106 protein-coding genes, 1 tRNA gene and 1 pseudogene (1 of these 108 cut by a window edge) are annotated in these 111590 nt (G+C 65.7%); 63 read left to right on the top strand and 45 right to left on the bottom strand.

What is annotated here, in order from left to right:
* Position 1: 1 nt before the first annotated feature.
* The 5 genes from C8C93_RS11805 to C8C93_RS11785 all read right to left on the bottom strand — a co-directional run bounded on the left by C8C93_RS11805 (position 2) and on the right by C8C93_RS11785 (position 3878).
* Positions 2 to 469, bottom strand: coding sequence for an SRPBCC family protein (locus tag C8C93_RS11805; RefSeq protein WP_121507023.1), 468 nt, complete (start codon positions 467 to 469; stop codon positions 2 to 4).
* 160 nt (positions 470 to 629) lie between these two features.
* Positions 630 to 947, bottom strand: coding sequence for a DUF2322 family protein (locus C8C93_RS11800; protein WP_121507022.1), 318 nt, complete (start codon positions 945 to 947; stop codon positions 630 to 632).
* Between the two features lie 125 nt (positions 948 to 1072).
* Complete coding sequence (locus C8C93_RS11795; RefSeq protein ID WP_010460358.1) at positions 1073 to 1402, bottom strand: hypothetical protein; 330 nt, start codon at positions 1400 to 1402, stop codon at positions 1073 to 1075.
* Positions 1403 to 1464: 62 nt separating this feature from the next.
* Positions 1465 to 2457 (bottom strand): FHA domain-containing protein, encoded by a 993-nt coding sequence (locus C8C93_RS11790; protein ID WP_228894406.1) that lies wholly within the window; start codon positions 2455 to 2457, stop codon positions 1465 to 1467.
* A complete protein-coding gene (locus C8C93_RS11785) occupies positions 2454 to 3878 on the bottom strand; it encodes a serine protease (RefSeq protein WP_121507020.1) in 1425 nt (474 codons plus the stop codon). Before C8C93_RS11785 ends, C8C93_RS11790 begins: the two co-directional genes overlap by 4 nt.
* Before the next feature lie 79 nt (positions 3879 to 3957).
* Here C8C93_RS11785 and C8C93_RS11780 point away from each other — a divergent pair, with 79 nt between their 5' ends.
* Positions 3958 to 4902, top strand: coding sequence for a M14 family metallocarboxypeptidase (locus C8C93_RS11780; protein WP_121507019.1), 945 nt, complete (start codon positions 3958 to 3960; stop codon positions 4900 to 4902).
* Between the two features lie 152 nt (positions 4903 to 5054).
* The gene (locus C8C93_RS11775) at positions 5055 to 6173 is read left to right on the top strand and encodes a hypothetical protein (protein ID WP_121507018.1); all 1119 of its coding nucleotides are present in this window, start codon (positions 5055 to 5057) and stop codon (positions 6171 to 6173) included.
* An 86-nt stretch (positions 6174 to 6259) separates the two neighbouring features.
* On the opposite strand, the gene C8C93_RS11770 is transcribed toward C8C93_RS11775, so the two are convergent.
* The 5 genes from C8C93_RS11770 to C8C93_RS11750 all read right to left on the bottom strand — a co-directional run bounded on the left by C8C93_RS11770 (position 6260) and on the right by C8C93_RS11750 (position 11019).
* Entirely contained in the window at positions 6260 to 6559 is a 300-nt protein-coding gene (locus tag C8C93_RS11770) for a hypothetical protein (protein WP_121507017.1), read from the bottom strand.
* A gap of 112 nt (positions 6560 to 6671) precedes the next feature.
* On the bottom strand, positions 6672 to 7211 hold the full coding sequence (locus tag C8C93_RS11765; RefSeq protein WP_121507016.1) for a DUF924 family protein: 540 nt from the start codon (positions 7209 to 7211) through the stop codon (positions 6672 to 6674).
* On the bottom strand, positions 7211 to 8281 hold the full coding sequence (locus tag C8C93_RS11760) for a DUF262 domain-containing protein (protein WP_121507015.1): 1071 nt from the start codon (positions 8279 to 8281) through the stop codon (positions 7211 to 7213). Before C8C93_RS11760 ends, C8C93_RS11765 begins: the two co-directional genes overlap by 1 nt.
* A 3-nt stretch (positions 8282 to 8284) precedes the next feature.
* Positions 8285 to 9166, bottom strand: a complete 882-nt coding sequence (locus tag C8C93_RS11755) for an FRG domain-containing protein (RefSeq protein ID WP_121507014.1) — start codon at positions 9164 to 9166, stop codon at positions 8285 to 8287.
* A 29-nt stretch (positions 9167 to 9195) separates the two neighbouring features.
* Positions 9196 to 11019 carry a glutamine--tRNA ligase/YqeY domain fusion protein gene (locus tag C8C93_RS11750; RefSeq protein ID WP_121507013.1) on the bottom strand — a complete coding sequence of 608 codons (1824 nt, stop codon included), beginning with the start codon at positions 11017 to 11019 and terminating at the stop codon, positions 9196 to 9198.
* A gap of 172 nt (positions 11020 to 11191) precedes the next feature.
* Here C8C93_RS11750 and C8C93_RS11745 point away from each other — a divergent pair, with 172 nt between their 5' ends.
* The 6 genes from C8C93_RS11745 (at position 11192) to C8C93_RS11720 (ending at position 15454) form a co-directional block, all read left to right on the top strand.
* Positions 11192 to 11545: a hypothetical protein gene (locus C8C93_RS11745; RefSeq protein WP_055393575.1), complete on the top strand. Its 354-nt coding sequence runs from the start codon at positions 11192 to 11194 to the stop codon at positions 11543 to 11545.
* 234 nt (positions 11546 to 11779) lie between these two features.
* Positions 11780 to 12256 carry a type II 3-dehydroquinate dehydratase gene (aroQ, locus tag C8C93_RS11740; protein ID WP_010460374.1) on the top strand — a complete coding sequence of 159 codons (477 nt, stop codon included), beginning with the start codon at positions 11780 to 11782 and terminating at the stop codon, positions 12254 to 12256.
* A gap of 49 nt (positions 12257 to 12305) precedes the next feature.
* Entirely contained in the window at positions 12306 to 12710 is a 405-nt protein-coding gene (gene arfB / locus C8C93_RS11735) for an alternative ribosome rescue aminoacyl-tRNA hydrolase ArfB (RefSeq protein WP_233559357.1), read from the top strand.
* Between the two features lie 145 nt (positions 12711 to 12855).
* The gene (locus tag C8C93_RS11730; protein WP_121507011.1) at positions 12856 to 13698 is read left to right on the top strand and encodes a class III extradiol ring-cleavage dioxygenase; all 843 of its coding nucleotides are present in this window, start codon (positions 12856 to 12858) and stop codon (positions 13696 to 13698) included.
* 38 nt (positions 13699 to 13736) lie between these two features.
* Positions 13737 to 14408, top strand: coding sequence for an alpha/beta hydrolase (locus C8C93_RS11725; RefSeq protein ID WP_121507010.1), 672 nt, complete (start codon positions 13737 to 13739; stop codon positions 14406 to 14408).
* A 149-nt stretch (positions 14409 to 14557) separates the two neighbouring features.
* Complete coding sequence (locus tag C8C93_RS11720; RefSeq protein ID WP_121507009.1) at positions 14558 to 15454, top strand: DUF3014 domain-containing protein; 897 nt, start codon at positions 14558 to 14560, stop codon at positions 15452 to 15454.
* 27 nt (positions 15455 to 15481) lie between these two features.
* Here the strand turns inward: C8C93_RS11720 and C8C93_RS11715 are convergent, their stop codons facing one another.
* Entirely contained in the window at positions 15482 to 15949 is a 468-nt protein-coding gene (locus C8C93_RS11715; RefSeq protein ID WP_008903283.1) for an Lrp/AsnC family transcriptional regulator, read from the bottom strand.
* Between the two features lie 127 nt (positions 15950 to 16076).
* Here C8C93_RS11715 and C8C93_RS11710 point away from each other — a divergent pair, with 127 nt between their 5' ends.
* Positions 16077 to 17348 carry a methionine gamma-lyase gene (locus tag C8C93_RS11710; protein WP_121507008.1) on the top strand — a complete coding sequence of 424 codons (1272 nt, stop codon included), beginning with the start codon at positions 16077 to 16079 and terminating at the stop codon, positions 17346 to 17348.
* On the opposite strand, the gene C8C93_RS11705 is transcribed toward C8C93_RS11710, so the two are convergent.
* The gene (locus C8C93_RS11705; RefSeq protein ID WP_055393562.1) at positions 17296 to 17769 is read right to left on the bottom strand and encodes an Lrp/AsnC family transcriptional regulator; all 474 of its coding nucleotides are present in this window, start codon (positions 17767 to 17769) and stop codon (positions 17296 to 17298) included. The genes C8C93_RS11710 and C8C93_RS11705 overlap by 53 nt on opposite strands.
* A 103-nt stretch (positions 17770 to 17872) precedes the next feature.
* Between C8C93_RS11705 and mdeB the strand changes: the two genes are divergently transcribed.
* Positions 17873 to 20536 carry an alpha-ketoglutarate dehydrogenase gene (gene mdeB, locus C8C93_RS11700; protein ID WP_121507007.1) on the top strand — a complete coding sequence of 888 codons (2664 nt, stop codon included), beginning with the start codon at positions 17873 to 17875 and terminating at the stop codon, positions 20534 to 20536.
* A 136-nt stretch (positions 20537 to 20672) separates the two neighbouring features.
* Positions 20673 to 20906: a hypothetical protein gene (locus tag C8C93_RS11695; protein WP_055393558.1), complete on the top strand. Its 234-nt coding sequence runs from the start codon at positions 20673 to 20675 to the stop codon at positions 20904 to 20906.
* A gap of 228 nt (positions 20907 to 21134) precedes the next feature.
* Here the strand turns inward: C8C93_RS11695 and C8C93_RS11690 are convergent, their stop codons facing one another.
* The 8 genes from C8C93_RS11690 to C8C93_RS11655 form a co-directional block, all read right to left on the bottom strand.
* The gene (locus C8C93_RS11690) at positions 21135 to 23360 is read right to left on the bottom strand and encodes a hypothetical protein (protein WP_147433765.1); all 2226 of its coding nucleotides are present in this window, start codon (positions 23358 to 23360) and stop codon (positions 21135 to 21137) included.
* Between the two features lie 148 nt (positions 23361 to 23508).
* Positions 23509 to 25572, bottom strand: coding sequence for a hypothetical protein (locus C8C93_RS11685; protein ID WP_158603268.1), 2064 nt, complete (start codon positions 25570 to 25572; stop codon positions 23509 to 23511).
* Between the two features lie 422 nt (positions 25573 to 25994).
* Positions 25995 to 26828 (bottom strand): zinc-dependent peptidase, encoded by an 834-nt coding sequence (locus tag C8C93_RS11680; RefSeq protein ID WP_121507004.1) that lies wholly within the window; start codon positions 26826 to 26828, stop codon positions 25995 to 25997.
* 36 nt (positions 26829 to 26864) lie between these two features.
* Entirely contained in the window at positions 26865 to 27656 is a 792-nt protein-coding gene (locus tag C8C93_RS11675; RefSeq protein WP_121507003.1) for a UDP-2,3-diacylglucosamine diphosphatase, read from the bottom strand.
* A 27-nt stretch (positions 27657 to 27683) separates the two neighbouring features.
* Complete coding sequence (locus C8C93_RS11670; RefSeq protein WP_121507002.1) at positions 27684 to 28190, bottom strand: peptidylprolyl isomerase; 507 nt, start codon at positions 28188 to 28190, stop codon at positions 27684 to 27686.
* Positions 28191 to 28220: 30 nt separating this feature from the next.
* Positions 28221 to 28802, bottom strand: a complete 582-nt coding sequence (locus C8C93_RS11665; protein WP_121507001.1) for a peptidylprolyl isomerase — start codon at positions 28800 to 28802, stop codon at positions 28221 to 28223.
* Positions 28799 to 30085 (bottom strand): L,D-transpeptidase family protein, encoded by a 1287-nt coding sequence (locus C8C93_RS11660; protein ID WP_121507000.1) that lies wholly within the window; start codon positions 30083 to 30085, stop codon positions 28799 to 28801. The genes C8C93_RS11665 and C8C93_RS11660 overlap by 4 nt, the downstream gene beginning before the upstream one ends.
* Positions 30086 to 30170: 85 nt before the next feature.
* On the bottom strand, positions 30171 to 31268 hold the full coding sequence (locus C8C93_RS11655; RefSeq protein ID WP_121506999.1) for a nuclear transport factor 2 family protein: 1098 nt from the start codon (positions 31266 to 31268) through the stop codon (positions 30171 to 30173).
* 215 nt (positions 31269 to 31483) lie between these two features.
* Here C8C93_RS11655 and cysS point away from each other — a divergent pair, with 215 nt between their 5' ends.
* From cysS to C8C93_RS11620, 7 genes and pseudogenes are all read left to right on the top strand, one after another.
* A complete protein-coding gene (gene cysS / locus C8C93_RS11650; RefSeq protein ID WP_121506998.1) occupies positions 31484 to 32866 on the top strand; it encodes a cysteine--tRNA ligase in 1383 nt (460 codons plus the stop codon).
* Positions 32867 to 32913: 47 nt separating this feature from the next.
* A complete protein-coding gene (locus tag C8C93_RS11645; RefSeq protein ID WP_199727020.1) occupies positions 32914 to 33588 on the top strand; it encodes a DNA-3-methyladenine glycosylase in 675 nt (224 codons plus the stop codon).
* A gap of 113 nt (positions 33589 to 33701) precedes the next feature.
* A complete protein-coding gene (locus tag C8C93_RS11640; RefSeq protein ID WP_055400675.1) occupies positions 33702 to 34679 on the top strand; it encodes an acetyl-CoA carboxylase carboxyltransferase subunit alpha in 978 nt (325 codons plus the stop codon).
* Between the two features lie 336 nt (positions 34680 to 35015).
* Positions 35016 to 36869, top strand: a complete 1854-nt coding sequence (locus C8C93_RS11635; protein WP_121506997.1) for a methyl-accepting chemotaxis protein — start codon at positions 35016 to 35018, stop codon at positions 36867 to 36869.
* A gap of 127 nt (positions 36870 to 36996) precedes the next feature.
* Positions 36997 to 37962 carry a tRNA lysidine(34) synthetase TilS gene (tilS, locus tag C8C93_RS11630; RefSeq protein ID WP_121506996.1) on the top strand — a complete coding sequence of 322 codons (966 nt, stop codon included), beginning with the start codon at positions 36997 to 36999 and terminating at the stop codon, positions 37960 to 37962.
* A 35-nt stretch (positions 37963 to 37997) separates the two neighbouring features.
* Positions 37998 to 38525: pseudogene (locus C8C93_RS11625) on the top strand (ACT domain-containing protein); the annotation flags it as partial.
* Positions 38526 to 38535: 10 nt separating this feature from the next.
* Positions 38536 to 38628, top strand: a tRNA-Ser gene (locus C8C93_RS11620).
* Between the two features lie 104 nt (positions 38629 to 38732).
* Here the strand turns inward: C8C93_RS11620 and C8C93_RS11615 are convergent.
* Genes C8C93_RS11615 through C8C93_RS11605 form a run of 3 tightly spaced genes read right to left on the bottom strand, consistent with a single transcriptional unit; the run spans position 38733 to position 41307 of the window.
* The gene (locus C8C93_RS11615) at positions 38733 to 39164 is read right to left on the bottom strand and encodes an RNA-binding S4 domain-containing protein (protein ID WP_121506994.1); all 432 of its coding nucleotides are present in this window, start codon (positions 39162 to 39164) and stop codon (positions 38733 to 38735) included.
* The gene (locus C8C93_RS11610) at positions 39161 to 40627 is read right to left on the bottom strand and encodes a sensor histidine kinase (protein WP_055400421.1); all 1467 of its coding nucleotides are present in this window, start codon (positions 40625 to 40627) and stop codon (positions 39161 to 39163) included. The genes C8C93_RS11615 and C8C93_RS11610 overlap by 4 nt, the downstream gene beginning before the upstream one ends.
* Positions 40624 to 41307, bottom strand: a complete 684-nt coding sequence (locus C8C93_RS11605; RefSeq protein WP_055400466.1) for a response regulator transcription factor — start codon at positions 41305 to 41307, stop codon at positions 40624 to 40626. The genes C8C93_RS11610 and C8C93_RS11605 overlap by 4 nt, the downstream gene beginning before the upstream one ends.
* A 125-nt stretch (positions 41308 to 41432) precedes the next feature.
* Between C8C93_RS11605 and C8C93_RS11600 the strand changes: the two genes are divergently transcribed.
* The 15 genes from C8C93_RS11600 (at position 41433) to C8C93_RS11530 (ending at position 58818) form a co-directional block, all read left to right on the top strand.
* Positions 41433 to 42392: a tripartite tricarboxylate transporter substrate binding protein gene (locus C8C93_RS11600; protein ID WP_055400423.1), complete on the top strand. Its 960-nt coding sequence runs from the start codon at positions 41433 to 41435 to the stop codon at positions 42390 to 42392.
* Positions 42393 to 42484: 92 nt separating this feature from the next.
* The gene (locus tag C8C93_RS11595) at positions 42485 to 43003 is read left to right on the top strand and encodes a tripartite tricarboxylate transporter TctB family protein (RefSeq protein ID WP_055400468.1); all 519 of its coding nucleotides are present in this window, start codon (positions 42485 to 42487) and stop codon (positions 43001 to 43003) included.
* A gap of 12 nt (positions 43004 to 43015) precedes the next feature.
* Positions 43016 to 44521 carry a tripartite tricarboxylate transporter permease gene (locus tag C8C93_RS11590; RefSeq protein WP_055400425.1) on the top strand — a complete coding sequence of 502 codons (1506 nt, stop codon included), beginning with the start codon at positions 43016 to 43018 and terminating at the stop codon, positions 44519 to 44521.
* A gap of 225 nt (positions 44522 to 44746) precedes the next feature.
* Positions 44747 to 45427, top strand: coding sequence for a DUF2325 domain-containing protein (locus tag C8C93_RS11585; RefSeq protein WP_121506993.1), 681 nt, complete (start codon positions 44747 to 44749; stop codon positions 45425 to 45427).
* A 129-nt stretch (positions 45428 to 45556) separates the two neighbouring features.
* Positions 45557 to 47065, top strand: a complete 1509-nt coding sequence (locus tag C8C93_RS11580; RefSeq protein ID WP_121506992.1) for a sigma-54-dependent Fis family transcriptional regulator — start codon at positions 45557 to 45559, stop codon at positions 47063 to 47065.
* 151 nt (positions 47066 to 47216) lie between these two features.
* Positions 47217 to 48410, top strand: coding sequence for a substrate-binding domain-containing protein (locus C8C93_RS11575; RefSeq protein ID WP_121419552.1), 1194 nt, complete (start codon positions 47217 to 47219; stop codon positions 48408 to 48410).
* Positions 48411 to 48585: 175 nt separating this feature from the next.
* The gene (locus C8C93_RS11570) at positions 48586 to 50061 is read left to right on the top strand and encodes a PHB depolymerase family esterase (protein ID WP_055400433.1); all 1476 of its coding nucleotides are present in this window, start codon (positions 48586 to 48588) and stop codon (positions 50059 to 50061) included.
* 64 nt (positions 50062 to 50125) lie between these two features.
* On the top strand, positions 50126 to 50899 hold the full coding sequence (locus C8C93_RS11565; RefSeq protein WP_121508761.1) for an ABC transporter ATP-binding protein: 774 nt from the start codon (positions 50126 to 50128) through the stop codon (positions 50897 to 50899).
* Positions 50896 to 51639: an ABC transporter ATP-binding protein gene (locus C8C93_RS11560; protein WP_121506991.1), complete on the top strand. Its 744-nt coding sequence runs from the start codon at positions 50896 to 50898 to the stop codon at positions 51637 to 51639. The genes C8C93_RS11565 and C8C93_RS11560 overlap by 4 nt, the downstream gene beginning before the upstream one ends.
* Before the next feature lie 115 nt (positions 51640 to 51754).
* On the top strand, positions 51755 to 52744 hold the full coding sequence (locus C8C93_RS11555; RefSeq protein ID WP_055400436.1) for a branched-chain amino acid ABC transporter permease: 990 nt from the start codon (positions 51755 to 51757) through the stop codon (positions 52742 to 52744).
* A 12-nt stretch (positions 52745 to 52756) separates the two neighbouring features.
* Positions 52757 to 53830 (top strand): branched-chain amino acid ABC transporter permease, encoded by a 1074-nt coding sequence (locus C8C93_RS11550; RefSeq protein WP_121419556.1) that lies wholly within the window; start codon positions 52757 to 52759, stop codon positions 53828 to 53830.
* Between the two features lie 91 nt (positions 53831 to 53921).
* Positions 53922 to 56090 (top strand): D-(-)-3-hydroxybutyrate oligomer hydrolase, encoded by a 2169-nt coding sequence (locus C8C93_RS11545; protein WP_121506990.1) that lies wholly within the window; start codon positions 53922 to 53924, stop codon positions 56088 to 56090.
* Between the two features lie 112 nt (positions 56091 to 56202).
* A complete protein-coding gene (locus C8C93_RS11540; protein WP_121506989.1) occupies positions 56203 to 57360 on the top strand; it encodes an ABC transporter substrate-binding protein in 1158 nt (385 codons plus the stop codon).
* 43 nt (positions 57361 to 57403) lie between these two features.
* Positions 57404 to 58270, top strand: coding sequence for an alpha/beta fold hydrolase (locus tag C8C93_RS11535; protein ID WP_121419559.1), 867 nt, complete (start codon positions 57404 to 57406; stop codon positions 58268 to 58270).
* 80 nt (positions 58271 to 58350) lie between these two features.
* Entirely contained in the window at positions 58351 to 58818 is a 468-nt protein-coding gene (locus C8C93_RS11530; protein ID WP_121506988.1) for a DM13 domain-containing protein, read from the top strand.
* A 24-nt stretch (positions 58819 to 58842) separates the two neighbouring features.
* On the opposite strand, the gene C8C93_RS11525 is transcribed toward C8C93_RS11530, so the two are convergent.
* Entirely contained in the window at positions 58843 to 59085 is a 243-nt protein-coding gene (locus tag C8C93_RS11525; protein ID WP_121506987.1) for a glutaredoxin domain-containing protein, read from the bottom strand.
* 111 nt (positions 59086 to 59196) lie between these two features.
* On the opposite strand from C8C93_RS11525, the gene C8C93_RS11520 reads away from it, so the two are divergent.
* From C8C93_RS11520 to C8C93_RS11490, 7 genes are all read left to right on the top strand, one after another.
* On the top strand, positions 59197 to 59763 hold the full coding sequence (locus tag C8C93_RS11520) for a lipocalin family protein (RefSeq protein ID WP_121506986.1): 567 nt from the start codon (positions 59197 to 59199) through the stop codon (positions 59761 to 59763).
* The gene (locus C8C93_RS11515) at positions 59760 to 60776 is read left to right on the top strand and encodes an NAD(P)/FAD-dependent oxidoreductase (protein WP_121506985.1); all 1017 of its coding nucleotides are present in this window, start codon (positions 59760 to 59762) and stop codon (positions 60774 to 60776) included. Before C8C93_RS11520 ends, C8C93_RS11515 begins: the two co-directional genes overlap by 4 nt.
* An 18-nt stretch (positions 60777 to 60794) precedes the next feature.
* Positions 60795 to 60977: a DUF2256 domain-containing protein gene (locus tag C8C93_RS11510; RefSeq protein ID WP_121506984.1), complete on the top strand. Its 183-nt coding sequence runs from the start codon at positions 60795 to 60797 to the stop codon at positions 60975 to 60977.
* The gene (locus tag C8C93_RS11505; RefSeq protein ID WP_121506983.1) at positions 60974 to 62290 is read left to right on the top strand and encodes a DASH family cryptochrome; all 1317 of its coding nucleotides are present in this window, start codon (positions 60974 to 60976) and stop codon (positions 62288 to 62290) included. The genes C8C93_RS11510 and C8C93_RS11505 overlap by 4 nt, the downstream gene beginning before the upstream one ends.
* The gene (locus C8C93_RS11500) at positions 62287 to 63837 is read left to right on the top strand and encodes a cryptochrome/photolyase family protein (protein WP_121506982.1); all 1551 of its coding nucleotides are present in this window, start codon (positions 62287 to 62289) and stop codon (positions 63835 to 63837) included. The genes C8C93_RS11505 and C8C93_RS11500 overlap by 4 nt, the downstream gene beginning before the upstream one ends.
* Before the next feature lie 47 nt (positions 63838 to 63884).
* Entirely contained in the window at positions 63885 to 64622 is a 738-nt protein-coding gene (locus tag C8C93_RS11495) for an SDR family NAD(P)-dependent oxidoreductase (RefSeq protein WP_199727018.1), read from the top strand.
* A 195-nt stretch (positions 64623 to 64817) separates the two neighbouring features.
* Complete coding sequence (locus C8C93_RS11490) at positions 64818 to 65846, top strand: phosphotransferase enzyme family protein (protein ID WP_121506980.1); 1029 nt, start codon at positions 64818 to 64820, stop codon at positions 65844 to 65846.
* Between the two features lie 28 nt (positions 65847 to 65874).
* Here the strand turns inward: C8C93_RS11490 and map are convergent, their stop codons facing one another.
* From map to C8C93_RS11470, 4 genes are all read right to left on the bottom strand, one after another.
* Positions 65875 to 66672 carry a type I methionyl aminopeptidase gene (gene map / locus C8C93_RS11485; protein WP_121506979.1) on the bottom strand — a complete coding sequence of 266 codons (798 nt, stop codon included), beginning with the start codon at positions 66670 to 66672 and terminating at the stop codon, positions 65875 to 65877.
* Positions 66672 to 66926: a ParD-like family protein gene (locus C8C93_RS11480; RefSeq protein ID WP_121506978.1), complete on the bottom strand. Its 255-nt coding sequence runs from the start codon at positions 66924 to 66926 to the stop codon at positions 66672 to 66674. Before C8C93_RS11480 ends, map begins: the two co-directional genes overlap by 1 nt.
* Positions 66927 to 67057: 131 nt before the next feature.
* The gene (locus tag C8C93_RS11475) at positions 67058 to 67942 is read right to left on the bottom strand and encodes an alpha/beta fold hydrolase (protein WP_121506977.1); all 885 of its coding nucleotides are present in this window, start codon (positions 67940 to 67942) and stop codon (positions 67058 to 67060) included.
* Between the two features lie 29 nt (positions 67943 to 67971).
* Positions 67972 to 68772: an SDR family oxidoreductase gene (locus tag C8C93_RS11470; protein ID WP_121506976.1), complete on the bottom strand. Its 801-nt coding sequence runs from the start codon at positions 68770 to 68772 to the stop codon at positions 67972 to 67974.
* 107 nt (positions 68773 to 68879) lie between these two features.
* Here C8C93_RS11470 and C8C93_RS11465 point away from each other — a divergent pair, with 107 nt between their 5' ends.
* A complete protein-coding gene (locus C8C93_RS11465; RefSeq protein ID WP_121506975.1) occupies positions 68880 to 69827 on the top strand; it encodes a GlxA family transcriptional regulator in 948 nt (315 codons plus the stop codon).
* Between the two features lie 136 nt (positions 69828 to 69963).
* Here C8C93_RS11465 and C8C93_RS11460 read toward each other — a convergent pair whose 3' ends face one another.
* A complete protein-coding gene (locus tag C8C93_RS11460) occupies positions 69964 to 71898 on the bottom strand; it encodes a sigma-54-dependent Fis family transcriptional regulator (RefSeq protein WP_121506974.1) in 1935 nt (644 codons plus the stop codon).
* A gap of 280 nt (positions 71899 to 72178) precedes the next feature.
* Between C8C93_RS11460 and C8C93_RS11455 the strand changes: the two genes are divergently transcribed.
* The 9 genes from C8C93_RS11455 to C8C93_RS11415 all read left to right on the top strand — a co-directional run bounded on the left by C8C93_RS11455 (position 72179) and on the right by C8C93_RS11415 (position 81412).
* The gene (locus C8C93_RS11455; protein ID WP_121506973.1) at positions 72179 to 73654 is read left to right on the top strand and encodes a benzaldehyde dehydrogenase; all 1476 of its coding nucleotides are present in this window, start codon (positions 72179 to 72181) and stop codon (positions 73652 to 73654) included.
* Positions 73655 to 73727: 73 nt separating this feature from the next.
* The gene (locus tag C8C93_RS11450) at positions 73728 to 74495 is read left to right on the top strand and encodes a coniferyl-alcohol dehydrogenase (RefSeq protein WP_121506972.1); all 768 of its coding nucleotides are present in this window, start codon (positions 73728 to 73730) and stop codon (positions 74493 to 74495) included.
* Positions 74496 to 74510: 15 nt separating this feature from the next.
* Complete coding sequence (locus C8C93_RS11445) at positions 74511 to 75434, top strand: alpha/beta hydrolase (RefSeq protein ID WP_121506971.1); 924 nt, start codon at positions 74511 to 74513, stop codon at positions 75432 to 75434.
* Positions 75435 to 75589: 155 nt separating this feature from the next.
* Positions 75590 to 76510, top strand: coding sequence for a transporter (locus C8C93_RS11440; RefSeq protein ID WP_199727017.1), 921 nt, complete (start codon positions 75590 to 75592; stop codon positions 76508 to 76510).
* Positions 76511 to 76541: 31 nt separating this feature from the next.
* Positions 76542 to 77885 carry an ABC transporter substrate-binding protein gene (locus C8C93_RS11435; RefSeq protein WP_121506970.1) on the top strand — a complete coding sequence of 448 codons (1344 nt, stop codon included), beginning with the start codon at positions 76542 to 76544 and terminating at the stop codon, positions 77883 to 77885.
* 5 nt (positions 77886 to 77890) lie between these two features.
* Positions 77891 to 78667, top strand: a complete 777-nt coding sequence (locus C8C93_RS11430) for an ABC transporter ATP-binding protein (RefSeq protein WP_233559356.1) — start codon at positions 77891 to 77893, stop codon at positions 78665 to 78667.
* On the top strand, positions 78664 to 79467 hold the full coding sequence (locus C8C93_RS11425; RefSeq protein ID WP_121506969.1) for an ABC transporter ATP-binding protein: 804 nt from the start codon (positions 78664 to 78666) through the stop codon (positions 79465 to 79467). Before C8C93_RS11430 ends, C8C93_RS11425 begins: the two co-directional genes overlap by 4 nt.
* A complete protein-coding gene (locus C8C93_RS11420) occupies positions 79464 to 80363 on the top strand; it encodes a branched-chain amino acid ABC transporter permease (protein ID WP_121506968.1) in 900 nt (299 codons plus the stop codon). The genes C8C93_RS11425 and C8C93_RS11420 overlap by 4 nt, the downstream gene beginning before the upstream one ends.
* Positions 80360 to 81412, top strand: a complete 1053-nt coding sequence (locus C8C93_RS11415) for a branched-chain amino acid ABC transporter permease (protein ID WP_121506967.1) — start codon at positions 80360 to 80362, stop codon at positions 81410 to 81412. The genes C8C93_RS11420 and C8C93_RS11415 overlap by 4 nt, the downstream gene beginning before the upstream one ends.
* Before the next feature lie 98 nt (positions 81413 to 81510).
* Here the strand turns inward: C8C93_RS11415 and C8C93_RS11410 are convergent, their stop codons facing one another.
* Positions 81511 to 82392, bottom strand: a complete 882-nt coding sequence (locus C8C93_RS11410; protein WP_121506966.1) for a LysR family transcriptional regulator — start codon at positions 82390 to 82392, stop codon at positions 81511 to 81513.
* A 121-nt stretch (positions 82393 to 82513) separates the two neighbouring features.
* Between C8C93_RS11410 and C8C93_RS11405 the strand changes: the two genes are divergently transcribed.
* From C8C93_RS11405 to C8C93_RS11385, 5 genes are all read left to right on the top strand, one after another.
* Positions 82514 to 83209, top strand: a complete 696-nt coding sequence (locus C8C93_RS11405) for a class I SAM-dependent methyltransferase (RefSeq protein WP_121506965.1) — start codon at positions 82514 to 82516, stop codon at positions 83207 to 83209.
* A 120-nt stretch (positions 83210 to 83329) separates the two neighbouring features.
* Positions 83330 to 83779: a hypothetical protein gene (locus C8C93_RS11400; RefSeq protein ID WP_233559350.1), complete on the top strand. Its 450-nt coding sequence runs from the start codon at positions 83330 to 83332 to the stop codon at positions 83777 to 83779.
* 44 nt (positions 83780 to 83823) lie between these two features.
* Positions 83824 to 84240, top strand: coding sequence for a DUF2141 domain-containing protein (locus C8C93_RS11395; protein WP_121508758.1), 417 nt, complete (start codon positions 83824 to 83826; stop codon positions 84238 to 84240).
* A gap of 24 nt (positions 84241 to 84264) precedes the next feature.
* Positions 84265 to 85785, top strand: a complete 1521-nt coding sequence (locus C8C93_RS11390) for a carotenoid oxygenase family protein (protein ID WP_121508757.1) — start codon at positions 84265 to 84267, stop codon at positions 85783 to 85785.
* Between the two features lie 94 nt (positions 85786 to 85879).
* On the top strand, positions 85880 to 86755 hold the full coding sequence (locus C8C93_RS11385; RefSeq protein ID WP_121506964.1) for an alpha/beta fold hydrolase: 876 nt from the start codon (positions 85880 to 85882) through the stop codon (positions 86753 to 86755).
* Positions 86756 to 86886: 131 nt separating this feature from the next.
* Here C8C93_RS11385 and C8C93_RS11380 read toward each other — a convergent pair whose 3' ends face one another.
* Positions 86887 to 87276, bottom strand: a complete 390-nt coding sequence (locus C8C93_RS11380) for a nuclear transport factor 2 family protein (RefSeq protein ID WP_121506963.1) — start codon at positions 87274 to 87276, stop codon at positions 86887 to 86889.
* Positions 87277 to 87419: 143 nt separating this feature from the next.
* Between C8C93_RS11380 and C8C93_RS11375 the strand changes: the two genes are divergently transcribed.
* Positions 87420 to 88400, top strand: coding sequence for an AraC family transcriptional regulator (locus tag C8C93_RS11375; protein WP_121506962.1), 981 nt, complete (start codon positions 87420 to 87422; stop codon positions 88398 to 88400).
* Between the two features lie 78 nt (positions 88401 to 88478).
* Here the strand turns inward: C8C93_RS11375 and C8C93_RS11370 are convergent, their stop codons facing one another.
* Positions 88479 to 88901, bottom strand: coding sequence for a DUF1810 domain-containing protein (locus C8C93_RS11370; RefSeq protein ID WP_121508756.1), 423 nt, complete (start codon positions 88899 to 88901; stop codon positions 88479 to 88481).
* 139 nt (positions 88902 to 89040) lie between these two features.
* Between C8C93_RS11370 and C8C93_RS11365 the strand changes: the two genes are divergently transcribed.
* Positions 89041 to 89928, top strand: coding sequence for an alpha/beta fold hydrolase (locus C8C93_RS11365; RefSeq protein ID WP_121506961.1), 888 nt, complete (start codon positions 89041 to 89043; stop codon positions 89926 to 89928).
* 373 nt (positions 89929 to 90301) lie between these two features.
* On the opposite strand, the gene C8C93_RS11360 is transcribed toward C8C93_RS11365, so the two are convergent.
* Together C8C93_RS11360 and C8C93_RS11355 are read right to left on the bottom strand one after the other, a co-directional pair.
* Positions 90302 to 91366, bottom strand: coding sequence for an alkene reductase (locus tag C8C93_RS11360; RefSeq protein ID WP_121506960.1), 1065 nt, complete (start codon positions 91364 to 91366; stop codon positions 90302 to 90304).
* A gap of 216 nt (positions 91367 to 91582) precedes the next feature.
* The gene (locus C8C93_RS11355; RefSeq protein WP_370108905.1) at positions 91583 to 92596 is read right to left on the bottom strand and encodes a GlxA family transcriptional regulator; all 1014 of its coding nucleotides are present in this window, start codon (positions 92594 to 92596) and stop codon (positions 91583 to 91585) included.
* A gap of 66 nt (positions 92597 to 92662) precedes the next feature.
* On the opposite strand from C8C93_RS11355, the gene C8C93_RS11350 reads away from it, so the two are divergent.
* Positions 92663 to 92965, top strand: coding sequence for a putative quinol monooxygenase (locus C8C93_RS11350; protein ID WP_007182542.1), 303 nt, complete (start codon positions 92663 to 92665; stop codon positions 92963 to 92965).
* 339 nt (positions 92966 to 93304) lie between these two features.
* On the opposite strand, the gene C8C93_RS11345 is transcribed toward C8C93_RS11350, so the two are convergent.
* On the bottom strand, positions 93305 to 95797 hold the full coding sequence (locus C8C93_RS11345) for a Lon protease family protein (protein WP_121506959.1): 2493 nt from the start codon (positions 95795 to 95797) through the stop codon (positions 93305 to 93307).
* Positions 95798 to 95923: 126 nt separating this feature from the next.
* Positions 95924 to 97039, bottom strand: a complete 1116-nt coding sequence (gene hemH, locus C8C93_RS11340; protein ID WP_121506958.1) for a ferrochelatase — start codon at positions 97037 to 97039, stop codon at positions 95924 to 95926.
* 59 nt (positions 97040 to 97098) lie between these two features.
* On the opposite strand from hemH, the gene C8C93_RS11335 reads away from it, so the two are divergent.
* From C8C93_RS11335 to C8C93_RS11325, 3 genes are all read left to right on the top strand, one after another.
* Positions 97099 to 97842, top strand: coding sequence for an HAD-IA family hydrolase (locus C8C93_RS11335; protein ID WP_121422651.1), 744 nt, complete (start codon positions 97099 to 97101; stop codon positions 97840 to 97842).
* 111 nt (positions 97843 to 97953) lie between these two features.
* The gene (locus C8C93_RS11330; protein WP_121506957.1) at positions 97954 to 98808 is read left to right on the top strand and encodes a DUF2189 domain-containing protein; all 855 of its coding nucleotides are present in this window, start codon (positions 97954 to 97956) and stop codon (positions 98806 to 98808) included.
* Positions 98805 to 99017: a DUF2788 domain-containing protein gene (locus tag C8C93_RS11325; RefSeq protein WP_015014900.1), complete on the top strand. Its 213-nt coding sequence runs from the start codon at positions 98805 to 98807 to the stop codon at positions 99015 to 99017. The genes C8C93_RS11330 and C8C93_RS11325 overlap by 4 nt, the downstream gene beginning before the upstream one ends.
* 50 nt (positions 99018 to 99067) lie before the next feature.
* On the opposite strand, the gene C8C93_RS11320 is transcribed toward C8C93_RS11325, so the two are convergent.
* The 9 genes from C8C93_RS11320 to hpnC all read right to left on the bottom strand — a co-directional run bounded on the left by C8C93_RS11320 (position 99068) and on the right by hpnC (position 109532).
* Positions 99068 to 100105 carry a tripartite tricarboxylate transporter substrate-binding protein gene (locus C8C93_RS11320; RefSeq protein WP_121508754.1) on the bottom strand — a complete coding sequence of 346 codons (1038 nt, stop codon included), beginning with the start codon at positions 100103 to 100105 and terminating at the stop codon, positions 99068 to 99070.
* Between the two features lie 47 nt (positions 100106 to 100152).
* A complete protein-coding gene (locus tag C8C93_RS11315; RefSeq protein WP_121506956.1) occupies positions 100153 to 101550 on the bottom strand; it encodes a sensor histidine kinase in 1398 nt (465 codons plus the stop codon).
* A gap of 3 nt (positions 101551 to 101553) precedes the next feature.
* Entirely contained in the window at positions 101554 to 102222 is a 669-nt protein-coding gene (locus C8C93_RS11310) for a response regulator (protein WP_121506955.1), read from the bottom strand.
* Positions 102223 to 102453: 231 nt separating this feature from the next.
* On the bottom strand, positions 102454 to 103467 hold the full coding sequence (locus tag C8C93_RS11305) for a tripartite tricarboxylate transporter substrate binding protein (RefSeq protein ID WP_121506954.1): 1014 nt from the start codon (positions 103465 to 103467) through the stop codon (positions 102454 to 102456).
* A gap of 120 nt (positions 103468 to 103587) precedes the next feature.
* Positions 103588 to 104892 (bottom strand): hydroxysqualene dehydroxylase HpnE, encoded by a 1305-nt coding sequence (gene hpnE, locus C8C93_RS11300; protein ID WP_121506953.1) that lies wholly within the window; start codon positions 104890 to 104892, stop codon positions 103588 to 103590.
* A 16-nt stretch (positions 104893 to 104908) separates the two neighbouring features.
* A complete protein-coding gene (gene hpnD, locus C8C93_RS11295) occupies positions 104909 to 105751 on the bottom strand; it encodes a presqualene diphosphate synthase HpnD (RefSeq protein WP_121508753.1) in 843 nt (280 codons plus the stop codon).
* A gap of 120 nt (positions 105752 to 105871) precedes the next feature.
* Positions 105872 to 106768, bottom strand: coding sequence for an amino acid ABC transporter substrate-binding protein (locus C8C93_RS11290; RefSeq protein ID WP_233559348.1), 897 nt, complete (start codon positions 106766 to 106768; stop codon positions 105872 to 105874).
* Positions 106769 to 106885: 117 nt separating this feature from the next.
* The gene (locus C8C93_RS11285; RefSeq protein ID WP_121506952.1) at positions 106886 to 108295 is read right to left on the bottom strand and encodes an L-serine ammonia-lyase; all 1410 of its coding nucleotides are present in this window, start codon (positions 108293 to 108295) and stop codon (positions 106886 to 106888) included.
* Positions 108296 to 108596: 301 nt separating this feature from the next.
* Positions 108597 to 109532: a squalene synthase HpnC gene (gene hpnC / locus C8C93_RS11280; RefSeq protein ID WP_233559346.1), complete on the bottom strand. Its 936-nt coding sequence runs from the start codon at positions 109530 to 109532 to the stop codon at positions 108597 to 108599.
* A 207-nt stretch (positions 109533 to 109739) separates the two neighbouring features.
* On the opposite strand from hpnC, the gene C8C93_RS11275 reads away from it, so the two are divergent.
* Both C8C93_RS11275 and C8C93_RS11270 read left to right on the top strand, forming a co-directional pair.
* Positions 109740 to 110948 carry an efflux RND transporter periplasmic adaptor subunit gene (locus tag C8C93_RS11275; protein WP_233559344.1) on the top strand — a complete coding sequence of 403 codons (1209 nt, stop codon included), beginning with the start codon at positions 109740 to 109742 and terminating at the stop codon, positions 110946 to 110948.
* Between the two features lie 8 nt (positions 110949 to 110956).
* Positions 110957 to 111590: the beginning of an efflux RND transporter permease subunit gene (locus tag C8C93_RS11270; protein WP_121506950.1), read on the top strand. The gene runs 2549 nt beyond the window's last position; 634 of the gene's 3183 nt are visible here — the first part of the coding sequence; it begins with the start codon at positions 110957 to 110959; its stop codon lies beyond the right edge, outside the window.

Genomic DNA, 111590 nt, shown 5'->3' with positions numbered 1-111590 from the left:
GTTATTCGCCCGGAATCTCTGGCTCCACCAGCAGCGCCAGCAGCTGCAGCGACTCCTGCCAGCCCACGTAGCACATCTCGGTGGGGATCACCGCCGGGATGCCCGCCTGCACGATGGACACCTCGGTCCCCGCGATCACCTTTGTCAGCTGGATCGTGGTGCGCATCTCGCCCGGCAGGTTGGGGTCGTCAAACCGGTCGGTGTGCACGATGCGCTCGCCCGGCACCAGCTCCACATACTCGCCGCCAAACGCATGCGTGCCGCCACTGCTGAAGTTGGTGAACTGCATGCGGTAACTCCCGCCCACGCGTGCGTCCATGCTCAGCACCCGGCCGGTAAACCCGTGGGGCGGCAGCCATTTGCACATGGCGTCTGGGTCCAGAAAGGCGCGGTAGATGCGCTCTGCCGGGGCGCGCAGCACGCGGTGCAGGGTGACGGTACCGGTGTTGGTGTTGGTGTTGGTCGTCATGCTCGGGTCTCCTTGGGGTGTAGATCTGTGGTGGATGAAAGCGTGAACCGCCAAACCATATCGGTTATTCAACGTGTTCACACCCCTACGACGAACGGACCTGCGCGTTTTCGACACGCCGCTGTTGTAACGGCCAACTTTTTGGCAAAGCCTCAGCCTTTCAGGCCACAACCGTCCGCACCCCAAAGCTCTCGCTGCCCTGCGCCCAGGCCAGCAGCCGGTCAATGTTGGGGTGCTTGCCGGGGAAGGTGCGCGCATCGGCTACATGCTCGGCATACCACTCCAGCCCCAGGGTGGCGGCCGCAGGCGTGATGCGGCCGCCGTACAAGGCAGCCAACGCGGCATACACCACCAGCGACCCGGTCTGTCCGGGCTTGTTCTCGATGGTGGCCAGCACTTGCCCATCCGGGCCGAGCAGGTGCAGGGCGGTGAGGTGGCTGGCGGAGGGGAGTTGCTTGAGGCGGTCTGTGAAGTTCATGGGATGGTGATAGGAGTGAAAATTTGAATGAAATTGGCCGCTTCCGCTCTATGGATAAGCACTTGTAGCTACCAAAAGAGGAGTAAAAACCGATGGTATGGAAGTAGCGGTGCGGTGGCGGGTGCTTACGCCTGCCACACCCCAAACCCCGCCGAGCGCAGGTCAATACCGATCTCGATCTCGCGGTCCACTGCATCCTCGTAGCTCATGGGGTTGAAGCCTTCGTACAGATCGGGCAGCAGGCGCAGGCCGTATTGCGTCACAAACCGGTTGGCCTGGATGCCCGCCTTGTGCTTGTCAAAGCGCACATCCGGGTCCAGCCCGGTCATGCCCACATACACGCAGGGCTTGCCCTCGATGTAGCCCGGGTTGCACCGGCGAAAGCGCGGCTCCAGCAGCACGTCTTTGGAGAGTTCGACCACGTAGACGTGGTGGTGGAGCTTGCGGCGGCGCATGGGTGGATGGGATAGACGCGGGTAGTAGGGCTGCGGTGAAGCGCTCTGCGCGGTGCTACTTTTTACTCGTCATCGTCCGCCTGGCCGTCATCGCTCAGGCGGCGGTCCAGCTTGCTGCGCAGCGACTCGGTTTCTTGCAGAAACTGCTCTACCGGCACGGCCGGGGCCACGCGCAGGCTGGGCGGGAACAGGCTGCTCATGTATAGCGTTTGCGACAAGCGCATGTTGTTGAGCCACTGAGCACCCAGCCACGACGGCACGCCCAGGGCCACCACTGCAGCCACCATCCACGCCAGGCCCACGCGGCGGCGCGGCAGCACGGTCGCCAGGTGGGCATACAGCGCACCAGCCAGCACCAGCACGATCAACACACTGGCGAACTGCGAAAAAACCTCCAGCGAGAAAACGAATGCGGTCAGGTGGGCCACCAGATGCACCACATCCACCCCCAGGGCCGCAACGCAGGCAATGCGCACGTGGCGCCAGAACTGCAGGTGGCCCGCAAACACCTTGTTGGCCGCCGCCCACACGCCCGACCAGGCGCCCAGCACCACCAGCAGCGTCAGCAACACGCCCGGCACAGCCTTCAGGTATTGCGAAGTGTCGCGTGCATCCAGCCACGACTCCCCCAGCCCCACCAGCAGCACCAGCGCCACCAGCGCCGCCGTGGTCCCCACCGTGCGCCACGGAAACTGCGGCAGCGGCTGCTCGTCGGCAATCGGCGCATCGGCCAGGCGCAGCGTGATGTGGGTGTGGCCCAGGTCGATGGGCGTGGCATCGGGCCAGTCAAAGTGCTCGCCCGGGCCGTGCTGCTTGCGCTGCAGGCGTGCGCCATTGCGCGTCTCCAGCACCTCGATCTGCACGGTGCGTGGCTCGTTCACCGCGCGGTCGATGCGCAGGTGCCGGGGCGCCACAAACGGGTCGTCCAGCACCAGGTCGCAGTCCAGCGCCCGGCCCACCGTCACGGGCCAGCGCGTGATAGGCGCGCGCGCCAGCAACGCGCCGTGGCGGTCAAAGGCTTCGATAAGCCCCAGGGTGGTCGGCATCGTGCTCATGGTGCGGCCTCCCAGCGGAAGGCCTTGAGGTAGTGGCTGGCCAGCTTCATGCCGTTGTCAAAGGCGATGCCCTGCACGTCCAGGCGGCCCAGCACGCCTTGCGTAGGCTGGTTGATGGACGCGGCCAGAACAGTCATGTTGTACAGACCGGGCAGCTTGCGGTAGGCCGACAGGCAGACCACCGCGCGCAGCGGCAGGCTGCCGGGGTCCACAAAGCGCTCGGTGCACTCTGCGGCCGTCTGGTGGCGGTTGCCGCGCCGTTGCAGCTGTTCGTTGGCAAAGCTCTGGGAAAACATCCGCGCGAACCGTGCAGCGCCCAGGGTGGGGGCGTTGTAGGCCTCATAGCTCAGGCGCACTGCGCCGGTGTTGAATTCACCCGCCACCACATCGCTGTCGGCCCGGCATTGCGTGCGCTCCAGGTTCAGGCCCGGAAACGCCGGGTCGCGCCCCGATCCCCAGCACCGCGCCAGCGCGTCGTCGGGTACGGGCACGCGGTAGTTGCCGTGGCGCTGTTCGCGAAACGGCGCTTTCAGGAACCGGTCTGTCAGAAGCTGCTGGTGCTCCATCAGTTGTCGCGTCATCTCGGCATGCGCGGCCTGGGTGATGGGCTGGGCGTTGGCCGCACGCTGCACCAGCGCCTGCGCAAACTCGGCCGGGATCAGAAAGCTGACCTGCTCGCCGTCGAGCCGCTTGGCCACGTTCACGCCCAGCACCCGGCCCGCATCGTCCACCGCCGGGCCGCCGCTCATGCCGGGGTTGAGCGTGCCGCCAAAAAAGATGCGCGGGTAAAAGCTGCGCTTGACCAGCCCGTTGTAGGTGCCCTCGGTCACGGCAAAGCCAATGTCCAGCGGGTTGCCCAGCGAGTAGATGCGCTCGCCCTGTGCCAGCGCCTCGTCGGCGGGCCGAAAGCCCAGCACCGGCGCAGCGGCCGTGCGGCCCTTGGCGCGCAGCACGGCCAGGTCGCGCTGCACGTCAAACGCCAGCAGCTCCACCTCGCCCTCCTGCCCCTCCATCGTCACGTACACACCCCGGTAGCGCTCGGGCTCCAGCGCCAGCTGGCTGGCCACGTGGAAGTTCGTCACGATCAGCCCATCGGCCGATACAAAAAAACCCGAGCCAATCGACGCCTGCGTGTTGGCATTGCGCAGCAGCGTGCGGATCTGCACCAGCTTGTCGCGCGACAGCTCATAAATGCGCCGGGCATCGCGCGACAGCAGGGCGGCATCCGCTTCGGTGGGGGCAGAGGCTGCAGCGGCCCCCGGTGGCGGTGTGGTGCCGTCTGCCGGGTCACTGCCCGCAGGGCGAGTTGCCGGGGGGGCGGCGGGTGGAGGGGCATTCTGTGCGTGGGCGACCAGGGCGCAGAGCAGCAGAACCAAGGACGAGGTAGCCAGCCGCAGGGGCCGGATCAGGGGGAAGGGCATCGCGGTATTCTATGAATGCCCTGCACCTCCCCAGGTTCTGCCTGGGCAACCCATCCAATATCTACACACCCACGCACCCATGCCAGAAACCCACACCTATCCCATCGGCACGCCCGGCCAGCCCTGGGGCGCCGCAGAGCGCGACCAGTGGCGCGCGCGCCAGGTGCGCCAGCGCAGCTACGCCGACGACGTGCTCACCGCCATCGAGGCACTGCGGGGCCGGTTTGATGTGGAGCTGTATGGCGATGTTGTCTATGCCGATGCTCAGCACCCGGCCGAGCGCTTTCCGCTGCGCGCCATCCGCAGCCGCAACTGGCAACCTGGCCTGCCCAGCGTGCTTATCACCGGCGGCGTGCACGGCTACGAAACCAGCGGCGTGCACGGCGCGCTGCGTTTTGTAGATACCCAGGCCGAACGCTTTGCGGGCCGTGCCAACCTGCTGGTGGTGCCCTGCGTCAGCCCCTGGGCGTATGAGCGGTTTCAGCGCTGGAACTTCGACGCCATCGACCCCAACCGCTCGTTCAAAGAAGGCTCCTCCGCGCAGGAATCCCTCGCCCTCATGCGGCTGGTGGCGCAGCACCAAGGCCAATATGGCCAGTTCACTGCCCACATCGATCTGCACGAAACCACCGACACCGACGAATCCGAATACCGCCCCGCCGTGGCCGCGCGCGACGGCAAGGTGTTCGAGCCCGGCAGCATTCCCGACGGCTTTTACCTGGTGGACGACACCGAGAACCCGCAGCCCGCCTTCCAGCAAGCCATCATCGAGGCCGTGGGCCGCGTCACGCACATCGCGCCGTCCGATGAAAAGAACGAAATCATCGGCTCGCCCGTGACCGAGCCCGGCGTGATCCGCTACGAATTCAAGGCCTGGGGCCTGTGCGCCAGCGTGACCGGGGCGCGCTACACCACGACCACCGAGGTCTACCCCGACAGCCCGCGCGCCACACCCGAGCAGTGCATCGCGGCGCAGGTGGCGGCGGTGTGCGCGGCGGTGGAGTTTGTGTGTGGGGCGCAGTAAACCTGTACCACCTTTTTTTTTGAGGGCCAAATTGGCCGCTACCGCCTGATAGATAAGCACTGATAGCTATAAAAATAGAAGCAATAGGGCGCTGAGGCGCTTAAGCACCAAAGCCCAAGCCCACCCACCACCCGCATTGAACAGAGACGCCCATGGACTGGCCCCAGATGCTGGACACCTTCGCCCGCATGCCCGCCGCCGAGCAGCAGGCCTGGTGGCGCATGGCCGCCGGGCTGCTGGCCGTGGTGGTAGCGCTGCTGTGGCTGGAGAGCCGCTACTTCAAGCCCAGCCGCCGCGTGGGCAGTTGGTTGGCGGTGCGCCTGGTGTCGGTGCTGGCCGCGCTTCTGGCGGTGGCGGCCGTGCTGCTGCCCGCGCGCGCCGTGGGCGGGCCCGCTGCGCTGGGCGTGTTTGTGCTGTCGCTCTACACCCTGGGGCCGGTGGTGTGGTTTGGCGGCCATGTGCTGGCCGGGCGCTGGGTGCGGCCCGCACTCTCGCGCGCCGAAAGCTTGGTGCTGGGCTTCACCGGCCTGGCCATCGCCGCCGTGCCCGTCTATGCCAGCCTGCTGGCGCAAAGCGCCCTGCAAACCGCCGCACGCGACGTGGCCCAGCGCCGCGAGCTGCCCGCCAGCAACCCGCTGGCCCACACCGTGCAGCCCGTGCAGCGTTACCAGCTGCACGGCGTGGGGCTCATCTACACCCAGTCACTGCTGGGCACCCCCAACACCCGCCTGCTGCGCGTGGAGCAGCGCCACGGCGGCGGCCAATGGCCCACGCACCCCCACCCCGTGGCCCACCCCAGCTACTGCACCCACGGCAACGACGTGCACCTGATGTGGTCCGCCCAGGAACCCCCTCCCTACCTGCGCCTGCACTGGGCCCAGAGCAACGGCGCACCCACCAAGGCCGAATTCACGCCCCAGCTGGTGTTTGACCCGGCCACGCCCGTGCCCGACTTCCCCCTCACCCTGCGCCCCGACGGCGCCGACCCAGCAGCCCCCATCGCGCGCGTGAGGGCGTACCTGGTGCTGTTGAAAGAAGGGCAGGCGGCGCCGTCACCGCAAGCTCAGACGCAGCAACCGCCGCAGACCTATACCCAGATGCTGGGCAGCCCGCCCGAAGCAGGCGAGGTGCGCACGACCGATTGCGTGATGGCGGGCTTCCAGCTCAGCCCCGCAGTTGCCAAGCAGGGCTGGCAGGTGCAGGCCATGGGGCTGGTGTTTCAGCTGTCCACAGGCGGGCAGCCGTTGCGGGCGTTGGTGGAGCGGAAATAGAGGCAAAATTGGCCATTTCCGCTTGATGGTATTGCCTTTGTTGCCATCAAATTGGAAGCAAGAAGGGTTTGGTGCGCGAGTGGGATTTATGGATTGCTTTCCAAAGCGCTCAGCAACCGCGCACTCACCTCGGCCGCATCCAGCGTGGCGAACTGCATGTTGTGCTGCTCCGTCAGCGGGCCGTGGCCCGGCTCCATGCGGCCCGCAGCGTCGTAGCCCATGGCCTTGAACTTCCAGACCCCGCCAACCAGCTTGAGCGAGCCCACATGCGCGCCATCGGCGGTGTGGACGGACACTGCGGCAGCGTTGATGTGCACCAGCTGCAACGAACCTGCCACCGGGCCAGGCGGCACATGGACGAAGGTGGGAGTGAACGGAGGCGTCATGGATGGGCTTTGCTGCTGGAGCTGTTTTGAATGAAATTGGCCTGTAGCGCAAGAAGGATATGCGCTGGCAGCTATCAATAGAGGAGCGGTTTGGGCCGAGATAGCGCCCGAGTCAGAACGACGACCCCGGTTCGCTCAGAAACGCCAGTTCTTCGGCCGTGGAGGTGCGGCCCGGCAGCGCGTTGCGATGCGGGTAGCGCCCAAAGCGGTCGATGATGGCCTTGTGCCGTCGCTCAAAGTCCAGGTTGTTTTCCATGCCCGGCTGCGCAAACAGCTCAAGCGCTTGCTCATGAATCACGGCAGATTCGCTGTGCATGTACGGCATGTAGGCGAACACGCGCTGCGCCGTGGGCAGGCTGCGGTCCTGCCCGCTGGCCACCAGCTCTTGCGCCAGGGCAAGGGCCAAGGTGTCTTGCGCAAAGGCGCGGGCGGTGTCGCGGTACACGTTGCGCGAGAACTGGTCCAGCACCAGGATTTCTGCCAACCGGCCTTCTGGGGTGGCGCGCCAGGTGAACAGTTCACAGCGGGCTGCGGCCTCCAGCGTGGGGCCGAAGCGGGTGCGGATAGTTGCGTCTAGCTCCGTGTCCTTTGCAAAGTGCTTCTGGGGAGTGAGCTCGGTGAACCAGAAGAGAAGAACTGAATGGGGCTGCATCAACGGTGCGACCTAGATACCCAAATCGCAAACCACTTACTTAAAAGCTCAAATCTTTTCTCGTGACTGGATTTGTCGTTGACTGATCGCAGTGCAGTTGAATATGTTTCCAAATCTGAAGATAAATCGTCTGGATATATTGATGACTTGTCTTTTGATTTTACCCATCCAGTAAAAGTTTCTATAAAATCTCTTGCTTCCCAGTGCTGTTCCGAATTCAAACTGCGAATAAACCAGTAATAGACTGGAATTGGGCCTTCAGATCGAAGTAGATCATCTTCAAAAAAGAAGATGTCGGTCATTCTGTCCAAATTCTGGAGTACAGATTTTAATGTTTCTGTCAGTGTGATATCGTTGTCGGACGACGATACTGAAGTAAATTGATCTAAGTTTTCCTTCTTTGTGTTTTCAATTCTTCCCAATTGCTCAAACATAAGGATCTTTGCCGCAAGATTGAGATCTTGACCGGAGCCTTTTGGGAATTTTGAATTGGATGTGAAGAAATCATGGCTGCATATTTGTCTGACCAAATCTGGAACTGGACCAGCCATAGCATTTCTAACTTCTGCGCCTGTCAATGGGCGGCTTCTGTTCAATCTAACGAAAAGCTCTTCAATGAAGCGCTTATCCGAAGTAACTACTCCCATTATGATGGGGTTGAAATTCTCAAATTCTTCCGCTATCCCAGGGAATTGCTGGCGAAGTTGCTCTAGTGTTAAGCCAGCTAATTTTATATTTGGGTCGGCAATATATTTAAAGTCTTCTGAAAGTGCAATTTTTCCATCAAAAAAATCGAAAATTGCTTCAAATCTTTGCTTGCCATCGATTACTGCGTAAGCGGAGGCATTGCGGTTAAGGTCGGAAGGTCCCCAAGTGAAATCAGTTACATAAAATTTGGGTAAATCAAAGCCGTTGACGATGGAATCAATTAAATATTGCTTGTCTGATTTGGACCAGCGGCGTCCCTTGCGTTGATATGGTGGCTCCATATCAATTCGATCTCGTCTATTCTTCCACCAGGACAAGGTTCTGCGGTCGAGCTCCTGAATTCGAAATTTTGAGTTATTCATGTGTTACGCCCCAAAAGATAGTTCGCGCTTTAGCCTGCAGGCTAAGCCTTCTAAGTCAGGGTAAATTGTAGTTTCCAAGATGCCTGCATCAATTAGCTCCTTGGTCATACCCTGCACATGCTCGGATTTAATGGTGATCACTCCAAGTGAGGCGTTTGGGTAAGCGTTGGACTTGAATTGCTCTTCCATCGGGCTCGTGGTAGGGCCGAAAATTGTGAACGCACCCTGTTGCGCAACAATTCTTGGACTATTGTGAATCCCCTCAATTGCGATTGCATCGGCGGTCTGAAGTTTGAAAGCTGCTCCGGCTTTGTATGGCTTTATTTCATCAGAATCAGTGCCGTAAATTTTCGAGGGGGCTGACTGGTGTGAAAGTGCTGCTCCATTCCAAGTTTCAGGGTGCAGAGTCCAAACCGCGCATGCCGCATCTGAGCTATCCGGTTTACTTGTGGCGCCCGATAATGCGAAATGGAGAGCTACCAGCGGACTGTAAGACCAGTCCAATAATCTTGTTGGAACGCGATAATGTTGCATGAAGAATAGCTGTGCCCATTCGTCTTCGTGAACAAATTTATGTCCAACATAGGGGACGCTGTGATTTTTGAATCTTTCCATTAGTTTCGATTCAAGCTCGGCAGCCTTGCTGTGAGAGTTGGAGAGGCCTTTTATTGCTGGATGTCTATAGAGGCCGGGCTCTAAGTGATAGCTGCGTTTGCTTTGTCCTCGAAACCACGTCGCACCAGAAGTATTGGAGAGTTTTTTGATCGCTTGTAAATATCCAATCAAGTCTTCCGCAAAAAATTCCGTTAATTTCGCTTGTGATTGCGGGGCTGTCTGAGCGACATCCGCGACTATCTGATTAATCTCCAAGTTCTCCGTGCTCATTTATGCCTCCCCATATTTTTTGATCTTTTTCACTTTCCCCAAGAATCCTTCAACCCCACCGCCAAGTTAAACACCGGCTTATCCGCCTTGTGGTCAATACGGTCCGCCACAAAGTACCCATGCCGCTCAAACTGAAACTTGTCATCCGGCTTCGCATTGGCCAATGACGGCTCCACGATGGCGGTCACCACCTTCAGGCTGTTGGGGTTCAGGCTTTCGATGAAGTCCTTGCCGCCCGCATCGGGGTGGGCGTCCAGGAACAGGCGGTCGTACATGCGCACTTCGGCGTTCACGCCGTCGGCCACGCCCACCCAGGTGATGGCGGCTTTCACCTTCACGCTGTCGGCGCCGGGGGTGCCGCTCTTGGTGTCGGGCACCACGGTGGCCAGCACTTCGGTGATGACTCCGTCAGCATCCTTGGTGCAGCCGGTGCATTCGATGACGTAGCCGCCCTTCAGGCGCACCTTGTTGCCGGGGAAGAGTCGCTTGTAGCCTTTGGGGGGCACTTCTTCAAAGTCTTCGCGCTCGATCCAGACTTCTTTGCCGATGGTGAAGTGGCGCACGGGGCTTTCCACACCTTCGGGCGGGTGGGGCAGGGCGGGCAGGCTGCAGGGCTCCAGGTGGCCTGCGCCCATCACGTCGTCCCAGTTGGTCAGCACCAGCTTGACGGGGTTGAGCACGGCCATGCCACGGTGGGCCTTCAGCTCCAGATCTTCGCGCAGGCAGCCTTCCAGGGTGCTGTAGTCGATCCAGCTGTCGGACTTTGTCACGCCGATGCGTTCGGCAAAGGTCTGGATGGAGGCGGGCGTGTAGCCGCGGCGGCGCAGGCCGACGATGGTGGGCATGCGGGGGTCGTCCCAGCCACTGACCTTGTGGTCGTACACCAGCTGGGCGAGCTTGCGTTTGCTGGTGATGACGTAGGTGAGGTTCAGGCGCGCAAATTCGTACTGGCGGGGGGGCGGGCTGGCCAGGAGGCCACCTTCGGTCAAGCGCTCCAGCAGCCAGTCGTAGAAGGGGCGCTGGTCTTCAAACTCCAGCGTGCACAGGCTGTGGGTGATCTGTTCCAGCGCGTCCTCGATGGGGTGCGCGTAGGTGTACATGGGGTAGATGCACCAGGTGTCGCCTGTGTTGTGGTGGGTGGCGCGGCGGATGCGGTAGATGGCCGGGTCGCGCATGTTGATGTTGGGGCTGGCCATGTCGATCTTGGCGCGCAGCACCATCGATCCATCTTCATGCTGGCCGTCGCGCATTTCGCGGAACTTGGCCAGGTTTTCGGCCGGGGTGCGGCTGCGGAAGGGGCTGTCCACGCCGGGCTTGCTGAAGTCGCCCCGGTTGATGCGGATCTGCTCCACCGTCTGTTCGTCCACGTAGGCGTGGCCGGCTTCGATCAGGTATTCGGCGGCGCGGTACATGAAGTCGAAGTAGTCGCTGGCCTGGTAGGGAGCGGCGTCGGGTGCGCCGTTCCAGTCAAAGCCCAGCCATTTCACCGCGTCGATGATGCTGTTGACGTATTCGGTGTCTTCTTTTTCGGGGTTGGTGTCGTCAAAGCGCAGGTGGCAGATGCCGCCGTAGTCGCGCGCCAGGCCAAAGTTGATGCAGATGCTCTTGGCATGGCCCACGTGCAGGTAGCCGTTGGGCTCGGGCGGGAAGCGGGTGCGGATCTTGGCGGGGTCGGGCTCGCCCTGGGCGTGGTGGGCGGCGTCGCCGGGGGTGCCTGCCCAGCGGCGGTTGGTGTAGGTGCCTTTTTCCAGGTCATGCTCGATGATCTGGCGCAAAAAGTTGCTGGGCTTGACGGTTTCAGGGGCCGCAGAAGTTGCAGTGGCGGCGGTATTGGCGGGGGAGGGGGTGCTCATACAGCCATTTTAGGCGCCGGTTTCGTGATGGTTTACGCATAGAAACAGGCGCGTATACGTCCAGACACAACGTAAAGACGATTTTGTGCCATCCTTTTGCCTACTTGGTGCGTTATGTACCGGTGAGGTGAGTCCATTTGGCTGGCTGCCCTCGCTCAAACAGGAGATTTCCATGACGAAAACCCGTTCTATCTATGCCATGGCCGCTTCGGCTGGCGTGGCGCTGGCATTGCTGGCCGGCACGGGCGCAGCCCAGGCCCGCGACGTAAATTGGTCGGTTGGCATTGGCGTGCCTGGCGTGGTGGTGGGGGCCAGCAATGGCTACTACGCCCCCGCCCCGGTGTATGTGGCGCCGCCCCCGCCCGTTTACTACGCACCCCCTCGGCCCGTGTACTACGCGCCTCCCCCAGCGTATTACGCACCGCCCCCGGTCGTGTACTACGGTGATCGCGGCTACCGCCACCATCGGCACCACCGCCACCACGGATATGGCCATGGGTATGGCCACGGCCGCTGGGATCGTTGATCCTGGTCTGATCCGCTGGCAGCCTGACCGAGTTGCCGCGTTGTGTAACCAACCTCTTGGGCGCCAGTCGCTCACAGGCAGCGTCTTTGCACAGGCTGCCTTTTACAGCGGCCCTTCGGGGCCGCTTTTCTTTTGACGCGGGAATTTTGGCGCGCGCACGGTGCGCGCGGGGCGCCGCATAATCGCGCACTCTGGCCTGCCAGCGTGGCAGGCGCAACGCCCCCGGAGTGCCGCATGTCTGTGAAGAAAAAAACCGTTTTTGTCCTGAATGGCCCCAACCTGAACCTGCTGGGCACGCGCGAGCCCGCTGTGTATGGCGCGGCCACGCTGGCCGATGTCGAAAAACTGTGCGCCGATGCGTGCGAGCGCCATGGTTTTGCGCTGCGTTTTCACCAAAGCAACCACGAAGGCGCGCTGGTGGACTGGATTCACGAGGCAGGCCGCCTGCACGCAGCGGGCGAGCTGGCGGGCGTGGTCATCAACGCCGGGGCCTACACCCACACCAGCATTGCGTTGCACGATGCCACCAAGGGTACCGGCATCACGCTGATTGAGCTGCATATCAGCAATGTGCATGCGCGCGAGGCGTTCCGCCACCATTCGTACATGGCGGCAGCCGCCAAGGCGGTGATGTGTGGCTTTGGCGTGCTGGGCTATGGCCTGGCGATTGACGGCCTGGCCCAGTTGTTGGCCCAGCAGCCTGCGGCCTGACGCCAGGCGGTAAGGGGACCCATAGATCCGTAGATATATGGCCCCGCCAATGCCCCTGCAGGTGTCTGAGGACGAGGTAGAAATCACCGCCATGCGCGCCCAGGGCGCGGGTGGGCAGAACGTCAACAAGGTATCAAGCGCAGTCCACCTGCGCTTTGACGTGGCAGCATCGTCGCTGCCCGAGGACGTGAAAGAGCGCCTGCTGGCCCTGCGCGACACGCGCATCACGCAAGAGGGTGTGGTGGTCATCAAGGCCCAGCAGTACCGCAGCCAGGACCAGAACCGCACCGATGCGCTCGCGCGGCTGAACGCGCTGGTCAACACTGTGGCCGTGCCGCCCCGGGTGCGCCGCGCCACCAAACCCACCTACGGGTCGAAACAGCGGCGGCTGGAGGGCAAAACCCAGCGCAGCGAGACCAAGGCACTGCGGGGCAGGGTGCGCGACGGGTCTTGAACCGGGGCTCCCTGTGTGTTGGGTATCTACAAGGCCCTCGTCCATGGCGCATTGGCATCACCTGTAGAACAATCTGTCTGGCCAGCAGGGCTTGGTATCAGGTGCTATCAGTCCTACATTCATTGCATTCACGGATGGAATTGCCATGACTGCTTTTGCCCAAGCCCCTCTCACTGCTCCCGCTGTGGTTCCCGCCTTGTTCGTATCGCACGGCGCGCCGCTGTTTGCCATCGATGCTGGCACGACCGGCCCGGCGCTCACGCAGTGGGGTGAAAACCTCAAGGCGCAGTACCCTGGCCTGCGGGGCGTGGTCATCATGTCGCCGCACTGGATGGCGCGTTCTGCCCAGGTCATGACCGGCCCGCAGCCCGCCACGTGGCACGACTTTGGCGGTTTCCCGCCCGCGCTGTACCAGCTGCAATACCCCGCCTCAGGCTCGCCTGCGCTGGCGCAAGAGGTGCTGGGCCTGCTGCAGGCCGCCGGTGTGGCCGCACAGGGCGATGCCGCGCGCCCCTTTGACCATGGCGCCTGGGTGCCGCTGATGCATTTGTTCCCGCAGGCCGACGTGCCCGTGGTGCAGGTGGCTCTGCCCGTGGGCGCAGGCCCGGCCGATGTGTATGCACTGGGTGCCGCGCTACGCAGCCTGCGCAGCCAGGGCGTGCTGGTGGTGGGGTCCGGCAGCATGACGCACAACCTGGCCGAATTCTTTGGCGGCGAGCGTGCGCCCGCGCCCTACGTGCTGGAGTTCAGCCGCTGGATCGAGGACGCGCTGGCCCGTGGCGACACGGCCGCGCTGCTCAACTACCGTACCCAGGCCCCCCATGCCAGCCGCGCCCACCCGACCGAAGACCATTTCTTGCCCATCTTCTTCGCGCTGGGCGCGGCGGGCGACGATCTGCACGCAAACTACTTGAGCCGCGAGGTGATGTACAGCATGCTGTCGATGGATGCTTTTGCCCTGGAGCCTGTCGCAGGACGGGCGGGTTAAGCAAGTTTTTTAGCTAAAAATGCCGCTGGCGCTTGTCTATGCTCAATCTACCGCTCACATTTTTGCAGCGCCCCGCTGCTTCCACCACCCCCCGCCCCTGGCTGCTGGTGCTGATGCACGGCGTGGGCAGCAACGAGCAGGACCAGTTCAGCCTGGCGCCGCAGATCCCCGAGCGGTTTCATGTGCTGAGCCTGCGCGCGCCGTTTCGCATGGGGCCGGGCGCGCACGCGTGGTTTGATTTTTCGATCGAGCCCGGTGGCGAGCGCACCATCAACGAAGAGCAAGAGGCGCAAAGCCGAGCCCTGGTGGCCCAGGCGGTCGAGTCTGCCGCCGAGCAACTGGGCATTCCGCCCGAGCGCGTGGTGGTGGGCGGCTTCAGCCAGGGCGGCATCATGGCGCTGTCGCTGCTGCTGACCCGGCCCGCGCTGATGCAGGCCGCGCTGGTGTGGCACAGCCGGCTGCTGCAGCAGGTGGTGCCTTTGAGTGCGCCCGCCGACGCGCTGCGGGGCAAACGGCTGTGGCTGAGCCACGGCACGCACGACAACGTGATCCCCCTGGCCCACGCGCAGGCCATCGCGCACCACATGGCGCCGCTGCCGGTGACGGTGACGTACCACGAGTTCCCCAGCGCGCACGAGATCCGACCTTCTGAGCTGGCGGCCACGGTGGCGTGGCTGGAGTCATTGTCGACAACGCCAACGGCGTTTTAGTCGCGGGCTTCCGGGGCGCGGTCTACATCGCGTTACCGGCGCCTCATCCAGCAGGTTTCCAATCAAGCAGATCCCCAGGGGGATTGATAGGGAACGCCCTGCGCCGCAGCCGCTCGGACAAGGGTTGTTCCCGTCTTGAAGGAGATCCGATGCCTGAAAACGAAACCGCCGAGTTCCGCCCCGCGCCACCGCGCGCATCCTCCACACCGTGGATCATTGCCGCCGTGCTGGCCTGTGCGGTCGGCGCCGGAGCCGCCTGGTGGTTCTGGCTGCGCCCGGTGGAGGCCCCGGGTGCGCCGCCCCCCGTGGCCAGCGCACCCGAAGCGCCCGTGGCCCCACCGCCCATGCCCGAGGCATCGGGTCCCCAGAACCCTGTGGATGCGCTGGCCCCGGTAGATACTGCCTTGCCCGTATTGGCTGAATCCGACAAGCGAGTGGCGGAGCTGCTGGCCGAATTGCTGGGTAGCGACAAGGTCGCGTCGTTCTTGTTGACCGAAGGTTTTGTCCGCCGCGTGGTGGCCACGGTAGACAACCTGGGCCGCGCCCAGGCCCCGTCGCGCATGTGGCCGGTACAGCCCATGCCGCAGCGCTTTGTGGTGGATGGCGAGGGCGATGCACCCACCACGATTGCCACCACCAATGCCGCCCGCTACAGCGCCTTTTTGACCTTTGCCGAAGCCGTGCCCCTGGAGCCTGCCGTGGCCTTGTACGCACGGCTGTACCCGCTGTTCCAGCAGGCGTATGAAGAGCTGGGCTACCCCAAGCGCTACTTCAACGACCGCCTGGTGGCCGTACTGGACCACTTGCTGCTGGCGCCCGAGCCCAAAAGCCCGCTGCGCGTGAAGCTCACGCCCGTCAACACCGATGTGCCCAACCTGCGCCCGTGGGTGCGCTATGAGTTTGTGGACCCGGCGCTGGAATCGCTCTCCAGCGGGCAGAAGATTCTGGTGCGCATGGGGCCTGCGAACCAGGCGCGCGCGAAAGCGCTGGTCCGTGATCTGCGCAAGCGCGTGGCAACCAGCGAGTTGCAGCTCCCCCAGCGGTGAAGGATGTGAGTAGCTGCTGCGCGTCGGCTACAGCGGCAGTGCCATGGTGCGCTTGACCTCCTTGAGCGAGAAGCTCGTGGAAATCTCACGCACGCCGGGCAGGCTGCGCACATGGGTGCGCACATAGTCGGCAAACGATGCGAGGTCGGCCGCCACCACCTCCAGCTGGTAGTCGTAGCGGCCCGAAAGGTTGTGGCACGACAACACCTGGGGCATCGCCATGACCTCGCGCTCCAGGGCCGATGTGGTGTCAGCCGTGTGGTCGTGCAGCGCCAGCTGCACAAAGCCCAGTACGCCCCAGCCCACACGCTGGCGGTGCAGATGTGCGTGGTAGCCCGCAATCACGCCCGCATCCTCCAGCGCGCGCACGCGCCTCCAGCACGGGGAGGTGGACAGCGAAACCGCTTCGGCCAGATCGCCCACGGTGGCGCGACCATCGCGTTGCAGGGCGTTGAGGATCGTGCGGTCCACAGGGTCGAGCGGATGAGGGTGCATGGCAGTGTGTCCTGCTAATTGGGTAATTTGAGGCAAATTTTGCCTTCTTTGATCGTATGAAAGGCAAATAAGGCGAAAACTTACCCGTTGATGGGTTGAAGAATCTTCTTATTCCAAGGAGACCACCATGACCCGCACATCCGCCACCGGCTTCAGCACCCGCGCCATCCACCACGGCTACAACCCGGCCGACCACCAGGGCGCACTGGTGCCACCCATCCACACCTCGGCCACCTTTGCCTTCCCCGATGTGGCCTATGGCGCGCGCTGCTTTGCAGGCGAGGAGCCCGGCTACTTCTACACCCGCATCGCCAACCCCACGCTGGCGCTGCTGGAGGGGCGCCTGGCCAGCCTGGAGCAGGGCGCAGGCGCCGTGGTGTTCGGCTCGGGCATGGGGGCCATCACGGCCACGCTGTGGTCCATGCTGGAGCCGGGCGATGAAATCCTGGCCGACCTTACGCTGTATGGCTGCACCTTCTCGTTTTTGCACCACGGGCTGGGCCGCTTTGGCGTGAGCGTGCGCCATGTGGACATGACCGACCCAGTCCACGTGGCCGCCGCGCTGAGCCAGAAGACGCGCGTGGTCTACCTGGAAACCCCGGCCAACCCCAACATGCGGCTGGTGGACATTGCCGCCGTTTCGGCCCTGGCCCACGCCCAGGGCGCCAAGGTGGTGGTGGACAACACCTACTGCACGCCTTACCTGCAGCAGCCCCTGCTGCTGGGTGCCGATGTGAGCGTGCATTCCATGACGAAGTACCTCGGCGGCCATGGTGACCTGACCGCAGGCGCGGCCGTGTTTGCCGATGCCGAACTGGCCCAGCGCGTGCGCCTGTATGGTCTTAAAGACATGACGGGTGCTGTGATGTCGGCGCAGGACGCGCACCTTGTGATGCGTGGCCTCAAGACGCTGGCGCTGCGCATGGACCGCCACTGCCAGAGCGCTCAGAAAGTGGCCGATTTCATCGCCGCCCACCCGGCTGCGGCGGCCGTGCACTACCCCGGCCTGCCCAGCTTTGCCCAGCACGCGCTGGCAAAGCAGCAGATGCGCCAGATGGGCGGGATGATCGCTTTTGAGCTGCGTGGTGGCCTGCAGGCGGGCGTGCGCTTCATGGACGCGTTGCAGCTCGTCACCCGCGCCGTGAGCCTGGGCGATGCCGAGACGCTGGCCCAGCACCCGGCCAGCATGACGCATTCCACCTACACGCCCGAGCAGCGTGCCGCCCATGGCATTGCCGAAGGGCTGGTGCGCCTGTCGGTTGGCCTGGAGGACCTGGATGACCTGCTGGCCGATATTGGCCAGGCACTGGACCTGGTGCAGGCGCTGGATTTCAAGGCCGAGCCCACTACGGGGAAGACTGCGGCAGCGGCAGCGCGGTCTTGTAACGCACCTGCTTGAGCGCGAAGCTGGAGCGGATCTTCTCCAGCCCTGGAATGGGGGAAAGCTGTTCGACGATGAAGCGCTCCAGCGCCGCAATGTCGGGCAGTGCCACGCGGATGAGGTAGTCCGAGTCGCCGCTCATCAGGTAGCACTCCATCACCTCATCGTGCTCGGCAATGCGCTGTTCAAAGTCGGCCAGCGCTTCCTTGCTCTGGCTTTTCAGGCTGATGCTGATGAACACGTTCAGTCCCAGGCCCAGTGCGGCGGCGTTGGCCAGCGCTACATAACGGGCGATGACACCCTCGGTCTCCAGTGCCTTCACGCGTGCCAGGCAGGGAGACGGCGAGAGATGCACGCGCCGGGCCAGCTCCACGTTGGAGAGCGAGCCATCGGCCTGCAGTTCGGCCAGTATGCGCAGATCGGTGGTGTCAAGCTTCATGTGCTGCAATATTGGGTTTTGGTGGAATATTGTGCTGCTATAGATGGCCAATTTTCGCGATTCGGCATCACATTTTTTGCAAATCCTTCTAGAGTGTGCTCCTATGAATGCCCCCTTGCCTTCCTATCTGCTCCATACCCAGGATGCCCTGGCCGACACTGACCCCCAGGAGACCGCCGAATGGCGCGACGCCTTTCTGGCCCTGGTCGCCACCGAAGGCCCCGAGCGGGCGCGGCACATGCTGCAAGAGCTGGTGCGGGTGGCGCGTGCGCAGCGGATTGGCTGGCAGCCCGACCTGAACACGCCGTACGTGAACACTGTGGCGGTACAGGACCAGCCCGTGTTCCCCGGCGACTTGGCCGTCGAAGAGCGCGTGGCCTCCATCGTGCGCTGGAACGCGCTGGCCATGGTGGTGCGCGCGAACCAGGCGTATGGCGAACTGGGTGGCCACATCGCCAGTTATGCGAGCGCGGCCGACTTGTTCGAGAGCGGCTTTAACCATTTCTTCCGTGCACGTGAGGGTGTGGGTGAAGGCCAGCACCGGGGCGACCTGGTGTTCTTCCAGCCCCACAGCGCGCCGGGCGTGTATGCACGTGCATTCCTCGAAGGGCGTTTGTCCGAAAAAGACCTCATGCACTACCGCCAGGAGCTGACCGCTCCGGCTGCGGGCGCACAAGGCCTTTCGAGCTACCCGCACCCGTGGCTGATGCCGGACTTCTGGCAGTTCCCCACCGGCTCGATGGGCATCGGCCCCATCAGCAGCATCTACCACGCGCGCTTCATGCGCTACCTCACGCACCGCAATCTGCTCGACTGCAGCCAGCGCAAGGTGTGGGGCGTGTTCGGCGATGGCGAGATGGACGAGCCCGAATCCATGAGTGCCCTGACCCTGGCCGCGCGCGAGGGCCTGGACAACCTGGTCTGGGTGGTCAACTGCAACCTGCAGCGGCTGGATGGCCCCGTGCGCGGCAACGGCCGCATCATCGACGAGCTGGAGCGCCTGTTCGCGGGTGCTGGCTGGAACGTGGTCAAGCTCGTGTGGGGCAGCGACTGGGACGGCCTGTTCGCCCGCGATCTGACCGGCGCGCTGGTGCGCACGCTTGAAGGCACGGTGGACGGCCAGATGCAAACCTTTGCCGCCAAAGACGGCCGCTTCAACCGCGACAATTTCTTCGGCCAGAACCCCGAGCTGGCCGCGCTGGCCCAGGGCATGACGGACGAGCAGATTGACCGCCTGAAGCGCGGCGGGCACGACCTGGTGAAGATCCACGCCGCGTATGCCGCAGCCAGCGCCCACAAAGGCCAGCCCACGGTGATCCTGGCGCACACCAAGAAGGGCTACGGCATGGGCACTGCCGGCCAGGGCAAGATGACCACCCACAGCCAGAAGAAGCTGGAGGAGACCGACCTCATCGAGTTCCGCAACCGCTTCAACCTGCCGCTGTCCGACGAGCAGGCTACGAGCCTCGCCTTCTTCAAACCTGCCGAAGACAGCCCCGAGATGCGCTACCTGCGCAGCCATCGCCAGAACCTGGGCGGCTACCTGCCGCGCCGAGAGACCACCTGCGCCGCGCTGCCCGTGCCTGCCATCGAAAGCTACGCCCAGTTCGCGCTGCAGGCCGATGGCAAGGAGATGAGCACCACCATGGCCTTCGTGCGCATGCTGGGTACCTTGCTCAAGGACGCCACGCTGGGCCCCCGCATCGTGCCCATCGTTGCCGACGAGGCGCGCACCTTCGGCATGGCCAATCTGTTCAAGCAGGTCGGCATCTACAGCAGTGTGGGCCAACGCTATGCGCCCGAGGACATCGGCTCGGTGCTGAGCTACCGCGAGGCGCTGGACGGCCAGATTCTGGAAGAAGGCATCAGCGAGGCAGGCGCCATCGCCAGCTGGACCGCTGCGGCCACCAGCTACAGCGTGCACGGCCTGGCGATGCTGCCGTTCTACATCTACTACTCGATGTTTGGCTTCCAGCGCGTGGGCGATGCCATCTGGGCCGCTGCAGACCAGCGTGCGCGCGGCTTCTTGCTGGGCGCCACGTCGGGCCGCACCACGCTGGGTGGAGAGGGCCTGCAGCACCAGGATGGTTCGAGCCACTTGGTGGCCGCCACCATCCCCAACTGCAAGGCTTACGACCCGGCCTTTGCGGGCGAGATGGCCGTGATCATCGATGCTGGCATGCGCGAGATGGTGACCGAGCAGCGCGACGTTTTCTACTACGTGACGCTGATGAACGAGAACTACGCCCAGCCCGATCTGCCCGCCGGTGCGGCAGAAGGTGTGCTGCGTGGTTGCTATGTTTTTAAGAGCTACTCGCGCTTGATAGATAAGCGCGAGATCACGATTTCATCCAAATCCGTCACCCTGATGGGCTCTGGCGCCATCCTGACCGAGGTGGTCAAGGCCGCCGAACTGCTGGCCGCAGAAGGCGTGGATGTGACCGTGCTCAGCGTGACCAGCTGGAGCGAGCTGGCGCGCGATGGTGTGGCGTGCGAGCAGCGTTGGCTGGCGGGCGAATCCGCGCCTGCATCCGCATGGCTGACGCAGCAGCTGGCCCCAACACGCGGGCCCGTGATTGCAGCCACCGACTACGTGCGCGCCGTGCCCGAGACGGTGCGGGCGCTTGTCCCCGAGGGCCGCAAGTATGTGACCCTGGGCACGGACGGATTTGGACGCAGCGACACGCGCGCTGCACTGCGCCAATTTTTTGGCGTAGACGCTTCCAGCGTGGCCCAAGCTGCACGACGCGCGATGGCCGCTGGCTGACGAACACGGGCGCCATGTGGGCGCCTGCTGTCGTTCCGCGACTTCGCAATTCCGCCGCCAGGGTGGGGTGGGTGAATGCCGTTGCCCAATTCGGCGCAGGCTTCCTACAATGGCCCAGCAACCGCGAGAGGGCGCCATGACACACGTCACCTGGGACCATAACCCGCCGACCACCTGGACAGCCATGATGGACGGGCAAGCACTTTGCTCCATCAAGCGCAAGGACATTGGCGGCTGGACGGCGGTCTGGATGGATGAGCGCCTGTGGCCAGCGCCACCCCATCTGCCCAAGGCTATGCCCCAGCCCACACGGTTTTTCAGCAGTCTGGAAGAAGCCAAACTGGCGGTCGAGCAGGCGCTGTCGGCGTGAACCGTTGTCGGGCCTGAATCCGTCAGGCATCCAGCAGCTGGCTGGATTCCATCAGGTGTTGAAGTGCTTTGTTTTTTATAGCGGCCAACGCAATACCAACGGGCGTCAGGGCCGACACTGATTCGTGAAACTGCTTTTTTGCAGCCCCCACCCGCCATGCCGACTGCAAGGCGCTAAAGGGCCTTGCACCTTGACCCCTTCGGTGCGCCAGGGGCCGCAGCCACATGGTCAGGGCAGTTTGACAGCCGCCACGGCGTTGGACGTGGAGAGGTACAGCGTAGCGCCATTCACGGCGATGCCCGTGGGTTCGTCGATCAGGCCCGGCAGTGGGCCGGCCGCGAACCCCTTGTTCCAACGCTGGCCCACCAGCGTGCTCACCTGGCCATCGGCTCCGATCTTGCGCACCACGCGGTTGCGCGGATCGGTCACGTAGACGTTGCCGCTGGCATCGGCGGCCAGCCAGGCGTGCGAGTCCGAGATGGCTGCGCCGGTGTCCACGGTCAACTGCGCCGAGGCCACCGGACCGTCCACCAGCGCTGGCGGCAGGTCCGGGCGCCCCGCAATCGTGCTCACCACCCCGGCGGGCGTAATCTTGCGGACTGTGGGGCCGATGCCCGTGATGTTGTGGTAGCGGCCGTCCACTACATAGACGTTGCCCGCGGCATCGATGGTCATCTGGCCCAAGGCCGAGAACTGCGCCGAGGCTGCCGGACCATCCGCGTGTCCGCGCGCGTTGGGATTCCCCGCAAACACGCTGACGGCGCCGGCCGGTGTGACCTTGAATACCACGCCCTGCAGGGAAACCGCATAGACGGTGCCGCCAATGTCGGTGACCATGCCAGTCAGTCCCTGCAGCAGAAAGCCCGGTATCGCGTCTAGCTGGGCGGAGAGGTCGGCATGCACAGTAACGTTGCCTGCAGGGGTTGTCTTGAGGATGCGCTTGAAGTCGAAAGAATAGATGTTGCCCGCTCCGTCGATGGACAGCGGCGCCGATCCGCAGTAGGCCACGTCGTTGATCGGCCCGGTGACTTGCGCGCACGGGTTCTTGGCCCGGCCGAGCGTGGCCACCGTGCCATCGGGCGTGACAGTGCGCAGTGCGGCGTTGTTGCGGTCGCGCACGTACAGCGTGCCAGCCTTGTCCACCGCCAGCGCGCCGGGGCTGTCAAAGCGCGCGGCGCTGCCGCGGCCATCGGCATGTCCCGGCAACGGGGCGGTACCTACCTGCAGGTCGGGCGCACCATTGCGCGGCATGCGGTAGATGACCGCATACGTTTGAAAGGTGTCGGAGGGACCGCTTTCCGTGATGAGAAAGCGGCCTTCGGCGTCCACCGCCAGGCGTTTGCCCGCGCAGAAGGCAGGCGGCAGGCCGTCGGCGCCGTAGTTGCAGTCTGCCGCGCGTCGCACGGTGGTCACAGAGCCATCGGCCGCAATCTCGCGTACGGGGGTGCCCTCATGCCGGTCCAGAACGAAAACTCGGTTGGAGCGGTCTATCGCGATGGCCTGCAGCGCACCAAATTTGGCCGCGCTAGCCGCTCCATCCACGTGGCCCGCGTTATTGAGGGCCACAGTGCCCGACAGCACCGTCGCCTGGCCGTTGGGCGCGTACTTGCGCACTACGTGGTCGTTGGGGTCTGCAGCGTACAGGGCTCCTGTGGAGTCCGTCGCTAGGTTGACGGGGTACAGGCGGCTAGGGTTGTTGCGCCCGAAGCCCGGGGTGGCGTTCTGGCTGGCCCTGAAGATGACCGTTGTGACTGCCCCTGCGGGTGTGATTTTGCGAATGGGATTGCCTGTCGGCGTCTGGGAGAAGTCTTGCAAGGTTGGCGCCCATTCGGACACATACACATTGCCCTCCCGGTCCACAGCAATGCTGGTCGGGCTGCACAGCGTGGCCGCCGTGCCCGTGCCATCGGCATTGCCGCACACGCCCACCTGGCCGGCCAGCGTGGTGACGTTGCCTGCGGCATCGATCTTGCGCACCAGGTGGTTGCCGGCGTCTGCCACGTAGGCGTTGCCGGCCGCATCCACCGCCACGGCCAGAGGGACATTAAAGCGGGCTGCAGTGCCCGAGGCATCCAGGTAGCGCGGCCCTTCGCTGCTGGCGTCGCTGCGGGTGGGACCTCCGCCCGCCCAGGTGCTGAGCTGCCCGGTGGGCGCTAGCCGACGAATGGTCTGGTTTCCCGGGTCGGTAATCAGTACATCGCCGTTGGGTGCCAGTGCCATGCCGCCGCTTTCGGTACTGATCTTGGCCGCAGTGCTCAGGCCGTCCTGCGTTCCTGGCCCCTCGGTAGTGCCAGCCAGCAACGCCAGGGGCGTGGCGGGGGGCGGCGGAGGAGGCGGCGGGGGCGGCGCGTCACCGCCCGAACCTCCACCGCAGGACACCAGCGCGGACACGGCCAGCGACGCCCAGAGTGTGCGGGACAGCCGATGGCGGCTGGATATGGGTGAACTAGGCATGGGCGTGTACCTCAGGAAAAGTGATGAACGGATGGGGCGCGTCCGCCAGCTGGCATGCTGCAGCAGTGACGCAAAAGGAATGAGGGGGGTGCCGTGGCCGCAGCACGCCCAGCGTGGGCGCCGCGCACCACGGTCAGCCGGGTGCTGACTACGGCAACTGCACCTGTACCACGGCGTTCGGCACCGAGAGGTACATCATGCTGCCGCGCACGGCGATACCTGTCGGGCGGTTGATGATGCCCGGCAGGTCGCCCGCAGCAAAACCGTATTTCCATGCCTGGCCCACCGGAGTACTGATCTGGCCATCGGTGCCGATCTTGCGGACCACGCTGGTGAAGGGATCGGTGACATAGACGTTGCCTCGGTTGTCCACGGCGAGGCTGGCCGTCTGCGCGGGCCAGCCTGCGTACTGCTGCACGATGAAGCGGGCGGCAGCGGCCGGACCATCCGCGTAGCCAGGGGCCGCGGTGGGGCTGCCCGCCAGCGTGGTGACCGCGCCGGACGGCGTGATCTTGCGAACGGTCGGCCCCACCTTGTTGGTGTCGTAAAACAGGCCGTCGATCACATACAGGTTGCCCGCCGCATCGGTGGTCATCTGACCCAGCGCCGAGAACTGCGCCGCCGCGCCTTGTCCGTCCACATGGCCCACCGTGCCCACGCTGCCGGCAAACAGGGTGACTTCGCCCTTGGTATCGATCTTGAAGATGGCGCCCTTGAGGCTGGCGACGTACACGTTGCCGGCGGTGTCGGCCGCAATGCCGGATGCGACACCGAGGAAAGCCGTTGGCACCTTGTCCAGCCATGGCGCCAGGTCGGCCAGAAGCACGGCTTGGCAGTTGGCGGTTTTAAGGACGCGCGCACCGTCAATGGTGTAGAGGTTGCCCGCGCCATCGGTGGCCAAGGGGGCCGTGGAGTTGGACAGCACGTCCTCGCCCAGGCCGGTGATCGCAGCGCAATGGCCGCTTGGCTTGCCCAGGGTGCGCACGAGGCCGTCGGCCTGCACGGTGCGGATGGTGCGGTTGCCCGCGTCGCGCACGTAGAGCGTGCCGGCAGGGTTCAACGCGATCGAGCCAGGTGTGGCGAACCGCGCGCTGCTGCCCTGTCCATCGTCCGCACCTGCGGCAGCGGGGATGCCGGCCACCACGGTGGAGGTGCCTTGGGGCGTGTAGCTGCGCAGTTGGGCATAGCTGAAAGTATTGAAGCCCGCAGCGGAGCGGGTCATGCCGGTTTCGGCGACGAGGAACCGTCCGTCGGGAGTGACGGTCATCTGGTCCGCCGTGCACAAGGTGCCTGGCGCGGCCCCACTCGCGTCGCCTTCGAAGTTGCAGGCATTGGCGCGAACGAGGGTGGTCACGCTGCCGTCGCTGCCGATCTGGCGGATGGCCGGGGTTCCGTACCAGTCCAGTACGAACAGGCGATTCGCTGTGTCGAATGCAATCGCCTTGAGGTAGCTGAACTTTGCCACGGACGCGGCACCATCCGTATTGCCCTCGTTGTTGGCGGCCACGACGCCGGACACCACGGTGGGCTGGCCATCGGCCGCATATCGGCGGATCACATGGTCATTGGGATCTGCCGCGTGGAGTACCCCGGCTGAGTCGGTGGCCAGAAGCACCGGACGGTAGATCTCGACGGCAGGGCCGGAGATGAAGACCAGCGTCGGGTTCTGGCTGGCCTTGCTGGTCAGCGTGGTCACTTCACCCGTTGGTGCGATCTTGCGGATCGGGTTGGCAATTGAACTGTGTGTCGTGGACTCCCTGACTTCCGCCACATACACGTTGCCGGCCTTGTCTACGGCAATGCTGGCAGGCCTGCATAGCGTTGCCGCGCTGCCTGTGCCATCCTGGTTGCCGCAGACGCCGGGCTTGCCCGCGAGGGTGGTCACTGCACCGGCCGCGCTGATCTTGCGCACCAGGTGGTTGTCGGTGTCCGCCACGTAAGTGTTTCCGGCCGCGTCGACCGCAACGCCCATGGGGCGGTAGAACCGTGCGGCCGTGCCGGAGCCGTCGGCGTGGTTGGACGGGACGTTGAACACCCCGGCATCGCCGCCACCCGCCAAGGTCGTGACCTGCGTCCTGTCGGTGCTGAGTCTGCGGACCTGGTTGTTGCCACTGTCCACGATGATGACCTCGCCCGTGCTGTTCACGGCCATCCCGCCGATGTAGGCGCTGATGCGCGCGGTGGACAGCGCTGCGCCATCCAGGTTACCCACACCGTCGGTGTTGCCGGCAAGCAGCGACAGGGGAGTTGCGGGAGCAGGTGGGGGCTGCGTGGTTGGCGGGGCGGTGACCGGGTCCGAAGAGCCGCCACCTCCGCATGCGCTGAGTAGCGGGACTACCAATGCAGCAAGAATGCCCACGCGTTGGAACGGAATCCTTGAGACAACACCTGACATGAAGCGCTTTCTGATGAAGAGATTGGGAGCACCACCTTTGCGCCATCTTTGAGCGTGTTGGGCCGCGCGGTGGTCGTGTCTCTCCGAGGCTACCGCAAAGATACGAAACGAATGCACATTGTTTCGATTCGCAACAGATGCAGACGATGGGCATGCCAGAGTCACGGCGACGGTTGCCCTGATCTGCATTGCAAACGCCTGGCGTTGAGGCCGCCTCGCCTTGGTGGCTTCAATATTTTTCAGGACGAGCTGGGCCCCTCGGCAACGAAGAATGCATCCAGCACCGGCATCAGCGCCGGAAACTCTTGTGCAAAACGCTCGCGGTTGACAAAGTACGCCTCGCAGGCCACCGCAAAAAACTCGGACTGTGATGTGGCCCCGTAGGCGTCCAGCCAGGGGCGTTCTGCTCCGAAGCGCTCGGCCAGGATCACACGCTCGCGGAACTGCTCGTACGCTGGTTCCCAGGCGGCCCACCAGGCTTCGTAGGCGGCGCGTCCGGTGCGTATTCCCATGAAGCCTGCGGGCAAGGGCGGGCAGCCGTTGGGTTCGCCGCTCTTCATGTCGAGCTTGTGCACGAACTCGTGCACCACCACGTTGTGGCCGCGTGCTGTGTTCTCGGTGGCATTGGCCACGTGCTCCCAGCTGAGCATGATGGGGCCGCGCTCCATGGCCTCGCCCAGCAGCACCTGGGTGTGTTCATGCACCACGCCGGCCTCGTCCACCGTCTGGCGGCGTGCCACGGCTTCGCCAGGGTGCAGCACGATGCCCACAAAATCGTCGTACCAGTCGAGCGCCTTGGCCGGGTCGCCCCAATGCAGCAGGGGCAGGCAGGCCTGCGCCGCAATGTCGATGGCCATGGCGTCGGTCACCACCAGGCCGTGGGCGCCGTGGAACTCCTTGTGGTGCAGAAAGAGGGCGCTCAAGGCGCGCAGCTTGGACTGGTCGTGCAGCGAGAGCGCCGCCAGAAACGGATAACGCTGCAGGGTCTGGAGCCACAGCGTGGCCGAGATGTCGGGCACGGGGGCCACCGTGGCGCGGACGCGGCTCCAGAGCCGATGGAAAAGAGGGGGCATGGCGATCAGGCAGCGGGTGGTGAAACCCCGCGCAGTTCAGGATCGCGAGTACTTGGGGGTCAGGGACCGCCGTTCCAAGCCCGTTTGCGACAAACGCAGTGTTTCCGCGCGGGGCGGTCGTGCAGCGGCATCCCAGTCGCTGAGCACCACCCGCTGCAGGCCGGGCGCCAGCACATGGTCGGCGGGGCGGTGGGTGTGGCCGTGAATGAGCGTATGCGCCTGGGCCGCCTGGAGCCAGGTGATGGCGGCCGGGCCGTCTATGTCGGCATAGGTGACGCCCGACTGTTTGCGTGCCTCGCTCTCCTGGCGGATACCACGGGCCTGTGCGCGACGTGTGGCCAGGGGCTGCGCCAGAAACTGCTGCTGCCACTCGGCACTGCGGGCCTGCACGCGAAAGCGCTGGTACTCGACATCGTCCAGGCACAGCAGGTCGCCGTGGCTGAGCACGAAGCGCTGGCCGCCAAACACCAGCACCGTGGGGTCTGCCAGGCCAGTGATGCCACACTGCGCCAGGAACCCCGGGCCCGCCAGAAAGTCGCGGTTGCCGTGCATGAAGTACACGGGCAGGCGCTGCGCGGCGGCCCGCAGGGCGGCGCAGCCTTCGGCCTCGAAACTGCCAGGTTCGCCCATGGCGTCATCGCCCACCCATACCTCGAACAGGTCGCCCAGGATGAAGAGGGCATCGGCCGTGGTGGTGGCCAGGTAGTGCTCGAAAGCGGCCACTGTGGCGGGCTCGCTGGCCTGCAGGTGCAGGTCCGAAATGAAATCGACCGTGCGCCAGTGCGATGGAGCGACAAGCTCCTCGAACCGGGGCACGGTCGTGGTCACGGAGATCGCGGTCAGATCAGAGTGCGATCAAAGCGCAACAGCCTTTTCGATCACAACGTCTTCCTTCGGCACGTCGTCATGGAAACCCTTGCGGCCCGTCTTCACGGCCTTGATCTTGTCCACTACGTCGGTGCCCGACACGACCTTGCCGAACACGGCATAGCCCCAGCCCTGGGCCGAGGGTGCGGTGTGGTTCAGGAAGCCGTTGTCGGCCACGTTGATGAAGAACTGGGCGGTGGCCGAGTGCGGGTCGCTGGTGCGGGCCATGGCCACGGTGTAGTTGGCGTTCTTGAGGCCATTGTTGGCTTCGTTTTCGATGGGCGCGTCAGTGCCCTTCTGGGTCATGCCGGGCTCAAAGCCGCCGCCTTGCACCATGAAGCCAGGAATCACGCGGTGGAAGATGGTGTTGTTGTAATGGCCCTTGTTCACATAGGCCAGAAAGTTCTCGACCGACTTGGGGGCCTTGGCGGCATCGAGTTCGAGGGTGATGACACCGTAGCCGGTGATGTGCAGTTCGACCTGGGGGTTGCTCATGGCAATGCTTCCTTCAAAAAAATGGCGGGTTCACTTCACCAGGGTGGCGGAGTTGATGGTGACGGGAGTGGTGGGCACGTTCTGGTGCGGGCCCTTGTTGCCGGTGGCCACGGCCTTGATCTTGTCCACCACGGCCGTGCCTTCGACCACCTTGCCGAACACGGCATAGCCATGGCCGTCGGGGCTCGGGGCGTTGAGCATGGCGTTGTCCTTCACGTTGATGAAGAACTGCGATGTGGCCGAGTTGGGGTTGCCCGTGCGCGCCATTGCGATGGTGTAGGTGTCGTTCTTGAGGCCGTTGTTGGCTTCAAGGGGAATAGGGGCCTTGGTGGGCTTGGGAATCAGGTCGGCGGTGTAGCCACCGCCCTGGATCATGAAACCGTCGATCACGCGGTGGAACACGGTGCCGTCATAGGTCTTGTCCTTGACGTAGCCCAGGAAGTTTTCCACTGTCTTGGGCGCCTTGGCCGGGTCGAGTTGCACCACGATGTCGCCCATCGAGGTGGACAGCTTGACCTTGGGGGCGTCTTGCGCCTGTACGGATGCTACTGAAAGAATAGCTGTAAGCGCAATACCAGCAAGCGCCAGGGTCGAATTTCTTCTGGAAATCATCCAATCACTCCTTCGAAAAATATCTGCCATTGTTGGCCCCGCCGCGCCCAGTACTGGCGTTTGACGGGACCCGTGCGGGCGCCTTCGGCGACTTCGCCGAACGTTACCACCATGGTGTCGGCGGAGTCTGTCCAGCGCAGGTAAGACTTGTCCTTGAGGTGGAGTTCCCGGCCTTTCAGGGCGCGGGTCTCCGCCTGGAGCACCTGGGTCCATTCGTTGAGCGGTTTTTTGCGGTAACTCTGGAAGTCTGGCGCGTAAAAGCCCAGCAACCGGTTCATGTCGCCCTGGGTTTTGGCGTTGCGCCAGGCATTGAGCACCGCGTCAAAAGACTTGCGGTCCGCCTGCACGGCGTGGGGCGCTACCCACTGCAGTTGGCGCGCAATGACCACGGGGGTGGAACGGGGCTCCACCGTGCGCAGAATGCGTTCCAGGTCGGGATTGGCCAGCACCAGGCAGCCATCGGTGGCCAGGGGCGCGCGGGCAAACTGGTCGGGTGGCGTGCCATGCAGCCAGATGCCGCTGCCGGTCTTGCCCCGGCTCTGGTCCAGGGGGTTGGGGTAGTTGATGGGCAGCGCGCCTGCGCCGTAGAAGTCTTTGAGCGTGGCGGGGTCCAGGCGGCTGGTGATGAAGTACACACCAAGCGGTGTGCGCTGGTCGCCCTCCAGGCTTTTCTCGATACCCAGCTTGCCGACCGAGGCGTAGTAGTCGGCCACCAACTGCAGGCCCTTGGGCGTGTTCTCGAAAAGGTACAGGCGCGAGCGCGAAGCGTCCACTGCAATTGCATGGCGCGAGCGGGGCGAGAGTTCCAGGAACTGGGCGGGAATGCTGTGTGCGGGTGGGCGGCTGCGCTGGGCGTCCACGCGCTGGCGCGATTCGTTGCGCAGCTCTTCCAGGGTGGTGGCTACCTGCAGGCTGCGTGCTGTGTCGGGCTCTGGCACATCGCCCATGCGGCGGATGGGCCGCGTGCGCGACATCAGCAGGTCGCCCACGGCCAGTTGCGCCAGCTGGAAGTTGGGATAGTCACGTGCAAGGGTTTCGGCCTGGACCAGTGCCTCGCGGCTGCGGCCTTCTGCGATGAGCTTGTACACGGCCAGCAGGCGTGTTTCTGCCTGTCCGTCGCGCAGGTTGGGCGCCTTGGTGTCGGCAGGCTCTGTCGAAGGCTGGGTGGCGGCGCGGCGCACTTTTCCGCTCTGGGCGTGCGCCGGTGCTGCCTGCAGCAGTGCGGCGAGGAACAGGGTGCCTGCCGCAGCCCGGCGGCTTGGTGCGGACAACTCCACAAACATGCGCGGTTTCAGGTTCAGGCCTTGAGGGGCTCGGCAGCAGGCACAGCCCGCGCACGCTGCGCAGGCCCAGGGTCGGGGTTCACAGTCAACCGCCTGTGGATTCGCGGACGATGGTCCAGCGGCCGTTGTGGTTCACCAGGTCCAGCGTCTTGCGGCTCGTGACGTTGAGAGCATCAGCAGTGTAGGCCTGCCGAAAACGGGCGGTGGCCTTGTCGCCATTGACCGCAACGGTAACGTCGGACAGCTGCACGTTGATCTTGGACTTGCCCACGATGCGCGCCTCGCGCTCCTTTTCCCACGCTGAGCGCGTCTGGCGGCCGGGTGGATCGAACGATTTGTCGTAGGCGCCCAGATAGGCCTGCATGTCTTTGGCCGACCAGGCGGCCGCCCATGCCTGCACGGCCGAGGTCACGGCCTGAACGGCTGCGGCGTCGCTTGCTGCTGCCGGGGTGGCTGCGGGTGCTGGGGTGGGGGCTTGGGCGATAGCAGGCGCAGGAGCAGGAGCTGCACTGGGCGCAGATGCGGGTACGGGTGTGGCTGCCGGGGTCGGTGCAGGGGCGGGGGCCACTGCTGCGGGTGGCGCTGGCCGCTGCGTGGCCACCACGGCAGGGGCCGTTGCCGGGGCGGCGGCGGCGGGGCGGCCTGGCTTGCCGGCGGTTTCAGGCGCGAACAGCTCGCGGATCAGTGCCAGCTTGGGCTTGACGGAATTGGCGTTGGTGGCGTCCAGCTGCAGCGCCTTGTTGTAGGCCTGGCTGGCCAGCTTGGCGTAGATGTCGCCCAGATTTTCGTGGGCAGTGGCGTAGCTGGGGTTGGTGCGGATTGCCATCTCCAGCGCCGTGCGTGCCTTGTCGAGCTGGTTCTGGTTGGCGTAGAGCACCGCCAGGTTGTTGTAGGGCTCGGGCAGCTCTGGGTATTCTTCGGTCAGCTTGGTGAAGGTGGTGATGGCATCGGCAGGCTTGCCCGAATCTGCCTGTGCCACGCCACGCAGGAAGCGCAGCTGCGGGTCGCGTGGGTTGGCGGCCAGGCGCTGATCGGCCTTGGCGAGCGCGTCGGCGGGCTTGCCTGCTTTGATCAGCTGGGTGATTTCTGTGTAGTCGTCGGCCTGGGCCGCGCCAGTGCCCAGCAGCGCGGTCAGTGCCAGCAGGCGCAGGAGGCGTGGAAGTGTGCGGCGGACTTGCTTCATGGGGGCTTCAAAGGTGTGGGGCAGCGTCTGTCCCGGGCGGGGGCTTATACTGCGGCGGATTGTAGCTGAGGGGGTTGTCATGACGGAACGCTGTTGCCGCGGGTGATTTCGCTGTAGGCCCCTCGCTGGGCCAACCCTTCGCCAGGGGCCTTTGCCCCCAGCTGCCGGGTGGATTTTCATTCACCCACCACCCCATCCCCCGTTACTGAAATCCCATGAGTTTGCGCATCTACAACACGCTGTCGCGTGCATTGGAAGACTTTTCCCCGCTCGAACCTGGCCATGTGCGCATGTATGTGTGCGGCATGACCATCTATGACCTGTGCCACATCGGCCACGCCCGCATGATGATGGCCTTTGACGTGGTGCAGCGCTGGCTCAAAAGCAGTGGCTACCGCGTCACCTACGTGCGCAACATCACCGATATCGATGACAAGATCATCAAGCGCGCGCTGGAGCGCGGCATCACCATCCGTCAGCTGACCGACGAGATGATTGCCGCCATGCACCAGGACATCGGCCTGCTGGGCATCGAGCCGCCCTCGGCCGAGCCCCGCGCCACCGAATACGTGCCCCAGATGCTGTCGCTGATCGGCCAGCTTGAGGGCAAAGGCCTGGCCTACCGTGCCAGCAATGGCGATGTGAATTACTCCGTGCGCAAGTTCGACGGCTACGGCAAGCTCTCGGGCAAGTCGCTCGATGAACTGCGTGCGGGTGAACGTGTGGCCGTGCTCGATGGCAAGGAAGACCCGCTCGACTTTGTGCTGTGGAAGTGTGCCAAGGCCGAGGAACCACCCGAGGCCAAGTGGGAAAGCGCTTTTGGCGTTGGCCGCCCCGGCTGGCACATCGAATGCTCGGCCATGAGCTGCGCCACGCTGGGCGAAACCTTTGACATCCATGGCGGCGGGGCCGATTTGCAATTCCCGCACCACGAAAACGAAATCGCCCAGAGCGAAGGCGCCACGGGCAAGCCGCTGGCCAAGTTCTGGGTGCACAACGGTTTTGTGCGCGTGGACAACGAGAAGATGTCCAAGAGTCTGGGCAACTTCTTCACCATCCGCGACGTGCTCCAGCAGTACGACGCCGAGACGGTGCGGTTCTTCATCGTACGGGCTCACTACCGCAGCGCGCTGAACTACAGCGATGCCCATCTGGACGACGCGCGCCAGGCGCTCAAGCGCCTGTACACGGCGCTGAGCCTGGTGGCGCCCGCCGATGTGGCGGCCATCAACTGGGCCGACCCCTACGCCGCGCGTTTCAAGGCGGCCATGGACGAGGACTTTGGCACGCCCGAGGCCGTGGCCGTGCTGTTTGATCTGGCCGGTGAAGTCAACAAGACGCGATCGGCCGCGCTGGCGGGGCTGCTCAAGGCGCTGGGGGGATGCCTGGGCATTCTGCAAGGTGACCCCAAAGCCTTTCTGCAAGCGGGTGCCAGTGGCGTGGACGAGGCCGACATCCAGGCGCAGATCGCTGCCCGCGCCGCCGCCAAGGCTGCCAAGAACTTCGCCGAGGCCGACCGCATCCGCCAGGCGCTGCTTGCCCAGGGCATCGTGCTCAAGGATTCCGCCGCAGGCACGACCTGGGAAGCTGCGCAGTGAAGCTGGTTTTTATGTCAAATATGCCTCTGGCGCTGGTGGGGTAAGCGGTGGCAGCTCTTAAAAAGATAGCGAGCGATGCCGCAACGCCGCCGCTGGTGCTGGCCACGCCCGACTATTGGGCGGAGGCCTGCAAGCACCTGGTGAAGAAGGACCGGGTGATGAAGCGCCTGATCCCGCAGTTGGGCGATGCGGCGCTGCGTACGCGGGGTGATGCGTTCGTCACGCTGGCGCGCAGCATCGTGGGCCAGCAGGTGTCCGTCGCGGCGGCGCAGGCCGTGTGGGAGCGCTTCGTCGCGCTGCTGCCGCGCGGCATGAAGCCCGCCAGCGTGCTCAAGCTCAAGATCGACGACATGCGGGCCGCAGGCCTGTCGGCGCGCAAGGTGGACTACCTGGTGGACCTGGCCATCCACTTTGAACAAGGCAAGCTGCACGTGAAGGACTGGGCGGCGATGGACGACGAAGCCATCATTGCCGAGCTGGTGGCCATCCGGGGCATTGGCCGCTGGACGGCCGAGATGTTCCTGATCTTCTACCTGATGCGCCCCAACGTATTGCCCTTGGATGACCCAGGGTTGATCGCAGGAATCAGTCACAACTATTTCTCGGGCGATCCCGTCAGCCGCAGCGATGCGCGCGAGGTGGCCGAGGCCTGGAAGCCATGGTGCAGCGTGGCAACTTGGTATATTTGGCGATCGCTCGACCCCCTGCCGGTGGCTTATTGAAAACGGCTGACCCAGCCTGACGCGCTTTACAAAACTCGTTAACCGTCGGTTACAGTGCGTGCCATTCGTATTCGTGGCAGCCGCAACCGGCGCGATCCCCTAGGAGAAAAACGTTGGCGAAAAAGACCTTTCTGGATTTCGAGCAGCCCATCGCCGAACTCGAATCCAAAATTGAAGAACTGCGCTACGTGCAGACCGAGAGTGCCGTCGATATCTCGGAAGAAATCGACCAGCTGAGCAAGAAGAGCCAGCAGCTCACCAAAGACATCTACAGCGAACTGTCGCCCTGGCAGATCACCAAGATCGCCCGGCACCCCGAGCGCCCCTACACGCTCGACTACGTGCGCGACATCTTCACCGACTTCGTGGAACTGCACGGCGATCGCCATTACGCGGACGACCTGTCCATCGTGGGCGGCCTGGCGCGTTTCAACGGCCACGCCTGCATGGTGCTGGGCCACCAGAAGGGGCGCGACACCAAGGAGCGCGCCATGCGCAACTTCGGCATGAGCAAGCCCGAGGGCTATCGCAAGGCCCTGCGCCTCATGAAAACGGCCGAGAAGTTCAAGCTGCCCGTGTTCACCTTTGTGGACACGCCCGGCGCCTACCCCGGCATCGACGCCGAAGAACGCGGCCAGTCTGAAGCCATCGGCCGCAACATCTTCGAGATGGCGCAACTCGAAGTGCCCATCATTACCACCATCATTGGTGAAGGCGGCTCTGGCGGCGCATTGGCCATCAGCGTGGGTGACCAGGTCGTCATGCTGCAATACGCCATCTACTCCGTGATCAGCCCTGAGGGCTGCGCTTCCATCCTCTGGAAGACCAGCGACAAGGCACAGGAGGCTGCCGATGCCCTGGGCATCACCGCCCACCGCTTGAAGGCCCTGGGCCTGGTGGACAAGATCGTGAGCGAGCCCGTGGGCGGCGCCCACCGCGATCACAAGCAGATGGCGGCCTTCTTGAAGCGTGCCCTGGGCGATGCCTTCCGTCAGGTGGCCGACCTCAAGACCAAAGACCTGCTGGACCGCCGCTACGAGCGTCTGCAGAGCTATGGCCGCTTCAGCGACACCAAGGCCGATAGCCGCTGAGCGGTTGACTGCCCACCGCGCATTGCGCCCACGGCCCTTCGGGGCCGTTGTTGTTTTTGTGGTCAGAACCTAGGAGTGTGGGCAGCAGAAGGAGCACCGGCTGCAACGCGCGATAAACCGGTCTCGCGCGGTACTACCCCATGCGCCCAGGGGCCCACCCTGGGCTTGTCGGTAGCACCACGCGATCCTCGGTTTTCGCACGTTTCGCTTCGGTGCCTTCTGCCGCCCACACTCCTAGCGCTCTGCGGGCTAACCACCACTGGCGCACAGGCTGATACCGGATGTAACATGGCTCAATCCTCCCGTCCGTGCGGGTGGATCAAGAAGGGGTGCCCCATGTCGCTTCTGAAGACGCTCAAAGGCCAGATTCTGGTGTTGTCCGCCCTGTGTATGGTGGCCGCCCTGCTGGTACTGACCCTGGTCAACTACTTTTCGGCGCGCGGGCAGGCGCAGGTGTCGCTGGCGGAAGAGGGGCTGGCCACGGCCAAAAGCCACGCCGAGACCATTGAGGAATGGGCGCGGGGCAAGTCGGCGATCATTGCGGCGTCCGTCACCGCCTTTGAAGAGCCCGAGCCCGCCAAGCCGCTGGCCATGCTGCGGGACGCTGGCAAGTTCAGTACCGCCTATTTTGGCTATGCCGACAAAAAATACGTGTTCTCTGAAACACGCAATTTGCCGGCAGATTACGACCCCACTGCGCGGCCCTGGTACAAGCAGGCGGCGCAGGCGGGCACGTCGGTCGTCACGCCGCCCTACATTTCAGCGTCGGACCAGAAGCTCGTGGTGACGTTTGCCACTCCGGTGGGCGCAGGCGCAGCCCTCAAGGGGGTGGCGGCGGGCGATGTGTATATGGAGTCGGTGGTGGCCAATGTGGCCTCCATCCGGCCCACGCCCCAGAGCTTTGGGTTCCTGGTGTCAGCCGACGGCAAGATCATTGCCCACCGCGATCAGGCGCTCACCCTCAAGCCCATTTCGGAGCTTTCCAAAGACCTTGCGGTGGACAAATTGGTCGCAGCCGCCAAGGACAGTACCAGCCTGTTGCAAGCCGACATTGGAGGGCGCAACCGCCTGCTGAGTGTGGTTCCCATCGCTGGCACCTCGTGGATGCTGGTGGTGGCCCTGGATGAGAGCGAAGCGATGGCGCCCATCCGCTCCATGCTGGCCACATCCTTGATTTCCAGCGTGTTGGTGTTGCTGGTAGCCGTCGGGCTGCTGGGCGTGATCCTGACCCGGCGCCTGCGCCAGTTGACCCTGGTGCGCGACGCCATGCACGAGATCGGCACAGGCGACGGTGATCTGTCGCGCCGCATCGACGCACAGGGCGAAGACGAACTGGCGCAGATTGCCGCCAGCTTCAACAGCTTTGCGGGCAAGCTCTCGGGTGTGCTGGCGCAGATTCGTGATGCCAGCAGCTCGGTGCGCGTGGCGGCCGAAGAGATCGCCACGGGCAACCAGGACCTGAGCGGGCGCACCGAACTCACGGCCTCCAGCCTGGAGGAAACCTCCGCATCGATGCAGCAGCTGACCGAAACCGTGCGCCATAACGCGGATTCAGCCCGCCAGGCCAACCAGCTGGTGGCCCAGGCATCCAGCGTGGCGCAGCACGGTGGCCAGGTGGTGGGCAATGTGGTGACCACCATGGAGCAGATCAATGCCGCGTCGCGCAAGATCAACGACATCATCGGAGTCATTGACGGCATCGCCTTCCAGACCAACATCCTCGCATTGAATGCGGCGGTAGAGGCAGCGCGCGCTGGCGAGCAGGGCCGGGGCTTTGCGGTGGTGGCCAGCGAAGTGCGCAGCCTGGCTGGGCGCAGTGCGGAGGCGGCCAAGGAAATCAAGCAGCTCATCAGCGCGTCGGTGGAACAGGTGGAAAACGGCTCGCGCCTGGTGCACGACGCGGGCACCACGATGAAAGACATCGTGACCTCGGTGCAGCGCGTCACGGACATCATGGCCGAGATCACGGCCTCGACCAACGAGCAAAGCACCAGTATCAACGAGGTCGGGCAGGCGGTATCGCACCTGGACCAGATGACCCAGCAGAACGCCGCGCTGGTGGAGCAAAGCGCCGCCGCCGCCCAGAGCCTCAAGGACCAGTCGGTGCGGCTGTCGGAGGTGGTGGGCACGTTCCGCCTGTCCGCCGATGCCTCACGCGCCGGGCTGCGTTTGTCCGCGCCAGCCGGTTGATGGGATGAAGGGGGCAGACGAGGGGAAGGTGCCCGCGATAATCGGCGCCCATGCATTCCCGCTCTGTCCATCGCTTTTGTGTGCTTGATGCGCCACCACCGCTCCGTGGCGCGGGCCGGGTGCCGCAGTGACCCAGTCTTTCGACGCTGCCATGCAGGCCTTTGCCCCCGCACTGCCACTGGCTGTGGGTCTGAGTGGCGGGGCTGATTCCACGGCGCTGCTGCTGGCTTGTGCGCGCCGGTGGCCTGGGCAGGTGCAGGCCATCCATGTGCACCACGGCCTGCAGGAGGCGGCCGATGGGTTTGAGCGGCATTGCACCGCCTTGTGCCAGGGCCTTGGCGTGCCGCTGTGGGTGGAACGGTTGGATGCCCGCCATGCCCCGGGCCAGAGTCCCGAAGATGCCGCCCGACAGGCAAGATACAAGGCTTTTGAGGCTGTAGCGCTTGCCAGTCAATCGCAAATAGCTATCAAATCAATAGCAATTGCGCAACATGCGGATGACCAGGTTGAGACGCTGCTGCTGGCGTTGTCACGTGGTGCAGGCGTTGCCGGGCTGGCCGCCATGCCTGCCCGGTGGGAACGCGCTGGCGTGGTCTGGCACCGCCCGTTGCTGCCGGTGGCCGCCGGAGACATTCGCAGCTGGCTGCGAGCGCAGGAACAGGGCTGGGTGGAAGACCCCACCAACACCGACGAGCGCTACACCCGCAACCGCATCCGCGCGCAGCTACTGCCTGCGCTGGAGGCCGCCTTTCCGGCGTTTCGCGACACGTTCGCCCGCTCGGCCTCCAACGCCGCGCAGGCCGCTGAGCTGCTCGAAGAACTGGCGCAGCAGGACCTGGCGCGCGTCGGTGCACCGCCGCAGATCGCTGCACTGCAGGGCTTGAGCCGCTCGCGCCAGGCCAACGTGCTGCGCCACTGGTTGCGCCAGTTCCACCACACCACACCCGCGGCGGCGCAACTGGGCGAGCTGTTGGACCAGATTGCGGCCTGCACCACGCGCGGCCACCGCATCCACATCAAGGTGGGGCGTGGCTTTGTGGTGCGGACCGGGCCAGCCCTTGACTGGTGCGACCCCCAAGTTGGGGAGCTCTAGTTGCCCGAACATCGCAAGGCACCCTGTGAGGAAGACAAAAAATGGAACAAGCCGTCGTACCTGGCATCGTGGTCAACTGCGACGAGGCCAAGATCTCCGTGCTGGGCGTGCCCGGCAAGCGCGGCCTTGCCCGCGAGATCCTGGGCGCGGTGGCCAACGCCAACGTCGAAGTCGGCGTGATCATCCAGAACGTGAACAAGGACGGAAAAACCGACTTCAGCTTCACCGTGCACTGCAATGACTACGCCCGCACCATGGACCTGCTCCAGGAGAAGGTGGTACCCACACTGGCGGTGCAGGAACTGGTGGGGGACACCACCATCTGCGCGGTGAGCATCGCCGGTATCGGCATGCACAGCCCTGTGGGGATGGCCAGCAAGATGTTTAGTGCCCTGAGAGAAAAGGGCATCAACATCCAGATGATCTCCACGTCCGCAATCAAGACCTCGGTGGTGATCGACGAAAAGTACGCCGAGTTGGCCGTGCAAAGCCTGTGCAGAGCATTCGAGTGTGACCAGCAAGCCGTACCAGACTGCCTGAATCGGCTCAGAAATGGGGCATAATAGCGGGATTGGAAACGTGACCGAGTGGCCGAAGGTGCTCCCCTGCTAAGGGAGTATGGGGTGTAGAGCCTCATCGAGGGTTCGAATCCCTCCGTTTCCGCCAAGATAAAGCCCAAGTGATTCATTCACTTGGGCTTTTTTTTGTCAAGCATTCGTCTTGGCGCCTTGTCTGCCGCGCCTGGCGAATCCGCCTGACTCACGCTGCGCTCATTCGTCGATGGACGCGCTCCAGCGGCTGCCCCAATCGCCCCCCTTGTTGCTCACCCTGTCGATCTCGCGCCGATCCCGTTTGGTAGGGCGGCCTTCGTGCAGCGTGGCGGCGGGTTCGGGTGCCAGGCGGCGCAACTCCGCAGCCTTTTCGCGGGTGGCGATGCTATCGGGCGTTTCCTGGTACAGCTGTTGGGCGACAGGTGCCGGGCCGCGCGCTCCGCTCAGGCCCATCACCAGCACCGTACGGGCAACCGGCCCCTGGCGCAGCGCGACGGTATCGCCGCAGCGCAGGTCCCGCGCGGGTTTGGCCAGTTGGCCATTGACGGTGACGCGGCCTTTGCCGATTTCTTCGGTGGCCAGGCTGCGGGTTTTGTAAAAGCGCGCGCACCAGAGCCATTTGTCCAGCCGCATTGTCTCCAGGGTGTTCATGCCGGGGATTGTGCCGCGTGTGCGGGGTTGCCCATGTCAGCCGATGGCGCGGCCAGTGGCAGGCGCACCACGGCGTCCAGCCCTGTCAGTCTGCTGCCCACCATGCGGTTGGTTAAGGCGATGCTGCCACCGAGGGCTTGCACGATCTCATGGCAGATCGCCAGGCCCAGGCCGCTGCCCGCGCGCACGTCGCCGGCCGAAAAGGGCTGAAAGAGGCGTGTCGCCAGTTCGTCGTCGATGCCGGGGCCGTGGTCGCTGATGGTCAGCGCCACATGGTGGCTGTCGGTGCGCAGATCCACCGTGAGTTCACTGCCCTGTGGGGCGTGGCGCACGGCGTTGTGCAACAGGTTGCGGCTCAGCTCGCGCAGCATCCACTCATGAGCCTGCACCCGTGCGGGCTCGGTGTGTATGCCGAAATCCAGGTCGCGCTGGGCGATCAGTGGCGAGATTTCTAGCGCCACGGTACGCAGCATTTCGTCCAGCCGTGTGGTTGGTGGGGTGCTTTGCTGGCGCAGTTGCTCCACCTTGGCCAGTGCCAGCATCTGGTTGGCCAGCTGCGTTGCACGGTCCACGGTATCGCTGATTTCATGCAGGGCCTGCTGAGGCTCCACATCGCCCCGCAGCGCGGATTGCACCTGGGTCTTGAGCACTGCCAGCGGCGTGCGCAGTTGGTGCGAGGCATCCCGCACAAAGCGCTTCTGGTGACGCAGCAGGTGCCGCAGCCGCTGCATGACCTCGTTGGTGGCATCGATCAGCGGCTGCAGCTCGCGGGGGGTGGAGGGGGCTGCGATGGGGCTCAGGTCGCCCTCCCTGCGCCCTTGTAGCTGCAGGCTCAGCTGCCGCACAGGGTGGATGGCCCGCTGCACCACCAGCACCACGGTCAACGCGATCACGGCGACGAGCAGGGCCTGGCGCAGCAGGGTGTTGCGCAGAATCTGCAAGGCCAGGGTTTCGCGCACCTCCAGCGTTTCGGCCACCTGGATCACGGCCATGGTGCGGCCTTCCGAGCTGGCCACGGGCTGCAGCAGCACGGCCACGCGCACATCGCGCTCCCGAAAGCGGTCGTCATAGAAATCCACCAATGCCGCATACGGCGGGCGGGCCGGTATCTGGCCGCGCCATACCGGCAGTTCGGCAAATCCAGAAACCAGGTCGCCTTGCAAGGTGGACACACGGTAGAACATCTGGCTCTGGTTGTCCGCCTCAAAGGCTTCCAGCGCGGAGTAGGGCACCGTGGCGCGCAACTCTGCCGCTTCGTCGTAGCCCCGCACATCGAGTTGCTCGCTGATGCTTTTGGCCGATGCCAGCAGGGTGCGGTCGTAGGCCGTATTGAGCGAGGCCAGGGTCTGCTGGTAGAGGCTGTAGGTGTTGAACCCGATGAACAGCACCACGGGCAGCAGAATACCCAGCAGCAGGCGCCTGCGCAACGAAGGGTGGCGGCCCGAGTCTGTTGCAGCGCTCATGTGTCGGCCCGCAGCAGGTAGCCCAGCCCGCGCAGGGTCATCAGCGTGAGGCCTGTGCCTGCCAGCTTCTTGCGCAGGCGGTACACCACGACCTCGATGGCCTCGTACTGCACATCCAGCTGGCCGGGGAACACCAGTTCGTACAGCCGCTCCTTCGTTACGGCATGGCCGGGCTGGGCGAGCAGAGCGTGCATCAGCGCCAGTTCGCGCGGTGTCAGCTCCATCACTTCGCCATTCAGGTAGAGCGCGCCGCTGTCCTTGTCGTAACGGATGGCGCCGATCTGCACGGTGCTGGGCGCCAGCGGCGCCACGGTGGGATCTGCGCTGCGCCGCACCAGGGCGCGCAGGCGCGCCTCCAGCTCGTCCAGGTCAAAGGGTTTGGGCAGGTAGTCATCGGCACCCGCGTTCAGGCCCATCACGCGGTCGCCCACAGTGCCGCGTGCAGTGAGGATGAGCACGGGGGTGCGCAGCCCGCGCGAGCGCGCCTGCTGCAGCACCTGCAGGCCGTCGAGCCCGGGCAGGGTCAGGTCCAGGATCACCGCGTCGGGCTGCCGTGCGGCCCACTGGCTGAGCGCCGCGCGGCCGTCGCCCACGGCGGTGACTTCCATGCCACGGCGTGTCAGGGCGCGGTGCAGCGTGGCTTGCATGGTGGGGTCGTCTTCAACAAGAAGCAATTGCATGCGCGGCACCATAGCACCGTCTCATCGGGCCGGTCGCATGAGTGTTTTCCCTGAGTTCATGGACAGCCGTTTGACAGGCAGGGCGCGCATCATCGAGCGGTTCGCAAACCTTACAAGGAGACACCATGCGTCGCGATACCTTCCTCAAATCACTGGCTGCCATGGCCGCCGCAGGCGTGTTGCCTGTGTCGGCCCAGAGCGCTCCGGCCCTCAAGATGATGATTCCCGCCAACCCCGGCGGCGGCTGGGATTCCACCGGCCGTGCCTTGGGCAAGGCCATGCAGGATGCGGGCGCAGCGGCGTCGGTGTCCTATGACAACAAGGGTGGCGCCGCCGGTGCGATCGGTCTGGCCCAGTTCGTCAATGCCAGCAAAGGCGATCCCAACGCGATGATGGTGATGGGCGCCGTGATGCTGGGCGGCATCATCACCGGCAAGCCTCCGGTCGGCCTGGACAAGGTCACGCCCCTGGCGCGCCTGACCAGCGAATACAACGTGTTCGTGCTGCCCGCCAACTCGCCTTTCAAGACCATGAAGGATGTGGTGGACCAACTCAAGAAGGACCCCGGCAGCGTGAAGTGGGGCGGTGGTTCGCGCGGCTCTACCGAGCACATTGCGGCGGCCATGATTGCGCGCGAAGTGGGCGTGGACCCTGCCAAGATCAACTACGTGGCATTCCGTGGGGGTGGTGAAGCCACCGCCGCCATCCTGGGCGGCAACGTCACCGTGGGCGGAAGCGGCTACAGCGAGTTTGCCGAGTACATCTCTGCGGGCAAGATGCGTGCGGTGGGCGTCACCTCGGGCTCGCGCCTGAAGGGCGTGAACGTGGCCACGCTCAAGGAGCAGGGCATCAACGTGGAAATCGGCAACTGGCGCGGCGTGTATGGCGCGCCCGGCATCACGGCCGAGCAGCGCAAGGCACTGATCGACGCCCTGTCCAAGACCTTCAAGCACAAGGCCTGGCAGGATGCCATGGAGAAGAACGGCTGGACCCCTGCATGGATGGCGGGTGACGAGTTTGCCAACTTTGTGGACGCCGAGTTCGCCAGCATGCGCGCCACGATGGCCAAGTCTGGAATGATCTGATCTGAGACAAGCAAGCAGGTCAAGGCGCTGGCTGCGCGCCCCTGACAGGGGTGTGCGGCCATGCCGCCGGCCGCTCGGTGCGAAAGAAAAACATGACACAACAACATTCATCGCGCTCCAAGCCTTTGCAGACCTTGATCGGTGCGGGGCTGGTGGTGCTGGCGCTGTGCCTGGCCTGGGGGGCCAGTTCGGTCAGCTCTGAGGCTGGCTATGGCGGTGTAGGCCCCAATTTCTTTCCCTGGGTGGTCAGCATTGCCATCCTGATTTGTGGTGTGCTTTGCGTGGTGCACGCGCTGACGGGCGGGTTTCGCGACCTGGAAGAAGGTTCCGGCGACACGCACGCCCACTGGAAAGGCTTCATCTGGGTGTCGGCCGGGCTGCTGCTCAATGCCTTGCTCATCACCACGCTGGGCTTCATCCTGAGTTGCGCACTGTGCTTTGTGCTGTCGGTGCGGGGCTTCAGGAGTTCGGAAGGCGAGTTGGACCTGCGCCTGCAGGCCTGGATCAAAGACTCCGCCATCGGCGTGGCCGTGTCTGCGCCTGTGTTCTGGATGTTTACGCAATTGCTGGCCATCAACCTGCCCGGCCTGACCAATACGGGGTGGCTGTAAAGCCTGCATGTTATGGATACCTTAAACCTTTTGATGCAGGGTTTTGCGACCGCTGCAACACCCATCAACCTGATGTGGGCCTTTGTGGGCTGCATCATCGGCACCGCCGTGGGCGTGTTGCCCGGCATTGGCCCGGCCGTGGCGGTGGCCATGCTGCTGCCCATCACCGTCAAGGTCGAGGCCACGGCCTCCATGATCTTCTTTGCGGGCATCTACTACGGCGCCATGTACGGTGGCTCCACCACGTCCATTTTGCTCAATACGCCCGGTGAGGCCGGGTCCATGGTCACGGCCATGGAGGGCAACAAGATGGCCAAAAGCGGCCGCGCTGGCGCGGCGCTGGCCACCGCAGCCATTGGCTCGTTTGTGGCGGGCACCATTGCCACCATCCTGGTCACGTTCTTTGCGCCCCTGGTCGCCGAATACGCTGTGCGCCTCGGTCCGCCCGAATACTTCATGCTGATGGTGCTGGCCTTCACCACCGTGAGCGCGGTGCTGGGCAAGAGCACGCTGCGTGGCATGGTCGCGCTGTTCGTTGGCCTGGCCATGGGCCTCATTGGTATCGACCAGCTCACCGGGCAAGCCCGCTACACCGGCGGTGTGCCAGAGCTGATGGACGGCATCGAGGTCGTGCTGATCGCCGTGGGCCTGTTTGCCGTGGGTGAAGCCCTGTACAACGTGATGTACGAAGGCCGCACCGACGAAACGCAGAACCGCCTGACCAGCACGCACATGACCAAGGAAGAGTGGAAGCGCTCCTGGCCTGCGTGGATTCGCGCCACGTTCATCGGTTTTCCGTTTGGCACTGTGCCCGCTGGCGGTAGCGAGATCCCGACCTTCCTGAGCTATGCCGCTGAAAAGAAGCTGAGCAAGAACCCCGAAGAGTTCGGCACCACCGGCGCCATCGAAGGTGTGGCCGGCCCCGAAGCCGCCAACAACGCGGCCATCACAGCCACGCTAATCCCGCTGCTCACGCTGGGCATTCCCACATCGAATACCACGGCCATCCTGCTTGGCGCGTTCCAGAACTACGGCATCCAGCCCGGCCCCCAGTTGTTTGACACCAACGGTGCGCTGGTGTGGGCGCTGATCGCGTCGATGTACATCGGCAACGTGATGCTGCTCATCCTGAACCTGCCTTTGGTGGGCCTGTGGGTCAAGCTGCTGAACATTCCCAAGTCGTACCTGTACGCGGGCATTCTGGTGTTCTCCACGCTCGGTGTGTATGGCATGCGCCAAAGCGCGTTCGACCTGGTGCTGCTGTACGCCATTGGCCTGCTGGGCGTGGTGATGCGCCGCTTTGACTTCCCGGCTGCGCCGGTGGTGGTGGGCATGATCCTGGGTCCCTTGGCGGAAGCCCAGATGCGCAATGCCGTGGCCATTGGCGAAGGCAAGTGGAGCATCTTCGTGGAGCGTCCAGGCTCGCTGACCCTGATCGTCATCGTGCTGGCCGTGCTGATCGTGCCGCGCCTGCTGCGGCGCTGGGCGGCGCGCAAGCTGGCATTGGTGCAGACCTGACCGGCGCGCAGCGCGCGCCCTTCACCCAAAAAAAACCGCGCTGCAATGGCGCGGTTTTTTGTTTCTTGGGGCACCCGTTGGCACGAATGTTTTTTCAGCATCTGCGCAAGCCAGACACCGGGGGCTGGACGCCCCCGGTGCCCTCCCCACCAAGGTGACTTGCGTGCTCACAAGCCGTGGATCGTACCATAAAATGCGAATGGTTCTTATTTGCAAAGGTGGCGCATGCATTCACTTCCGCAAGAGTTTCTGGCACTTTGCCGCCAATTGGGCGATGTGCAAAAGCGCTGCAGTGCCACGGTGGCAGCCCAGGCGGCACAGATCGATGCCCTCCAGGCCCAGGTGCTGCGGCTGCGTGCCGAGGTGATCGTGCGGGACACGCGCCTGGCCATGGCGCAGGATGCGCTGGCGCAGTGGAAAGCGGCCCACCCCAGCCTGCCGCGCCGCAAGGCGATGGCCCGCCACATCAGCATGCTGGCCGAGCGCATTGCCAGTCTGTCGCGCGAATGCCTGCGCTGGCGGCTGGCGGCCGAGGCGCCCGCCCAGCCCGTGCAGCCCGAAGGTAGTCTGGGCGTGGCAGGCCATCCTTCTGCGGCCAAGGGCAAAGGCTGCGCCGAGCCCGATGCCGCGCCGGACGGCACCCTGGACGCCAATCTGGCCGCTGCCGACCTGGTGATCTGCCAGACGGGCTGCATCAGCCATGACGAGTACTGGCGCGTGCAGGACCACTGCCGCCGCACGGGCAAGCCCTGCATCCTGGTGGACCAACCCCTGGCCGTGCGCGAGGCTGAGGCGCTGGCCGCCGTTCAGCCCATGGTGGTTCTGCGCATGACGCGCGCGCAGAGCCCGGTGGGCAATGCACAGGCGACCGACGGGTATGTGGTTCTGGATAAAAATAGCCTCTAGCGCTTGATGATATTGTGCTCATAGCTATAAAAATAGTAGCATCTGGATTTGCAGGTAAATGCGCGGCAGCTGCGCGGTGACAGCGGCGTGACTGTTCTTCGGCCCACCCCGCCGCGCTACCATCCGCAGATGCCTTTGCTCACCGATGACGCCCCCGCACTGCCGCTGGATGCCCAGGGCATCCTGGAACTGGCGGCACGCTCCATGTTTCAGCTGTTCTCCAGCGTCAGCCAGGGCATGTTCCTGGTGGACCGCAGCGGGCGCATCGTGTGGGTGAACGAGGGCTACCAGCGTTTTCTGCCCGACCTTGGGTTCTCTTCGGTGGACCAGTTTGTCGGCCGCACGGTGGAAGAGGTGATCCCCAACACCCAGATGCGCCGCGTGCTGGAGACCGGCCAGCCCGTGCTGATTGACCTGCTCACCAACAAGGCTGGCACCTTCGTGGTCAGCCGCATCCCGCTGCGCGACGATGCGGACCGCGTGATCGGCGCCATCGGCATCGTGCTGTTCGACCACCCCGAGACCACGCTGCAGCCGCTGATCAGCAAGTTTGCCCTGCTGCAGCGCGACCTGGACGATGCCCGGCGCGAGCTGGCCAGCCAGCGGCGGCGCAGCCTGACGGTGGCGGGTGACGGCGAGCGGCGGTCCAAATACACCTTTGCCAGCTTCATCGGGTCGAGCCCCGCTGCGGCCGAGGTCAAGCGCCAGGCACGCCGTGCAGCGCAGTCCACCAGCCCGGTGCTGCTGCTGGGCGAGACAGGCACCGGCAAAGAGCTGCTGGCCCACGCCATCCACGCTGCATCCAGCCGTGCAAGCGGCCCGTTTGTCAGCGTCAACATCGCTGCCGTGCCCGACACGCTGCTGGAGGCCGAGTTCTTTGGCGTGGCGCCCGGCGCCTACACCGGCGCGTCGGCCAAGGGGCGCGATGGCAAGTTCAAGCTGGCCGATGGCGGCACGCTGTTCCTCGACGAAATCGGCGATATGCCCCAAAGCCTGCAGGCCAAGCTGCTGCGCGCGCTGCAGGAAGGGGAGATCGAGCCGCTGGGCAGCAACAAGCTCGTGCCCTTCAACGTACGCATCCTGGCCGCCACCTCGCGCGATCTGGCTGGCCTGGTGCGTGAAGGCAGGTTCCGCGAAGACCTGTTTTACCGCCTGCACGTGCTGCCGGTGCGCGTGCCACCACTGCGTGCGCGGCGCAGTGACATTCCGGCACTGGTCGAGGCTCTGGGCGATGACCTGGCGCTGCGCAACGGCACGCCACCGCCCGAGCTGCTGCCCGAGGCCATGGCCTTGCTCGCTGGCCAGCCCTGGCGCGGCAACATCCGCGAGCTGCGCAACGTGCTGGAGCAGGCCGTGATGCGCAGCGAGGGCCAGTCCATCGACGCGGCGCAGCTCGAACGCATCCTGCGCGAAGCGGGCGTGGAGCCCGCCGCGCCGGTGCAGGACACCACCGCCGTGGTGGTCGAGGCCGAGGACGAGTCGCGCTACCTGCGGCCCCTGGCCGAGCAGGTGGCCGAACTGGAGCAGCGGGCCATCCATGCCGCCATGAAGGCCCATGGTGGCAACAAGCTGGCCACGGCGCGGCAGCTCGGTATCTCACGCGCCACGCTCTATGGACGCCTGGAAAACCCTGAATAAATTTCAGGCAATTGTCTGAAATTTAGACATTTATTGTGTATTGAATTCAGGCATTGCCTCCAGTGTGTGAGGAAAAGCTTCTTTGAAATCAAGCACTTGGCTGTTGGCACAGACTGTGCAATAAAGAAGCATCACAACAGGAGACATCGCCATGCACCGTCGCACTCTGGTCGCCCTCGCTTCCGCAGCCGTTACCGCCGCCACACTTTCCGCCCCCGCATTCGCACAGACCGGCGAAATCCGCATTGCCCACGTGTACAGCAAGACCGGCCCTCTGGAGGCCTATGGCAAGCAGACCCAGACTGGCCTGATGATGGGACTGAACTACGCCACCGGCGGCAGCATGACGGTCAATGGCAAGAAGCTGGTGGTGATCGAGAAAGACGACCAGGGCAAGCCCGACCTGGGCAAGAGCCTGCTGGCCACCGCGTACTCTGACGACAAGGCCGACATCGCCGTCGGCCCCACCGCATCGGGCGTGGCCCTGGCCATGCTGCCGGTGGCCGAGGAATACAAAAAGATCCTGCTGGTCGAGCCCGCCGTGGCCGACTCGATCACCGGCGACAAGTGGAACAAGTACATCTTCCGCACGGGCCGCAACAGCAGCCAGGATGCCATCTCCAACGCCGTGGCGGTGGACAAGGAAGGCGTGACCATTGCCACCCTCGCGCAAGACAACGCGTTTGGCCGCGATGGCGTGAAAGCCTTCAAGGACTCGGTCAAGAAGGCCAAGCTTGCCCACGAGGAATACCTGCCCGCTGCCACCACCGACTTCACCGCCGGTGCCCAGCGCCTGATCGACAAGCTCAAGGACCAGCCCGGCCGCAAGATCATCTGGGTGGTCTGGGCCGGTGCAGGCAACCCCTTCAAGATCGCCGACATGGACTTGAAGCGCTATGGCATCGAGATCTCCACGGGCGGCAACATCCTGCCCGCCATGGCCGCGTACAAGAACTTCCCCGGCATGGAAGGCGCTACGTACTACTACTTCGGCATCCCCAAGAACCCCGTGAACGAAGCCCTGGTGGCTGCGCATTACAAGGAGTTCAAGACTCCGCCAGACTTCTTCACCGCCGGTGGTTTCAGCTCGGCCATGGCGCTGGTCACGGCGCTCAAGGCCACGGGTGGCGACACCAACACCAACAAGCTCATCAAGACCATGGAGGGCATGAGCTTTGACACCCCCAAGGGCAAGATGACTTTCCGCAAGGAAGACCACCAGGCCATGCAGAGCATGTACCACTTCAAGATCAAGGTGGACCCGGCCTTTGCCTGGGGCGTGCCCGAACTGGTGCGCGAGATCAAGCCTGAAGAAATGAACGTGCCGATTCGCAACAAGCGATAAGCCGGTCTTTTCGATGCGTTAGCGAGGCCCGTCGGACAGGATCACCGTCCTGCTCCTTCGGGGTTCATCCCGCAGGGGCGGCCGCCCCTCTTTTTCCAGTGAATTGATGCATGAACCCCCGGATTACACGGGGGCTGGGTCAGACTTTCTCAAAATTATTTGGAGACAAGACAACATGGCTTTCAATTTCATCCGGGCGGCAGCAGCAGGGGCAGCCTTGGCACTGTGCGCCTCGGGCGGCGCGTACGCAGCGGTCAACCTCCCCGCCCTCAAGATCGACAAGACGCAGACCACCGTTTCCGGCCTGTCCTCGGGCGGCTTCATGGCCGTGCAGCTGCATGTGGCGTACTCGGCCACGTTTGCCAAAGGCGTGGGGGTGGTGGCGGGCGGCCCGTTCTATTGCGCTGAGGGCTCAGTCGTCAATGCCACGGGGCGCTGCATGGCCAGCCCCACGGGTATTCCCACCAGCACGCTGGTGAACACCACCAACACCTGGGCCGGCCAGGGCGTGATCGACCCCGTGGCCAACCTGCAGAACTCCAAGGTCTACCTGTTCTCGGGCACGCTCGACAGCGTGGTCAAGACGGGGGTGATGGATGCACTGCGCACCTACTACAACAGCTTCGTGCCAGCGGCCAACGTGGTCTACAAGAAGGACATCGCATCCGAGCACGCGATGGTGACGGACGACTATGGCAACGGCTGCTCCACCAAGGGTGCTCCCTACATCAGCGACTGCAACTTCGACCTGGCAGGCGCCATGCTGCAGCACCTGTACGGCACGCTGAACGCACGCAACAACGCCACGCTGCCCAGCGGCAATTTCATCGAGTTCAACCAGAGCGAATTCATCTCCAACCACGGCATGGCCACCACGGGCTGGGCCTATGTGCCCCAGGCCTGCCAGGCGGGCGGCACGGCCACCTGCAAGCTGCATGTGGTGCTGCATGGCTGCAAGCAGAACGTGAACGACGTGCAGCAGCAGTACGTGCGCAACACGGGCTACAACCGCTGGGCCGACAGTAACAACATCGTGATGCTGTACCCGCAGACCAGCCTGGCCGCCACCAACAGCTGCTGGGACTGGTGGGGCTATGACAGCGCCAACTATTCCAAGAAGTCCGGCCCGCAGATGGCTGCTATCAAGGCCATGGTGGACCGCGTGGGAAGCGGTGGAACCACCAACCCACCGGTGGACCTGCCAGCCCCCACGGGCGTGAGCACCTCGGGCGCCACGGCCAGCAGCATGGCGATTGGCTGGAACGCCGTGAGCGGAGCGGCCAGCTACAACGTGTACCGCAATGGCAACAAGACCAATGCGCTGCCCGTGACTGCCACGAACTTCACCGACACCGGCCTGGCCGCATCCACCACCTACAGCTGGACGGTGCGTGCCGCTGATGGCAACGGCGCCGAGGGCGCCGTGTCCGCCGCTGCATCCGGCACCACGCTGGCCGCATCGGGCGGCGGCACGGGCACCTGCACCACGGCCAGCAACTACGCCCACACCATGGCGGGCCGTGCCTACGTGTATGGCGGCTACACCTTCGCGCTGGGTTCCAACCAGAGCATGGGGCTGTGGAACATCTTTGTGAACAACACGCTGAAACAGACCAGCCCCAACTACTACGTCATCGGAACTTGCCCTTGACGTGAAAAAGGGGGCGGCCGCCCCCTCGACCAACGATGACTACCGTGAAAGTGAACCACCACCCATGAGCACCTTGGCCACCAAGGACTTGACCATCCGCTTTGGCGGCCACGTGGCGGTCAATGCCGTGACCTGCTCTTTCGAGCCCGGCACGCTGACCGCCATCGTGGGCCCCAATGGCGCGGGCAAGACCACGTACTTCAACCTCATCTCGGGGCAACTCAAGGCCACCAGCGGCAGCGTCACGCTGGGCGGGCAGGACCTGACCGGGCAGTCCGTCTCGGCACGCACGCATGCGGGCCTGGGCCGGGCGTTCCAGCTCACCAACCTGTTCCCCAACCTCAGCGTGCTGGAGAACGTGCGCCTGGCCGTGCAGGCCACGCAAGAGGGCAAGCACCGCCAGGGCCTGAACCTGTGGAGCATCTGGAGCGACCACCGTGCGCTGACCGAGCGTGCTGAATCCATCCTGCAGACGGTGGCCATGTACGAGCGTCGCGACACGCCCGTGGCCAGCCTGCCGCATGGCGACCAGCGCAAGCTCGAAGTGGCGCTGCTCATGGCGCTGGAGCCGCAGGTCTACATGTTCGACGAGCCCACGGCCGGCATGAGCCACGACGAGGCGCCCGTGATCCTGAACCTGATCCGCGCGCTGAAGAAGGACAAGACCAAGATCATCCTGCTGGTAGAGCACAAGATGGACGTGGTGCGCGAGCTGGCCGACCGCATCATCGTGCTGACCAACGGCACGCTGGTGGCCGACGGCCCACCGGCCGAGGTGATCGCATCGCCCGTGGTGCAGGAAGCCTACCTCGGTGTGACGAAGGAGGCCGCCGTATGACCACCACCAGCAACAACACGGGCAACCTGCTCGAACTCCAGGGCGTGCACACGCACATCGGCGCGTACCACATCCTGCACGGCGTGGATCTGGCCGTGCCCAAGGGCCAGCTCACCATGCTGCTGGGCCGCAACGGCGCGGGCAAGACGACCACGCTGCGCACCATCATGGGCCTGTGGCATGCGTCCAAAGGCTCGGTCCACTTTGCAGGCAAAGACATCACGGCGCTGAACACCCCGCAGATCGCGGGCATGAACATCGCCTACGTGCCCGAGAACATGGGCATCTTTGCCGACCTCACGGTGAAGGAAAACATGCTGCTGGCCGCCCGCAGCGCGCGCAATGCCGCGCAGATGGACGAGGCGCGGCTGCAGTGGATCTTCAAGCTCTTCCCCGCCGTGGAGAAGTTCTGGAACCACCCGGCCGGCAAGCTCAGCGGCGGGCAAAAGCAGATGGTGGCCGTGAGCCGCGCCATCGTCGAGCCGCGCGACCTGCTCATCGTGGATGAGCCCAGCAAAGGCCTGGCGCCCGCCATCATCAACAACATGATCGAGGCGTTCGACCAGCTCAAAAAGAGCGGCGTGACCATCTTGCTGGTCGAGCAGAACATCAACTTTGCCAAGCGGCTCGGCGACACCGTGGCCGTGATGGACAACGGCCAGGTGGTGCATGCAGGCAGCATGGCTGCGCTGGCCGAAGACGAAGCACTGCAGCGCTCGCTGCTGGGGTTGGCACTATGAGTTTTGCACCATATTTCAAGCCTTTTGGGCTGCTAGCGCTTGATGGTAAAGCGCTGGCAGCTATTAAAAACGTAGCAAATGCGCAGATGCCGCCTGCCATGCAAGGAGGCCGCGTATGAGCGCCATCACCCGTGACTTCGACTGGAAGCCCCTGGCTCTGGTGCCCGCGCTCGCGCTGCTGGTGCTGCCCTTCATCGGCTCACCCAGCACCTGGCTCACGCTCACCGTGGCGGGCCTGGCGATGGGCATGATCATCTTCATCATCGCCTCGGGCCTCACGCTGGTGTTCGGCCTGATGGACGTGCTCAACTTCGGCCACGGCGTGTTCATCGCCTTGGGCGCCTTCGTGGCCACCAGCGTGCTGGGCGCCATGGGCGACTACACCCAAAGCGCTGACCTGTGGCGCAACCTGATGGCCGTGCTGCCCGCCATGCTCGTGGCCATGGCCGTCGCCGGGGCGGTGGGCTTGGCGTTCGAGCGCTTCATCGTGCGGCCCGTGTACGGCCAGCACCTGAAGCAGATCCTCATCACCATGGGCGGCATGATCATCGGCGAAGAGCTGATCAAGGTCATCTGGGGCCCCGCGCAGATCCCGCTGCCGCTGCCCGAAGCCATGCGCGGTTCGCTGCTGGTGGGCGATGCCGCCATCGAAAAATACCGCCTGATCGCCGTGGCGGTGGGCCTGGTGGTCTTCGGCGTACTGGCCTGGACGCTGTCGCGCACCAAGGTGGGCCTGCTCATCCGCGCTGGCGTGCAAGACCGCGAGATGGTGGAGAGCCTGGGCTACCGCATCCGCCGCCTGTTCGTGGGCGTGTTCGTGGTGGGCTCGGCCCTGGCGGGCCTGGGCGGCGTGATGTGGGGGCTTTACCAGCAGAACGTGATCCCGCAGATGGGCGCACAGGTCAATGTGCTGATCTTCATCGTGATCATCATCGGAGGCCTCGGCAGCACGGGTGGCGCGCTCATCGGCGCGCTGCTGGTGGGGCTGATGGCCAACTACACCGGCTTTCTGGTGCCCAAGGTGGCGCTGTTCTCCAACATCGCGTTGATGGTGGCCATCTTGCTGTGGCGACCCCAGGGCGTCTATCCGGTCGCTAACCGCTGAGGAAACAAGACCATGTTGAACCGTCTTCTTTCCAACGACTACCCGCGCAGCAAGGTGCTGGCAGTGATCCTGGTGGCCATCCTCATCGGGCTGGCGTTTGCCCCGTTCCTGTTCCCGGGCGTCAAGGCGCTGTCGGTGGCGGCCAAGGTGCTGATCTTTGTGGTGCTGGTCGCCAGCTTTGACCTGCTGCTGGGCTACACCGGCATCGTGAGCTTTGCGCACACCATGTTCTTTGGCATCGGGGCCTATGGCATCGCAGTGGCCACCACGCGCCTGGGCCCCACCTGGACGGCGCTGGGCGTTGGCATTGGTGGCGCGCTGCTGCTGTCCCTGCTGCTGTCGCTGGCGGTGGGGCTGTTCTCGCTGCGCGTGCGCGCCATCTTCTTTGCCATGATCACGCTGGCGGTGGCCGCTGCGTTCCAGACGCTGGCCTCGCAGCTGTCCGACATCACCGGCGGTGAAGACGGCCTCACCTTCAAGGTGCCCGAATTCCTGTCGCCCAGTTTCGAGCCCTTCGAAGAGCCCTTTCTGGGCGTGACCATCGACGGGCGCCTGATCTGCTACTACCTGCTGTTCGTCACCGCGGTGGCGCTGGTGCTGGCCCTGCTGCGCATCGTCAACTCGCCGTTTGGCCGCGTGCTGCAGGCCATCCGCGAGAACGAATTCCGTGCAGAGGCCATTGGCTACCGCGTGGTGGTGTACCGCACTACATCGAGCGTGCTGTCGGCCCTGTTCGCCACGCTGGCAGGCTGCATGCTGGCGCTCTGGCTGCGCTACAACGGGCCGGACACTTCGCTGAGCTTCGAAATCATGATGGACTGCCTGCTCATCGTGGTGATCGGTGGCATGGGCACCATCTATGGCTCTGCCATCGGGGCGGTGCTTTTCCTCGTGGCGCAAAGCTACCTGCAAGACTTGCTGCGGCTAGGCAGCGAGGCTGCCACGGGTCTGCCCTGGCTGTCGGCATTGCTCTCGCCTGACCGCTGGCTGCTGTGGCTAGGAGTGCTCTTCGTTCTTTCGGTCTATTACTTCCCTACCGGTGTGGTGGGGCGTCTGCGCGCGGCAGCTGCGCGCAAGGCGGGGTAAGTGGCCCGGCCGCGCCGGAGGACCGGCGTGGCCTGGGTGTGTGGGTGAGCTGTGCAACAAGAAGCAAAGAAAAACTCCAGGAGACAAGCACATGAAGATGAACATCAAGAACCCCCGTTTCCGTCCCGTTTCTCGTCCCCTTTCCCATCCGTTCCTGCCCGCAGCGCTGGCCGCTGCGGTGCTTGCTGCCTGCGGTGGCAGCAGCGGCGACAGCGCCGCCCCCAACACCAAGCCCGGCTACCTGGGCACCATCAGCGAGACCACATACGACGGCAGCAGCAATGACCTGCTCACAGCGGGCCTGGGCGCCACGGGTCTGGCCGCTGCCGCGCCCCCTGCGTTTGCTGATCCCCTCAAGCCCACGGCGGCTGAGCTGCGCCGCACCGCCATCCACACCAACTACCGCGCCATGCTCGACATGACGGCGGCCGGCGGCTACGGCACGCTCTACGGCCCCAATGTGGATGCGCAAGGCAAGGTCATCACCGGTGAGGGCAAGGTACCCGGCACCGAATACATCGCGTTTGCCGACGACGGCACGGGCCGCAGGAACGTCACCCTCATGGTGCAGGTGCCCGCCAGCTTCGACCCCAAGAAGCCCTGCATGATCACCGCCACCACCTCAGGCTCGCGCGGCGTGTATGGCGGCATCTCCACGGGCGAGTGGGGCCTCAAGAAGGGCTGCGCCGTGGCGTACTCCGACAAGGGCACGGGCGGCGCGCCGCATGACCTCATGAACGACACCGTGCCGCTGATCGACGGCACACGCACCACGGCCGCCGCAGCGGGCAAGGCCGCAGCCTTCAACGCGGGCCTCACGGCCACCGAGCTGGCCGCCTTCAACACCGCCACCCCCAACCGCTTTGCCTTCAAGCACGCTCACTCGGGCCAGAACTCTGAGAAGGACTGGGGTACGAGCACTCTGCAGGCCGTGGAGTTTGGCTACTACGTGCTCAACCAGCGCTACGGCGCCACCGACGCATCGGGCCAGCGCCTCAAGACGCTGACACCGGCCAACACCATCGTCATCGCATCGAGCATCTCCAACGGTGGCGGTGCGGCCATAGCTGCGGCCGAGCTGGACACGCAGGGCCTGATCAGCGGCGTGGCCGTGTCCGAGCCCGCCATCGAGATGCCCGCCAACCCCGGTGTTACGGTGCGCCGGGGCAGCGCCGACGTGGCCGTCACCGGCAAGACGCTGGTGGACTTCACCACCTACGCCAACCTCTACCAGGCCTGCGCGTCGCTTGCGCCCTCGGTCAGCACCAGTCCGTTTGCCGCCGCGTTTGCGGCCGGGTTTGCCAGCGCTGCGCTGCCCATTGCGCCCAACCGCTGCGCGTCGCTTAAGGCGGCAGGGCTGCTCACGGCCAGCACCACGGCCACGCAGGCCGAAGAGGCATTGCAAAAGCTGCGCGCCTATGGCTGGGAGCCCGAGTCCAACGACCTGCATGCCTCCATGGCCGCGTTTGAAGTGTCCCCCGCCGTGGCCGTGACCTTTGCCAACGGCCTCTCGCGTGCCAGCGTGCAGGACAACCTCTGCGGCTTCAGCTACGCTGCCACGGCGGCCACTGGCGGGGTCATCCCGCTGGCCGCCGCTGCATTGCCCGGTATGTTTGCCACCGGCAACGGTGTGCCTCCCTCGGGCGGCATCAACCTGGTCAACAACCTCGGCAAGCTGGGCCCGGCGCGCGACTTCCTGTCGGTGTCGGACGCCGGTGTCGCCGACTGGAACCTGAGCGGCGCGCTGTGCCTGCGCAACCTCGTCACCGGCAATGACACCGCTGCCAAGAAGCTGCAGGCCGGTGTGGACGAAACCCGCCGCAACGGCAACCTGCGCGGCAAGCCCGCTGTGATCGTGCACGGCCGTGCCGATGCGCTGCTGCCTGTGAGCCACACCTCGCGCCCATACGCCGCGCTGAACAAGAAGGTCGAAGGCGCCGCCAGCAAGCTCAGCTATATGGAAGTGGCCAACGCCCAGCACTTTGACAGCTTCATAGGCCTGCCCACGGTGCTGCCGGGCTATGACAGCCGCTACGTGCCGCTGCATGTGTACCTGAACCACGCGCTCGACGCCGTGTACGACCACCTCGCCAGCGGCAAGGCGCTGCCCGCCAGCCAGGTGGTGCGCACCGTGCCGCGCGGCGGCACACCGGGCAGCGCCCCGGCCATCACCGCCGCCAACGTGCCGCCGCTGGCTACCACGCCTGCTGCCGCCAACGCCATCGCCATCACGGCGGGCGCCATTGCCATCCCCGACTGACCCAAGGAGCTTTGCCAGACGACACACCGTCACCGCCGCCCACCGGGCACGCGTGGGGGCCATCGGCCCTTGCGCCGCCCGTGGGCGCGGCTGCAAGCAACACAAACAGGGGATGAACCGAATGGACAAGGTCAAGACATGGAGCCGCCGTGCGGCGGCAGCACTGGCGGTGCTGTGGGGCGGGGCCACGGCGCCCTTGCTGCACGCCGCCGAGATTGTGGTGGGGCAGGTGGCACCGCTCACCGGAGTGCTGGCCAGCACTGGCGCACAGATGGTGCTGGGCGGCAAGATCTACTTTGACTGGGTGAACGCCCAGGGCGGCGTGCACGGCGCGACCATCCGCCAGGAGGTGGCCGACGACGCTTACAAGGTGGCCGACACCGTGAAGCTCACCCGCGAGATGCTGGCCAAGCCCGAGGTGGTGGCGCTGTATGGCTTTGCGGGCACGGCCAACATCACCCAGCTGCTGGCAGACGGCGTGTTGCAAGAGGGCGGTGCGGCGCTGGTGGCGCCTTACACGGGGGGCGAATCGCTGCGCAACCCGTTCAACCCGTGGATCTTTCATGTGCGCGCAGGCTATGTCGATGAGACCGAGCACATGGTGCAGCAGCTCACCACCCTGGGCATGAACCGTGTGGCCGTGATGTACCAGGACGACGGTTTTGGCAGGGCGGGCCTGGCGGGGGTGGAGGCTGCCTTGGCCAAGCGCAACCTCAAGCTGGTGTTGGCAGCAGGCTACGAGCGCAATACCGACAAGGTCGATGAAGCCGTCAAAGCCATCAAGGCCGCCGATGTGCACGCGGTCATCATGATCGCGGTGAACAAGCCTGCGGCGGCCTTTATCCAGCGCTACCGCGAGCAGGGCGGTGGCGCGCAGCTCTACAACATCTCGGTGGTGGACCCGACCGAGCTGGTCAAGCTCGCGGGCCTGAAGAACGCGCACGGCCTGGGCATCAGCCAGGTGGTGCCGTACCCCTACCGGCCCCAGTTGCCGGTGGTGCGTGAATACCAGTCGCTGCTCAAGAAATACGCCCCCGAGGCCGAGGTCAACTACACCAGCTTCGAGCAGTTTCTGGGCGCCAAGGTGCTGGTCGAGGCCCTGCGCCGTGCCGGGCCCGCGCCCACGCGCGCCAAGGTCGTCAAGGCGCTGGAGTCTCTGCAGAGCTTTGACCTCGGCGGCATCACGCTGGGCTACTCCCCCACCAACCGCATCGGCTCACGGTATGTCGAGGTCACTGTCATTGGCAGCAATGGCCGCCTCATGAAGTGAGCCGCCGATCCTTTTTTATTCTCTGTTCCACAAGGTCGCCATCATGTCCCCCACCTCGCGCTACCTCACCTGCGCTGGCTATGAAATCCACACCACGGAGTGGGGTGCGCCCGACGCGCCGGTGGTGATTGCCTGGCACGGCCTGGCGCGCACCGGGCGCGACATGGACCCCCTGGCCGCCCACCTCGCGTCCCGCTATCGCGTGATCTGCCCCGACACCCTGGGTCGGGGCCTGAGCCAGTGGGCGCGTGCACCGCAGGACGAATACCGCCTCTCGTTCTACGCGCGCATTGCGGCCGATCTGTTCGACCAATTGGGTGTCGAGAAAGCGCACTGGGTGGGCACGTCGATGGGCGGGGCCATCGGCACCGTGTGCGCCTCGGGTTTGTTCGAGCCGCAGCTCAAGGGCCGCATCCAGAGCCTGCTGCTCAATGACAACGCCCCGCGCCTGGCCGACGCCGCGCTGGAGCGCATCAAGGCCTACGCAGGCCACCCGCCCGCGTTCGACACCGTGCGGGAGCTGGAGGCGTTCTTCCGGCAGGTCTACACGCCCTACGGCTGGCTCAGCGATGCGCAGTGGCGCCTGCTGACCGAGAGCAGTACCCGCCGCCTGCCCGACGGCCGCGTGACGCCGCACTACGACCCGGCCATGGTGCAGCAGTTCACCCACCACACCAACGACTACCTGATCTGGGACCACTACGACGCGCTCGACATCCCCGTGTTGTGCCTGCGTGGCGAAGAGTCGGACCTGGTGCTGCGCGATACCACCGCCGAGATGCTGACCCGGGGGCCTGGCGCCCGTGGCTTGGCCCAGGTGGTGGAGGTGCCCGGCTGCGGCCACGCGCCCGCGCTCAATGTGCCGGAGCACTACGCACTGGTGGATGGCTTTCTGGCCCGCGCATCCTGATCGGACACCGGGGAGCAGCGCAGCGTTGAAGGCGAGGGCGCTGCGCAGTACATTGGGCTCAGTCCACTGAACCCGCTGCCATGAAACCTCTGCTGCTCATCGCCTCGCACCTGCTCACCCTGGTCATCGGGTTTGCGCTGGGTGTGTATGTGCTGCCGATCCTGATCGCGCCCGACGCCCCCACGCTGCAGCAAATCCAGTCAAGCCAGCCCGCTGCGCAATGGACTGCCACGTTCCGCCGTGACCTGAAAGACAGCGACGCCCTGCACTGGGGCGAAGGCGCCGTGTCCATCAGCCCGCAGGCCATCAGCCTGGTGGGCAAGCTGGCCCCGGGGCCGGACTACAAGCTCTACCTGTCGCCCGAGTTTGTCGAGACCGAGGCAGACTTCAAGCGCCTCAAGCCCCAGATGCAGCGCGTGGGCGATGTGAAGACGTTCAACAACTTCATCGTCCCGTTGCCGCAGGGCGTGGACCCGGCCAAGTTCAACACCGTGATCGTGTGGTGCGAAACCTTCAGCGAGTTCATCACCGCTGCGAAGTACCAATAACCAGGGGAGGGACGAAAGCAGGTGTCACTGGCCGATCTGCGCCAGCGCAGCCTGCAGCCCCGCCAGTCCGCCCACGCGCTGGTTGTTGATAAAGATCTGTGGCATCTGCCGCACCGAAGGCCCGCACTTCGCATAGAACGCCAGGCGCTCGGCATCGTCGTCGATCTTGATTTCCTCAAAAGGCAGCGAACGCGACTGCAGCAGCTTCTTGGCCGAATCGCATTGGGGGCAGGCGGATTTGGAGTAAACGGTGATTTGAAAAGTCATGGGCAGAGTTTACGGGTGGCCCATGGTAGGCGCTCGCGCCGGGCTTTCGCCGCAGCAGCGCTGGTGGTGGCAGAATACCAATTGGTTTGTTTTGTGACCGATTGGTAATTTATGTTCTTCTTCCTATCCTGCTTCCGCCGCTGCGCCTGGTTAGGGCTGGCCGTGTTTTTGCTCGCCTTGAGTGGCTGCTCGTCCACCCGCCCGCCCGAGGGCATCACGCCCGTCACCCCGTTTGACCTAGCCCGCTACGAGGGCCGCTGGTACGAAGTGGCCCGGCTGGACCATTCGTTTGAACGCGGCATGACGGACGTGAGCGCCACCTACCAGCGCCAGGCGGACGGCAGCGTGCGCGTGCTCAACCGGGGTTTTGACACCGGCAAAAACGACTGGCGCCAGGCCAAGGGCAAGGCCCTGTTCACGGGCGATGCCAACACCGCCTCACTCAAGGTGTCGTTCTTTGGCCCGTTCTACGGCGGCTACCACGTGGCCGCGCTGGATGCCAGCTACCAGTGGGCGCTGGTGGTGGGGCCGGACCGCAGCTACTGCTGGATCCTGTCGCGCACCAAGCAGCTGCCCCCTGGTGTGCGCGAGCAGCTAATCGCCCGCGCACAGGCCCTGGGCATAGACACCCAGGCGCTGATCTGGGTGACCCATGACCGCACGGACCCGCAGCCATGAGTGGCGCTACCACCTCTTTGCCCATCGCAATCGTCGGCGCAGGCCTGGCGGGCTTGTCGTGCGCGCAGGCGCTGCTGCAGGCGGGGCACACGGTGCATGTGTTCGACAAAGCCCGGGGCCCGTCTGGCCGTATGAGTACCCGCCGCGCCGAAGATGACAGCGGCCCCTGGCAGTGCGACCACGGCGCCCAATATTTCACCGCCCGCGACCCGGCCTTTCGCGCCGAAGTGGCCCGCTGGCAGCAAGCCGGTGTGGCGGCTTTGTGGGATGCCCGGCTGGCCAGCTTTGACGGCACCGCCTGGACCACCCCGGCCACTTCGCTGGAGCGGTTTGTGGGCACCCCGCGCATGACGTCGCCCGCCGCCTGGCTGGTGCAGCACCTGGGCGAGCCTGCGCTGGCGCAGTGGCAAACCACCGTGCAGCGGCTGGACCACACCGAGGGCGGGTGGGCCATCACCTCGGCGGAACATGGCCTACACAGCCCGCGTTACAGTGCCGTGCTGCTGGCCGTGCCTGCCCCGCAGGCCGTGCCCTTGCTGACGCCCCTGGCCCCTGCAGGCGCCGCCTTGGCCGCCAGCGCACGCATGCGTGGCAGCTGGGCTGTGATGCTGCGCTACGCAGGCCCCGTGGCCCTGCCGTGGGAGGGTGCGTTCATCAACACCGGCCCACTGCGCTGGGTGGCGCGCGACAGCAGCAAACCCGGCCGCACGGGGCAAGAAACCTGGCTGCTGCACGCCAGCCCCGAATGGAGCGAAGCCCACATCGAAGACAGCGCCGAGTCGGTCACCACCGCATTGCTCGCTGCCTTTGCCGCCCTGGGTGGCCCCGCACCTTTGGCGGCCACCGCCCACCGCTGGCGCTATGCCGACACCGAACCCGCGCTCACGCAGGGCAGCTGGTGGAATGCGCAAATGCGCCTGGGCCTGTGTGGCGACTGGTTGCACGGAGGCAAGGTCGAAGGCGCGTGGCTCAGCGGGCGTGCGCTGGCCCAGCAGGTGTTGAAGCCTGCGTAACCCACCCACAGGCCCGCCATGCGCATGCGCAAAAAATCAGACCTTCCGCAGAAGACTTGCCAACACTGCGGCCTGCCCTTCACCTGGCGCAAGAAGTGGGAGAAGGTGTGGGACGAGGTGAAGTACTGCTCCGACCGCTGCCGCAGTGAACGCAAGCGCAGCAGCACTTCGCAAGGCGTGGCAGGGGAGGGCACCGCATGAGCACCGTGCTGTTCTGGTTTCGCAACGACCTGCGGCTGCACGACCAGCCCGCGCTGCACGCAGCGCTCACCAGCGGGGCTACCCATCTGCTGCCCGTGGCTTGCCTGCCTGCCTCTGATGAGACCACCCCCTGGGGCTTTGCCCGCGTAGGCTCCCACCGCCGCGCCTTCACCGCCGCAGCGCTGCGCGGGCTTCATCAACAGACGAGTGCATTGGGCAACCCGCTGCTCATCTGCCAAGCCCCGCCTGCCACCGCCTTGCCGCAACTGGCCCAGGCTGTGGGGACCACCACCGTGGTGTGCGAAGACATGGCCGCCCCCTACGAACAGGCCGAGGTCGCAGCCCTGCGCGCGGCAGGCCTGCAAGTACGTACCGTATGGCACAGCAGTCTGCTGCACCCGGCCGACATGCCCTGGCCTGCCTCTGACCTGCCCGGTGTGTTCACCAGCTTCCGCCAGAAGGTCGAGCGTGCAGGCATCACCCCCGCTGCACCACTGCCAGCACCCGCCCGGCTGCTGCCGCCGCCCCAAGTGCCTGCACCCGTGTTGCAGGCCGTGGGCGCAGAGCAGGGCGCTGCCAGCATCCAGCAACCCACACTGCCCCAGGGCACCGATGCCCGCTCGTCCTTTCCCTACGGAACGCCTGCATGTGATGGCAGCGAGGCTGCCGCGCTGGCCCATCTGGCGCAGTACCTGGCCCGCGAGCTGCCCCACAGCTACAAGGCCACGCGCAACGGACTCACGGGGTTGGACTACTCCAGCAAGTTCTCGCCCTGGCTGGCCACGGGGGCACTCTCGCCGCGCCAGATCTATGCCGATCTAAAAACCTTTGAGCGCGACCACGGCGCGAACGATGGCACCTACTGGCTGTGGTTTGAGCTGCTGTGGCGCGACTACTTTCGGCTGCTGCACCTGCAATACGGCGCAGCGCTGTACCGGGTGCGCGGCCTGTCAGAACTACCGCCCGCCCCGCACAACCCGCGCGGCTTTGACCACTGGTGCCGGGGCGAGACGGGCGAGCCGCTGGTCGATGCCGCCATGCGTGAGCTGGCTGCCACCGGGTATCTGAGCAACCGCCTGCGCCAGGTCGTAGCCAGCTATCTTCTGTACGACCTGCACAGCGACTGGCGCGCAGGCGCTGCGTGGTTTGAATCGCAACTGGTGGACTACGACGTTTACAGCAACCAGGCCAACTGGCTCTACATCGCCGGGCGCGGCACCGACCCGCGCGGGGGGCGCCGCTTCAACCCCATCAAGCAGGCGCAAGACCACGATGCCGATGGCAGCTACCGCCGCCTGTGGGGCACGGCATGACCACGCCGCCGTCCCGCACTCACACCCTGCGACTGCTGCTGGGCGACCAGCTCAACCCCGAGCATTCATGGTTTGCAACGCAGGACGAGGGCGTGGTCTATGTGCTGATGGAAGTGCGGCAAGAGACCGACTACGTGCTGCACCACGCGCAAAAAATCCTCGCCATCTTTGCCGCCATGCGCGACCTGGCCCGGCATCTGCGCGAGGCGGGGCACCGCGTGCGCTATGTGGCGATTGGCGACGCGAGCAACCGCCAGTCGATCCCCGACAACCTGGCCGCCCTCATGGCCCACTACGGTGCGCACACGCTGCAATACCAGCACCCCGATGAATGGCGGCTGGACGAGCAACTGCGCACCTGGGGTGCAGAGCAACCCTTTGCCGTGCAGGCCGTCAGCAGCGAGCACTTCTACACCACCCGCACCGAAATGGCCGAGGTGTTCCAAGGCCGCAAGCAGTGGCTCATGGAGCACTTCTACCGCCGCATGCGCCAGCGCCACAGCGTGTTGATCGACGAGGCTGGCGAGCCCGAAGGTGGCCAATGGAACTACGACCACGACAACCGCAAGCCTTGGCCCGGCACACCCGCACTGCCGCCCGACGCCCGCCCCACGCACGACCACAGCGCCCTGTGGGCCACCATCCAGGCCGCAGGCGTGCAGAGCTTTGGCAACCCGCAGGCCCATGCACTGCGCTGGCCGCTGAACCGGGCCGAGGCACTGGCGTGGCTGGATCACTTCATCACCACCACACTGCCGCACTTTGGCGCGTATGAAGACGCCATGAGCACCAAGAGCGCGCGGCTTTTTCACTCCCTGCTGTCCTTCGCGCTCAACACCAAAATGCTGCGCCCGCACGAGGTGGTGCAACGCGCCCAGGCCGCCTACCACGCAGGCACCGCGCCCTTGCCAGCGGTGGAGGGCTTTATCCGCCAGATCCTGGGCTGGCGCGAATATGTGCGCGGCATCTACTGGGCCCACATGCCTGGCTACGACGAGCGCAACGCCCTGGGCCACAGCACGCCACTGCCAGCGTGGTTCTGGACGGGCAAGACCCAGATGCGCTGCATGCAGCACGCCGTGGGCCAGTCGCTGGAGCATGCGTATGCCCACCACATCCAGCGCCTCATGGTCATCGGCAACTTTGCGCTGCTGGCGGGGCTGGACCCTGCCGCCGTGCACCGCTGGTATCTGGGCGTGTACATCGACGCCTTTGAATGGGTGGAAGTACCCAACACTGTGGGCATGAGCCAGTTTGCCGACTGCGGCCTGCTGGCCACCAAACCCTATGTGAGCAGCGCCGCGTACATCGACCGCATGAGCGACTACTGCAAGGGTTGCCACTACGACAAGAATCAAAAAGTGGGTGAGCGGGCCTGCCCCTACAACGCGCTGTATTGGGATTTTTTTGCGCGCAACGAAGGCACGCTGGGTAGCAACTTCCGCCTCGGCATGGTGTACCGCCAGCTGCAAAAGATGCAGGGCCCGCAGCTGGATGCGCTGCGCGAGCATGCGGCCAGCTTGCGCACGCGGCTGGATGCGCTGTAGCCCGCCTGCCGAATCACCCAACGACACCTTCACCGCAGAACCGCGCCATGTCTCAAGCACAACCCGCCGCAATGCCGTTCACTTCTTTGCAATCGCTGCCTGATGGCTACCGCGCCCTCGTCATCGGCTCCACCGGTGCCATCGGCAGCGCCTTCCTCGCCCACCTGCAGGCCGACCCGCGCTGCGCCCTGGTCGTGGGCCTGGGCCGCCACACCCACCCGGCGGTCGATCTGGACGACGAAGCCACCATTGCCGCCGCCGCCCAGCAACTCAAGGCCCAGGGGCCGTGGCACTGCATCATCCACGCCGCAGGCCTGCTGCACGGCCCCCACGGCATGCCTGAAAAGCGTTTGGGCCAGTTGAACTACGCGCAGATGGAGGCCACCTTCCGCACCAACACCTTCGGCCCCGCGCTGGTGCTGGCCCACTTTGCCCCGCTGCTGCCCAAGCAGGGGCGCGGCGTGCTGGCTGTGCTCTCGGCCAAGGTGGGCAGCATTGGCGACAACCGCCTGGGCGGCTGGTACAGCTACCGCGCCAGCAAGACCGCGCTCAACATGCTGGTAAAAACAGCGTCCATCGAAGTGGCCCGCACCCACCCGCAGGCCGTGCTGGTGGCGCTGCACCCGGGCACCGTCAACTCGGCCTTGTCGGCCCCGTTCAATGGCGCGGAGATTGGCCGCCCGGCAGCCGATGCGGCGGGCGACATGCTGCGGGTGCTGGATGGGTTGCCGGTGGAGGAAACGGGGTGCTTTTACGCCTACAGCGGCGACAAGCTGCCGTGGTGATGGCGACGTGGAGTGCTATGGTTTTGATACCGATGGTGCAATACCAGCGGGCGGTAGCAGCCATTTCAAGCAGTTTCTCGTGATGTAGCTGTTTTCCCGCTAGTACCAGCCTGGGAGGCAGCGACAACGTCTGGGTGCAAGCCCATCGAACCACGTCGCACGGGTGTTTCATGCTTCATCCATGGAGAATGCCGCATGCTTTCACCCACCTCCCGTGACCTCAACCTGGTCGTCTCCCACACCACAGCCGCTGCCTCTGCCGTGAGTGTGTGGGTGGCGCAGCACTACGGCCTGCCAGTGCAGCAGTGCTACCTGATCCGCCGCAACCTCAATGACAACTACGCCGTGCGGGCCACGGACGGCAGCCGCTATGTGGCGCGGCTTTGTGCCATCCGGCCGCGCGGTGCGTTCAATGTGGATTTTGAAGTTGCGCTGCTGGCCCACCTGCACGCACAGGGTGTGGGCGTGGCCACGCCGGTCCTGGCTGCGAATGGTGCTGCCAGCGTTACCCTGCCGTTCCCTGAGGGGCCGCGTGCGCTGGTTCTGTTTCGCCACTGCGACGGCGTCGTGCCCGATACGCCAGAAGAGCTGCACCTGACTGGCGCCACGCTGGCCCAGATTCACAGTGCTGCGCAAAGCTACGCAGGCCCCGCAAGCCGCTATGTGCTGGACGGCCACCATCTGGCAGGCCGCACGCTGGACTACCTTGCCGCCCATCCTGATCTGTCCCCCACCGTGCTGGATGCCTACCGGCAACTGGTTGGGCGCCTTCTGAGCGAGTTGGCTGATGTTGAGGGCACCCTGACCCGCGTGATGTGCCACGGCGACACGCATGGCTTCAACAACCATGTGACCACCGATGCCGAGGGTGTGCGGCGCGCAGCCTTCTTTGACTTTGACGACGCCGGGCCAGGGTTCCTGACCTATGACCTGTGTGTGTGGCTGTGGTCGAACCTGCCGCGCAAGGCCCCCATGGAGCCCGACGAAGCCTTGCTCAAGCGCTGGCAGCAGTACCTGGCCGGCTACCGCGCAGGCGGCGGCCATATCACCGATGCCGACCTCGCCGCCTTGCCGCTCTTCGTGCAGTTGCGGCACCTGTGGAACATGGGGGAGGGCGTGGCGCGCATCCACCACTGGGGCGCCAACATGATGTCTGCCGACTGGATCAAGAAGCAGCTCGATGTGATGGCCGCTTGGGCCCGTCTGGAGCTGCCACCCGGCTGATGCGGCAATCTCCTCGTGCAGGCCATCCCTAAATCGCAGGGTAGCTGCCCGTGCCCCCCGGCCATGCTGTCAGCACCTCAAAGCCGCTGTCTGTCACCGCCACCATGTGCTCCCACTGGGCCGAGAGCGAGCGGTCCTTGGTCACCACCGTCCAGCCATCGGCCAGCTCCTTCGTCTCGCGCTGGCCTGCGTTCAGCATCGGCTCGATGGTGAAGACCATGCCCGCCTCCAGCCGCAGCCCCTTGCCGCGCCGCCCGTAGTGCAGCACCTGCGGCTCATCGTGGTACACGGTGCCAATGCCGTGGCCGCAGTATTCGCGCACCACGCTGAAGTTCTCGCGCTGCGCCGCGGTGGCAATCGCATGGCCCACATCGCCCAGTGTGGCGCCGGGTTTTACCTCGCGGATGCCTGCGCACAGCGCCTCGTACGTGGTGCGCACCAGCCGCTGGGCCAGCACGCTGGGCGTGCCCACGCAGAACATGCGGCTCGTGTCGCCGTACCAGCCGTCTTTTTCCACCGCCACATCAATGTTCACGATGTCACCCTTCTTCAGCATCTGCTGGGGCGAGGGGATGCCGTGGCACACGACATGGTTCACCGAGGTCAGCACCGTCTTGGGGTAGCCCAGGTAGCCCACATTGGCAGGCCGCGCGCCCTGCACATTCACGATGTGGTCGTGGCACAGGCGGTCCAGCGCTTCGGTGGTCACGCCCGGCACCACATGCGGCTCGATCATCGCCAGCACCTCGGCCGCCAGTTGTGCGGCCCGCCGCGCCATCACCAGTTCTTCGGCCGAGCGGATCGGCACCCCACCACCGCGCGCCATCAGTGCTTCCCGGCGGGGCGTACCCCCGCTTTGTCCAGCTGCGCTGTGGCCGCCAGCGCCACGTCCAGCCCGCCCGCCAGCTCTGCCCGCACGAGAAGCTGGCAGATTTCGCGGTGGTCCAGGTCGGGATACATCTCGGTCAGCATGCCCACCCGCATCCAGTGCTCTGCCTGGGAGTTGATGGATCGGCTGAGTGCGCCACTGGCCACGCGCAGGTTTTCGTGCATCTGGTCGGAGATTTTGACTATGCCCATGGTTGACTCTATATAAAATATATACGAATTGTATATGTTTTGTATGGTGTCGATCCAGCGGCACCCGCGTGTTGGCGGTGCCGAAACTTGTGCGGGCAGCATCTGCCTGCGGTCTTCGAAACGCACTTGGGTCAGGCCACGTCGTTCAACACCTTCGCAGCGACGTCCGGCCGCTCAAGAACGATGAAGTGGCCGGCGCCAGGCACCTGGACAAACTCGGCCGCGGGAAGAAATTGCTTGTTGGCTTGCCGGTCCGAGGGCCTCGACCAATCCTTCTCTCCGTAGATGAGGTGGATGGGTGCCTTGACCTCGGGGTAGCGGGCGCGGGCCGCGATGAGGCTGGGCAGGTTGCCGTACACCGCGCGGGCGACGACCGGATAGCCAGGCCGACGTCCGACCTTCAACAGTTCATCGAGGTAGTCATCGCGCAGAGCGGCTGTGTCGCCGAGCCCCCCATGGAGCACGGCGCGCACGATCGGCTTGGGTTGGACGCCCGCGATGGTCTTGCCGACAACCGGCGCCAGCGCGCCGGTCACGACGAACCGGGCCAGCAGGCTGGACCGCGCGATGCCGCCCGCATAGTCATAGGCATTGATCGCCACAACCCGCCGCACTCTCTCGGGCAGATCGGCTGCGGTGGTGAGGGCGAGCGTGGCTCCCATCGACTCACCAAGCAGCGTGACGTCGCGCAGGTCGAGCCGGGTGATGAGGCTCTTGACCGCCCCGCGCATGGCCGGCTCCTCGTAGGAAGCGCCCGGCACGATCTCCGAGTAACCCATTCCAGGGAGATCGAGGGCATACACGGTGTACCTGTCTTTGATGAGAGGGATGAGGTGACGGAAGTGCTCGGCCTGCGTACGCACGGTGTGCAGCAAGACGAGGGCTGGCCCCTTTCCGCCGGAGAGATAGCGCAAGCGCCCGGGGCCTCCCTTGCCTGATTCCAGCGGATCGAGAAAGTGCGCCTCGGTTCCGGGGATCTTGATGGTGGAGCGTGAATCGTTGTTGGTGCGTTGCATAGCGGGCTTCTTTGAGTTTTCAGAGGGTCTTAACGCAAGGGCTGGTAGCGCGACGCTGCTTCGTTGCTCGACAGGTGGGGCGCCATCGCCTTGCGTGCGCCTTCGTAGGCATCCCAGAGGGCGCCGTCATGCAGCGCAGGAAGCGTCACCAACTCGCCGCGCTCGAAGCCCTGCAAGGCGGCATCCACGAGGTCTTCGGCACGCATCACGATCTGCGCCGGCAGGTGCTCCACAGGAAGGCCGCCGCGTGCCCAGAACTCGGTGGCCGTCGCACCCGGCAGCACGGCCTGCACCCGCACACCCTTGCCGACCAACTCGTGCTGCAGCGATTGACTGAAGGCCAACACGAAAGCCTTGCTGCCGCCATACACGCCATTCAAGGTTTCCGGCGAGACGGCCACGATGGAGGCGATGTTGATCAACGCACCGTTGCCGCGCGCCACGAAGCCGGGCACCGCCGCGTAGCTCAGCCGGGTCAGCGCCGTGACGTTGAGGTCGATCATGCGCGCCATCTGGTCCACGTCGCTCTCCAGAAGCGGCGTGTGCGTGCCGATGCCGGCGTTGTTGACCAGCAGGGTGATGCTGGCATCGCGCTTGAGCTTGTTCTCCACGCTGCGCAGCGCCACCGGATCGTTCAGGTCGGCGGGGAAGACCTCCACTGCGCGTCCGTGGCGGCTGGTGATCTCCGCGGCCAACGGGTTCAAGCGTTCGCGGTTGCGGGCAACGAGGATGAGGTCGTAGCCGCGCTGCGCCAGGCGGTCGGCGTAGAGAGCGCCGATGCCGGAGGAGGCTCCGGTGATGAGGGCGGTGCCCAGGTTCGTCTGAGTCATGGTGGTAATCCGTTTGTGGTTGCGATGGAGCGAATTTTGTGCTGCTTGGCATCTGGCGTAAATGACGCTTATAGTCACGTTTTATGCCATCGACTTCGGAGAAAACAATGCACAAGATCGGCTACGTCCTGCCGGCCGGCTTTCAGGTGATGGCGCTGGCCACGCAGGCGGTGTTCGAGTTCGCCAACGTTGTGGCGGGCGAACCCTTCTACGAGGTGGCTTGTCACTCGATGCCTGGCGGTAGCGTCAAGGCATCGCTGGGCATGGCCCTGCAGACGCGTCCCTTTACCGCACGCAGCACGGCCGATACCTGGATGGTGGTCGGCGTGCTCGACCCGTTGGCCACGCCCTCGCCGTCAGACCTGCTGCATGCGCTGCGAAAGTGCAGCGCTCGTGCGCGTCGGACCGTGGGGCTGTGCACCGGGGCCTTCGTGCTGGCCGAGGCCGGCTTGCTGGCGGGGCGACGCGCAACGACCCACTGGGCTTATGCAGACGCACTGCAGCAGCGGCATCCCAATATCCAGGTCGAGCCGGACCGCATCTTCATCGCCGATGACCCGATCTGGACCTCGGCCGGCATGACGGCGGAACTGGATCTGGCGCTCGGCCTCGTCGAGAAGGACCTGGGCGACGACGTGGCGCGAGCGGTGGCGCACCGGCTGGTCATGCACCAGCGCCGCTCGGGCGGCCAGTCCCAGCATTCGGAAATCCTGAACCTCGCACCGCGCTCGGACCGCATCGCGCGGGCGCTCGAGCATGCCCGCAGCCATCTGGCGCAGCCGCTGAACGTGGAAGAACTCGCTGCGGCCGCAAACCTCAGCCCGCGCCAGTTCAGCCGTGTGTTCACGGCCGAGACCGGCCAGTCGCCAGCCAGGGCGGTAGAGCGTCTGCGCGTGGAGGCGGCGCGCTTGATGATCGAGCGCAGCCGCCATCCGCTGGAGGTGGTTGCGCGCGAAACGGGTTTTCGCGACCGGCGCCATCTTCGCGAAGCGTTCATGCGTGGCTTCGGCAAGCCGCCTCAAGCACTCCGGCGCGACGCGCGGGTGGGATCCTGAAGCGGGTCGAGAAGAAGGCGGCAGTCCGCCATGCACCGATCAAACGCCATCGCTGGCCCTGGGCAAGCACTTTGACGGCAGCGCGCCAGGTGCCCCGCGGCCCGTTACTGTTGCGCGTCCCTCGCGTCGCCCATGCTCAAATGCCAAACTTCTTCAGCCGATACGCCATCGTCGCCCGGCTGATCCCCAGCAGCCGCGCCGCTGACGCCACATTGCCCCCCGCGCTGTGCAGCGCCTGCCGCAGCAGCTGTTCCTCGGCCTGATGCAATGGCGCGACCGTCGGTATGGTGGCGGGTGTCGGGGTCCAACTGGAGGCGGGCTGCGAGTGTGCTGAGTTCTGCGGAGCAACCGCCCCTGCAGCAACTTCGCGCTGCGCTTGCCCTGTTGGATGCAGCGTTGCCGTGCTGTTTGGATTCAGGTGCAGTGACATCACCCCCCCGCCACTTTGCTCACCCCCCGCAAACAGATGGTGCGGCTCAATCGGTTCGCCATCCGTCGCCAAAATCACCGCCCGTTCAATCAGGTTCTGCAGCTCGCGGATGTTGCCGGGGAAGGGGTAGTGAAACATCGCCTTCACGGCCGCCTGGCTAAAGCCGGGCACCTGCCGCTGGTGCTTGCGCTGGTAGTGGGCCAAGAAGTGGCTCATCAGCAGGGGGATGTCGTCGCGCCGGTCGCGCAGCGGGGGCAGGTGGATGGGGAAGACGTTGAGTCGGTAGAACAGGTCTTCGCGGAACGTGCCTTCGCGCACGGCCTGGCGCAGGTCCACGTTGGTGGCGGCCACCAGGCGCACGTCCACGCGCACGGTGCGGGTGCCGCCCACGCGCTCCACCTCGCCTTCTTGCAGGGCGCGCAGCAGCTTGCCCTGGGCTACCAAACTCAGCGTGCCGATTTCGTCGAGGAAGAGGGTGCCGCCGTGTGCGCGCTCAAACCGGCCGGGGCGCGATGTGCCTGCGCCGGTGTAGGCGCCGCGCTCCACGCCGAAGAGTTCGCTCTCCACCAGCGTCTCGGGGATGGCCGCGCAGTTGATGGCCACAAAGGGCTGGCTGCTGCGGGGGCTGATGCGGTGGAGCATGCTGGCAAACATCTCCTTGCCCACGCCCGATTCGCCGGTGAAAAGCACCGTGGCGGCGGTGGGTGCCACGCGCTGCAGCATGTGGCAGGCGGCGTTGAAGGCGGATGAGGCGCCGACCATGGTGGCGCTTGCCGTGGGGTCGGCGGCGGGGCCTGCGTGGCTGGATGCCGGTGCCTTGCCCGGCGGCACGCCCAGGTAGGTGGTGCGGGCCTTGCCCTGTGCCCCTGCGGGCATGGAGGTGGGCAGCGAAGCGGGCGGGGTGCCCACAAAGTCCTGGGCGTTCAGGTAGAACAGGTCTTGCTCGGGGTCGTCCCACAGTTCGGCCGATTTGCCCACCACGCGGCAGTGCGCGGCGCCGGAGGATCTGCAGTCCACCTCGCGAAAGACGATCATGCGGCCGAACAGGGTGCTGACGTAGCCTGTGGCGTAGCCCACCTGCATCCAGCACGCGGGCGAGCCGCCCACGCCATAGGCGGCGATGTGCTCGTCGTCTTCGCTGGAGTTGTGCCAGAGGAACTCGCCGTCGTATTCGCCCAGCTCGGCGTTGTAGCGGGCGTGCACCACCTCCACCTGCACCACGCCCTCCAGCGCGTGCAGGCGGGTGCCCGCCATGGCGGCTGCGGTGGGCTCGGCATCGGGCCACTGCTGGCGCACCAGGCGGGCGTCGCGCGCGCCGCTCACATAGCCCGCGCGGGTCAGCAGGCCGCGTGCCTTGTCCAGGCCAATGCTGTCGATCAGCTCGCGCCGCAGCGAGCCCAGCGCTTCGGAGTGCAGCAGGATCATGCGCTGGTCTTGCAGCCAGATACGCCCGTCGCCGGGGGAGAAGAACAGGCATTCGCTGATGTCGGCCACCGTGGGGTGGGTGTGCTGGCTGATGCCATGGGTGTCGAACCCACCCAGGGCGCGGGGGGCTTCGGCAGGCACGGTGCCCAGCAAGGCCTGGCCTTGGCCCACGGCGGTGCGGTGCAGGTCGGCCAGAGAGACGCGGCGCTTCGGCATGGGGGCCTCCGGTTGTGGATCAGAAAGTGATCAAAAAGTGATCATTTGATCAATCTTTGTAGTGCCATTTGTTTATGAATGGTAACTATTTGGTGGCAAAAAGTCGCCCGTGCCAGCCATGTTTTGGCCTAGGGAAAGTCCGTAGCGCTCCCTCTCAAAAAGCCCGTTTTTCAGGCGTTTTGGGGTTTGGTGGCAGGCGGGGCTGGTACGCCCGTTGCAATTTGAGGTCACACCGCCGCAGCCATGCGGTGGGTTTTGATTTCAACCAAGGAGCAATGCAATGGGTGTTTCAGAAAAACCAGGCCTGCTGGACAACCGCCTGTGGGCGGGCAAGGCCTTTGATGGTGCGTGGTCTACCGTGCTGAGCACGGCGCGTGATGCGCTCGAGCCCGCCACGGGCCAGGTGTTCAGCCGCGTGGGCATTGCCAGTGCGGCAGACATGCAGGCCGCCATTGGCCGTGCGCAGCAGGCGCAGGCCGCATGGGCGGCCACGGGGCCGCGCGAGCGTGCGGCGGTGTTCCACCGTGCGGCCAGCATTTTTGAGCAGCACTTTGACGAGCTGGCAATGACAGTCGCCCGCGAAACCGGCGGCATCGTGCCCAAGGGCCAGCACGAGGTGCGCGAGGCCATCACGCTGTGCCACCTGGCTGCAGCCCTGCCCATGCAGGCCCAAGGCCAGGTGCTGCCCAGCACGCCGGGGCGCCTGTCGATTGCGCGGCGCGTGCCGCACGGGGTGGTGGGGGTGATCTCGCCATTCAACTTCCCGCTCATCCTGGGCTTGCGCTCGGTGGCCCCGGCGCTGGCGCTGGGCAATGCGGTGGTGCTCAAGCCCGACACGCGCACGCCAGTGAGCGGTGGCTTCATCATGGCCCGCGTGTTTGAAGAAGCGGGCCTGCCCAAGGGCCTGCTGCAGGTGGTGCCCGGCGATGCCGAGGCGGGCGAGGCGCTGGTGGTGGACGAGCGCGTGCCCATGATCGCCTTCACCGGCTCGCCCACGGTGGGCCGCCGCATTGGCGCGTTGGCCGGGCAGCATCTCAAGAAGGTGTCGCTGGAGCTGGGCGGCGCCAACAACCTCATCATTCTGGAAGACGCCGACCTGGACGCCGCCGCCAGCGCCGCCGCGTTTGGCGCGTGGTTCCACCAGGGGCAGATCTGCATGGCATCCAACCGCATCCTGGTGCACGAGTCGATTGCCGAAGGCATCGTGCAACGCATGGTGGGTAAGGCCACGCACCTGCCCGTGGGCGATGGCGCCAGCGGCCAGGTGGCCCTGGGGCCGATGATCGACGCCAAACAGCTGCAACGCTTCGACAAGCTCATCAAGGACAGCGTGGCCCAGGGCGCCAAGCTCGAAGCGGGTGGCACCTACGAAGGCCTTGGCTACAAGCCCACGGTGCTCTCGGGCGTCAAGCCCGGCATCCGTTCGTTTGACGAAGAGCCTTTTGGCCCGGTGGCCAACCTCGTCACCTTCCGCACCGACGACGAGGCCGTGCAACTGGCCAACACCAGCCAGGGCGGCCTGGCGGCTGCCGTCATCAGCCCTAGCGTGGGTCGCGCCATGGCCATCGGCCAGCGCCTGCGCGCAGGCATGGTCCACATCAACGACCAGACGGTGAACGACGAGTGCACCAACCCCTTTGGGGGCCCTGGCGTGGGTGGCAACGGGGGCAGCGTGGGCGGGCCTGCCGACATTGATGAATACACGCAGTGGCAGTGGATCACCGTGAAGGACGCGCCACCTGCATTCCCGTTCTGACATCGCAAGCCCTCGGTGCGGTTGGGCCGCTCCGAGGGCTTGTGCCCCCCACAAAAATCAGGAGACAACTTTCATGACCCTACACAACAAAACCATCGTCGTCACCGGCTGCTGCTCCGGCATCGGCGCAGACTTTGCCAAGCTTGCCCGCCAGCAGGGCGCCCGCGTGATCGGTGTGGACCGCAATGCGCCCACGCTCACGCTCGACGGCTTTGTGCAGGTGGATTTGGGCGACCCGGCCGCCATCAACGATGCCGTGGCGCAACTGCCTGCCAAGGTGGATGCGCTGGCCAACATTGCGGGCGTGCCGGGCACATCGCCCGCCGAGCTGGTCGGCCGCGTCAACTACCTGGGCCTGCGGCACTTCACACACCGCGTGCTGGAACGCATGGGCGAGGGCGGCTCCATCGTCAATATCTCTTCCATCCTGGGGGCCGAGTGGCCGCAGCGCCTGGAGCTGCACCGCGCACTGGGCGCCACTACCAGCTTTGAAGCAGGCGCCAAGTGGCTGGCTGCGCATCCCGTGCCGCAGGAGACCTGCTACCAATATTTCAAGGAAGCGCTGATCGTGTGGACGTACACCCAGTCGCAAAAGATCTTCATGGAGCGCGGCGTGCGCATGAACTGCGTGGCCCCCGGCCCGGTGTTCACGCCCATCCTGGGCGACTTTGTGCAGATGCTGGGCCAGGAGCGGGTGGAGAAAGACGCCCACCGCATGAAGCGCCCGGCTTTCAGTGACGAAGTGGCGCCGGTGATCGCCTTCCTGTGCAGCGACGCGGCACGCTGGGTGAGCGGCATCAACCTGCCGGTGGATGGCGGGCTCGCCTCCACCTACCTCTGAGCGAAGGGGCCACACATGTCCGCACAACAGCTTGAGGCCATCTTGCAGATGGCCGCGCAAAACCCGCCGCCACCACAAGCCACCCCCGCGCAGCTGCGTGCGTGGTTTGACGCCAGCAACTCGCGAATGCCCTTGGCCCAGGGGCTTCCCATCCAGACGCTGCGCATCCCCAACGGGGCGGGCGGCACCATGGCTGCGGAGTTGCTGAGCACGCCGCAGGCGGACCCGCGCAGGCTGGTCATCTACTACCACGCGGGTGGCTTTGTGTTCGGCTCGCTCACATCACACCGGGCGCTGTGCTCGTACCTCGCGCAGTTCAGCGGTGCACAGGTGCTCAACGTGGACTACCGCCTGGCGCCGGAACACCCCGCGCCCGCCGCGCACGACGATGCTCTGGCGGCCTACCAGTGGGCGCTGGCCAACGGCTATGCCGCTTCGGCCATCGCGCTGATGGGTGACTCGGCGGGCGGTAACCTGGCCTTGTCCACGGCGGTGCGTGCCCGCAACCAGGGCTTGCCCCTGCCTGCGGCCATCGTGGCCTTGTCGCCCGCGCTGGACCTGGCGTCCGAAGGTGCGTCCCACCACACGGTGGACGACCCGTTCATCACGCGCGAGCTGATGGGCTTTTTCAACGCCATGTACGTGCCGGGTGGCGATGTGCGTTCACCCACGGTCACCCCGTTCTACAGCGCCGATCTGCAAGGGCTGCCCCCTGTGCAACTGCAAGTGGGCGGCTGGGAACGCCTGCGCGACGATGCCGTGACCATGGCCGCACGCCTGAAGGCGGCGGGTGTGGCGGCGGACTGCACCGTGTGGGACGGCATGGTGCATTGCTGGCAGCTGTTTGCGCCCGCGTTGGATGAAGCGCTGGCCTCGCTGGAGCAGGCGGGCCGGTTCATTGCCGCGCACCAGCGCACGGCGGTGGCGGCTGCTGCATAGCGCAGCGGCGTCCTCCAACCCCAACCACCCCAAGGGCCGACGCATTGGCCGCGCCCCACCGGCACAGGCCGGGGCGCGAGCCTGCGCGCCACCCAGCCATGGCCTGCGCGGAGCCACAGAAAACCGATCGACATAACAACGAGGAGACAAACGACATGAAAACACTGGAGAGACTGAAAGCATCGCCCCCCAAGACAAGCCGCCTCGCCGCGCTGGCCCTGGCCAGCACGCTGGGTGCAGCGGCGTTCGCCACCGAGGGCGGGGGCTCCACCTACCCGCTGGGCACTGAGAACTTCGTGGCAGGCGCTGCGCCGCCGCCCGGGCTGTATGTGCTGGAGTACGTCAACTACTACACCACCAGCCGCGTGAACGATGGCCAGGGAAACGCCGTGCCCATCCCCGGTTTCAAGGTGCGGGCCGCCGCCGCTGCCACGCGCCTGATCTGGATCACCCCCCAGCAGGCGCTGGGCGGCCATGTGGCGGCCCACGCCATCTTCCCGCTGGTGGATCTGTCGGTGCGCGCCGGGGGCGCGAGCGATTCGCGCACCGGACTGGGCGATGTGACGGTGGGGGGCTCGGTGGCCTGGCACCACTCCCCGCAGCTTCACAGCGTGCTGGGGCTCGATGCCGTGCTGCCCACCGGGGCGTATGACCGCACGCGCCAGGCCAACATTGGGCGCAACTACCTGTCGCTGCAGCCCCTGGGCGTGCTGACCTGGATGGACCCCAGCGGCTTCAACGGCGACGTGAAGGCCACCCTCAACTTCAACCGCACCAACAGCGACACCAACTACCGCTCGGGCCGTGAACTCATCGTGGACTACGCCGCAGGCTGGGGCCTGGGCAATGGCTGGGTAGTGGGTGTGGGCGGCTATGTCTACCGGCAGTGGAGCGACGACAAGGTGGGCGGTGTGGCGCTGGCGGGATCGCGTGGCCGCAGCCAGTCCATCGGCCCCTCGGTGCGCTATGCCAATGGCAAGGGCTGGCTCATCACCGCCAAGGTGGAAAAGGAGTTCGGCGTGCGCAACCGCGCCCAGGGCTCGCAGTTCTGGCTCAAGACCACCATCCCTTTCTGAACCCCGCAACCGATCGCTGGAGAACTTCACCATGACAACCAACACCCCTGAATCCACGGTGCCCGCCGCAGACGCTGCGCAGGCCGCATCCCCCACCATCTCGCGCCGTGGGCTGATCGCTGCTGCAGGCGCTGGCAGCCTCGCACTGGGTGCCCGCCCGCTATGGGCCCAGGCCGCAGGCGCCGCGCCCGTGCTCAAGGTCGGCTTCATCAGCCCACGCACCGGCCCGCTGGGCGCGCTGGGCGAAACCGACACCTTCATCCTGGCACAGGTGCGCAAGACGCTGGCGGCGGGCCTGACCATTGGCGGCGTGAAGTACGCGGTGGAGATTCTGGACCGCGACACCCAGTCCGACCCGGCCCGTGCCAGCCAGCTGGCCAAGGCGCTGATCAACAGCGACAAGATCGACCTCATGCTGACCACCACCACACCCGAAACGGTGAACCCGGTGTCGGATGCGTGCGAGGCGGCGGGCGTGCCCTGCCTGTCTACGGTGATGCCGTGGGAGGCCTGGTACTTTGGCCGGGGCGCCAAGCCCGGCGCGCCATCGCCCTTCAAGTGGACGTACCACTTCTCGTTTGGCGGAGGCAGCTTCACCACGTCGTACACCTCGCAGTTCGCGGCGTTGCCCACCAACAAGAAGATTGGCGTGCTGTACCCCAACGATGCCGATGGCAACGCGATTCGCGCCACGTTGGCGCCTGAGCTGGCCAAGGCGGGCTTCACCGTGGTGGACGCCGGGCCGTATGAGAACGGCACCACCGACTACTCAGCACAGATCGCCAAGTTCAAGGCCGAGCGCTGCGAGATCTTCAACACCTTCCCCATTCCGCCAGACTTCGCCACCTTCTGGCGGCAGGCGGCGCAGCAGGGCTACACGCGCATGGTGAAGATTGCGCAGATCGCGAAGACGGGCCTTGTGCCCTCGCAGGTGGAGGCCCTGGGCCTGCTGGCGCTGAACCTAGGCGCTGGATGCTTCTGGCACAAGAGCTTTCCCTACGCGTCAGCGCTCACAGGCCTCACGGGCGTGCAGCTGGCCGATGCGTATGAGGCCAGCACCGGCAAGCAGTGGACACAGATGCTGGGCTCCACCATGTCGCTGTTCGATGCAGGCACCGAGGCGCTCAAAGCCAGCACCAACCCCCGCGACAAGGCGGCGCTGGCCAAGGCCATCAGCACGCTCAAGGCCACCACCATGCAAGGTCCGGTGGACTTTGCCAAGGGGCCTGTGCCCAACGTGTCGGTGACACCGGTGGTGGGCGCGCAGTGGGTCAAGCCCGCAGCGGGCAGCAAGTTCAAGCTCGACCTCCTCGTCACCGAGAACGCCACCGACCGCAACATCCCCGTGGCGGCGGCGCTCAAGTCCTACAGCTGATCTCCATGCGACATCCACAACCCCTTTGGAGCCCGTCAGCGGGCGGGCCGCAGCAGCAGCCGTTGCTGCTGCAGGCGCAGGGCATCGACATGCGGTTTGGTGCGCTCAAAGTGCTGGACCGGCTCGATTTTTCAGTGGGCAGTGACGAGGCCGTGGGCATTGTCGGGCCCAACGGTGCGGGCAAGACCACGCTGCTGAACGTGTTGGCCGGAGCGTTTGCGCCAAGCCAGGGCGCCGTGTGGTTCCAGGGTGTGGATGTGAGCGCCCGCAGCGCGGCAGACCGCTGCCGTGCAGGTATTGCGCGCACCCACCAGGTGCCTCGGCCGTTCCTGGGCATGACGGTGTTTGAAAACGTGCTCACCGGCGCCACGCATGGCGCGGGCCTGCACGCCCGCGATGCGGGTGACCGGGCCATGGAGTGCCTGCGCCTGTGTGGCATGGAGGCGCTGGCCAACCGCCGTGCAGAGACGCTGGGCCTGCTCGGCCGCAAGCGGCTGGAGCTGGTGCGGGCGCTGGCCACCGGCCCCCAGGTGCTGCTGCTCGACGAGATCGGCGGCGGGCTGACCGATGCCGAGGCCAGTGAACTGGTGGACCTGGTGCGCACCCTTCGCAGCCAGCGCATCGCCATCGTCTGGATCGAACACATGGTGCATGTGCTGCTGCAGGTGGCCACACGCCAAGTGTGCATGGATGGCGGACGGATCATTGCCAGCGGCGACCCGCAGGCCGTGCTGAGCGATGCGACCGTGGTCGAGGCCTATCTGGGCGGGGTGGTCGCATGAGCGCGTTGTTGAGCATTGAGGGCCTGAACGCCCACCACGGGCAGCTGCCTGCCGTGCGCAATGTGTCGCTGCAGGTGCACACGAGCGACGTCCTGGCCCTGGTGGGGGCCAACGGCGCGGGCAAGACCACGCTGCTGCGCACGCTGGCCGGTGCCCACCGCGCCAGCAGCGGCACGGTGCGGTGGGAGGGCGTGGACATCACCCGCCTGCCCGCCCACCAGCGTGTGGCTGAGGGCCTGGCCCTGGTGCCCGAGGGGCGGCGCCTGTTTGCGGGCATGACCGTGCGCGAAAACCTGCTGGTGGCCCGCGCGGCGGGCCGGCGCGGACAGTGGAGTTTTGACACCGTGCTGGACGCTTTCCCGCAGCTTGCGCCGAAGCTGAACGCCCGCGCGGGCGAGCTGTCGGGCGGGCAGCAACAGGCCGTGGCCATTGGCCGCGCGCTCATGACCAACCCGCGCGTGCTGCTGCTCGACGAGGTCTCGCTGGGCCTGTCGCCCCTGGCCGTGCAGGGCGTGTACGACGCGCTGCGTGGCGTGGTGGGGCAGGGCACTACGCTGGTATTGGTAGAGCAGGATTTGCAGCGCGTGCAGGCCGTCGCCAGTCGCATTGTCTGCATGCTCGAAGGCAGTGTGGTAGCCGATGCGCCCGCCGACCAGCTCACCCGTGCGCAGATCACCGCGTTTTACTTTGGCGCGCAGCGGCCTGAAGCTGCGCCCGGCAGCCACGCCACTGGCAATGCCGATGGCGAAGCTGCCAACCACGCGATCCACTTCCACCCCGCCCACAAGGAGGCCGCATGAACCTTCTCAATCAGATCGTCCAGGGCCTATTGCTCGGCGGCTACTACGCCTTGCTCGCCTGCGGCCTGTCGTTCATGTTCGGGGTGATGCGCATCATCAACCTGGCCCACGGCAGCCTGACGGTGGTGGCGGCCTACCTGCTGTGGGTGCTGGCCGAACCGATGGGCTGGCATCCGCTGCTGGCCCTGCTGGCGGTGGTGCCTGCCATGGCACTGCTGGGCTGGCTGCTGCACAAGCTGGTGCTGGAGCGCAGCGCGCGCCTGGGCGCGCTGGTGCCCCTGCTGGCCACGTTTGGCCTGGCCAGCATGATCGACAACGTGCTGTTCCAGCACTTTGGTGCCGACACGCGTTCGCTGGCCACCTCCATCGGCACGCTGGCCTATGACAGCTGGGAGCTGCCCGGCGGCCTGTATGTGGGGCAGTTGCCCACCCTGGTGCTGGTGCTGGCGGTGCTGCTGCTGGGCGGTCTGCACGCCATGCTGGCGCACACGGCGCTGGGGCGGCAGATCCTCGCAGCGTCGGAAGACGCCGACACCGCGCGCCTGGTGGGCGTGCGCACCGGCACGGTGTTCGCCGCGGCTTCGGCCATCACCATGGTCACTGTCACGCTGGCAGGGGCGTCGCTGGCCCTGCGCGCCACGTTCGATCCGTTCTCAGGCCCGCAGCAACTGATCTTTGCGTTTGAGGCCGTCATCATCGGCGGCGCCGGATCGCTGTGGGGCACCTTGCTGGGCGGTGTGGTGCTGGGCGTGGCGCAGAACCTGGGGGCGCAGGTGCATCCCCAGGGGTTTCTCATCGCCGGGCACGCCACTTTTTTGGTCATCCTGCTGGCCCGGCTCTACGCGAGCGGTGCGCTGCGCAGGTTCTTCTCCTCCCGCCGCAGGGCTGTGCCATGACTGTTCCAACGATCTCTGTTCCCTCCGCAATCACGGGCCCATCCCCATGGGTCATCCAGCGATGGACGCGCGCGTCCATCGCCTTCGCCAGCGCCACCGTGCTGCTGCTGGCCGTGCTCTGCCTGGGGCCGCTGTGGCTGCAGGCGGGCACGGTGGACCGGCTCACTACGTTGTTCATCTACGTGATCCTCGCCGTGATGTGGAACGCGCTGGCGGGCTACGCCGGGCTGGTGTCGATTGGCCACCAGGCGTTCTTTGGCCTCGGGGCCTACGCCATGGTGCGGCTGGCCGATGCGGGCCTGGGCCCGTACCCGGCGCTGCTGGTGGGTGCTGTGCTGGTGGCCTTGGTGGCGGTGCCGCTGGCGGCTTTCATGCTGCGCCTGCAGGGCGGCGAATTTGCGATCGGCATGTGGGTGGTGGCCGCGCTGGCCCACCTGTGTGTGAACCTCGATAGCTTGGTGCAGGGCGAGACGGGCACCTCGATGATCGCGCTGCAGCAGTATGCGGCCGACGACCGGCGTGCCTACACGTATTGGGCCGCGCTCGCCGCCATGGCAGGGCTGTGCTGGGTGGTCTTCCTGCTCCTGCGCAGCAAGGTGGGCACGGCCGCGCAGGCCATTCGCGACAACGAGGTGGCAGCCATCTCGCTCGGTGTGCGTGCGGTCGCCATCAAGCGGCTGGTGTTTGTGCTGTCGGCGTTTGGCTGCGCCCTGGCGGGCGGCCTGTGGCTCGCCACGTCCATCAGCTTTCAGCCCAAGACCTATTTCAGCGTGCAGTGGACGGCCTACATGATCTTCATGGTGTTGGTGGGGGGGATAGGCACCATGGAAGGCCCCATCCTCGGCGCGCTGCTTTTCTTTGCGGTGGAAACGCTATGGGGCGGGCAGGGCGTGCTCTACCTCATCGGCCTGGGCGCCATTGCCATGCTGTTTGCGCTGTTTTTGCCCAGGGGCATATGGGGGGCGGTGCAGCAGCGCTGGGATGTGCACCTGCTGTCGGCGGGGTACCGGGTGCGTCTAGGCACGTCGCACACGGTGGATGGAGGTTAGGGCCTCTTCGCACTGGCGAAAAATAGTGTGAACAGAGGCCCTAGTCCACGGCAGGGCCGGGCGCGCGAAGGGCCGCGCAGAGGCGCAACGGCGCGCCCTCAGTCCTCGCCCTGCAAACCCTCGGCGAGCGCCTCAAACACCACCCGAATCCGCCGCGAGGTGCGCAGCTCGCGGTGGGACACCAGCCAGATGGGAAAGCGCACTGGCGGCAGGTCGTCCAGCACCCGGACCATGCCCGGCGTCTTGCGCGCGATCTCGGTCATCATGGCGCCGATGCCCATGCCCTGGCACACCAGCGCCCAGTGGGCCACGGTGTGGTCGGAGTAGCAGCTGAAGTTGTCCTCGCTCAGGTTTAGCCCGTGCTGGCGCAGGTACGCCAGGTATTGGCCATTGCGGTCTGAGCCCACAAAGGGCAAGCGTGCGGCCTCCTGTGCGTTGCGTGGATGGCCGTGGGCCTGGACCCAGTCCTCTGAGGCGTAGAAGTAGGCCTGTGCCTCACGGATCAGGCGAGCGATCAGGTCGGGCTGCTCGGGCTTGACGTGGCGGATGGCAATGTCGGCCTCGCGGCGCAGCAGGTCGCTCAGCGCGTTGGACGAGATCACTTCGACGGCAATGCCTGGCTCCTGCGCGCGCAGGCGCTGCACGATGGGCGGCAGCAGGTAGGCGGCCACGGCGTCGGTGGCCGACACCGACACCACGCCCCCTACCGCTTGCGACCGCCCGCTAGCCGCCAAGCCCAGCGCCTCGGCGGCAGCGCCCATGGCGCGGGCGTGTTCCAACAGGTCCAGCCCCGTGGGCGTGAGCACCATGGCCTTGCCCACGCGCTCGAACAGCGTCACCCCCATCTGCTGCTCAATGGCGGCCACCTGCCGGCTCAGGGTGGGTTGGGTCAGGCCCAGCTTGCGCGCGGCGGCAGACAGTGAGCCGGTCTGGGCCGTTTGCAGAAAGGCTTTTAGCTGATTCCAGTCGAGGTTATCCATGCGTAAACGTATATGTTCACTGCAATTTACCGCAGTTTCCTGCGCTTCAATGCATGGATAGCATCCGGGTGTTGCTCCTTCCTGCATTCCACCGCGTCAGCACTTCCCCCGAACCGTATCCATGTCTTTGCCCGCCATTGCTCCCGCCTCCAGCGCTTCTCCCTCTGCGGTCCGTTCGGCTGCGGCGTCCCAAGCGCGGTTCTGGGACCGCATCGCGCCCAAGTATGCAGCCGACCCCATTGCCGACCTGGCGGGGTATGAGGCCACACTGCAGCGCGTGCAGGGCCTGCTGTCCACCCAGCATGACGTGCTGGAGATTGGCTGCGGCACGGGCAGCACGGCGCTGCGCCTGGCACCTTTCACCCGCAGCTTGCTGGCCACCGATGTCTCGCCCCAGATGATTGCCATTGCCCAGCAGCGGCTGGCCGCGCAGCCCTCGCCACAGCTGCGTTTTGCCGTGGCCGACGCCGAGGCAGAGGCCTTTGGGCACGGGGCGTATGACGCGGTGCTGGCCTTCAACGTGCTGCACCTGGCGAGCGACCTCGACGATGCGCTCAAGCAGGTGGTGCAGGTGCTGCGGCCGGGTGGGTTGCTGATCTCCAAGACAGCTTGCCTTGCCGAGATGAACCCGCTGATTCCCTACCTGGCCGTGCCGCTGATGCGCGCCATTGGCAAGGCCCCGCCCGTGCTGTGTTTTGGCGAACAGCGGCTGCAGTCGGCCATGGTGCAGCAGGGCCTGCAGATCGTCTGCGCCGAGCGGCATGGCACGCGCGGCAAGGACATCCGTGCCTTTGTCGTGGCCCGCAAACCGGGCTGATTTTTCCTCCTCCTTTCACCGCAACGCATGCGGCCCTTTTGGGGACGCAGGGAGTTGTTTTGCCTGCTGGTTCTTGCCGAGCCGTTTTGTTCATTCCCCATTGATCCCAAGGAGCCTGTCATGTCTGTTTCTTCCCATTCATCGCACCGCACCCGCTTTGTTCGCTGGTCTGCGGGGGCGCTGACCCTGGCGCTCTTCGCCGGTTGCGCTTCCACCCTTGACCAGTCGGGCCTGGAGCAGCGTACGGCGCAAGCCATCGGGCGGACTGCCGACCAGTTCACCATCACCGATCGCCAGGAGGAAACCGGTGGCCGGGTCAACTACACCGTCAACACCCGCGACGGCGCCACCTACCGGTGTTACGTGTACGGCGCCACAGGCTTTCAGAAGGCCATGAGCTTTGGGCGAACACCCCATTCCGACGCCATCTGCACAGCCATGGTGGGCAGCAAGAGCGGTAGCAGCAGCCCTGCAGCCGCAGCGCCAGCAGCATCCCCGGCGCCTGCCGCCCGTGGCCGCAATGCCAGCCCCGAGTGCAACGCCTTGCTGAAAGCGGCCGGGCGGTGCTGATATTTGCGCTCCCACCTTCCACGCAGCCCCGCACGCAGAACGCCATGAAGGGGATCCACACCACCCTGTTGATGGCTGCGGCCTGGCTGCCCCTGGCGGCCAGCGCGGCGGACCTGCGGGTTGCCGTGACCGACGGCCCCGCTGCGCCAGCCACGCTCTACCTGGCCGTGTTTGACTCGGCCGATGCATTTGCCAGCAACCAGGCCGTGGTCTCGCAAAAGATCGAACTGCGCGACGGTGCCGCGCAACTGGTGTTCAGTGGCTTGCCCGCCGGGCGCTACGTGGTCAAGTCGTTTGCCGACGAAAACGGCAACGCCAAGCTGGACACCAACCTGCTGGGCCTGCCCACAGAGCGGTATGGCTTCTCCAACGACGCCCGGGGCCGCATGGGCCCGCCCGGTTTCGACGCGGCAGCCGTGCCGCTGGATGCCGACCACAGCATCACCATCCGCCTGCGCTAGCCCCCTGGAGGCGTACTCATGTCCATCCATCGCCGTGATCTGGTGCTGCGGCTCATGGCCGCTGGCGGCGGCCCCTTGCTTGCGTCCCTGGCATCCCAGGCGCCCCGCGCGGCGCACGCTCATGCGTCTTCCGCCAACTGGCACACCCAGTTCGAGGCGTCCGAGGCGCCGTGGAAGCCGGCGTTTGCCACTGCGGCGGCAGACATTCCTCTGACAGCAGCCAGGGTGCGCGGGCGCTTCCCGGATGCCGTGGCGGGCACGTTGTACCGCGTGGGCCCGGCGGGCCACGACCTGGGTGGAGAGCGCTACCAGCACTGGTTTGACGGCGACGGGATGGCCCACCGTTTTTTGATCGACGGCAACACGGTGAACCACCAGGGCCGCTATGTGGCCACCGCCAAGCGGCTGGCCGAAGTCCAGGCGGGCCGCAGGCTGACCGAAGGCTTTGGCACCGTGTTCCCGGGCCGCGAGCCACCCAGCTCGCCCGACAGCATGAACGCCGCCAACATCAGCATGCTGCCCGTGGGTGACGATGTGCTGGCGCTGTGGGAGGGCGGCTCGGCCACGCGCCTGGACCCCCGCACGCTGGAGACCCGGGGCCTCAAGACCTGGCGCGCAGACCTGGCAGGCGTGCCCTTCTCGGCCCACCCCCGGGTGGAGCCCGACGGCACGATCTGGAACTTTGGCGTGGACTCCCACCACGGCCTGTTGCTGCTGTACGAAATCACGCCTGCAGGGGCGCTGCGCCGCGCCGATGCGTTCCCGCTCAGCCACATGCCCATGGTGCACGACTTTGCGGTCACGGCCGGGCACCTCGTCTTCCTGCTGCCCCCGCTGGTGTACGACGCGCAGCGCCGCCTGGCCGGTGCGAGTGTGCTGGACGCGCACCAATGGCGCCCCGAGCTGGGCATGCGTGTGCTGGTGGTCCACAAGCAGGACTGGAAGCGGCAGCAGATGTTTCACCTGCCTGCGGGCTTTCTGTTCCACCTGGGCAACGCCTGGGAGGAGCAAACCGCCAGCGGCACGGTGATTCATCTCGACTACGCGCGCGCCACCGACGCATCCGGCGTCCTCACCGACACGCGCGAGGTGATGCGTGCCCGGCTGGCGGGCTCGGCAGGCCCGGTGCTGACGGTGGCCCGCCTGGATTTGCGCACCGGCAAAGCCACCCAGGCCAGCCTGGGCGTGGAGGCGGAGTTTCCGCGCATCGACCCCCGGCGGGTGGGGCAGCGGCACCGCCAGGTCGTCCATGCCACCGGCACCCAGGGCGGCCTGCCGCTGTGGGGCGCCATTGCCTCCACCAACGTGGAGACCGGCGCCTCGCAGCGCTACCGCTACGGCCCCCACACCATCGTGGAAGAGCATGTCTGCGTGCCCGACGCGCGCGGCCCCGGCTGGGTGCTGGGCACCGCGCTGGACTACGCCCGCAAGCAAACCCTGCTGTCGTGTTTTGCCGCCGACGCGCTGGCCGAAGGCCCCGTGGCGCAGGCCACGCTGCCGTATGCACTGCCGCTGGGGCTGCACGGCGTGTTTGTGGCGGCCTGATGTGCAGCCTTGGCGCGCCCCCGGCAGGTTTGCAAAAGCCCTGGCTTGCACCGGCAGGTGGGGCGGCTTCACTCAACAAAATGGTCAAGGCGAAATGAAAAGATGGCGGTGGGCGGGCTTGTGGTTGTCCGTGTGTCTGGCGGGCTGTGCCACGGTGCCCGGCGTGGTGACCGACACGGCGGGCGGCCGCACGGTGGAACATGCCCTGGCCGGGCAGGGCGCACCGGTGGTGGTGTTCGAGAACGGGCTGGGGGCAAGCCTCAATTGGTGGGCCAAGGTCTGGCCAGACACCGTGCAGGAGACCACCGCGCTGGCTTACAACCGCGCAGGCTACGGCCACAGCGAGGCATCGCCAGGCCCCCGTGACGGCGCCCATGTGGTGGAGGAACTGCGGGCGCTGCTCAAAGCCCGCAAGCTGCCGCCACCCTACGTGTTGGTGGGCCATTCGCTGGGCGGCCTGTACATGCAGCTGTTTGCGCGCCAATACCCCGGCGAGGTGGCGGCGCTGGTGCTGGTGGACTCCACCCACCCCGACCAGATGCGAGGGGCTGGCAACCCAGACCTGTGGCCGACATGGCTGAAAGTGGCCTTCCGCCTGAGCACCTCTGACGTGGTCAAGCAGGAGCTGGCAGCGCTGGATGCCACCGGGCAACTCGTTGCCAGCCTGCCGGTGGACCCCGCTGTGCCCGTGTTTGTGCTCAGCGCGCTGCGCACCCCGGGGGCTTCCCCTGCACTGGCCGACGATGTGCACCGAAAACGCGCTGACATCGCGCATCTCTATCCAGGCTCCACCCAGGTGTGGGTGGACAGCGGGCACGGCATCCCCCTGGAGAAGCCCGAGGCGGTGGTGCAGGCGATTCGCGATGCGGTGCAGGCCGCCCGCGCGCCCCGCGCTACTGCGCCGGGATGCGCGCCTGCGGCAGGCGGGTTGCCGGGTGCGTGCACACAGGGCGTGCAATCTGGTGGGTAATTGATTGCTATAAATTAGATAGCTAATAATGAATACAGACGGGCGGTAAGCCCCTTTTTGACTCAAAAAACCCGCGTTGCCTGCCCCAAGCCGGTGGCTAGGGCGCACAGGCAAGGGCAGGCCGTGGGCCGTCACTGGCCCCAGAACGCGTCTTCCTGCGCCGGATTGCTGGAGAACAGGCGGACCTCGACGATCCTTCCATCCACGATGTGCAGCAGATCCACACCCGCCTGCTGGAGCGTGAGGCCGTCGCGCTCGCCAGCAAACTCGATGCTCACGGCCACCCAATCTCCGTTGGCCGTGTAGTGGTCGGCCCGGGTGATCGCAAACGTCCCTTTCGACACGGCCATCATCTGGCCCAGCATCTGGCCCACGGCGGCCATGCCACGGTGCGTGCCCGAGAACTGGTTGTTGCCCGGCTGGTGCCAGACCACATCGGGCGAGATAACGCGGCCGAGGGTGGCCTGGTCGCCGGTTTGTGCGGCTTGGATATAGGTCTTGGCGATTTCTATGGCGTGCATGTGGATTCCTTGGTGGTTTTGGGGCAACTCCCAGTGGGCGCTGTGAGGTCATTGTTGGACAATCAAAGCCCCTGAAGACTGTGAAAATGGGGCGATTCACTGTCACTTCAGGACAAACCCCTGCACCCCGCCGTTGCTGACCCATGACCCCACGCCACCACAAACCCACCGCAGCCCGCCACCCTGACATCCAGCACCTGAGCTACCAGCCCGAGGGGCTGTACCCGCTCGACCTGGAGATATTCCGGGTATCGGACCTGCGGCAACGGGTGGGCGGTGAGGCGCTGGCGTCCACCTACCGCTACGCCTTTCCGACCCTGATCTTTGTGACGCAGGGAACCTGCCTCCACCTGGTGGACTTCGAGCACGTGCGCTGCGGCCCGGGGTCGGTGCTGGTCCTGCGGCCCGGCAAAGCCCACAGTTTTGGAGACACCCAGGACTGGGACGGGTGGATGGTGCTGTTCCGCCCCGAATTTCTGTGGGCAGCGGCCCCCGCCGCGCAGGCGCAGGCCCCGATCGACGGGCTGTACCGCCTGCCCACCGCGTGGGCGCTGGGCAGCGACAGCGCGCCGGTGATTGCCCAGGCCATTGCGCAGATGCACCAGGACACGCAGACCCACGCCGCATCGCTGCATGCCCATGCCCTGTTGCGCTATCAGCTCTATGCCTTGCTGACGCGGCTGCGCATGGCGCACGAGCAGCAGTCCGCGCAGCGCGTTCCTCCGGGGCGCGCGCTGCAGAGATTCAAGGCGTTTGAGTTGCTGGTGGAGAAGCACTTTGCCACCTGGCACCAACTGCCCCGGTACGCACAGCAGCTGGGCTGCTCCGAGAAAAGCCTGGTGCGCGCGTCGCTGGAAGCAGCCGGGGTCACGCCCAAGGCCTTCATTTCCGCCCGCATCGTTCTGGAGGCCAAGCGCTTGCTGGCCCACACCACCTGGCCGGTGGCGCGCGTTGCCGAAAACCTGGGCTACAGCGACCTGGCGAACTTCGCCAAGTTCTTCAAGCGCGAGGCCGGGTGCACCCCGACCGAATTTCGCTGCAGGCAGACGGCCCATCAGCAGGGGATGGCGGGGCGCCTGCAGGCAAGGGCTTCGCACCCGATTCCCCCACGGCCCACAGCCTGAACGGCCCGGCCGCCGCGCCGGGGCATGCCTTGCCCGAGACACACGGTGCCCGCAGCTGCGCAGCCAGCAAGCAGCAAGCTACCCAAGCAGTTGGATCGTGCGCGGGTCTTTTTCCCCGCCGAAATACTTTTGCAGCACCGCCTCGAACACGCTGCCCGGCGCAGAAGCTTCGCCAAACAGCGTCATGCTGGAGCGCAGCTTGAGGTCGTCTGGCGAGCCCAACACATCCAGCGCAGAAGACGTCTCCAGGTCCAGCAGGATCTGGCAGCACTCACGCAAACGGCCTGCGAGCACCGGGTGCGCTAGGTAAGCCTGCGCCTCGGCCATCGACTGGATGGCATAGCGCTGGGCCATGTCGCTGTGCCCCAGACCATTGATCTGCGGAAACACAAACCACATCCAATGCGTGCGCTTTTTGCCCGCCCGCAGCTCAGCGATCACACGGGGCCAGACGGGCACCTGGGCTTGGAGGAAACGGTCGAGAACTGGGGGGAGCGGCATGCTGGATTGGGTGGTGGGCTGGTTGCAGTGGATGGTGACTGCGAACCCTTGGCAGGGCAAGAATTGAATGGTGATGGCAGTGCAGGGGAGGGGGCGCGTGCGCGTGACACGCAGTCAGACCCCATGCCAGAATGAAACGATGAGCACCACCACCTCCTCCTTCCAATCCAACGCAGACGGCACCCAGGTCACCACCTACACCTGGGCCCAAACCCCGGGCCAACCAGTGGGCGTTGTTCAAATCTCTCACGGCCTTGCCGAGCATGGCGAGCGCTACGACCGCTTTGCGCGGGCCCTGAACGCCGCAGGCTTCATCGTCCACGCCGTGGACCATCGCGGCCACGGGCGCACTGCCGATGGCAAGCTGGGCGACTTTGGCAGCGCTGGCTTCAGCGGCCTCATTGCCGACGTGGCGCAGTTCGGCGCACTGCTGCGCGCGCAGCATAGGCCGCAGCAGCTCCCACTCTTTTTGTTCGGCCACTCCATGGGCTCGTTCGCAGCGCAGGCGGCCATCCTGGACCACTCCTCCATCTGGTCCGGCGTCATCCTGTCAGGCTCCACCTCCCTCGACCTGTTTGCAGCCGCCATGGCCAATGCGCCCGCTGATGCGCCCGCTGGGCTCGCGGCCTTCAACGCAGGCTTTGAGCACCGCACCGGCTACGAATGGCTGTCGCGCGACGCCGCAGAGGTAGACGCCTACGTGGCCGACCCGTGGTGCGGCTGGGACGTGCCGCCCGATGTGATCCCCTCACTCTTCGCCCCCGCGCCCCGGCTGGCCGACCCTGCACAACTCGCGCGCATCCGCAGCGACCTGCCCATCCTCATCGCATCCGGCGACGCAGACCCGCTGGCCGCAGGCGGGGTGTTGTTGGAGCAACTGGGGCAGCGGTATCGCGATGCCGGTGTGGCCGATGTGGCGGTCAAGCTGTACCCGGCCGCGCGGCATGAGATCTTGAATGAGACGAATCGGGATGAGGTGACGGGGGATGTTGCGGCGTGGCTGCGGGCGCATACGGGTCTGGCGTAGTCGGTACCCGATCCCTGTGAAATAGGCAGGTTTTGGGCAAGTAACCAGGGGGTAGTGGCTGGCTGCTCCCGGCCCAAAGCAGAAGATCACGTTTGCATCTTGAGCCGCCGGTAAGTAGCGGCGGGCTGCCGTTCGCGGCCTAACCGTCACCTCAGGATGGGAGGATGGTGCGGCCTTGGTACTGTTTGAACCGGAAACGATGTACGTCGTACGAGTTCGGCGGGCGGCGGAGCAAACCGAGGCAACTTATCCATTAAAGATCGTGATGGCGTACAACACTCGGTAGACGCCATCGATTCACAGCTTCGCAAGATCGAAGGGCAGAGCCTTGGGTATAAAGTGGCTCGTTTCTTCGATCTTTTGGGGCGGTGATTTATGCGACCTGCAGTGCCGGATAGTCTGTATAGCCCTTGGCGCCACCTGTGTAGAACGTGTTGGAGTCAGGCGCGTTCAGCGGTGCCTTGGCTCTGATGCGTGCGGGCAGGTCCGGATTAGCCAGGAAGGCGGTGCCAAAGGCCACAGCGTCAAGCTTACCTTCGGCAATGGCTGCCTCTGCCTCTTCAGCGCTGTAACCCATATTGCCCACCAACACACCCTTGAACTTTTCACGCGCTACGGGCATGACATCGGCCTTCTGCACGCCGAAGAAATCGGCGCGCATCACGTGCAGGTAGGCCAGCTTGAAGGCATTGAGCCTATCGGCCAGGAAGCCGATGAGGGCCAGCGGGTCGCTGTCTTTCATGCTGTTGAAGCTGTTGAGGGGCGACAGGCGCAGACCCACACGTTCGGAGCCGATCGCTTGGGTCACGGCAGTGAGTACCTCGAACAGCAAACGTGCACGGTTTTCCAGCGATCCGCCGTAGGCATCGGTGCGCTGGTTGGGCGTGTCGCGCAGAAACTGGTCAATCAGGTAGCCGTTGGCGCCGTGTACTTCGACACCATCAAAGCCGGCGGCAATGGCGTTGCGTGCGCCTTGAGCAAACGCAGCCACGATGCCGGGAATCTCTTGGGCGGTCAGGGGGTGAGGCACCGCGTGCGGCACCTTGCCGTGGGGCGTGTGGATCTCACCCTCAATGGCGCTGGCGCTGCTGGAGACGATGGGGGCGCCATCGGCAGCGCCAGGGTAGGCTGCGCGGCCAGCGTGCCAGATCTGCATGAAGATGCGTCCGCCCTTGGCATGCACCGCGTCGGTCACCTGCCTCCAGGCTGCAATCTGCGCGTCGTTGTAGATGCCAGGCTCATTGACGAAGGCTGATGTACCGGGCGCCACCATGGTGCATTCGGAAATCAGCAGGCCGCCGGTGGCACGCTGGCTGTAGTACTCGGCCATCAGCGCGTTGGGCATGTGGCCAGCGTCGGCACGGGCGCGTGTCAGTGGTGCCAGAAGGATGCGGTTGGGCAGGGTGAGAGAACCTACTTGAAGTGGATTGAATAGCATGCGAATGAAAATCCAGGTTACTGGTTACTGAGCAGAAAGCAGTGGTGAAGGTAACAGCTTCCCAATACTCAGACGTTCGAAAGGTCACTGAAGACGGCTTTGGCACGGCTGGTGCTTTTGCACCCAACGCAAGATGTAGTGGACACGGGTGGGGAAGGCTTTGCTGCCGACAGTTTCGCGGCGGTCTCCAGCCGTACATGCACCAAACGCCTTTGGTCATCCACCGCGTCTCAACTCCCTGACCCCCCGGCCCAGCTTGCGGCGCAACAGGGTCCGCAGCGTCACCCCATCGGAGTACCCGACCTGTGCGGCGACCTGGTCGACGCTGGCGTTGCCTGTGCGCAAGAGATGGACGGCATGCTCGACGCGCAAGTCCTGGAAATACGACAGTGGTGTCTTGCCCAAAACGCTTTGCAGCCGCCGCGCCAAGGTGCGCTCGCTTGTGCCCGCGGCGCTGGCCGCCTCGGCCAGCGAGAAACCTTGCGCGAGCCGACGTCTGGCCCAGCACTCGAAGCGCTCTACCATCGGGTCGGCATGCGCAAGGTGGTCGGGAATCACGAACTCGGCTTGCGAACTGCGTGTCTCGACCAGCAGATAGCGTGCCACCAGGGCCGCCAGCGCCGGACTGCGCCCTCGGATGATGCGCAAGGCCAAGTCGACGTGGGCCAAAGCGGCACCCGCAGTGGTGAAGCGTGTCGAGTTCACGATCATGCGTGACTCGTCCAGCGTGACGTTCGGATAGCGCTGCCGAAACATCGGCCCCAGCCACCATGACGTCGTCGCACGATGCCCATCAAGCAGACCACTCTCTGCAAGCAAGAAACTACCGGAGCAAGCGGCACCAAGGTGCGCGCCAGCGGTGGACCACTGCTGTAGAGCCGCGACCGCATCGGGCACATCGGGGCGTGTGAGCCGAGCCGAGAGCGTGTCAGGCATCTTGTCGCCAAAAGCGGGCACGAGCACGACGTCTGGTTCGGGCACACCACGCGCAGTGACCACGGGCACCGTCAAGCCTTGCGCTGTTCGGATGCGACGCCGCACACCCACCAGCGTGAGCTCTATGCGAGAGTGGGCCTGTGGCAGCGAGCCCGCCATCGCATTGGCCAAGCCCACTGTGTCAGTGAGCGCCGCAAGCCCCAGATCAAACACGCCATCACAAATAAGGAGGTGGAGTTTCATGGCAACAATGATACCAATGTTGTCATTATTGCCACTGGAGATGTCTGTCATGAGGACTTAGACTGCAGTCTCGTCGATCCCTTCAACCACTTTTCCATTTACCCAAAGGAATACAGCATGACCAAGCTCGCCCTGTTTGTTCGCCTCGAAGCTAAACCCGGCCAGGAGGCTGCGCTTGCCGACTTCCTGGCCAGCGCACTGCCGCTCGCCAACGCCGAGTCCGGCACCACTGCCTGGTTCGCATTGAAGTTTGGCCCTTCGACCTTCGGTGTGTTCGATGCCTTCGCCGATGAGGCAGGTCGCCAGGCACATCTGAACGGCCAGATCGCCGCGGCCTTGATGGCCAACGCCGCGACCTTGCTCAGTTCTCCGCCCAATATCGAGAAGGTCGAACTGCTTGCAGCCAAGCTGCCTGCATGACAACCCGGCCTTGACCCCATCAGGTCACGCTGCAGGATGGGTGTCACACGGCCTTGCGCGGCGCTACCCCTCGATTGTCCGGTGGGGATCAAGGCATCTGCCCAGGCTGCTCGTGGCGAATGACTCAGCCCGGCGTTCATAGCCGCCAACAAAACCATGGCAGCGTCAAACACCTGATCGGCGTTTGACGCTGCGTGGGGCGAAACAAGAACAATGAGGTCAGCGCAGCACTGTTCAAGAAAATCGCCCCGCCGTTGCCGGTAGTCACACCCTCGGCCCAGGACGGTCGAGCGCGGGTGCCGGACCCCAGCGCCTTTAGTCTTCGGCGCACTGAGCGAGCTAGCGCCCCCGAACGGCGCGCCCCCTCCGGGCTGCCCCCGCCACCTGACAAGCCCGCCGATACGCCCGCAGCGTCGTCTCCGCCCGTTGCATCACCGTGTCCTCCACCGTGGCCGCTCCCCCGGCCAGTTCATCGGCCTGCGCCTGCAGCAACTCCGCCGGACTCATCCCCGACGCCTCCCCCGTCAGCAGCGCAATCCCTTCGCTCACATGCCCCATGGTGTAGACGTGGAACAGCCCGCGTTCCACCGCGTCCAGCACGCTGCGGTCCAGCATCAGGTGGCGCTGGTTGCGGGCGGGGATCAGCACGCCCTGCGTGCCGTCCAGCCCGGCCGTCGCACAGGCGCGGAACCAGCCTTCGATCTTTTCGTTGATGCCGCCCACGGGCAGCACCTCTCCGTGCTGGTTCAATGCGCCGGTCACGGCGATGCCCTGGCGCAGGGGCAGGCCTGACAGGCTGGACAGCAGCGCATACAGCTCGGCGCACGAGGCCGAGTCGCCTTCCACGCCGCTGTATTCCTGCTCGAACACGATGGACGCATTCAGCGCAAGCGGCGCCACGTGGCTGAACAGGGCGGTGAGGTAGCTGTGCAGGATGAGCACGCCTTTGTCGTGGATGGGGCCGGACATATCGACCTCGCGCTCGATGTTGAGCAGGCCCTCTTGCCCGGCAAACGTGCGCGCGGTGATGCGCACCGGAAAGCCGAAGCGGTAGTCGCCCAGGTCGATCTGCGTCATGGCGTTGATCTGGCCGGTGATGGAGCCTGCCAGCGAGATCAGGCGCTCGCCCTCGGTGATGGAGTCGTGCAGCTCTTCTTCGGGCTGGTTGTGGCGCTGGGTGCGGGCGGCCAGGGCGGCCTGCACATCGGCGGCCTGCACCAGCGTGCCGCCGCGCGCCTTGCACAGGGCGGCGCTTTCAATGGCCAGCGCTTCGGTGTGCGCAAAGCGTGCGCTCTGGCGGCGCTGGTCGTCGGCCTCGCGGTGGGTCTGCTCCAGCACCAGGGCCACGGCGTCGGGGCCGAAGTGGGGCAGGCCGCGCTTTTTGCAGACTTGGGCCACCAGGATGGCGGTGGCGTGGTGGGTGGCGGGGGTGGCGGCAAAGTGGTCTGAAAAGTCCACCTTCACGCGGAAGCGGCGCGCGGCGTCGGGGTCGGCGTCCTGCAGGGCGTAGTACTCGTCCACCGATCCGATCAGCACGATCTTTACGTCCACATCCACCGGCTCGGGCTGCAGCGCCACGGCGCCGCCGGGGCCATGGCCTGGGCCGCCGCCGCCTTCCTCGATCTGCAGGCGGCCGCAGCGCAAAAAGCGGCGTAGGCGTTGCCACAGGCCTTCTTCGGCGGCCAGGTCGTGCAGGTGCAGCAGGATGAAGCCGCCGTGCGCCTTGAGCAGGCTGCCCGCGTGGATGTTGGTGTGGTCGGCCTGCACGGTGTCAGCGTCCGAGCCATGCTCGATGCTGCCAAACAGCGTGCGCTGGGTGGGGTTGTCTTCCACCACCACGGGCGCGGCGGTGCGGCCGTGGTTGTCCACCACCAGGTTCACCTGGCAGCGGGCCAGCAGGTCGTCGAGCGCGTCCTTGCGGTCGTCTTCGGCATCGGCGCCCTGGTCGCCACCTCGTTCGGCATCCATGGGCTCGAACAGGTCGATGTCGCCAAGCACAGCCTGCTCCACCTGGTCGAGCCAGTGGGTGAGCTTGACGGTGTCCTTGATCTGCTTGCGCAGGCCCTGGCGGATGTCGTGCAGGGCGTGTTCCACCAGGGGCTTGATGGTCTGGCGGCGCAGGGCGGCCAGGGCGTCGTCGCGGGTGCGCTCCAGCGGGCGGACGGCTTCCAGAAAGCGGGCGATCTCGGTCCGCAGTTCTTGTTCGGCGGCGTCGATCTCTGCGCGGCGCTCGCGCGGCAGGGCGCGGGCTTCGGCTTCGGTCAGCGCCTGGCCCTTGGGGCCGGTGAGGGTGAACACCATTTGCCCGCCCTCGCGGGTCAGGCGGAACTGGCGCGCCTCGGCAAACGCGTCGAGCACGGCAAAGGCTTCGCCTTCTTGCGCCTGCCAAGTTTTCTCGATGCGCTCCGCCTCGGCCTTGAAGTCGGCGGCGGCCAGGCGCTTGGGGATGTCGGCCTGCAGGTTCTTGGCCATGTCGGCCATGCCTTGGCGTAGCTGGCGGCCCTGGCCCGCCGGCAGGCGCAGGGCGCGGGGTCGGTCGGGCGTGTCGAAGTTGTGCAGGTAGCCCAGGTCGGGCGGCACGGCGCGTTCTGCCGCAGCAGTCTGCATGGCCTGGCGCAGCAGCGATGCGCGCCCGCTGCCCACTTCGCCCAGCACGAACAGGTGGTAGTCGGGTTGGTGCAGCCCCAGGCCAAACTGCGCGGCGGCCTGGGCGCGCTCCTGGCCGATCCAGGGCAGGGGCAGGTCTTGCAGCTCGGCCGTGCTGGCAAAGCCCAGCGTGGCGGGGTCAATCGTCAGCCGCAGCTGGTGGGGGGCGAGGGCAGAAGCGGGCATCAGTACAGGTGTTGGGGGAGGGGCAGGTCACCAAAGTGTGTCTGCCATCTCGGAATATGGGTCAAATTGGCTGCTAGCGCTTGATGGATAAGCGCAAGCAGCTATAAAAATAGTAGTAACCAGCAGTCAGTGCGCCACGGGGCACACGCCTTTGGGTGCCCCTCCGGCCAACGCATGGCTGCGCGCATCGGCCAGCGCCGCAGCGGTGGGCACCTCGGTGGGCCAGCCCGCGAGGTGCTGTTGCGCCACGCGGCTCAGCGCCGTGATCCAGTGGCTGTTGTCGTTCAGGCAGGGGATGTAGTGAAACTCCTGCCCGCCCGCGTGCAGGAACGCCTCGCGCACTTCCATGTTGATTTCTTCCAGCGTCTCCAGGCAGTCGCTGGTGAAGCCGGGGCACACCACGTCCACCCGCCGCGTGCCTGCTTTGCCCAGCGCCTCGATGGTGGGCTGGGTATAGGGTTCCAGCCACTTGGCCTTGCCAAAGCGCGACTGGAAGGTGATGCGATAGCGCTCCTCGCGCAGGCCCAGGCGTTCGGCCAGCAGGCGGCCGGTCTTGCGGGCCTCGCAGTGGTAGGGGTCGCCCAGGTGCAGGGTGCGCTCGGGCACGCCATGAAAGCTCATCACCAGCTGGTCGGGCTGGCCGTGGGTCTTCCAGTGGGTTTCGATGGTGCGGGCCAGGGCGTCGATGTAGCCGGGGGCGTCGTGGTAGTGGTTCACAAACCGCAGTTCGGGCACGTTGCGCGTGGCGGCGGCCCAGGTGTACACGGCGTCAAACACGCTGGCCGTGGTGGTGGCCGAGTACTGCGGGTACAGCGGCAGGATGAGGATGCGCGTGGCGCCTTCGGCCTTCAGTGCATCGAGCTGGCTGGCGATGGACGGGTTGCCATAGCGCATGGCGTGGCGCACCAGCACGTTGTGGCCTGCCTCGCCCAGCCAGCCGCGCAGCAGTGTGGCCTGCTTGGCCGTCCAGTGCGCCAGGGGCGAGCCCTCGGGCGTCCAGATGCTGGCATATTTGGCGGCCGATTTGGCCGGGCGCGTGCGCAGGATGATGCCGTGCAGGATGGGCATCCACAGCAGCTTGGGAATCTCCACCACACGGTGGTCACCCAGAAACTGCGCCAGATAGCGACGCACGGCCGGGGCCGTGGGTTCGTCAGGGGTGCCCAGGTTGCACAACAGCACGGCAGTGCGTTCGGCCTGGCCGTGGGTGTAAGGGGGTTCGGGGTGGAAGGGTGAGCGCATGCCCCGATTGTGGCAAACGGACCGGCCCTTCGGTGACCGTGGAGTATTCTCTGCAGACCATGCCCGATTCCCCCGCTGAACTGCCCGCTGCCCAGCCCACCGCGCTGCAGCTGGACACCTCCCGCATCCGCGCCATCTCCATCGACCTGGATGACACGCTCTGGCCCATCTGGCCCACCATCACGCGGGCTGAACGCGTGCTGCTGGACTGGCTCACGCACCATGCGCCCGCCACGGCAACCTTGTTCTCCAGCACCGAATCGCTGCGCGCCATCCGCAACCAGATGGTGGCGCTGCGGCCCGACCTGCTGCACGACCTGAGCGCGCTGCGGCGCGAGTCCATCCGCCTGGCGCTGACCCAGGCGGGCGACGAGCCCGCGCTGGCCGAACCGGCGTTTGACCTGTTTTTTGCCGAGCGCATGCGCGTGGAGCTGTTTGACGACGCACACGACACGCTGGCCTTCTTGTCGGCACGCTACCCGGTGGTGGCCGTCTCCAATGGCAATGCCGACGTGCACCGCATCGGCATCGGCCACTACTTTCGCCACAGCATCAGCGCATCGGAGTTTGGCGTGGCCAAGCCCGATGCGCGCATTTTTCACGCTGCCGCCACGGCCGTCGATGTGCTGCCCCACGAGGTGCTGCACGTGGGCGACGATGCCACGCTGGATGCGCAGGGCGCGCTGAACGCGGGCATGCAGGCCGTGTGGATCAACAGCGCCAACCACCCCTGGCCGCACGACGACACACCGCCCCATGCCACGGTGGACAGCCTCACTGCGCTGTGCAGGCTGTTGGCCTGACGGGCTTCCCTCGGTTCGGTTTCTTGCCTCAGGTCAAGGTTTGGGCGTGCGGTGGTTGAAGCCGTTGCCCGATAAGGTCACACTCACCCGTCGCTCAGCGACCCCCCCACCATGCCCCGTAATCCCCCGCCATTGCCCACCATCCGCACCATCGGCCTCATGCAACCCATGGCCTGGCTGGTGCTGGCCTGGCGCGACATGGCGCGGGCGGGCTGGATCAGCTTTGCGCATGGTCTGGCGCTCACGCTGTTCGGGGCCGCGATCTTTGCGGTGGGGCACCACCGCTTCTGGCTGCTGGCGGGGGCGCTGTCGGGCTTTCTGGTGGTGGCGCCAGTGCTGGCCACCAGCCTGTATGCGCTGAGCCGCGCGCTGGAGCGCCGCGAAAGCGCCAACCTGGGCGTGGTGCTCAAGACCTGGTTCAACTGGCAGAACAGCCACGTGAACAAATGGGGCAACGACTACTGGTGCATGGTGCAGTTTGGCGCCTTGCTGGCGCTGGCGGCTTCGGGCTGGGTCATGACTTCGGCGGCGCTCATCACGCTGCTGGCACCGGTGCCGATCGAGACCCCGCTCGACTTTCTGCGCCACGTGGTCATGGCCCGCGATGGCTGGTTGTTTGAAATCTGGCTGGCCCTGGGCAGCCTGATGGCTGCGCCGATTTTTGCGTCCAGCGTGGTGGCCATGCCGCTGCTGCTGGACCGCCGCGCCACGCTGCTGCAGGCGGTGCTGACCAGCTGGCAGGCCGTGGTGGTCAACCCGCTGCCCATGGCGTTCTGGGCGGCGATCATCCTGGGCTTTACCTTGCTGGGCCTGGGCTCGCTGCTGCTGGGCCTGATCGCCGTGATGCCCATGCTGGGCCACGCCAGCTGGCACGCCTACCGCGACCTGGTGGACGCCACCAGCCTGCCCGAGCGCGACCTGGCTGCACCCGCTGCGCCAGCGCGCACGCCTGGAGGGGCATCGTGATTTTTGGCTTCACCGAGGCGCAGATCTCGGGCTTCTTCCTCACCTATGGCGTGGGGGCGTTCATCGCCTACATGCTGTTCATCATCGGCCAGCTGGCATGGGAGTCCAAGGCCGGGCGGTTTGGCACCTTTGTGCTCTTCCTGGGCCTGGGCGTGGGGTTTCTGGGGTTCCTGGCCAAGGTGGTGATCCAGTGGTGGCTGGAGAAGTGAGCGGGCCAGAGATCCACTGAGACCACTGCACGGGCTCTGCAGCAGCCGCCTCAGCGCGGCCAGGACCGCAGGCCCAGCTCCTGCGCCAGTTGCCGGTAGTCGGCCAGACTGCGTTGCACAAACTCCTCCAGCGCCGCGCCGGTGCGTGCAAACGGGTACAGGCTGTACTGGCTGCACAGCGCAGCGTAACCGGGTGCGGCCAGTGCATCGGCAAACGCGGCCACCCAGGCGCGCACGGCGGCATCGGGGGCGCTGGCGGCCATGTACAGGCCGCGCACCGTGGGCCAGACCAGGTCCACGCCCTGCTCGCGCGCCGTGGGCAGGTCGGCCAGGGCGCCGGGCAGGCGGGCCTGGGCCAGCACGGCCAGAAAGCGCAGGGGCGCGCCTTTTTCCAGGGCCTGCCGAGCTTCAGCGGCATCGCCGGTGAAGACGCCGATATGGCCGCCGCGCAGGGCCTTGAGTGCCTCGCCGCCGCCTTCAAACGAGACAAACCGCATGCGCTTTGGGTCCTGCCCGGCGGCACGGGTCAGCAGCGCGGCCTTCATCCAGTCCTGGCTGCCCAGGGTGCCACCGGCGCCAAACACCACGCGGGCCGGGTCCTTGCGCAGCGCGGTCACCACGTCTTGCAGGCGCTGGTGGGGCGAATCGCGGTGCACGGCCACCACGCCGTAGTCGGTGCCCAGCGTGGCGATCCAGCGCACGGCGCTCACCGGGTGCGGGCCAAAGCGGCCCTGTGCGATGTTGAGCAGCGAGCCGCTGGAGAAAGCCACCAGCGTGCCCGGCCCGCCGAGCCGCCCGGTGGCGATCTGGTCAAACGCCATGGCACCGATGCCCCCGGGTAGATAGCGTGTGTGCAGCGGTGGGCGTGCGGGGCGCACGGCTTGCACGGCCTGCGTGGCCAGGCCGCAGGTCAGGTCGAACCCGCCGCCGGGGCGGGAGGGGGCGATGCATTCGGCGGGCTCCAGCGATGCGTCGGCCGCCCACGCAGCTGGCGTGTGCGCAGCGCCTGCGGTGCCCGCCAGTGCTGCCAGCCACTGCAGGGCGTGGCGGCGGGGCAGGGTGGGGAGAGGGTGTGGTGCGGACGGCATGCGGGGCGAATTCTGGCGGAATCTGGGGTGCTGCGGGATGGGGGGTTTCAGCCCCGGGGCCACCACAGGATGGCCAGCAGGCCGGGCCCACCCGCGCGTTCTTCGAGCCGCAGGCCGCCCCGATGCCGCTCGGCGATGGAGCGCGCGATTGCCAGCCCAAGGCCTGAGCCGCCTGCCGCCGCCTGCGAGCCACGCCGGTAGCGCTGGCCCAGTGCATCGCGTTCGCTGGCGGGCAGGCCGGGGCCGTTGTCTTCCACGCTAAGGCTCCAGCCGAGGTCATCGCCTGCGGCTGACACGGTGACCGTGCCGTGTTCAGGTGTGTAGGCAATCGCGTTGGCCGCCAGGTTGGCAAGCGCCTCGCGCAGCAAGCCGCTGTCGCCCACGGCCATGAACTCGGGCGTGGGTGTATGGATGCCAAAGTCGATCTGCCGGGCGCGGGCGCGGGGCAGCAGCTCCAGCGCCACGGCGCGCAGCAGCGCGGCCAGGTCGAATGGGGCCAGCTCTACTGCGGCCGTGTCGCTGCGGCCCAGGGCCAGCAGCTGCTGGGTGCTGCGCGTGGCGCGTGCGACTTCGCCGCCGATGGCTTCCAGGGTGTGCTGCACCTGGGCGGCGTCGGCCTCGCGCCGGGCGTAGTCGATCTGCATCTGCAGCGTGGTGAGGTGGGTGCGCAGCTGGTGCGAGGCATCGTCCAGAAACTGCCGCTGCTGGGCCACCAGGTCTTGCGTGCGCGCCATCTGCTGGTTGGCGGCAGCCACCAGGGGGCGGATGTCGGCGGGCAGGTCGGTGTCGGCCATGGGGGTCATGTCGTCGGGGCTGCGCGCCTGCACCTCGCGCGCCAGGCGCGCCAGCGGCCGCAGCGCCACGGCCAGCGTGGCGGCTGTGCCCAGCACCATGAGCGCCAGCACCAGCGTGTCGCGCAGCGCTGCCCGGCGCACAAAGCGGCGCGTGAACTCCTGCCGCGAGCGGGTGCTTTCTGCCACCTGCACCAGCACGCTGCTGGCATCGGTTCCGGGCGCGGCGCCTTCCACCGCGCGGCGGTAGGCGGCCAGCCGCACGGATTCGCCGAAGTAGGTGGCGTCATAAAAAAGTGGCACGCCGGGCGTGAGTGGGCCGGGCGGCAGGGGCAGGTCGGCGTTGCCCAGCTCCACGAGCCCGTCGGACGACGCGACGCGGAAGTACACATTGCCGCTGGCAGTGAGTTCAAAAAATTCGAGCATGCTGTAAGGCAGCTCGGCCGACAGGCCGCCCGAGGCGGTGGAGATGTTGGCGTCAATGGATTTGAGCGCCCCGAGCAGCGAGCGGTCGTAGGCCGCGTTGGCCGCCTCCAGCGCGTCGTGCCGCGTCATCCACAGCTCCACCCCCGTCACCACGGCCAGCAGCGGCAGCAGCAGCAGGGCCAGCAGCCGCCACAGGCTGGCGCGGCGCAGGCGCGCGATCAGTCTCATGGTTCAGCCTGTTTCCAGCGCGTAGCCCAGGCCGCGCAGGGTGGTGATGCGCACACCGCTGCCATCGAGCCGCTTGCGCAGGCGGTGCACAAACACTTCCACGGCTTCGGGGTGCACGTCCTCGTCGTCAGAGAACACGCGGTCCAGGATCTGCTGCTTGGAAAACGGCTCGCCGCTGCGCTGCACCAGCACGCGCAGCACGGCGTGCTCGCGCGGTGACAGGGCCAGGGGCTCGCCGTGCAGCGTGAACTGCTTGCGCGGGTTGTCGTAGACCAGCGCGCCACAGGCCAGGCGCGGGTGCTCGTTGCCGCGCGCGCGGCGCACCAGGGCGTGCAGGCGGGCCTCCAGCTCGGCCAGCTCGAACGGCTTGGCCAGAAAGTCGTCAGCCCCGGCGTTGAGCGAGCGCACGCGTTCATCGAGCGAATCGCGGGCCGTGAGGATCAGCGCGGGCAGCCGCTGGTCGCGGTCACGCAGGCGCTGCAGCACGGCCTGGCCATCCAGTCCGGGCAGGCCCAGGTCCAGCACCAGCGCGTCGTAGTTGTCGTGCTGCTGCAGCGCACGGTCGGCCAGGCGCCCGTCGTTCACCCATTCCACCTGGATGCCCGCATGCTCCAGCGCGCGGCTGAGCCAGGTGCCCAGGTTGTGGTCGTCTTCGGCCAGGAGGATTCGCATGGGGGAATGCTACTGTCGTTCGGCGATAGTTCCAGGCGCTCCAGGCGGTTGCAACTGGCGAGGCCCCAGCCAGCGCCACCGTGGAACTGGCTTTGCCAGGCCACGGGTGGCGCCCCCCCTCTGGGGGCTGAGATGCCGCGGCTCCAAGCCTGCCTGCGCAGGCTTGGGCGGCATCGAAGAGCCGCAGCCTCTGGCTGCGGCACCGAGCGGGTTGCGGCTCAGGCGAGCTTCCTAGTCCGGCTTGATCTGCGCGCGCTTGATGACTTTCTGCCAGCGCGCCTGCTCCGCCGCAATGAACTGCGCAAACTGCGCTGGCGTACCGCCGATGGCTTCGGCGGCGTCGCCGTTCAGGCGCTTGAGGGCTTCGGGTGCCTTGACGGCCTTCATGGTTTCGGCGGCCAGCTTGTCCAGGTGTTCCTTGGGCAGGCTCGCGGGGGCCAGCATGCCGTACCACTGCGTCATCTCGAAGCCGGGGAAGCCCTGTTCGGCCACGGTGGCCACATCGGGCAGCTGGGGCAGGCGCTGGGTGGAGCCGGTGGCGATGCAGCGCACCTTGCCGGACTTGATGAACGGAAGCAGGGCCGCAGCGCCCACCGAAGCGGCGTCAAGCCGGCCCGAGAGCAGGTCGGTCATCATGGGGCCGGTGCCCCGGTAGGGCACGTGCAGCATGAAGATCTCGGCGGTCATCTTGAGGTATTCAAACGCCAGGTGGCCCGCGCTGCCGTTGCCTGCCGAGCCGTAGCTGAGCTTGCCCGGGTTCTTCTTGGCGTAGGCGATGAACTCCTTGAGGTTCTTGGCAGGCACGTCGGGGTGCACCACGTACAGGCTGGGCACCTTGGCCAACAGGCTCACGGGCTTGAAGTCCTTGTTGGCGTCGTAGGGCAGTTTGTCAAAGATGTAGGGGTTGACGGCCAGCGTGCCGATGTGGCCCAGGATGAGGGTGTGCTGGTCTTCGGCACGGGCGACTTCCTGCATGGCGATGTTGCCTGCGGCGCCGGGTTTGTTGTCCACAAACACGCTCTGGCCCAGGGTCTTGCTCAGCTCGGCCGCTGTGGAGCGCGCCACGATTTCGGAGCTGCCGCCCGGTGCAAAGGGCACGACGAAGCGGATGGACTTGGCGGGCCATGCGGTCTGGGCCGACGCAGCGGCGGGCAGCAGGCCGCCCAGGGCCAGGGCGCTGCCTGCGCCCAGCAGGTGGCGGCGGGTGGGGTGGAAGGCGGGGGTGGTGTCGTTATCGAACAGCATGGGTGTCTCCGTGAAAGCCGTTATGGCGTTGCCCGGCGTATGGTGTGCGCAGCGTGCTTTCGGAATGCTGTCAGTCGGCCTGGGGTTTACCCGAGGCACCCCGCATCGACAGAGCGAGGATTACGCCAGTGCCGCTGCTGCCGTGCCGCTGAGCACGGCCCCTTCCAGCGTGGCAGGGTAGGGGCCGTCCACATAGTCGCCGCAGGCCGCCAGCCCCGGCAGCACCTGCATGCCGGGCCGCTGCAGGCCAGGGGTGCAGGCAAAGGTGGCGCGTTTCTCCACCACGGTCTGCACGGGCTGCAGGCCGGGCAGGCCCAGCTGGGCGGCGGCCTGCTGCAGCACCTGCTGCTCGATCAAGGCGCGGTCCCCATCACTGGCGCTCACCACAAAGGCCAGCAGCCCGTGCTGGCCGTCGAGCTGGCCCCGGTCGAACACAAACTGCGCCGGGTGGGCAGCGGTGTTGCGCAGCGCCAGCATGGGCAGGGGCAGGTGGGCGCCTGGGGCGTGGGCATAGACGGTGGTGATGGCCTCAAACCGCAGGGCGCTGGTGGTGGCGCTCCAGCGGGCTGCACTGGCCAGGCCCGCCGTGCCTGCCAGGCCTTCGACCAGGCGGCTGGCCTCCCAGGACGGGCAGGCCAGGGTGACGTGGTCGAACGCTCCGGGTTCTTCGGTGCCGTTGGCCGCCACAACCGGCTGCCAGCGCCCGCCGGGCAATGGTTGCAGGCGCTGAATGCGCTGGCCGGTGAGGACTTCCACGCCCCGCTGCCCTAGCCAGCGCCTGGCGGCCTCGGGGAAAAGGGTGCCCAGGTCCGCGCGCGGCAGCAGCAGGTTGGAGCCGCCGCGCCCGCTGAACAGGCTGTCCTGCAGCACGCGCAGAAACACCTGGCCGCTGGCCTGGTTGGCGGGGGTGTTGAGGGCTGACACACACAGCGGGTCGATGAACTCAGCCATGAGCCGGGGCGTGAGCGGCGCGCACAGCGTGGCCACCGATGTGGCGGGCGCGCAGCGAAAGCCGCGCAGCTGCCAGGCCGTGGCTGTGCGCAGCAGTGCTAGCTTGTCGCGCCAGCCCCAGCCCTTGGCGCGGGCAATGCCCAGCAGCGCATCGAGGGGTGGGGGCAGGTCGGGCAGTTGCAGGCCCTGGCCATCAGGGAATTGAAGCGTGAGTGGCAGGCGCAGCAGGGCGGTATCGATGTCCACGCCCACCAGCCGCATCAGGCGCAGGCTTTCGGCGTAGGCGCCGATCAGGATGTGCTGGCCGTTGTCGAGCGTGGCGGGCGTGCCATCGGGCAGCGCTCCCGGCACGGCGCGCGCCCGGCCGCCCACGGTGCGCGCGGCCTCGAACACGGTGACCTGGCGCCCTGCCTGCACATGGGCAATGGCGGCGGCCATGCCCGCCCAGCCTGCGCCGATGACGGCGACCTTCATGGACGCGGGCCCACGGCTACGACATCCGGCCGAGCGCCTGCACCTTCCACGCCAGCCAGAACTTGCGCAAGGGCGTGAGGCGGATGCGCTGGTGCAGCACCTGGAAGTTCTCGTGCTCGATCTCGCGCAGCAGGGTGCGGTAGATGTTGGCCATCATCAGGCCGGGCTTCTGGGCGCGGCGGTCGGCATCGGGCAGCAGGGCGAAGGCCTCGTCGTACAGGCGGTGCGCGCGCTCGGCCTGAAAACGCATCAGCGCGGTGAAGCGGTCGGAATACTGGCGCTTCAGGATCTCGTGCGCCTTCACGTCAAATTGCTGCAGCTCGCTCACCGGCAGGTAGATGCGGCCCAGCATGGCATCTTCGCCCACGTCACGGATGATGTTGGTGAGCTGGAAGGCCAAGCCCAGCTTGTGGGCGTAGTCGGTGGTGCGCGGGTCGGTCTGGCCGAAGATGCGTGCGGCGACTTCGCCCACGATGCCCGCCACCAGGTGGCAGTAGCCCTTGAGGCCCGCAAAGTCGAGGTAGCGGGTCTGCTCCAGGTCCATCTGGCAGCCGTCGATCACGGCCTGCAGGTGGCGTTGTTCAATGCCATAGTCGGCGGCCAGCGGCATCAGCGCCAGCATCACGGGGTGGGTGGGCTGGCCCGCATAGGCCTTGGCCACCTCGGCCTGCCACCAGGCCAGCTTGGTGCGCGCCACGCCAGGGTCGGAGACTTCGTCCACCACATCGTCCACTTCGCGGCAGAAGGCATAAAACGCCGTGATCGCGGCGCGGCGCGGGGCCGGCAGGAACAGGAAGGCGTAGTAGAAGCTGCTGCCCGAGGCCACGGCTTTTTGCTGTACGTATTGCTGTGGGGTCATGGGGCGCGATTGTCCCATGGCGGACATGGCCCGCGAATGCAACCTGGCAGCTGGTGGAGGCCGCAGTTCCCCAGTTTGGCCTGCCTGTTCTGCGGCAGTTCTGCGGCAGGCCGAAGGGCATCAAAAGGCGATCTGTTCCACGCCCACGTCGCTGGGCCGCTTGAGCGCTTCGCGCATGAAGACGCTCATGGGGAGCGTGCCTTGGTCCGAGTGGAACCACTTTTTGTAGAGAGCCGCCATCTCCCCGGTCTGGATCAGGCGGCGGGTGACTTGGTCTACCAGCTCCTTGAAGCGAGGGTCTTGCCTGCGCAGGCCAATGCTGTAGGGCTCTACCGAAAGGCGCTTTTCCAGAAACTGGTAGTCCCCCATGGCCTTGCCCAGCCGGGTCATGGGGCTCCACAGGCCTGCATCGTCTGCAAAAACCGCATCTGCCTCCCTGCGCGTGAGTGCATCCAATCCCTGTGCGGTGCTGTCTACCGGCACGTAGATGAATTTGCGGTGGTAGGTGCGTTCGTTCGTGGCCAGCAGGCCGTCATTGGTGGTTTTTCGTTCGACGGCAATGCGTTTGCCGTTCAGATCGTCCACCGTCTTGATGCCCGAGTCCTTGCGCACGAGGAAGGCGGTGGTGGCGATGAAGATGTGGTGGCTGAAGGCGACTTCCTTCTGGCGTTCCAGGGTGTTGGTGGTCGTGCCGCATTCCAGGTCCACTACGTTGTTTTTCAGGTCTGCAAGGCGGTTCTTGCCGTCTACGAGTACATAGGTCAGGCGCAGGTCAGGGCGCTTGAGTTCCTTCTTGAGCTCCTCGTAAATCCTGGTGCAGATATCAACGCTGTAGCCACGCACCTGCCCAGTGGCTGGGTCTTTGTAGGAGAAGGGGTGGGATGCCTCGCGGTGCCCCATTCGCAATTCGCCGGTTTTGGCAATGTGGGTCAGGGTGTCTTGCGCCCAGGCGCCAGGGGACATCCAGGACAGGGGAAGGATCAGCAGCAGGGCTCGCAGCGCAGAGAAGAGGTGCATAGGAAACGGAAAAGGTGACGGGGCCATGCATGCCAGGCGTCGCAGGAAGCGCGCGAGGCTGCACGCCGCGCATTGTGCTGCGGCATCTGCTGTTGTGTCACATTGGCGACAGGTTTGTCAGCATTCCACAACATTCACCGCCAGCCCGCCGCGCGATGTCTCCTTGTATTTGACTTTCATGTCCGCGCCGGTCTGCATCATGGTCTTGATGACCTTGTCGAGCGAGACCACATGCTGGCCGTCGCCACGCAGCGCCATGCGGGCGGCATTGATGGCCTTGATGGCGCCCATGGCGTTGCGTTCGATGCAGGGGATCTGCACCAGGCCGCCCACGGGGTCGCAGGTCATGCCCAGGTTGTGCTCCATGCCGATTTCGGCGGCGTTCTCGATCTGCTCGGGGGTGCCGCCCATCACCGCAGCCAGCGCGCCTGCGGCCATGGAGCAGGCCACGCCCACTTCGCCCTGGCAGCCCACTTCGGCTCCCGAGAGCGATGCGTTTTCCTTGTAGATGATGCCGATGGCGCCTGCCGTGAGCAAAAAGGTGGCAATGCCGTCGTCGTTGGCCGGGATGGGGCCTTGCAGGAAGTTGACGTAGTAATGCAGTACGGCGGGGATCACGCCTGCAGCCCCATTGGTGGGCGCCGTCACCACGCGGCCGCCGGCGGCGTTTTCTTCGTTGACGGCCATAGCGTAGAGGTTCACCCAGTCCAGCATCGAGAGCGGGTCGCGCAGCGCGGCCTCGGGCTGCGTGCTGAGCTTGTGGTGCAGCTCGGCCGCGCGGCGGCGCACATGCATGGGGCCGGGCAGGGTGCCGGTGCTGGCGCAGCCGCGCTGCACGGCACCGGCCATGGTCTTCCAGATAGCCATGAGCTGGCAGCGCACCTCGGCGGCGCTGCGCCAGTGTTGCTCATTGGCCGCCATGAGCTGGGCGGGGGTGAGGCCGGTGGCCTGGCACTGGGCCAGCAGCTCGGCCCCCGTGCGGAAAGGGTGGGGCAGGCCTTGGGCATGGCCGGCCGCATCGGGCCCAGCGGTGGCGGCGCTGTTGAGTACACGCTCGCCCGCCGCGTCGATCACAAAACCGCCACCCACCGAGTAGTACTCACGCGCCGCAATCTCGTTGCCCTGCGCGTCGAACGCGTGAAACGCCATGCCGTTGGGGTGCAGCGGCAGGCTTTTGCGGCGAAACAGCAGGTGCTCTTTTTCGACAAACGGCACCATTTGCTCGCCCAGCAGCTCCAGCGTTTGCCGGATGCGGATGTCGGCAATGGCAGGCTGGATCTGGTCCGGGTCGATGTGGTCGGGCTCGTGCCCGGCCAGGCCCAGCAGCACGGCCTTGTCGGTGCCGTGGCCCACGCCGGTGGCCGACAGCGAGCCGAAGAGTTCTACGGTGACGTGGTGCACGGCGGCCAGGCCCAGCGTGTCACGCACATGGCAGGCAAACTGCCGCGCCGCAATCATGGGGCCCACGGTGTGGGAGCTGGACGGGCCGACGCCAATCTTGAAGAGGTCGAAAACGCTGACGGACATGGTGGGTGCGTACCGGAAGGGCCCGGGGCCGCAGCGCTTGTGGCGCGGGCTTGGGTTGCGTGATGGGGCCGCACGGGGCGGTTGGTGGCCGCGAGGCTAACCGCGCGCTGCAGCAGCCGGATGCTCGCTATCCCTGCCTTGCGGGATTGCCCCTCATCAGCGTGCAGCGCCCAGCAGGGAAAGCGTTCCTGAATTGATAGCTGCCAGCGATTGATAGATAAGCGCTAGGAGCCAATTTGGCTTGTAATTTTGGCCAAGAAACATGCCGATGTCAGCGCGCCTTGTGGCCCATGAATCTTTCTTACATCACCAGCGCGCGGCCCAGCATCACGCACCAATCCCACGCATGCAGGCGTGGACGGGTGTGCAGGCTGCCGCCTTTGAGGGCGTCCACCTTGTCCAGAATGCGCAGGCCGCCTTGCACCACCAGGCGAAGCTCCCACCCGGCGCGGCCGGGCAGGCGGTGCACCAAGGGGGCGCCTATTTGCATGCTGGCGCGGGCCCAGCGGGCGCAATCGGTGATGAGGCGCACGTTCTCGGGGGTACTTCTGAGTGCCAGCAGTTCGGCCTGACAGGCGCCATGAACGGCGCAGTCGGCGCGGGGCAGGTAGTGGCGCCCTCGGGGGATGTCCACCGACAGGTCCTGCCAGAAGTTGATGAGCTGCAGCGCGGTGCAGATCGCATCGCTTTGCTGCAGCGCCTGCGCATCGCCCACGCCATACAGGTGCAGTAGCAGGCGCCCCACTGGGTTGGCCGAGCGGCGGCAGTAGTCCAGCAGCTCGGCGCGGTCAGCGTAGCCCTCGGCATCACGGGTTTTTTCCACATCCTGGGCAAAGGCGCTGAGCAGGTCTGCCAGCAGTGGCACGGGCAGCTGGTGGCTACGCAGCACCGCTTGCAGCGGCAAGAACACGCTGGCCCAGCGGGGCGAGGGCGGCTGGCCTTGGGCGACGGCCATCAGGTCGGCATGGTAGGCGGCCAGGTCGGCCAGGCGGGCGGCAGCCAGGGCGTCGCCCTCATCAGCGATGTCGTCGGCGGTACGCGCAAAGCCGTAGATGGCGGCAATGGGCTGGCGCAGGTGCGGTGGGCACAGCAGGGACGCGACCGGGAAGTTCTCGTAGTGCGTGACAGGGGCGGCCAGGGTGGCAGACGCATGGTGTGGTGCGGTCTGGAGCGGCTGTGGCGCGGAAGTTGCAGCGGACGCCACTTCAGGCTGGGGAGGGGGGGATCGGTCGTTCACACCCTGGATTGTCGCTTGACAATGCCAAGGGCTTCTCATAGATTACTAACCGGTCAGTCAGTAATCAAAAAACCAATTCAATCAGGGACAAGGAGGCTGGCCGGTAACTGTTACGGCAGTTCCGTTTTCAGCGCAGGCATTCGTGCCTGCGTTTTGCGTGCAGCCCCTGCAACTCCTTGTAGCCCTTCTCTATTCACCGGATTTCCCATGCGCACATCCTCCGCTTCGCGGCCTTTTCAACGGCACTGCCGGACCTTGCTGATGGTGGCCGCCGCTGCTTTGCTGGCCGCCTGTTCCCGCCCCGCGCCGCCCGAAGAGCCGGTGCGCTCCGTCAAGTTGCTGACGGTGGGGGTGGGTGCGCTGCAATCCAGCCTGGAGTATTCGGGTGAGGTGCGGGCGCGCGTGGAGTCACGCTTGGGGTTCCGCGTGGCGGGCAAGATCGTGCAGCGCCAGGCCGAACTGGGCCAGCGTGTGCGGGCCGGACAGGTGCTGGCCCAGCTGGACCCCAAGGATTACCAACTGGCCACCGACGCCGCGCGCGCACAGTTGGCATCGGCCACCACGCAGCGTGATCTGGCCGCTGCCGACTACAAGCGCTACCAAGCCCTGAAGGACCAGAACTTCATCAGCGGCGCCGAGCTGGAGCGCCGCGACGCGACGCTGAAAGCCGCCCAGGCCACGCTGGACCAGGCCCGCGCGCAGCTGTCATCGCAAGGCAACCAGGCGGCCTACACCACGCTGGTGGCCGACGTGGCGGGCGTTGTCACTGGCATTGACGCCGAGCCTGGCCAGGTGGTGTCGGCCGGGACGCCTGTGGTGCGCATTGCGCAGGATGGCCCCCGCGATGTGGTGTTTGCGGTGCCGGAGGACAAGGTGGGGCAGATCACCCCAGGCTCAGAAGTGGCGGTGCGCGGCTGGTCCGGTGGCGCCAACCTGACGGGCCGCGTGCGCGAAGTGGCCGCCAGTGCCGACGCCGCCACGCGCACTTACCAAGTCAAGGTGGCCATCGACGGTGCCGATGCGCCTGCCCTGGGCTCCACCGTGTATGTCACGCCCAAGGCGCTCAGCCATGCGGGCATTCCGGCTATCAAGCTGCCCACCAGTGCGCTGCGCCAGGAGGGGCAGTCCACGGCGGTGTGGGTGTATGACGCGGCCAGCAGCACGGTGAAGTCGCAGGTGGTGCAGATTGCCACGGCCGATGGCAACGAGGCCGTGGTGGCTGCGGGTCTAGCCCCCGGCATGCAGGTGGTGGCCACGGGGGTGCATGTGCTCTCGCCTGGGCAGAAAGTGCTGATTTATCAGCCAAAAACGGCCTCAGCGCCCGCCAGTAAAGCGCAGACAGCTACCAATCCAGTAGCAATGCCTGCCGCGCCTGCTGCCACAGCAGCGGCACCCGCAGCTTCCACAGCCAACTGAGGCCGGCCATGACGCAAGTACAACCCAAAGAGGGGTTCAACCTCTCCAAGTGGGCGCTCGACCATCCCGCCCTCACGCGCTACCTGATGGTGGTGCTGATGCTGCTGGGGTTTGCCGCCTATTTCCAGCTGGGGCAGGACGAGGACCCGCCGTTCACCTTCCGTGCCATGGTGGTGCGTACCTACTGGCCGGGCGCCACGGCGCAGCAGGTGGCCGAGCAGGTCACTGACAAGATCGAGCGCACGCTGCAAGAGGTGCCCTACGCCGACAAGATCCGCAGTTATTCGAAGCCCGGCGAGTCGCAGATCATCTTTCAGATCAAGGATTCGTCCAAGGCCAGCGAGGTGGCCAACGTCTGGTACAGCGTGCGCAAGAAGGTGGGCGACATGCGCTACACCTTGCCGCAGGGCATCCAGGGCCCGTTCTTCAACGACGACTTTGGCGATGTGTATGGCGTGATCTACGCGCTGGAGTCCGAGGGCTTCAGCTACGCCGAACTTAAGCAGTTTGCCGATGACGCACGCCAGCAGCTGCTGCGTGTGCCCGATGTCGCCAAGGTTGAGCTGTTTGGCGTGCAAGACGAAAAACTGTTCATCGAAATCTCGCAAAAACGCCTGTCGCAACTGGGCCTGGACATGAACC

This window comes from Acidovorax sp. 93, from assembly GCF_003633835.1.
Lineage (GTDB): Bacteria > Pseudomonadota > Gammaproteobacteria > Burkholderiales > Burkholderiaceae_C > Acidovorax > Acidovorax facilis.
Note: the sequence above shows the minus strand (reverse complement) of the source record. Positions and strands in the feature narration are given on the sequence as shown.

Excerpts from the sequence above, each read along its gene's own strand:
- C8C93_RS11805 (WP_121507023.1), bottom strand. The coding sequence starts at position 469 with ATGACGACCAACACCAACACCAACACCGGTACCGTCACCCTGCACCGC.
- C8C93_RS11800 (WP_121507022.1), bottom strand. The coding sequence starts at position 947 with ATGAACTTCACAGACCGCCTCAAGCAACTCCCCTCCGCCAGCCACCTC.
- C8C93_RS11795 (WP_010460358.1), bottom strand. The coding sequence starts at position 1,402 with ATGCGCCGCCGCAAGCTCCACCACCACGTCTACGTGGTCGAACTCTCC.
- C8C93_RS11790 (WP_228894406.1), bottom strand. The coding sequence starts at position 2,457 with ATGAGCACGATGCCGACCACCCTGGGGCTTATCGAAGCCTTTGACCGC.
- C8C93_RS11785 (WP_121507020.1), bottom strand. The coding sequence starts at position 3,878 with ATGCCCTTCCCCCTGATCCGGCCCCTGCGGCTGGCTACCTCGTCCTTG.
- C8C93_RS11780 (WP_121507019.1), top strand. The coding sequence starts at position 3,958 with ATGCCAGAAACCCACACCTATCCCATCGGCACGCCCGGCCAGCCCTGG.
- C8C93_RS11775 (WP_121507018.1), top strand. The coding sequence starts at position 5,055 with ATGGACTGGCCCCAGATGCTGGACACCTTCGCCCGCATGCCCGCCGCC.
- C8C93_RS11770 (WP_121507017.1), bottom strand. The coding sequence starts at position 6,559 with ATGACGCCTCCGTTCACTCCCACCTTCGTCCATGTGCCGCCTGGCCCG.
- C8C93_RS11765 (WP_121507016.1), bottom strand. The coding sequence starts at position 7,211 with ATGCAGCCCCATTCAGTTCTTCTCTTCTGGTTCACCGAGCTCACTCCC.
- C8C93_RS11760 (WP_121507015.1), bottom strand. The coding sequence starts at position 8,281 with ATGAATAACTCAAAATTTCGAATTCAGGAGCTCGACCGCAGAACCTTG.
- C8C93_RS11755 (WP_121507014.1), bottom strand. The coding sequence starts at position 9,166 with ATGAGCACGGAGAACTTGGAGATTAATCAGATAGTCGCGGATGTCGCT.
- C8C93_RS11750 (WP_121507013.1), bottom strand. The coding sequence starts at position 11,019 with ATGAGCACCCCCTCCCCCGCCAATACCGCCGCCACTGCAACTTCTGCG.
- C8C93_RS11745 (WP_055393575.1), top strand. The coding sequence starts at position 11,192 with ATGACGAAAACCCGTTCTATCTATGCCATGGCCGCTTCGGCTGGCGTG.
- aroQ (WP_010460374.1), top strand. The coding sequence starts at position 11,780 with ATGTCTGTGAAGAAAAAAACCGTTTTTGTCCTGAATGGCCCCAACCTG.
- arfB (WP_233559357.1), top strand. The coding sequence starts at position 12,306 with ATGCCCCTGCAGGTGTCTGAGGACGAGGTAGAAATCACCGCCATGCGC.
- C8C93_RS11730 (WP_121507011.1), top strand. The coding sequence starts at position 12,856 with ATGACTGCTTTTGCCCAAGCCCCTCTCACTGCTCCCGCTGTGGTTCCC.
- C8C93_RS11725 (WP_121507010.1), top strand. The coding sequence starts at position 13,737 with ATGCTCAATCTACCGCTCACATTTTTGCAGCGCCCCGCTGCTTCCACC.
- C8C93_RS11720 (WP_121507009.1), top strand. The coding sequence starts at position 14,558 with ATGCCTGAAAACGAAACCGCCGAGTTCCGCCCCGCGCCACCGCGCGCA.
- C8C93_RS11715 (WP_008903283.1), bottom strand. The coding sequence starts at position 15,949 with ATGCACCCTCATCCGCTCGACCCTGTGGACCGCACGATCCTCAACGCC.
- C8C93_RS11710 (WP_121507008.1), top strand. The coding sequence starts at position 16,077 with ATGACCCGCACATCCGCCACCGGCTTCAGCACCCGCGCCATCCACCAC.
- C8C93_RS11705 (WP_055393562.1), bottom strand. The coding sequence starts at position 17,769 with ATGAAGCTTGACACCACCGATCTGCGCATACTGGCCGAACTGCAGGCC.
- mdeB (WP_121507007.1), top strand. The coding sequence starts at position 17,873 with ATGAATGCCCCCTTGCCTTCCTATCTGCTCCATACCCAGGATGCCCTG.
- C8C93_RS11695 (WP_055393558.1), top strand. The coding sequence starts at position 20,673 with ATGACACACGTCACCTGGGACCATAACCCGCCGACCACCTGGACAGCC.
- C8C93_RS11690 (WP_147433765.1), bottom strand. The coding sequence starts at position 23,360 with ATGCCTAGTTCACCCATATCCAGCCGCCATCGGCTGTCCCGCACACTC.
- C8C93_RS11680 (WP_121507004.1), bottom strand. The coding sequence starts at position 26,828 with ATGCCCCCTCTTTTCCATCGGCTCTGGAGCCGCGTCCGCGCCACGGTG.
- C8C93_RS11670 (WP_121507002.1), bottom strand. The coding sequence starts at position 28,190 with ATGAGCAACCCCCAGGTCGAACTGCACATCACCGGCTACGGTGTCATC.
- C8C93_RS11665 (WP_121507001.1), bottom strand. The coding sequence starts at position 28,802 with ATGATTTCCAGAAGAAATTCGACCCTGGCGCTTGCTGGTATTGCGCTT.
- C8C93_RS11660 (WP_121507000.1), bottom strand. The coding sequence starts at position 30,085 with ATGTTTGTGGAGTTGTCCGCACCAAGCCGCCGGGCTGCGGCAGGCACC.
- C8C93_RS11655 (WP_121506999.1), bottom strand. The coding sequence starts at position 31,268 with ATGAAGCAAGTCCGCCGCACACTTCCACGCCTCCTGCGCCTGCTGGCA.
- cysS (WP_121506998.1), top strand. The coding sequence starts at position 31,484 with ATGAGTTTGCGCATCTACAACACGCTGTCGCGTGCATTGGAAGACTTT.
- C8C93_RS11635 (WP_121506997.1), top strand. The coding sequence starts at position 35,016 with ATGTCGCTTCTGAAGACGCTCAAAGGCCAGATTCTGGTGTTGTCCGCC.
- C8C93_RS11615 (WP_121506994.1), bottom strand. The coding sequence starts at position 39,164 with ATGAACACCCTGGAGACAATGCGGCTGGACAAATGGCTCTGGTGCGCG.
- C8C93_RS11610 (WP_055400421.1), bottom strand. The coding sequence starts at position 40,627 with ATGAGCGCTGCAACAGACTCGGGCCGCCACCCTTCGTTGCGCAGGCGC.
- C8C93_RS11605 (WP_055400466.1), bottom strand. The coding sequence starts at position 41,307 with ATGCAATTGCTTCTTGTTGAAGACGACCCCACCATGCAAGCCACGCTG.
- C8C93_RS11600 (WP_055400423.1), top strand. The coding sequence starts at position 41,433 with ATGCGTCGCGATACCTTCCTCAAATCACTGGCTGCCATGGCCGCCGCA.
- C8C93_RS11595 (WP_055400468.1), top strand. The coding sequence starts at position 42,485 with ATGACACAACAACATTCATCGCGCTCCAAGCCTTTGCAGACCTTGATC.
- C8C93_RS11590 (WP_055400425.1), top strand. The coding sequence starts at position 43,016 with ATGGATACCTTAAACCTTTTGATGCAGGGTTTTGCGACCGCTGCAACA.
- C8C93_RS11585 (WP_121506993.1), top strand. The coding sequence starts at position 44,747 with ATGCATTCACTTCCGCAAGAGTTTCTGGCACTTTGCCGCCAATTGGGC.
- C8C93_RS11580 (WP_121506992.1), top strand. The coding sequence starts at position 45,557 with ATGCCTTTGCTCACCGATGACGCCCCCGCACTGCCGCTGGATGCCCAG.
- C8C93_RS11575 (WP_121419552.1), top strand. The coding sequence starts at position 47,217 with ATGCACCGTCGCACTCTGGTCGCCCTCGCTTCCGCAGCCGTTACCGCC.
- C8C93_RS11570 (WP_055400433.1), top strand. The coding sequence starts at position 48,586 with ATGGCTTTCAATTTCATCCGGGCGGCAGCAGCAGGGGCAGCCTTGGCA.
- C8C93_RS11565 (WP_121508761.1), top strand. The coding sequence starts at position 50,126 with ATGAGCACCTTGGCCACCAAGGACTTGACCATCCGCTTTGGCGGCCAC.
- C8C93_RS11560 (WP_121506991.1), top strand. The coding sequence starts at position 50,896 with ATGACCACCACCAGCAACAACACGGGCAACCTGCTCGAACTCCAGGGC.
- C8C93_RS11555 (WP_055400436.1), top strand. The coding sequence starts at position 51,755 with ATGAGCGCCATCACCCGTGACTTCGACTGGAAGCCCCTGGCTCTGGTG.
- C8C93_RS11550 (WP_121419556.1), top strand. The coding sequence starts at position 52,757 with ATGTTGAACCGTCTTCTTTCCAACGACTACCCGCGCAGCAAGGTGCTG.
- C8C93_RS11545 (WP_121506990.1), top strand. The coding sequence starts at position 53,922 with ATGAAGATGAACATCAAGAACCCCCGTTTCCGTCCCGTTTCTCGTCCC.
- C8C93_RS11540 (WP_121506989.1), top strand. The coding sequence starts at position 56,203 with ATGAACCGAATGGACAAGGTCAAGACATGGAGCCGCCGTGCGGCGGCA.
- C8C93_RS11535 (WP_121419559.1), top strand. The coding sequence starts at position 57,404 with ATGTCCCCCACCTCGCGCTACCTCACCTGCGCTGGCTATGAAATCCAC.
- C8C93_RS11530 (WP_121506988.1), top strand. The coding sequence starts at position 58,351 with ATGAAACCTCTGCTGCTCATCGCCTCGCACCTGCTCACCCTGGTCATC.
- C8C93_RS11525 (WP_121506987.1), bottom strand. The coding sequence starts at position 59,085 with ATGACTTTTCAAATCACCGTTTACTCCAAATCCGCCTGCCCCCAATGC.
- C8C93_RS11520 (WP_121506986.1), top strand. The coding sequence starts at position 59,197 with ATGTTCTTCTTCCTATCCTGCTTCCGCCGCTGCGCCTGGTTAGGGCTG.
- C8C93_RS11515 (WP_121506985.1), top strand. The coding sequence starts at position 59,760 with ATGAGTGGCGCTACCACCTCTTTGCCCATCGCAATCGTCGGCGCAGGC.
- C8C93_RS11510 (WP_121506984.1), top strand. The coding sequence starts at position 60,795 with ATGCGCATGCGCAAAAAATCAGACCTTCCGCAGAAGACTTGCCAACAC.
- C8C93_RS11505 (WP_121506983.1), top strand. The coding sequence starts at position 60,974 with ATGAGCACCGTGCTGTTCTGGTTTCGCAACGACCTGCGGCTGCACGAC.
- C8C93_RS11500 (WP_121506982.1), top strand. The coding sequence starts at position 62,287 with ATGACCACGCCGCCGTCCCGCACTCACACCCTGCGACTGCTGCTGGGC.
- C8C93_RS11495 (WP_199727018.1), top strand. The coding sequence starts at position 63,885 with ATGTCTCAAGCACAACCCGCCGCAATGCCGTTCACTTCTTTGCAATCG.
- C8C93_RS11490 (WP_121506980.1), top strand. The coding sequence starts at position 64,818 with ATGCTTTCACCCACCTCCCGTGACCTCAACCTGGTCGTCTCCCACACC.
- map (WP_121506979.1), bottom strand. The coding sequence starts at position 66,672 with ATGGCGCGCGGTGGTGGGGTGCCGATCCGCTCGGCCGAAGAACTGGTG.
- C8C93_RS11480 (WP_121506978.1), bottom strand. The coding sequence starts at position 66,926 with ATGGGCATAGTCAAAATCTCCGACCAGATGCACGAAAACCTGCGCGTG.
- C8C93_RS11475 (WP_121506977.1), bottom strand. The coding sequence starts at position 67,942 with ATGCAACGCACCAACAACGATTCACGCTCCACCATCAAGATCCCCGGA.
- C8C93_RS11470 (WP_121506976.1), bottom strand. The coding sequence starts at position 68,772 with ATGACTCAGACGAACCTGGGCACCGCCCTCATCACCGGAGCCTCCTCC.
- C8C93_RS11465 (WP_121506975.1), top strand. The coding sequence starts at position 68,880 with ATGCACAAGATCGGCTACGTCCTGCCGGCCGGCTTTCAGGTGATGGCG.
- C8C93_RS11460 (WP_121506974.1), bottom strand. The coding sequence starts at position 71,898 with ATGCCGAAGCGCCGCGTCTCTCTGGCCGACCTGCACCGCACCGCCGTG.
- C8C93_RS11455 (WP_121506973.1), top strand. The coding sequence starts at position 72,179 with ATGGGTGTTTCAGAAAAACCAGGCCTGCTGGACAACCGCCTGTGGGCG.
- C8C93_RS11450 (WP_121506972.1), top strand. The coding sequence starts at position 73,728 with ATGACCCTACACAACAAAACCATCGTCGTCACCGGCTGCTGCTCCGGC.
- C8C93_RS11445 (WP_121506971.1), top strand. The coding sequence starts at position 74,511 with ATGTCCGCACAACAGCTTGAGGCCATCTTGCAGATGGCCGCGCAAAAC.
- C8C93_RS11440 (WP_199727017.1), top strand. The coding sequence starts at position 75,590 with ATGAAAACACTGGAGAGACTGAAAGCATCGCCCCCCAAGACAAGCCGC.
- C8C93_RS11435 (WP_121506970.1), top strand. The coding sequence starts at position 76,542 with ATGACAACCAACACCCCTGAATCCACGGTGCCCGCCGCAGACGCTGCG.
- C8C93_RS11430 (WP_233559356.1), top strand. The coding sequence starts at position 77,891 with ATGCGACATCCACAACCCCTTTGGAGCCCGTCAGCGGGCGGGCCGCAG.
- C8C93_RS11425 (WP_121506969.1), top strand. The coding sequence starts at position 78,664 with ATGAGCGCGTTGTTGAGCATTGAGGGCCTGAACGCCCACCACGGGCAG.
- C8C93_RS11420 (WP_121506968.1), top strand. The coding sequence starts at position 79,464 with ATGAACCTTCTCAATCAGATCGTCCAGGGCCTATTGCTCGGCGGCTAC.
- C8C93_RS11415 (WP_121506967.1), top strand. The coding sequence starts at position 80,360 with ATGACTGTTCCAACGATCTCTGTTCCCTCCGCAATCACGGGCCCATCC.
- C8C93_RS11410 (WP_121506966.1), bottom strand. The coding sequence starts at position 82,392 with ATGGATAACCTCGACTGGAATCAGCTAAAAGCCTTTCTGCAAACGGCC.
- C8C93_RS11405 (WP_121506965.1), top strand. The coding sequence starts at position 82,514 with ATGTCTTTGCCCGCCATTGCTCCCGCCTCCAGCGCTTCTCCCTCTGCG.
- C8C93_RS11400 (WP_233559350.1), top strand. The coding sequence starts at position 83,330 with ATGTCTGTTTCTTCCCATTCATCGCACCGCACCCGCTTTGTTCGCTGG.
- C8C93_RS11395 (WP_121508758.1), top strand. The coding sequence starts at position 83,824 with ATGAAGGGGATCCACACCACCCTGTTGATGGCTGCGGCCTGGCTGCCC.
- C8C93_RS11385 (WP_121506964.1), top strand. The coding sequence starts at position 85,880 with ATGAAAAGATGGCGGTGGGCGGGCTTGTGGTTGTCCGTGTGTCTGGCG.
- C8C93_RS11380 (WP_121506963.1), bottom strand. The coding sequence starts at position 87,276 with ATGCACGCCATAGAAATCGCCAAGACCTATATCCAAGCCGCACAAACC.
- C8C93_RS11375 (WP_121506962.1), top strand. The coding sequence starts at position 87,420 with ATGACCCCACGCCACCACAAACCCACCGCAGCCCGCCACCCTGACATC.
- C8C93_RS11370 (WP_121508756.1), bottom strand. The coding sequence starts at position 88,901 with ATGCCGCTCCCCCCAGTTCTCGACCGTTTCCTCCAAGCCCAGGTGCCC.
- C8C93_RS11365 (WP_121506961.1), top strand. The coding sequence starts at position 89,041 with ATGAGCACCACCACCTCCTCCTTCCAATCCAACGCAGACGGCACCCAG.
- C8C93_RS11360 (WP_121506960.1), bottom strand. The coding sequence starts at position 91,366 with ATGCTATTCAATCCACTTCAAGTAGGTTCTCTCACCCTGCCCAACCGC.
- C8C93_RS11355 (WP_370108905.1), bottom strand. The coding sequence starts at position 92,596 with ATGACAGACATCTCCAGTGGCAATAATGACAACATTGGTATCATTGTT.
- C8C93_RS11350 (WP_007182542.1), top strand. The coding sequence starts at position 92,663 with ATGACCAAGCTCGCCCTGTTTGTTCGCCTCGAAGCTAAACCCGGCCAG.
- C8C93_RS11345 (WP_121506959.1), bottom strand. The coding sequence starts at position 95,797 with ATGCCCGCTTCTGCCCTCGCCCCCCACCAGCTGCGGCTGACGATTGAC.
- hemH (WP_121506958.1), bottom strand. The coding sequence starts at position 97,039 with ATGCGCTCACCCTTCCACCCCGAACCCCCTTACACCCACGGCCAGGCC.
- C8C93_RS11335 (WP_121422651.1), top strand. The coding sequence starts at position 97,099 with ATGCCCGATTCCCCCGCTGAACTGCCCGCTGCCCAGCCCACCGCGCTG.
- C8C93_RS11330 (WP_121506957.1), top strand. The coding sequence starts at position 97,954 with ATGCCCCGTAATCCCCCGCCATTGCCCACCATCCGCACCATCGGCCTC.
- C8C93_RS11320 (WP_121508754.1), bottom strand. The coding sequence starts at position 100,105 with ATGCCGTCCGCACCACACCCTCTCCCCACCCTGCCCCGCCGCCACGCC.
- C8C93_RS11315 (WP_121506956.1), bottom strand. The coding sequence starts at position 101,550 with ATGAGACTGATCGCGCGCCTGCGCCGCGCCAGCCTGTGGCGGCTGCTG.
- C8C93_RS11310 (WP_121506955.1), bottom strand. The coding sequence starts at position 102,222 with ATGCGAATCCTCCTGGCCGAAGACGACCACAACCTGGGCACCTGGCTC.
- C8C93_RS11305 (WP_121506954.1), bottom strand. The coding sequence starts at position 103,467 with ATGCTGTTCGATAACGACACCACCCCCGCCTTCCACCCCACCCGCCGC.
- hpnE (WP_121506953.1), bottom strand. The coding sequence starts at position 104,892 with ATGAAGGTCGCCGTCATCGGCGCAGGCTGGGCGGGCATGGCCGCCGCC.
- hpnD (WP_121508753.1), bottom strand. The coding sequence starts at position 105,751 with ATGACCCCACAGCAATACGTACAGCAAAAAGCCGTGGCCTCGGGCAGC.
- C8C93_RS11290 (WP_233559348.1), bottom strand. The coding sequence starts at position 106,768 with ATGCACCTCTTCTCTGCGCTGCGAGCCCTGCTGCTGATCCTTCCCCTG.
- C8C93_RS11285 (WP_121506952.1), bottom strand. The coding sequence starts at position 108,295 with ATGTCCGTCAGCGTTTTCGACCTCTTCAAGATTGGCGTCGGCCCGTCC.
- C8C93_RS11275 (WP_233559344.1), top strand. The coding sequence starts at position 109,740 with ATGCGCACATCCTCCGCTTCGCGGCCTTTTCAACGGCACTGCCGGACC.